Origin of the sequence: Streptomyces sp. NPDC052107, from assembly GCF_040680215.1 — a bacterium.
Classification (GTDB): domain Bacteria; phylum Actinomycetota; class Actinomycetes; order Streptomycetales; family Streptomycetaceae; genus Streptomyces.
This window is the reverse complement of record NZ_JBFAWG010000003.1, coordinates 111,136-222,919: the sequence shown is the minus strand read 5'-3', so window position 1 is coordinate 222,919 and position 111,784 is coordinate 111,136. Positions and strand designations below refer to the sequence as shown.

Sequence of the window (111,784 nt, the reverse complement as noted above, 5' to 3'; positions counted from 1 at the left end):
GGCGCTGCGCGAGGGCGTACCCGCCTCCACGCTCTACGTCCAGCAGTTCATCGACAACGACGAGCGCGTCCGTGAGGCCCTCCAGCTCGCCGCCGAGCGCGGTGGCATCAACCTGATGGAGGCCCCGCGCCCCGAGCTGGACCGCATGACGAACGGCCTCAACCACCAGGGACTCGTCCTCCAGGTCCCGCCGTACGAGTACGCGCACCCCGAGGACCTCACCGACGCCGCCTACGACGAGTCCGAGGACCCGCTGATCGTCGCCCTGGACGGCGTCACCGACCCGCGCAACCTCGGCGCGGTCGTCCGCTCGGTCTCCGCGTTCGGCGGCCACGGCGTGGTCGTGCCCGAGCGCCGCTCGGCCGGCATGACCGCCGGCGCCTGGAAGACCTCCGCCGGCACGGCCGCCCGCACCCCGGTCGCCCGCGCCACCAACCTCACCCGCGCCCTGGAGGCGTACAAGAAGGCCGGCATCACGGTCGTGGGCCTGGCGGCGGACGGCGAGGTCGAACTCGGCGATCTGGAGGCCCTGGACGGCCCGGTCGTCATCGTCGTCGGCAGCGAGGGCAAGGGCCTGTCCCGCCTGGTCGGCGAGACTTGCGACTTCCGCGTCCGCATCCCGATGCCGGGCGGCGCGGAGTCGCTGAACGCCGGTGTGGCGGCGGGCATCGTGCTGTACGAGGCGGCCCGCAGGCGCGGATGACGTGACGGCGCGCCGACGGGACTGAACACCCGTCCGGAATTTCACCCTAGCGGGGTAATTCTGGGGTCCATGTGGCGTTCGAGACTGCTTTGACGGGGTCCGGACACATCCGCCCGGTCAAAGCAGTGTCCTAACTCCACGTCACTCGGTTAGATGAGTGTGGACACCAGAACACCCCGCACACCCACGGGGGGACGCTCGTCGGGATTCCAGTCCGGGCTCGACGAGGCTCCCGCGCTGAGCATGGTGAAGGTGCCGAGCGATCCGGCGCAGGTCATCGTCAATCACGCCAGCTTCCGCGTGCAGCTGGGCGCATCGGCGAAGCGCGGCCCATCCCCGCGGATCGCCCGGCATCCGAGCGCCCAGAACGCCGCCCGGATGCCAGTCCTGGGCACGGCGGGCCGGCCGGTCGCCGCCGCAGGCCGCCGCCGTCCCGTCGTGTGGAGCGGCAAGTCCGCCCCCGACGACACCGGCGCCCACCGGCTCCTCCAGGCCGTGCGGGGCAGCAGCGTCCGCCACGCCGAGCCCGAGCCCGGCGCCACACAGGTCATCCCACGCGTCGGGACCGGCTACGCCGACGCCTACGACGACCTGGGCCAGACGGTCGAGACCCCGGTCGTGGGCCACCAGCGCACAGCACCCGACGTCGACGGCACCCGCCTGCTGCCGCACATGCGCCCGGTCGGCGGCGCCTACGACGAACCCCCCTACGCGGGCGCCGACTTCGGGCCGTACGACGGCCACGACGGTTACGGCGACGGCGAGTACGACGCATACGACGACTACGCCGGCCCCGACGCCCCGCGCTCCGCCCGCCGCCACGCGGACGACCCGGCCCGGCACGCCTACTACCCCGGCCGCCGGATGAACCTGGGCGTGGTCCTCCTCCCGCTCCGCATCTTCCTGGGCTTCATCTCCATCTACGCCGGCATGGGCAAGCTGTGCGACCCCGTCTACTTCGACGGCGGCAAGCGCGGCTCGATGGTCAAGTGGCTCAACACCCTGCACCCCTGGAACGTCGCCGAGCCGCTGCGCCAGTTCGCCCTGCACCACCCCGTCGGCTCCGGCCTGGTCATCGCCTTCCTCCAGGTGGTCGTCGGCGTCCTGACCGTCCTCGGCTGCTGGCAGCGCGTCACCGCGGTCGTGGGGGCTCTCCTGTCCGCCGCCCTGATCGTCACGGTCAGCTGGAAGACGGTTCCCGCCTACGACGCCCCCGACATCATCTATCTGGCCGCCTGGTCGCCGCTGATCATCGCCGGCGCCCCCGTCTACTCCGTGGACGGCCGCCTCGCCGCCGGTGCCTGGCGCCGCCTCGGCCCCCGCGCCGACATCTGGGACCTGCGCCGCTATGTCCTGCGCCGGGGCTGCCTGGTCACGGCCATCACCGTCGGCGTCACCCTGCTCGTCGGCTCCCTGCTCGGCGGCGCCGTACGCGACTCCAGCCGGGTCGTCGTCCCCGGCCCGGGCGAGGCCCCCCGCAACAACCTCCCCGGCTCCCCGGTCCCGCAGCAGCCCGGCGCGCGGCACAAGAAGACCCCGGCGGCCTCCACCTCGCCCTCGGGCGGCGCCACGGCCGGCGCGAGCCCCTCCGGCGCGGCGGCGACCCCGGGCGCCACCCGCACCGCGGGCGGTACGACCACGACCCCGAGCCAGACCCAGGGCACCTCGGGCCAGATCCCGCCCCGCCAGTCCTCCCCGACGGGCGGCGCCCCGAGCACGACGGCGGGCCCGTCCAGCTCCGGCGGCGCGTCCAGCTCCGGCGGCACCGGAAGCTCGGGCGGCACCGGCAGCTCGGGCGGCTCTTCGTCCAGCGGCCAGCCGGGCCTGGTGGGCGGCCTGCTGGGCTAGCCCATCCGGCAAGCAGTAAGCCCCGTACCGCGACAGGTACGGGGCCTTCTGATGCGGGGAGGGCGCGACCTGCCGGGCTACCGCCCCAACGCGGCAAGCTCCTTGGCCGCCTCGGTCAGATCCTTGGCGGTGTCGATGGCCCGCCAATACGCCCCCTGCGGAATGGGGAACCCGGCGAGCTTCCGCTCGCGGGCCAGCCCGGGGAACGTGGTCCGCTCATGATCCCCCCGCTCCGGCAGCAGTGAGGTGAACTCGGGCGAGAAGACATACACACCCGCGTTGATCTCGAACGTCGACGGCGGGGCCTCGATGAAGTCGGTGATGTGCCCGAACCCGTCGGTCTGCACCGCCCCCCAGGGGATGCGCGGCCGCGCCAGAGCCAGGGTCGCGACGGCGTCCCGCTCGGTGTGGAAGTCGGCCATGTCCCGCAGGGAGAAGCGGGTCCAGATGTCGCCGTTCGTGGCGTACCAGGCCCGGTCGGGGCGGGGGAGATGCGCGGCGGCGTACTTCAGGCCGCCGCCCCGGCCGAGGGGCTCGGTCTCCACGACGGTGGTGACGGAGAGCGGCAGGTCGGCGGAGTCCAGCCACTTCTGCAGGACGTCGGCGAGGTGGCCGCAGGAGACCACCACGTCGGTCACGCCTTCCTCGGCGAGCCAGGTCAGCTGGTGGCCGATGATCGGAGTGCCCGTGCCGGGGATCTCGACCATCGGCTTGGGCCGGTCGTCGGTGTAGGGGCGCAGCCGGGAGCCCTGGCCACCGGCCAGGACCACGGCCTGAGTGGGGCGCGACGCGGCGTTGGGATGGGTCATGACCGCACTGTACGTGGCGCCCCGCTGGGGCCGGCCGACGGCGGCGCGCTCCTTGGGGACCCGTTACCCGAAGGAGCGGTCACCGGCTTCCGGGGGCCCCGGTGTTCAGCTGTGCGCGGCGAGCACGCCCGAGGCGAACGACGTGTCGCACACCGGGCGGGCGTAGGACTGGGCGCGCGAGGCGCCGTAGATGCGCACCGCGGCCTGGCCCAGGGCGCGGGCGATGGCGGAGCAGTGCCGGGCCAGCGCGGGGTGTCCGTTCACGGCCTGCTGGAGGTGGGTGAGGACGACCCCGGGGTTCCTGTCCTGCAGCTCGCTCATCAGCTGGTCGCGGAGCACGTCCTGCGGGGCGCGGGAGACCGTCTTGGTGGAGACCTCCGCCGCGGAGATGTCCGAGGCGGCCAGCACCGAGCTGGAGGGGCTCCCCGTCCAGTTGATCCGGGTCACCGCGAGGGTTCCCGAGAGCACCAGGACGACGGGCAGGACGAGAGCGAGAGTACGGCCGATCCGGCGGGCAGGGCCGCCCCGGTGGCCGCATCGCGTCTGTGGGGTGGTGGAGGAGTGCTTCACGCGTGTGAGGGTAGCGTGGGGTAATGATTTGGCGACATTCAGTCACCCCTTCGGGGGATGAGGTGGCGCCAATTTCGGGGTAGGGGTTGACGTGCCTCGCCCGAAATGATGGCTGTGCCGGGGTATATCCGGGCGCGTGAACAGCACGAAAGGGGCCCTGCGGCACTCCGCAGGGCCCCTTTCGTCAACTCGGCGCAAACGCGCAGCTCAGTCGGCGTGAACGCGCTCAGTCGGAGAGACGCTCACCCGTGGACGTCGAGAACACGTGGATCTCGCCCGGCCGCGGCACCACGTGCAGCGTGGAGCCCTTCTCCGGGACCTGGCGGCCGTTGACGCGGACGACCAGGTCCTTGACCTCGCCGCCGACCTCGGCGGTGCCGTAGACGTAGCCGTCGGCGCCGAGCTCCTCGACGACGTTCACGGAGACGGCGAGACCGGCCGGCGCGTCCGCGCTGTCCTTGGTCAGGGAGGCGGCCGCGCCGCCATTGTGCTCGACCACGTCGAAGTGCTCGGGCCGGACGCCCACGGTCACCGTGCGGTCACCCTTGTCACTGGCGGCCTTCAGCGCATCCCGGTTGACCGGGACGACGCTGTTGCCGAACTTCACGCCGCCGTCGGTGATCGGAACCTCGACCAGGTTCATGGCCGGGGAGCCGATGAAGCCGGCGACGAAGAGGTTCGCGGGCTTGTCGTACATGTTCCGCGGCGAGTCGACCTGCTGGAGCAGACCGTCCTTGAGGACCGCCACACGATCGCCCATCGTCATGGCCTCGACCTGGTCGTGGGTGACGTAGACGGTGGTGATGCCGAGCCGGCGCTGCAGCGACGCGATCTGCGTACGGGTGCTCACACGGAGCTTGGCGTCCAGGTTGGACAGCGGCTCGTCCATGAGGAACACCTGCGGCTCACGCACGATCGCGCGGCCCATGGCGACACGCTGGCGCTGACCACCGGAGAGCGCCTTCGGCTTGCGGTCCAGGTACTCGCTGAGGTCGAGGATCTTCGCGGCCTCCTCGACCTTCTGCCGGATCTCCGCCTTGTTGACGCCCGCGATCTTGAGCGCGAAGCCCATGTTGTCGGCGACCGACATGTGCGGGTAGAGGGCGTAGTTCTGGAACACCATGGCGATGTCCCGGTCCTTGGGCGGCAGGTGCGTGACGTCGCGGTCACCGATGCGGATGGCGCCGGCGTTGACGTCCTCCAGGCCCGCGAGCATCCGCAGCGAGGTGGACTTTCCGCAACCCGACGGGCCGACCAGGACGAGGAACTCGCCGTCCTCGATCGCGATGTCGAGCGAGTCGACGGCGGGCTTGGTGGAACCCGGGTAGATCCGGGTCGCCTTGTCGAACGTGACAGTGGCCATGGTGAATGGGCCCCCTTCTACCGGCAGGAACGTGCCGGACGATCCGTTGTAGGAAGGTGGTTGGTGTAGTCCACACGAGTGAACTGGCTCAGGACGGTACCTGGCGTTCACGTGGTCTGTCAGTACCCCGGAGTCTGTGAACTTCGCGGAAATTTTCGACGGGACCCGCCGAGGACCTGGGTACACTGCACGAGCACCAGGTGCACGCCTCCTTAGCTCAGCTGGTCAGAGCGCCGCTCTTGTAAAGCGAAGGTCGTCGGTTCGAATCCGACAGGGGGCTCTCTCGCTGAACAGCGAAAACGCCCCGGACGATGATCCGTCCGGGGCGTTTCGACATCCACGGGTGACATCACCGGGGTGGTCACTCGCGGTCGAGGCGGCGCCTGAGCAGGCGGTCCATGTGACTGATGGCCTCGCGCTGGGTGTCCGAGGTCACGTGCGTGTAGACGTCCATCGTGATGCTGATCTGGCTGTGGCCCAGAATCTCCATCACGACGCGGGGCGTGACACCGGCCGCGGTGAGGAGCGTGGCGCAGCCGTGCCGGGCGTCGTGCAGACGGATGCGCCGGATGCCGGCGGCGTCGGTGAGGCGAGCCCGGCGACGAGGTTGCGCTGGTAGACGGACTTGCCGGATTCGGTGGCGCCGAGTGTGAGCGCGTGGGGTATCGCTCGGTAGTCGCGGTAGTGGACTGAGCCGTCCTTGCGCAGGGCGACCGGGACGTGCGGCCAGCCGAAACGACTGACTGGGTCAGGCAGAGGGCGGCAGCGCCGGCGGCCGCCAGCTCTGCCGCCGTGCGCCCCGAGTAGCGATTCCCGATTCGAGCGCGATGACGGGCAGGAGAAGCCCGAGAAGCGCTGCCAGTGCTAGTGCCAACTGGCCAGGCCCCTGCGGAGGGCGAAGTTGTCTCCGTTGAACGGTCGGGGCCGTTCTGCGCCGGGGCCTCTCAGCCACGCTGCTCGGCGTGCGCGGCCAGGCGCACCAGGAACCGGCCCCAGTCGACATTGCACAGGTCGAAGCACTCCAGAGTGGGGACCAGTCCGTGGTGGGCGAAGTCCAGACGGCAGCCGTCCTCTGTCGTAGCCATCGTGAACGTCGGTCGGGTGCCCTTCCAATCGGGGATCAGCGGACTGGACGTAACCTCCCAGACCACCACTTCGGGGCGGTGGGCGGACAGCACCCGCATCACCGTCGGGTGCTCCTCGGTGCCGAAGATGATCTGCAACTCGCCGCCAGCCTTCCCGGATCCGGTTGTGGATTTTGCGCTCCACCAGGTGGTGACCTGGTCCGGGTCGGTCAGCGCCGCGAAGACCTCCTCAGGGGTCGCGGCGACGGTGATGGTCTTTGTGTAGCTGTTGTCGGTGGTCATGAGCGGGGCTCCTGTTCTCGCGACCAGCCATGCGGCCGGTCATTTGATCAGTCGTGCGATCGGTCGTCGGGGAGGATGCGGGGCAGCCCGAACGGATGCATCGTGGCGGCCTCAAAGCGGGTCAGACCGGTGATCTGGTCGCCATCCAGGGTGATGACGAGCAACCCTCCCGCGCGCCACAGTCCGTCCACGGCGTCGTGCATGTACACGGCGAGGGCGGGCTGCCCGTTGGCGCGGGTCGGGACGAAGCGGGCGCGCGGCACCAGCCGGAATGCCACCTCGGCCAGGAACACCGCCGCCCGGTCACGGCCCTGCCAGACGGCGGGTAGCGGCGGCATCGCAATCCGCACGTCCTCAGCGAGCAGGCGTACCACGGCGTCGACGTCGTGCGCGGTCAGCGCCTGGGTGAGCAGCCGCACCAAGCGCGCCTCGCTGGCCGTGCCGACCGTACTGTCCGTGGAAGCGCGCCGTGGAGCATGTTCGCGCAGCGCTGCACGTGCCCGACTCAGCGCCATCGCGACCGCCTCTGGTGTGGACTCAAGGGTTTCGGCCACCTCGGCGGCGCTGAACCCCAGCACGTCGCGCAGTACGACTACCGCGCGGGCGCGCGGCGACAGCAGTTGCAACGCGGCCACGAATGCCAACGACACCGCCTCGGTCTGTTCGATCCGGGCTTCCGGGGCGGCCGCGCGGTCCGACAGTTCGTCCAGCAGCAGGTCGGGATAGGGCTGCAGCCAGGTGACCTCGGCCGACCCTGTCGGCTCGGGTGCCGAGGCAGGCAGTGGGTCGGCCATCTGCGGCCTCCGGGAGGCGGTACGGATCAGGTTCAGGCAGGTGTTGGTGGCGACCTTGTAGAGCCAGGTGCGCACCGAGGCGCGGCCCTTGAAGGAGGCCAGGCCGCGCCAGGCCGCCAGCAGGGTCTCCTGCACTGCGTCCTCGGCGTCGTCGAATGAGCCGAGCATCCGGTAGCAGTGCACGTGCAGTTCCCGCCGGTACGGGGCGACCAGGTCGGCGAAGGCCGCCTCGTCGCCGGAGCGGGCCGCCTGCAGCAGGTCAGTCACGGCCATGACCCGCTTCTCCCTTCCCGGCGCCGGCGGGTCCGCCGCTGCTCGGTCCCAAGTTGTCAGACATCGAAGTGCTCCATCAGCGGGGTCAGGTAGAACGTCGGCCAGTTCGCCGCGATGTGGTCGTGCCAGTCGTCAGGCTCGCCGTGCTGGTCGATGGTGAGGCGGGTACCGCCGTCCACGGCCGTGAGAGTGAAGCTGACCAGGGAGTGCTGTCCCGGCTCCCAGCGGGGGAACCGCCACGACTGCACGATCCGGATGCCGGGGACCAGCTCGATCTGCCGCCCGGTGACGTTCCCGTCGAAGGCGACGAACTCTTCCCCCACGGTCCGGGCCATCGTGCCGCCCATGCCCGACAGGGCCGACAACACCTCGGCGTCGGCGAGCACTTGATAGATCCGCTTGGGGTCGGCGGGGATGGTGACCTGCTGGTGAATGCTCATCGCGAGCCCCTCTATGTTCGGGTCCGTCTGGGTTTCACCCATGCAGACACCGACGGCATGCGAAACCTAACATCCGCCCCGCGAGCATCCCCTGTCAGGGAAAGTCACAGCCGACCTCGGTGAGGTGCTCCACCACGACGTCCCCCGGCAGCCACGCGACAGATGCGGAGAGCACCCGTGGCCCGCAGGGTGCGCGGCACCGAGGGCGCACCGGAGAATTCACCGAGGTGTGTAAAGACTTTGGCCGTGCCATGGAGAGCAGCAGGGAGTTACCACCGGCCGAGGATCGGAAACGGGGTGACATCCATGGCTGACATCAACGTCGAAGTACACCAGCGGTCCAGGGCAGTCACACGTGACCGTGTCGTCCTGTGGTGAAGCGCCTCCAGGCGACCCACGATCGAACTTGTAAAGCGAAGGTCGTCGGTTCGAATCCGACAGGGGGCTCCAGACAACCAGGCCGACCTGGGGGTTTCCCTCAGGTCGGCCCGTTCGCGTCGGGCCGTTCAGTGCCGCCCCGCCACCCGGTCGGCCACCTTCGCCAGCCGCGAGGACTCCGTCCCCGGGCGGAGGCGTTCACGCTGGTCGGCGGTGTGGTAGGTGGCGTACATGCCGTGGACGCCGAGCCAGCGGAAGGGTTCGGGTTCCCATTTGCGGACCTTGTGGTCGACCCAGGGCAGGTCGGTCAGCTCGGTGCGGCCGCCCTGGCCGGAGTCCTGCTGGACCAGGTCGCGCAGGGTGCGGGCGGCCAGGTTGGTGGTCGCGACGCCGGAGCCGACGTATCCGCCGGCCCAGCCGAGACCCGTCGAGCGGTCGAGGGTCACCGTGGCGCACCAGTCGCGGGGTACGCCGAGGACGCCCGACCAGGCATGTGTCACCCGGACCCCGGCGAGGGCCGGGAAGAAGCGGGTCAGGATCTCCCGGAGGGCTTCGACGGTCGCCTCCTGCGTGCGGCCGTCGTTGTCCGTCCTCGATCCGAAGCGGTACGGCACGCCTCGGCCGCCGAGTGCGATGCGGCCGTCGGCGGTGCGCTGGGCGTACATGTAGGCGTGGGCCATGTCGCCGAGGGTTTCGCGGCCGTCCCAGCCGATGGACGCCCACTGGTCCTCGGTCAGCGGCTCGGTGGCGATCATGGAGGAGTTCATGGGGAGCCAGGTGCGCCTTTGGCCCTTCAGGGACGCCGTGAAGCCCTCGGTGCAGCGCAGGATGTAGGGAGCGCGGACGGTGCCGTAGGGGGTGACGGCGTGCTTGGGGCGGATCTCGGTCACCGGGGTCGACTCGTGGATCGTGACGCCGAGGGCCTCCACCGCCGCCGCGAGGCCCTTGACCAGCTTCACGGGGTGCAGCCGGGCGCCGTGCGGGGTCCAGGTGGAGCCGACCGCGTCGGCGATGCGGATGCGCTCGGCGGTCTGGCGGGCGCCGTAGAGTTCCCGGTCCTTCTCGCCGTACGACAGCTCCTGCTCGTGGAAGGCCCTCAGGCGGGCCAGCTGGGCGGGAGTGGTGGCCACTTCGAGGACGCCGCCCTTGTGGATGTCGGCGTCGATGCCCTCGGCCTCGGCTGCCGCGATCACCTCGGCGACGGTGTCGTTCATCGCCTTCTGCAGGCGTACGGCGGCCTCGTGGCCGTGCAGTTCGGCGTACCGGTCGCGGCCGGCGATGCCGTTGTAGAGCCAGCCGCCGTTGCGGCCGGAGGCGCCGTAGCCGCAGAACTTCTGTTCCAGGACGGTGATGCGGAGGTAGGGGGCGGCCTTCTTCAGGTAGTACGCGGTCCACAGGCCGGTGTAGCCGCCGCCGACGATCGCGACGTCGGCGGTCGCGTCCCCCGGCAGGGGCTCGCGTACCGCGGGGAGGCCGTCGTCCGCGTACCAGAAGGAGATCCCGCCGTTGACGACACTGCTTGCCGTGCTGCTCATGGCCGGGACGTTAACCCCTCGGAGCGGCCAGTGTCTCCTTCGGATTCCATACTTTTCCGCGGCCTCTGGTCAGGGGGTAACAGGCCAGCCCGATCAGTACGGAGACGAAGTGGCCGAGTTCGGTGAAGGTGCGTCCCGCTGCCAGGGGCAGGGTGAAGACGGTCAGGATGACCAGGAGATACGCGTACCGCCAAGGTGGTGCTATGCGGTAGGTGAGGACCCCGATGACGCCAGCCAGGGCATAACTGACGCCGATGTCAAGGGTGTTGACGGCCGAATGCGGGGCCATGCCGTCCCGGACGGCCTTCAGCAGGGCGCCTTCGCTGATGAGGGTGGCCAGGACGTGCGCCAGGGCGCACACCGCGAACCAGCGGGCCGTGCCGAGCCAGCGTTCGGCGGGCGCCTGGAACACGGTGTACAGCAGGACGTAGGGGAGCCAGTGGCCGCTGTCGATCCACATCGCGCTGGCCACGAGGACCCGTACCGGATTGCGCGACAGTTCGTGGATGTTGGTCGACCGCTGCCGCAGGAAGTGCTGCTCGAACTCCGGCGACATCTGGTGCAGCGCGACGGTCGTGACGAACAGGACCGCCAGCCACACATACGTGCCGGGAGCGCTGCGGATGTACGCCCATACGTAGCCGAGGCCCCGGTTGATTCGCATGAGCCGATTCACGCACGCCAGTATCGTCCGGTCCGTGATTGACATCCCCGGCGATCTCGCGGAGGCCCAGGAGACGTACAACGGTGCGGCGGGGCGGGCGTTCATCGCCGGGCTGCCGGATCTGGCGGCCGCGTTTCTGGACCGGTGGCGGCTGCGGCTCGACGGTCCGTGCATGAACGGTGTCAGCGCGCTGGTCCTGCCGGTGGTCCGGGCCGACGGCGGCCGTGCCGTGCTCGAACTGCAGCTGCCGGACGAGGAGAGCGCGGGGGAGCCGGTCGCGCTGCGGGTGTGGGACGGCGACGGGGCCGTACGGCTGCTGGACCACGACCCGGCGACGGGGCCCGTACGGCTGCTGGACCACGACCCGGCGACGGGCACCATGCTGCCGGAGCGGCTCGACGAGTCGCGGATGCTGTCCGCCGTGGCCGACACCCGTGAGGCCGTCGTGGTCGTCGCGCGGCTGCTGAACCGGCTGACGTCCTTCCCGGCGCCACCGGGCATGCGCCGGCTCGGTGACATCGCCGAGGCCATGCTGGAGCAGACGCCGTGGGCGCTGGAGCGCATCCCCGACCTTCGGGCGCGCCGGATCGTCGCCGACTGCGCGGCCGCGGTGCGTGAGGTCGTCGCGGAGCCCGGTGACCGGCTGTTGCACTGGGATCTGCATTTCGAGAACGTGCTGGCCGCCGACCGCGCCGAGTGGCTGGCCATCGATCCCAAGCCGCTGGCCGGCGACCCGGGCTTCGAGTTGTGGCCGGCGCTGGACAACCGCTTCGAGGCGGCCGAGGTGCGCCGGCGCTTCGACGCGATGACGGAGGTGCTCGGTCTGGACCGGGAGCGGGCACGCGCCTGGACGCTGGGCCGGCTGTTGCAGAACGCCCTGTGGGACGTGGAGGACGGCCGGCCGGTCGAGGAACGGCAGCTGGAGATCGCGCGCCGGCTCACGGGTTAGCCTCGCCACATGATTCGTACCGCGATACCCGCCGACATCCCCGTCATCCACGCCCTGATCCGTGAGCTGGCCGAGTACGAGAAGGCGCCGGACGAGGCCAGGGCGACGCAGGAGCAGCTTCGGGAGGCGCTGTTCGGGGAGCGGCCGGCGGCGTTCGCGCACATGGCTGTGGACGACGCCACCGGGGAGGCCGTGGGGTTCGCGCTGTGGTTCCTGAACTTCTCGACCTGGCGTGGGGTGCACGGGATCTACCTGGAGGATCTGTACGTCCGGCCCGGTGCCCGGGGCGGCGGGCACGGGCGGGCGCTGCTGACGGAGCTGGCGCGGATCTGTGTGGAGCGCGGGTACGGGCGGCTGGAGTGGTCGGTGCTGGACTGGAACCGGCCCGCGATCGGTTTCTACGAGGCCCTGGGCGCGCGTCCGCAGGACGAGTGGACGGTGTACCGGCTGACGGACGAGGCGCTCGCGGCGTTGGGGTCAGGTCACTGACTCGGGCACCTGGGCGTCGGCCGGCGCCCCGTGTTTCGGGGCCTTGGCCGTGACCAGCAGGCCGGCCGTCAGACCTGCCAGGAGCATCACGCCGGCCGCCCACCAGATGGCGACGGTGTAGCCGTGGACGACACCGGCCGGGACCACGAGCGCCTTGGGCGCGCCGGTGCGCAGGTGGGCCGTGATGTAGGCGGCGCTGCTGGTGGTGGCGATGGTGTTGAGCAGTGCCGTGCCGATCGAGCCGCCCACCTGCTGCGAGGTGTTGACGGTCGCGGAGGTGACGCCGGAGTCGCGGGGCGCGACACCGGAGGTCGCGGTGGCGAACACGGGCATGAAGGTCAGGCCCATGCCGAGGCCCATCAGGAGCAGGGCGGGCAGGATCTCGGTCGTGTAGGAGGAGTGGACCGTCATACGGGTCAGGAGCATCATGCCGCCCGCCGCGAGGACCATGCCGGGAGCCATGAGCATGCGCGGGGCCACACGGTGCAGCAGCCGGGCGGAGATCTGCGTGGAGCCGGTGATGATCGCGGCGGTGAGGGGCAGATAGGCGAGGCCGGTCCTGACCGGCGAGTAGCCGAGGATGATCTGCAGGTAGTAGGTCATGAACAGGAACAGGCCGAACATGCCGATCGTCGCGAGCATCATGGTCAGGAAGCAGCCCGCGCGGTTGCGGTCCTTGATGATGTGCAGCGGCAGCAGGGGGCTCGGGGCGCGCTTCTGCCACCAGATGAACGCGGTGAGCAGGGCGGTCCCGGTCGCGAAGAGGGTGAGCACCAGCGCGTCGGTCCAGCCGCGTGGTTCGGCCTCGCTGAAGCCGTAGACGATCGCGACGAGCCCGCCGCAGCCGAGCAGGACGCCGGCTACGTCGAGACCGGCCTCGCGGTGGCCGGGGCGGTCGTGCAGGAGGGCGAAGGCGCCGAACACGGCGAGGACGGCGATGGGCACGTTGACGTACAGGCACCAGCGCCAGTTGAGGTACTCGGTGAGCAGACCGCCGACGATGAACCCGATCGCCGAGCCGCTGCCGGCGAGGGCGCCGTACACACCGAAGGCCTTGCCGCGTTCGCGGGGGTCGGTGAAGGTCGTGGTCAGCAGGGAGAGCGCGGAAGGCGCGAGGACGGCGGCGAAGGCGCCTTGGAGCGCGCGGGCGCCGAAGAGCATGCCGGAGCTGGTGGCGGCGCCGCCGATCGCAGAGGCGATGGCGAAGCCGACGAGTCCGAGCACGAAGGTGCGTTTGCGGCCGACGAGGTCGGCGATGCGGCCGCCGAGCAGGAGGAGGCCGCCGAAGGCGAGGGTGTAGGCGGTGATCACCCACTGCCGGTTGCCGTCGGACATGTGCAGGGCGTGCTGGGCGGAGGGGAGGGCGATGTTCACGATCGTCGCGTCCAGGACGACCATCAGCTGCGCGAGGGCGATGACGACGAGGGCCCACCAGCGGTGCGGATCGGTGGCCTCGGGGGCCTCTCGGGGGGTTCCGGTCGCACCCGTTCGGCCGATACTCATCTCGCCAGAAGACCACGGATCGTGGCGTATTGCATCCGTGTGTGCGTTCCGGCTGCTCGGGGCTTTCGCCGTGGTTTTCGTCGTGGCTTTCGTCGGGCGTTTCATGGCTCCAGTACCACCTTTCCGATCGTGCCGCGGTTCTCGAGTGCGCGGTGCGCCGCGGGCGCCTTCGCGAGGGGGAAGCGGGTGACGGCGGGGCGCAGCCGGCCGTGGGCGGCTTCGGCGAGCGCGCGCAGTTCGAGCGCGCGCAGGCCGCCCGCCTTGCGGAGCATTTCGGGGCCGAGCACGGACTGGGAGACGCCCTCGACGAGGTGACCCGTGCCCTCCCCGATGCCTTCCGCCGACCAGCCGAAGACCAGGTGCCGCCCGCCGGGTCCGAGCAGGGCGACGGCCTGCCGGCCCGCCTCGCCGCCGACGCCGTCGTAGACGATCGAGGCCTGCCTGGCTCCGAGGCCGGCCCGGACCTTCGCGGGCCAGGCGGTGTCGGCGTAGTCGACGGCGAGGTCGGCGCCGTTCGCCCGGACCCGGGCCGTCTTCTCCGGGCCGCCCGCGAGTCCGATCACGGTGGCGCCGGCGTTCTTGGCGTACTGCACGAGCAGGGTGCCGATGCCTCCGGCGGCGGCGGGTACGACCACCACGTCGTCCGGTCCCGGCTCGGCGAACTGCACGATCCCGAGCGCCGTACGCCCCGTGCCGATCATGGCGACGGCAGCGGCGAAGTCCAGGTTCCGCGGGATCTCGTGCACGCGGTCGATGTCGGTGACGGCGAGTTCGGCGTACCCTCCGGGCGCGAGGCCGAGGTGGGCCACGACCCGCCTGCCGAGCCACAGCCCGTCGGCGCCGTCGCCGAGCGCGTCCACGACCCCGGCGACCTCGCGGCCGGGCACGGTCGGCAGGGCGGGCCGTTCGGGCAGCGGGCCCCGGTGCCCGGCGCGCAGGGCGGCGTCGAGCAGGTGCACCCCGGCCGCGGCGACCGCGATCCGCACCTGACCCGGGCCGGGGACCGGGTCCGGGGCCTGTTCGTAGCGGAGGTTCTCGGCGGGACCGAAGGCGTACAGGCGGACGGCGTGCATGGTGACCCCCCAGGAGGACGGCTGTCTCATCGGCCCCACGCTCCGACCTCAAGCGCGCTTGAGGTCAAGGACGGGCCGGCCGAGGATCAGGGACACCGCGGTGACCGCGCTGTTGAAGGACACCTCCGACAGCACACCCGGCGCCGCCACCTGGTCGCCGACGAGATAGACCCCGTCGCCGCGGTCCACGGCGGGCCGGTCCCGCCAGCTGCTCCCCGGCGGGTCCACGGCCCCGGTACGGCCGTCCGCCACCGCCTCCCGGCGCCAGGTCAGCCGCTCCCGCCAGCCCGGGAAGCCCAGATCGAGCAGCTCCTCGGCGCGGGCGAGACCGTCGGCACGGGACTCGCCCGGCCCGATCGGGAACTGCCCCTGGATCAGCTGCTCCCCGGCCGGGGCGAGGGACGCATCCGGTGCCGTGCACCGCTCCAGCCAGCCGGTCGCGTCGAGGTCCGAGAGGACGAACGGGTCACCCCGCCGGGTGCGGACGGCGAGGTCGAGCAGGACGGTACGGCCGCTCGGCCAGGTCAGCGAGTCGTCGCCGAGCAGCCGACGGGCGGCGGCCAGCGAGGTGGCGACGACCACGGGGCTGTCGGTGGGCAGGGCGTCGACGCGGGACAGCGTCTCGATCCGCACGCCCAGCTTCCAGGCCCGGGTGGCCATCCGGTCGATCAGGGAGGCCCAGCCGCCGACCGGATAGTGAGCCTCCGGCGGCAGCTTGGTGGCCCGGCGCAGCCGTTCCTGCACGAACGCGGCGGACAGCGCGCCGGGGTCGTGGTGGAACAGGGCGACGGCCGCGTAGTGCGCGGCGGCGCGGGCGCCCTCCTCGCCGGCGACACCGGCCGCCCAGCTCAGGAAGTCGGTGTCGACGGGCGCCTGCCGGATGCCGGGGCGCAGCAGCTTCAGCATGCCGAAGGGCGGGGTGCGGCGCAGCGCGCCGTGGTGCCGCAGCCGCAGCCGGGCCGCTTCCAGGGCCGGGATCGGGGCGAGCGGTCCGATCAGGTTCCGCTGCCGGAGCCAGGTCCAGTGCGGGCCGCCGTTGTAGAGGGCGTGCGGGCCCTCGTTGGTGCGGTACGGCCCCTCGGCGGTGCGGGCCCGGCCGCCCAGGGTGTGATGGGCCTCGTACACGGTGACCGTGGCGCCGGCCTCGGCGGCGGTGATCGCGGCGGTGAGTCCGGCGAAGCCGCCGCCGACGACGGTGATGCGGTGCATGGGGCGGTGCATGAGGTGGGCCCTCCCTCGGATCGGTACAACTGGTCCGTGCGTACGGCTGTCGGTCCGTAACTAGGACTGATTGACGGGGCCGGAATGTGACATCGCCGGGGTTTACGCAGGTCAGGGGGGATTGTCAGTGGTGGGGTGCAGCATGGGGGCATGGCGAGGAGAGCGACGGGCGGCCGTGCGGCGGGCCGGGCAGGGGTGCAGGGCGCGCGAAGGCCGGAGCTGCGGCTGCCGCCCCTTCGGCCGTGGCCGGCGGGGGAGTTGGAGCCGGACGGGGACTACGACGGGCTGGACTTCCAGGACGCCGACCTGACCGGCCAGGACGGCGTGGGCGCCCGGTTCATGGACTGCGCGCTGACCGGCTGCCTGATGGACGGTACGGCGCTGGGCCGGGCCAGAGTGCTGGACTCGGTACTGACCGGGCCGCGCGGGGTGGGCACGCATCTCGCCGAGTCCACGTTCCGTGACGTCGAGCTGATCGACGCCCGGCTGGGCGGCACGCAACTGCACGGCGCCGTCCTGGAACGGGTCGTGGTCTGCGGCGGCAAGATCGACTACCTCAACATGCGGGAGGCCCGCCTGAAGGACGTCGTCTTCGAGTCCTGCGTCCTGGTCGAGCCGGACTTCGCGGGCGCGACCCTGGAGCGGGTGGAGTTCGTCGACTGCGCACTGAGAGAGGCCGACTTCGGCAGCGCGACCCTGAAGGACGTGGACCTGCGCGGGGCGGCGCCGCTGGAGATCGTGCGGGGGTTGGACCGGCTGTCGGGGGCGGTCATCAACAAGGGGCAACTGCTGGATCTGGCACCGCTGTTGGCGGCGGAGTTGGGGATCCGGGTGGAGTAGGCCCTACGGCACGCGTGGAAAGCGGGCCTGGAGCGTCCAGATGGCCGGGTTCTCCGAGAGGTCCTCATGGAGGTCGGTCAGATCGGCGATCAGGTCGTGCAGGAAGTCACGGGCCTCGCGGCGCAGTTCGGCGTGGGAGAAGGACAGCGGGGACTCCTCGGCCGGCACCCAGTCGGCGGTGATGTCCACCCAGCCGAAGCGGCGCTCGAACAGCATCCGGTCGGTGGACTCGGTGAAGTCCAGCTCCGCCCGCTGCGGCCGGGCGGCGCGGGAGCCCATCGGATCCCGGTCCAGCCGCTCCACGATGTCGCACAGCGCCCACGCGAAGTCCAGCACCGGTACCCATCCCCAGGCTGTGGACAGCTCCCGGTCCGTCTTCGTGTCCGCGAGATACACGTCACCGCAGAACAGGTCGTGCCGCAGCGCGCGCACGTCCGCGCGGCGGTAGTCGGTCTGCGGGGGATCCGGGAACCGGTTGGAGAGGGCGTAGCCGATGTCGAGCACGGGAGAGATGGTGTCACGCCTCGGCAGCGGCCCAAGACACTCGGATCACTCGAACCCCGGCACTTAAGATCACTGACATGTCCAGATCCGTACGCCTTGTGCCGGCCGCCGCGGCCCTGCTCGCCCTCGCCCTGACCGGCACCGCGTGCGACGCCGGTGTGCACGGCACCCCCGGCGGTTCCGGCGTACGCGACCCCTACTTCCCGAAGGCCGGCAACGGCGGCTACGACGTCGAGCACTACGCCCTCACCCTCGCCTACACCCCCGCCACCCGCCATCTCACCGGTACCGCGGTCATCACCGCCCGCGCCACCCAGGGCCTGTCCGCCTTCGACCTCGACCTCGCCGGGCTGCACGTCGACTCGGTCACCGTCGAGGGCAGACAGGCCCGCTTCAACCGGGCCGGCCAGGAACTCACCGTCCGCCCGCACGACGACCTGAGCAACGGCGAGACCTTCCGCACCACCGTCCGCTACTCGGGCACCCCGCAGACCCTCACCGACCCCGACGGCTCGAAGGAGGGCTGGCTGCCCACCGCCGACGGCGCCCTGGCCCTCGGCGAACCCGTCGGCTCCATGGCCTGGTTCCCCGGCAACAACCACCCCTCCGACAAGGCCACCTACGACCTCACCGTCACCGTCCCCAAGGGCCTGCAGGCCGTCTCCAACGGCGAGTTGGCGGACCAGTACACCAAGGGCGGCCGTACGACGTACCACTGGCACACCGCCCAGCCCATGGCGAGCTACCTCGCCACCGTCGCCGTCGGCCACTTCGACCTCACCCGCGGCACCGGTCCGCACGGACTGCCGATCCTCACGGCCGTCGACCCCACCCAGGCGAAGGCGAGCGAGAAGGTGCTGGCACAGCTCCCCGAGATCATCGAGTGGGAGGAGACCAACTTCGGACCGTACCCCTTCTCCTCCACCGGCGCGATCGTCGACCGCCCCGACGACGCCGGCTACGCCCTGGAGACCCAGAACCGGCCCGTCTTCCCCGGCGCCCCGGACACCGGCACCCTCGTGCACGAGCTCGCCCACCAGTGGTACGGCGACTCGGTCACCCCGAAGTCCTGGCGGGACATGTGGCTCAACGAGGGCTTCGCCACCTACGCGGAGTGGCTCTACCAGGAGGACCACGGCGGCGACAGCGTGCAGAAGCACTTCATGGACCTGTACCACGGCGGCGACGAGGCCATCTGGGCGTACCCGCCCGCGAAACCGTCGAGCGCCGCCCACATCTCCGACAGCCCCGTCTACGAGCGCGGCGCGATGGTCCTGCAGAAGATCCGGCAGACGGTCGGCGACGACACGTTCTACGACATCATCCAGGGCTGGGCCGCCGCCCACCGCCACGGCAGCGCGAGCACCGCCGACTTCACCGCGTACGTGGAGAAGAAGGCCCCGCACAAGGACTTCACCGAGATCTGGAAGGACTGGCTGTACGGCGACGGCAAGCCGGCCCGTCCGTGACGGGCGCGGCTACCGGGCCCCCCGCTCCAGTGCCGCCCGCATCGCCGCCCGGGCCGCCCACACCGCGTGCGCGTGCCTCAGCCGGTGCTCCTGGAACTCCGGTGTGTCCAGCGCCGGATCACCTGCGGCGAACACCTCCAGCAGCTCCCGCAGGGAGGCGTACACGTCCTCGACGACGTCCGCCATCTCCTTTGGGGCGCAGATCAGCAGGTTCTCCCGGACCTCGTCGCAGCCCGAGTCGCGGAACGCCTCCCGCACGGCCGCGTCCCGCCGGTCGGCGGACCCGTCCCGGTGGACGGTGGCGGCCGTGTGCATGGCCTCGTAGGCCAGCCGGTACTTGGTCAGGCAGGTGACATACAGCTCCCGGCGTTCGCGTCGGTCCCGTTCACCGGTCTCGCGCCGCCACCGCACCCGGTCGGCGAGCAGCGTCGAGCCGACCCCGACGACGGCGCCGAGTCCGGTCCCGGCCAGTGTCATCCACTCCACGCCGGGTCAGTCCTCCCACACCTCCAGCAGTCCCGAGAGCCCCGGCGGCCACACCGGCTCGGGTGCCTCGGCCAGCTCCCGCCGCGTCCACCAGCGCCAGGCGAGGATGCCGTCGGCGGCGTGCGCGGCGGCGAGTTGGGGGCCGGCCGGGTCCCGGCGCGGGCCACGGGTGACATGGACGTGCTCGTGCTGGCGGACGGGGATGCCGATGGGGGTCCCCCCGCTCGAGCGAGGCCGAGAGTGGCGGAGGGTGAAGTCGTGTTCCCAGGTGCACAGCAGCGGGCCCGGCTCCAGGTCGGTCCAGCCGGTCTCCTCGGCCAGCTCCCGCAGGGCGCCCTCGCGCGGGGACTCGCCGGGCTCCAGGCCACCGCCGGGCAGCGCCCAGTGGACGCCGACCTCGATGTTGTCGTACCGGAAGAGAAGCACCGCGCCGTCCGGCGCCACCACGGCGATCCGGGCCGCCTTTCTCGGTGTGCGCGACTGCTCGCCGAGCACCTTGCGCAGCACCGCGCAGGGGCGGCCGAGGGCACGGTCGGGGCGGTGGTCGATCAGCTCGTAGCCGAGGGCGGTCCAGAAGGCCAGGGCCTTGGGGTTGTTGGCGAGGACGGCGAGCCGCACGGCACTGCGGCGGCCCTGTGCGCGGAAACGGTCCGCGACGAGTTCCGCGACGGCCCGGCCGTAACCCTTCCCCTGCTCGGCCGCGTCCACCATCAGCAGCCCTATCCACGGATCCGGGTCGGCGGGGTCGGGGTGATGGGCGAGCGTGCCCGCGAGCCCGACGAGCCGTCCCTCCTCCGTCCGGGCGAGCAGCACCTCGGCGCCCGGCACGGCCAGGTCCTCGGCGAGCGCGGCCGCGACCTGCTCGGGACGTACGTCGTCCGGGTCGGGGAAGTCGCCGCTGAGCCGGTGGAACTCGCGGTTGGACGCGTAGAGCGCGGTGAGCTCTGCCAGCAGCGGCGGCGGCAAGTCCCGGCCGGGGGAGAGAGGTTCGAGGATCACAGCGGCAAGCTATCCCCGAGGAGTCGCAGCCCACCCCGGTTTTTTGCCACCGGGAAGACGGAAGCCCCGGGGTCCTGGGCGTCCGGAGGGCTCGCATCGGTGCGGGAGCCGCCGACCGGGACGGTCGGGCAGCCTCCGGCAGCTGGTCCACCGCGGCCGGAGGCTGCCGCTCACCACAACCGGAGGCTCGGCGACCGAAGGCCTCTGCCCGCCGCTGCGCCGCGTTCTTCCCGGCTCGGGCCCGGCACCGCCGCCCCCGGATGGCGGCCGAAGCTCAGCGCAGCGCCCGGCGTCCGTCAGACGTTCACACCGAAGTCCTGGGCGATGCCGACCAGGCCCGAGGCGTAACCCTGTCCCACCGCGCGGAACTTCCACTCCGCGCCGTTGCGGTACAGCTCGCCGAAGACCATGGCCGTCTCGGTGGCGGCGTCCTCGGAGAGGTCGTAGCGGGCGATCTCGGCGCCACCGGCCTGGTTGACGATGCGGATGTAGGCGTTGCGGACCTGGCCGAAGTTCTGGCCGCGGTTCTCGGCGTCGTAGATGGAGACCGGGAAGACGATCTTGTCGATGTCGGCCGGGAGCGCGGCCAGGTTGACGTTGATCGCCTCGTCGTCGCCGGCGCCCTCGCCCGTGCGGTTGTCGCCGGTGTGGACGATCGAGTTGTCCGGGGTCTGCTTGTTGTTGAAGAAGACGAAGTGAGCGTCCGAGTAGACCTTGCCCTGGCCGTTGACCGCGATGGCGGAGGCGTCCAGGTCGAAGTCCGTGCCGGTGGTGGTGCGGACGTCCCAGCCGAGGCCCACGGTGACGGCGGTCAGGCCCGGAGCCTCCTTGGTGAGCGAGACGTTGCCACCCTTGGACAGGCTTACAGCCATGTTGGGAGTCCCTTCCCTTGGATATGTGTGGTGCAGTGCCCTTGAAGCTACCGTCACCGGGAAGAACGTCGAGGGGGTCCCGGTGGTTCCGGATCCCCTTTACCTTTTTTACCGAGTGGGAGATCCGGGCCCGGAAATCCAGGTGACGTGGACCGGGCACGGCCGGGAACATGGAGGGCATGTCCGGTCCTTACGTCATTCGCGGCTCCGTATCCCTTCCCGAGGCCGAGCTGATGTGGCGTTTCTCCAGGTCGTCCGGGCCCGGCGGACAGCACGTCAACACCAGTGACTCGCAGGTGGAGCTGCGCTTCGACCTCGCCCGCACCGAGGCGCTGCCCGCGGTCTGGAAGGAGCGGGCGCTGCAGCGGCTCGCGGGCCGGCTCGTCGACGGCGTGGTGACCGTACGGGCGTCCGAGCACCGCTCCCAGTGGCGCAACCGCGAGACCGCCGCCGTACGCCTGGCCTCCCTTCTCGCGGAGGCGAGCGCGCCCCCGCCCAAGCCGCGCAGGCCGACCCGGATCCCGCGCGGCATCAATGAACGCCGGCTGCGGGAGAAGAAGCAGCGCTCGGACACGAAGCGCGGCCGCTCGGGCCGGGACTGGGCGTGAGCCCGGCGGGCGCAGGGCCGCGCCCGTCACCCGTACGGCCCGCCGTCGCGCCCGTGAGCCGTCACATCCGTGGCCTGCCGTTCGTCAGTGAGTCAGCGGGTCAGTGAGGTAGCGGACCACCAGGCGACGGAGAGGCCGGGCACCCGATGAGCGACAACGAGCGGCAGCACCGCGACGACCAGTTCCTCGCCGAGCGGTTCGAGGCGTACCGGGGGCATCTGCGGGCCGTCGCCTACCGGATGCTGGGCTCGGCCGCGGAGGCCGAGGACGCGGTGCAGGAGGCGTGGTTCCGGCTGAGCCGGACCGACACGCGTGCGGTGGACAACCTCGGGGGCTGGCTGACGACCGTCGTCGGCCGGGTCTGCCTCGACATGCTCCGCTCCCGCCGCTCACGCGGGGAGGAGCCGCTGGACACCTGGCGTCCCGGAGCCTCCGCCGAGCCGGACCCGGCACAGGACGCCGTGCTCGCGGACTCGGTCGGGGTAGCGCTCCTGGTCGTCCTCGACACGCTCTCGCCGGCCGAGCGGCTGGCGTTCGTGCTGCACGATCTGTTCGGGGTGCCGTTCGAGGAGGTCGGCGGGATCCTCGGGCGGAGCCCGGCCGCCGCGCGGCAACTGGCCAGCCGGGCCCGGCGCCGGGTGCGCGGCGCGGAGGCTCCGGAGTCCGACCTGGTACGGCAGCGGGAGGTGGTCGACGCCTTCCTGGCGGCCGCGCGGGAGGGGGACTTCGACGGCTTGCTGGAGGTGCTCGACCCGGACGTGGTGGCGCGCGGCGAGGGTGGTGTGACCGCCGGTGCGGTGGGGGTCGCCTCCGGTGCGAAGAGCTTCGCCCGTCTGGCACGCGTGGCGCGTCCCGCGCTGGTCGACGGGGCGACGGGGCTGGTCGTGTACGCCGAGGGTCGCGTGGAGCGTGTCCTGACGTTCGCCTTCGCCGCCGACCGCATCACGACCATCGACATCCTGACGAACCCGGAGGACCTGTCGGAGCTGGGCATCGAGCCGGTGTAGCCGAGCCGCCGGGCGTCACCAGAGGTCCAGCACCCCCACCGTCTGTCCCCCGCTCGTCTCCCCGTTCTTGCGGAAACCCAGGCGGAGGTAGAAGTCCTCGGGGCCGTCCGGGCCGGGGTGCCAGGTGACGTACAGCTCCTTGCCGCCGCGGCGGCGGATCTCGGCGGCGACCGAGTCGACGGCGAAGTGGCCGTAGCCCCGGCCCTGTTCCTCCGCCGCGATGTTCAGCCGCCACAGCCCGGAGCGGTGCACGCTGCCGTCTCCGTGCCAGTCGATGTCGAAGAAGGCCATCAGGAAGCCGACCGGGCGGTCGCCGTCGACGATCAGGCGGGGCCAGGCGACGCCGGCGGGGTGGACGTACGCCTCGGCGAGGGACTTCACCACGGGCTCGACCGCGTGCTCCTGGTCGCGGCGGATGCGGATGCCGATCGCGGTCTCGAAGTTCCGGGGGGTGATCTCTTCCAGGTGCAGGGTCATCCGGGCACGCTAAGCGTGTCGGCCGCCGCCGGGCCACGCATTATCGGGGTCACCCCAACTGCCGGTAACGGCCCCGGAAATACAGCAGCGGACCGCCCTCCGCGCTCGGGACGCGCGCGGTCAGGACGCAGCCGATGACGAGGGTGTGGTCACCGGCCGTCACCCGCTGCTCGGTGCGGCACTCCAGCGTGGCCAGCGCGCCGCCCACCAGCGGGGCGCCGGTGGCCTCGCCGCGGAAGTAGGGGATGTCCTCGAAGAGCAGCCGGTCGCTGATGCGGCCCCTCATGGCGAAGCGGCCCGCGATGTGCCGCTGGCTCTCGGTGAGGACCGACACCGCCCACAGGGGCTGTTCGTCCAGCAGGTCGTCCATGCGGGCGCCCGTGCGCAGGCTGACCAGGACCAGCGGCGGGTCGAGGGAGACGGACATGAAGGCGGTGGCGGTCATGCCGACGTCCTCCATGCCCGGCGCGTCCGGGTCGTCGGGGTCCAGCGGCGGCTCCTGCGCGGTCACCAGGACCACTCCGGCGGCCAGCCGGGACATCGCGGCCCGGAACTCGTCGTTGCTCACCCCCTCAGCATGCCCGGAAGCGGCGGGGGCGGTGGGTGAGGGAGTCTTCAGCACGCCCGAAACGCTAGTCTCCGCCCCGCACGGGCCGCATCGGGCCTCCGCCCGAGCCGGGTCCTAGGACCAACGGAGGACCCGTTGTGTGCATCATGTGAACAGACCCCAAAAGATTGCGTTCAGTAAACGCACGCGGAAAACGCGGAAACTCCACTCAATTGTTCATGTTCGCCTGTGACTTGAGTCACAAGGGGCAGGAATTGTTGACCCTGTGTACCGAGTGGGCAGCGCGCTGTGATTCAGTGGCGGGGAAACTGAAACGCACCGTAAGAGGCACCCTTAAGAAGCGCCGAAGACAACCCTTGATTCGCTGCGAGGTCTCGGGGGAGGGCGAGCATGGAGACCGAGTCGGAGCCGTACGTCCGTCTTGCGTCCCTGCGGCAGCTGCACCAGGTCATGGCCGACATGAACACGGCACGCAGCCTGGCGGACACGCTGCAGACGGTCGCCGACGGCGCCGTGACCGCCCTCGGGTACGAGATGGCGTGCGTGAACCTCGTGCGCCCCGACGGCGATCTCGTCGTCGCCGCGTTCGCCGGGAACTCCGCCGCCGAGGCCCTGATCACCGGCCGGGTCGGCTCCCGCGAGTCCTGGGACCGGCGGCTGAACATGGGCGAGCGCTGGGGCGACCTGGTCTTCATACCGCACACCGAGGGCTGGGTGCTGGACGACGACGACGTACCCCAGTGGTTCACGGACGGGCCCGCGCCGCGCTTCGAGGACGAGTGGCACCCATCCGACCGCCTCTTCGCCCCCATGTACACGCCGGGCGTCTCGGGCGGCTCCTGCGGCGAGCTGCTCGGGGTCATCTCCGTCGACCGGCCGCGCAACGGCCGCCACCCCGGCGCCTGGGGCCGCGAGGCCCTGCAGATGTACGCCTTCCAGGCCGCCATCGCGATCAGCAACGCCCGGCTGCGCGCCAACATGCAGCGCGCCCTGGTCCGCCTGGAGCGCGAGCAGCAGGCGCTGCGGGCGAGTGAGGAAAGCTTCAGGCAGGCCTTCGAGTACGCCCCCTCCGGCATGGCCATCGCCGAGATGGGCGGCGACCAGCACGGCCGAATCCTGCGCACCAACGACGCCCTGTGCCGCCTGCTGGGCCGCCCGGCCTCCGCGATGCGCCGCTACTCCTTCTCCGACCTCGTCCACCCCGAGGACATCGGCACGCTGCTGCGGACCTCGGCGGAGGGCGGCCGTGCGGAGCTGCGCCTCGGCCGTCGCGACGGCACCTACGTCTGGGTGAGCCTGCGCAACAGCGTCGTCGCCGACGCCGCCGACGGCCCCCGTTTCCTCCTGACCCACGTCGAGGACATAGAGGAACGCAAGCGCCGCGAGCTGCAGCTCGCCCACCGCGCCTCCCACGACTCGCTCACCGGCCTGCCGAACTCCGCCGAGCTGCGTTCGCGCCTCGCGGCCCGGCTGTGCCGGCGCCCGGCCCACACCGGCGATCTGGAGTCGCTGGACGCGGCCTACGGCCACCCCGCCTTCGACGCCCCCGCGAGCCACGGCTTCGACTTCCGGCCGGGCGCGGAGGCGTACGACACCTTCGACCACCACGTCCACACCGTCGCCCCCGAGGACGACCGCGACGACAGCACCAAGGGCCTCGCGGTGCTCTTCTGCGACCTCGACGGATTCAAGTCGATCAACGACCGCTTCGGGCACAACGCGGGCGACGCGGTCCTCATCGAGGTGGCCCGGCGCCTGTCCCGCGGGGTCCGGGACGGCGACACGGTCGCCCGCCTCGGCGGCGACGAGTTCGTGATCCTCGCCGACGGCCTCGGCCGGGCCGACGCCCAGGACCTCGCCGTACGGCTGCGCAACGAGATCATCCAGCCGATCCGGGCCGAGGGCCGGGCCGTCCGGGTGGGCGCGAGCTTCGGCATCGGGTGGGCACACTGCGGCATGACTGCGGACGAAGTGTTGAAGTCCGCTGACGAGCGGATGTACGTAGAGAAACGATCTCGTCCCAAACAGCACCGACGCGCCGGATGATCCCCAGGTCAGCGAGTTGATGCGGTGCGAGTCACCCGTTTGGTTCAGCCAGACCGGGTAGGCTCGCCTTTCCAGACCTGTATCGCATCCACCCGCACCCGCTGAGGAGACCAAGGGATGACGCCCGGCGAAAACGGCCCGAGCACGCCCGAGGACGACGACCCGTTCGGCTATCTGTACGCCGACGGTCAGGCCAGAGGGGCCCAGCCGCCGTCCGGCGGTTACGGCTACCCGAACTCGGTCAGCAGGGTGCGGGCGGTCGGCGAACGCCAGTACGGCCAGCAGCAGGCCACCTACGGCCAGGGCGTGCCGCAGCAGCAGGGCGGCTACGGCCAGCCGAACGCCTACTACCAGGCCCCCGAGACCCTCCCCGGCGGCCCCCCGCCGAGCAGCCCCCGCTCCGCGCCGCCCGCCCCCGGCCACCGTGGCCCGAACACCAAGGGCCTGCTGATCGGCGCGATCGCGGTGGTCGCGGCGGTCGTGATCGGCATCAGCGTCGCGATGCTCAACGGCAACGACGACAAGAAGACCGACAACCAGGCCAACACGACTCCGACCCAGTCCCAGAGCCACGTCCCGAGCCCGTCCAGCAGCATCTCGGCGGAGAGCGGCGAGCTGAAGACCGACGCGACCGCCAGCGGCGTTCAACTTGCCGGCGGTGCGACGAAGACCTCGGACGTCAAGGGTGCGCAGAGCGCGGACGGTTCTTACGTGGGCGGCCTGAACGCGGCCGGTTCCTCGATCACCTGGACCGTCAACAATGTCCCCTCGGCCGGCGAGTACACCCTGTTCGTACACTTCAGCGTGGCCGGCCCGGACCAGAAGATGACGGTGAGCATCAACGGCAAGCCGTTCGCCACCGGGCTGCCGTTGAAGAACTACACCCACGCCAAGGACGGCGATTACGTCAATGGCTGGACCACAACCTACGTGTATCCCACCCTCAACCAGGGTCCCAACACGATCTCCATCTCCTGCCAGCCCGGTGACCAGTGCAACGCGCTGATCGACCAGTTTTGGCTCGAGAAGGGGGAGCACACGCTGAAAGGCTAAGCCGCGCTGACCACCCCGGTCACCGCCACCCCTCCACGCAGCTCCTCGTACACCGCCGGGTCGAACTCGCCGGCGGCACGGGCTCGTACGGTCGCCGCCGACAAGGCGACCGCGCGGGTCAGGCGGTCCGGCCAGGGGAGTTGTTCGACGAGGCCCGACAGGAGGCCGGCGACCGCCGAGTCGCCCGCGCCCGTCGGATTGCCGGGGATGCGGGACGGTGGGGCGGCGCGCCAGCGGCCCTCGGGGGTGACGGCCAGGAGGCCGTTCGCGCCGAAGGAGGCGACCACCGCGTGGGCGCCGCGGCGGCGGGCGTCCTGGGTGGCCCGCAATGGCTCGTGGGAGCCGGTGAGTTCGGCCAGTTCGTCGGCGTTGGGTTTGATGAGGCCGGGGCGGGCGGCGACCCCGCGGCGCAGTGGTTCGCCGCTTGTGTCCAGGAGGACGGGGACGCCGGCGGAGCGGGCCGCGCGGACGAGGTTCGCATACGCGCCGACCGGCACGCCCGGCGGCAGGCTGCCGCACAGGGCCACCGCCGAGGAGGACGGCAGCAGTTCCTCGTAGCGGTCGAGGAAGGAGCCCCACTCGGTCGGCGCTATCTGTGGGCCGGGCTCGTTCAACTGGGTCGTGTCACCCGACAGTTCGTCCACGACGGCGATCGTGCGCCGACTCGCCCCGGCGACCGGGACCAGCGCGTCCGTCAGGCCGGGCACGTCGGCCAGCCGGTCGCGTATCGCCCGCCCGGTGTCGCCGCCCGCGAACCCCGTGACCGTCACCTCGTGCCCGAGCGCGGCGAGCACCCGGGCCACGTTCACGCCCTTGCCGCCGGGCCTCTCGATGACCTCCGAGACCCGGTGCGAGGCGTGCGGCCGTAGCGACCGCACGCGATAGGTGAGGTCGAGAGCGGTGTTCAGTGTGACCGTGAGGATCACCCGGGCCGACCTCCCTCGAAGTCCATGCGCCTGTCATCGGTGTCCGGGGGCACGATCATGCCAAACAGACGGCGGTCGGCCCAGTCACGAGTCGGCCGCCGTCCACGGAAAAGAGGGGCAGATCAGGCCAGTTGGGGTGGGATCACCACCCACTCGCCCTGCCGCATCACGCCCTTGAGGTCGAAGTCCGTGTCCAGCACCAGCAGGTCGGCGTCCTTGCCCGGCTCCAGCGAGCCGATGCGGTCGGAGAGCCCCAGGAGACGGGCCGGGTTGACCGACAGGGCCTGTACGGCGTCCTCGACCGACAACTGATCCACGGTCACCGCCCGCTTGAACGCGCGGTCCAGGGTGAGCGTGGAGCCCGCGATCGAGCCGCCCTCCACCAGCCGGGCCACCCCCTCGCTGACCTCGACCTCCAGGGGGCCCAGCATGTAACGCCCGTCGCCGATGCCGGCCGCGTCCATCGCGTCCGTGATGAACGCGACCCGCTCCGCCCCCGCGCGGTGGAAGGCCAGCTCCAGCGCGGCCGGGTGGAGATGCGTGCCGTCGTTGATCAGCTCGACCGTGACCCGCTCGTCCTCCAGCAGGGCGGCGATGGGGCCCGGCGCCCGGTGGTTCAGGGTCGGCATCGCGTTGAACAGGTGGGTGGCGACCGTGGCGCCCGCGTCGATGGCCTCGACCGTCTGCTCGTACGTGGCGTCCGTGTGCCCGATCGCCGCGACGACGCCGTGCTCGGCGAGCAGCCGCACGGAGTCGATGCCGCCCGGCAGCTCCGCCGCGAGCGTGACCATCTTCGCCTTGCCGCGCGCCGCGTCGATCAGCTTGCGGACCTCGGCCGGGTCCGGGTCGAGCAGCAGTTCCTCGGAGTGCGCGCCCTTGCGGCACGGCGAGATGAACGGCCCCTCGAAGTGGATACCGGCGATCTCCCCCTGCTCGGCCAGCTCGCTCAGCAGCCCGGCCTGGCGGGCCAGCAGGTCCATCTCGTCGGTGACGGTGGAGGCCACCAGGGTGGTGGTGCCGTGCAGGCGGTGCGTGCGGACCGCGGTGAGGATCTGCTCGGCGCTACCGGAGAAGGACGCACCGCCGCCACCGTGGTTGTGGATGTCCACGAACCCCGGTACCAGCCAGTGGCCGGTCACGTCGATCACCTCGGCGTCTCCGGGAGCGGCGGCGGCGATCCTCGTACCCTCGACGACCACACGCCCGTCGTCCAGGACCCCGCTGGGCAGCACCACCCGAGCACCTGCGAGAACCAAGCTGGGAGCCATCAGGCAGTTACCTCCGAGGGGTCGGTGGGGTCGGGGTCGGGGTCGGTGCGGACGGGGCCGGCGGTGTCGAGGAGATCCCGGGCGAGCAGGCCCGCGCCCAGGCAGCCGGCCGTGTCCCCGAGCGCGGCCGGGACGACGCTGGGCAGTTTCTGGAAGGTGACCCGGCGCCGGACGGCGTCCCGCAGGGGCTGGAACAACACTTCCCCCGCCTCGGCGAGGCCGCCACCGATGATCAGGGTGCGCGGGTCCAGCAGGGTGAGCGCGGTGACCAGGCCGTCGGCGAGCGCGTCGACCGCCTCCTGCCACACGCGGACGGCGTTCGGGTCGCCGGACACGACGGCCTCGGCGCAGTCGGCGGCGTCCGCGCCCGGGTCCCCGCAGGCCGCCGCCCAGGCCTCGCTGACGGCGGACGCGGAGGCGTACCGCTCCAGGCAGCCGTGCTGCCCACAGGGACACACGATCCCGCCGGGCCGTACGACCACGTGGCCGATCTCGCCCGCGAAGCCGTGCGCGCCCGCCTCCACCCGGCCGTCGATGCCGATGGCGCCCGCGATCCCGGTGCCGAGCGGCACGAACAGGAACCGGTCGGCGCCCTTGCCCGCGCCGATCCGGCCCTCGGCGAGACCGCCGGTGCGCACGTCGTGGCCGAGGGCGACGGGGATGCCGAGCCGCTGCGTGAGCAGCGCGCGCAGGGGTACGTCCCGCCAGCCGAGGTTGGCGGCGTAGGAGGCGATGCCCTGCTGCTCGTCGACGATGCCGGGGACCGCGATGCCGGCAGCGGCGGCGGCCTCGCCGTAGCGCTCCACGCCGTACGCGTGCAGCTCGGCGGCGAAGTCGAGGATCGTCGCGACCACCGCGTCCGGACCGCGCTCGCGTCCGGTGGCGCGGCGGGCACGGTGCAGCAGCTCGCCGTCGTCACCGACGAGGGCGGCCTTCATCCCGGTACCGCCCACGTCCAGGGCGATGACATGTCTCACCACGGGCCCTAGTGTGGCCCTCCCACCCGCGAGAGGTCTAGTCCACTCACGTGGTGTAGACCTTATGTGTCCATATATTGAACGGTCAGACAGCAGGGTTGGGGCTTTGAGGGTGCGTCGGCGTACGGCAGGAACGATCGCGGTGGTGTCCGCACTGGGCATGACGATGGTCCTCGGCGGCTGCGGGAGCACGGGCTCCTCCGACGTCACGTTGAGACTCGTCGCCGCCGACTACGGCGATTCCGCCGCCAACAGCTCCCAGAAGTACTGGGACGCCCTGGCCAAGGAGTACGAGTCCAAGCACCCCGGTGTGAAGATCGACGTCAGCGTGTACTCCTGGAACGACGTCGACGCCAAGGTCAAGGACATGGTCGCCGCCGGCCACGCCCCCGACCTGGCCCAGATCGGCGCCTACGCCGACTACGCGGCCGCCGGCAAGCTCTACCCGGCCTCCGACCTGCTCTCCATCCGGACCCAGGCCGACTTCCTCTCCCAGCTCACCGAGGCCGGGCAGTGGAACCACACGCAGTACGGCATCCCCTTCGCCGCCTCCACGCGCGTGCTCTTCTACAACAAGACCCTGTTCGCCAAGGCCGGCATCACCCCGCCCACCACCTGGGACGAGCTGGCCGCCGACGCCAAGGCGCTCAAGGATAAGGGCGTGAAGTACCCCTTCGCGCTGCCGCTCGGCCCCGAGGAGGCCCAGGCCGAGACCATGCAGTGGCTGCTCAGCGGCAGCAACGGCAGTAACGGCGGCAACGGCTACACCGACGACATCGGCGCCTACACCATCGACTCCGCGCCGAACGTCCAGACCTTCACCTGGCTCAAGGACGACCTGGTCGACAAGGGCCTGACCGGGCCGGTCGCGCCCGGCAAGCTCAACCGTGCGACCGCCTTCGCCGCCTTCGCCGACGGTCAGGTCGGCATGCTCAACGGGCACCCCACGCTGATCCAGCAGGCCGAGAAGAAGGGCGTGGAGTTCGGCATGGTCCCGATGCCGGGGCGCACCGGCACGGCCAGGGCCTCCATGGGCGTCGCCGACTGGATGATGGCCTTCAAACAGAACGGGCACCGCGACCAGATGGGCGACTTCCTCGACTTCGTCTACACGGAGAAGAACGTCCTGGCCTTCTCCCGCGAGTACGGCCTCCTCCCGGTCACCGGCTCCGCGTCCAACGCGATGAGCGCGTCGGACTCCGCCCCCGACAAGGCCCTGCACCCCTTCCTCGACCAGCTGGCCACCTCCGAGCTCTACCCCGTCGGCAAGACCACCTGGGCGTCGGTCAGCGCGGCCGTGAAGCAGAACATCGGCCAGGCCGTCGCCCCGGGCGGCGACCCCGCCGGCGTCCTGACCCGCCTCCAGGCGACGGCGACGGCGGCGGACAGCAGCGCGAAGAACTGAGAAGAACTGAGCGGCCCTGTCAGACCCCACCGCTACGGTGACTGCATGGAACTCGCCCCCCGCGAACAAGCCATCCTCGCGCTGGAGCGCCGCGGCTTTCCCGGCCCCGGCGCCAAGGAACGAGCGATACGCGAGGAACTGGGCCTGTCCCCGGTCCGCTACTACCAGCTGCTGAACGCGCTGCTGGACGACGAGAGAGCGTTGGCGGCGGACCCGGTGACGGTGAACCGCCTGCGGAGGGTACGGGAGTCCCGGCGCACGGAGCGCTGAGCTCGGGATGCAGGCACCCTCTGGCCGGGTGTGGGGCGCTTACCGGCGCAGGCAGGGCGCCGCTGCGCCCACCCGTGTGGCGGCTCGCGGCGCGTGTGCCTGGCAGGGCGCCTTTCCAGCCGACCGAGACGGGTGGGTGGGAAACGGGGTCCAGGGGCGCAGCCCCAGGAGTGTTCTGGGCCCGCGCTGGATAGTGTCGCTGTATGGACCCTCTGCCGACCCCGCGGACCCAGCCCGGCCGGGACGGCCTCGCCGCGCTCCTGGCGAAGCCGTCCGCAGCGACTGTGGGTCTGGACTTCGACGGCACTCTGGCCCCCATCGTCGCCGACCCCGAGCAGGCCCGCGCCCACCCCGAGGCCGTACCCGCACTCGCCGCCCTGGCCCCCAAGGTCGCCTCCGTCGCCGTGATCACCGGCCGCCCCGCCGCCGTCGCGGTCCGCTACGGCGGCTTCAGCGGCGTCCCCGGCCTGGAGCACCTCACCGTCCTCGGCCACTACGGCGCCGAACGCTGGGACGCCGTCACCGCCACCGTCACCGCCCCGCCCCCGCACCCCGGCGCCGCGGCGGCCCGCACCGAGCTGCCGGGCGTGCTGGACCGCGCCGGCGCCTGGCACGGCACCTGGATCGAGGAGAAGGGCCGGGCGGTCGCGGTGCACACCCGCCGCGCCGACGACCCGCAGGCCGCGTTCGCGGCCCTGCGTGGCCCCCTCACCGACCTCGCCGCCCGCCACGGCCTGATCGTCGAACCCGGCCGCCTGGTCCTGGAGCTCCGCCCGCCCGGCATGGACAAGGGCGTGGCCCTCACCGACCACGTCCGCAGGACCGGCGCCGAGTCCGTCCTCTACGCCGGCGACGACCTCGGCGACCTCCCCGCCTTCGACGCCGTCGACGAACTCCGCGCCGACGGCGTCCCCGGCCTCCTGGTCTGCAGCGGCAGCACGGAGGTCACGGAGCTGGCGGAACGGGCGGACATGGTGGTCGACGGCCCGGCCGGTGTCGTACACCTGCTGCGGACCCTCGCCGCTCAGCTGGACTGAAGCTCCTCCAGCGCCTGCAGCTGATCCAGGAACCACTGGGCCGGGGGAAGCGCGGTGGCCGCCGCGGCCAGCCTCTTGGTGCGGTCCGCCCGCTCCTCCGGCGGCAGGGACAGCGCCTCGTGCAGGGCCCGCCCGGTCTCCAGCACGTCGTAGGGGTTCACCACGAACGCGTTGGCGCGCAGTTCCTCGTACGCCCCGGCCTCCCGCGACAGCACCAGCGCACACCCCTGGTCGGAGACGACCGGTACCTCCTTGGCGACCAGATTCATACCGTCCCGGATGGGGTTGACCAGCGCCACGTCGGCGAGCCGGTACGCGGCCAGGGAGCGTGCGAAGTCGTCCTTGACGTGCAGGACGACCGGCGTCCAACCAGCCGTACCGAAGGCCGAGTTGATCTCCTCGGCCACCCGCTGGACCGCGGCGGTGTACTCCCGGTACACGATGAGGTCCTGCCGCGACGGATACGCGAACGCGAGATGCACCACCCGCTCCCGCCACTCGGGGTGCTCCTCCAGCAGCTGCCGGTACGCCAGCAGGCCGCGCACGATGTTCTTGGACAGCTCCGTGCGGTCGACACGGACGACGGTCCTGCGACCCTCGCCGATCTCCTCCCGCAGGGCCGCCATCCGCTCCTCGACGTCCGGCTGGTGCGCGCGGACCCGCAGGAAGTCGGCGTCGGCGCCGAGGGAGTGCACGCCGATCAGGGTTTCCCGGCCCTTGCGCAGATGTTCGATCGTCCTGGGGGCACCCGACGGCCAGGTCACGCGGTAACGCTCGGGGTCCAGACCCTCCGCGCACTTCTGGAAGGCCGTCGCCCACCGCCAGGTCAGGAACGCCACCCGGTCCGCCCCGAGCATGCCCGCCATCAGCTGCTCCCGGATGTCCTCGGGAAGCAGCTCGAAGTACTCCCGGGGCGCCCACGGCGTGTGCGAGAAGTGCCCGATCCGCACATCGGGGCGCAGCTCGCGGAGCATCCCCGGCACCAGGCACAGGTGGTAGTCCTGGACGAGGACCGCCGCCCCCTCGGCCGCCTCCTCGGCCAGCGCCTCGGCGAACGCCCGGTTGTAGGCCTCGTACGACGCCCACTGCCGCCGGAACTCCGCGTCGAAGACCGGCTCCAGCGGGGTCTGGTACAGCATGTGGTGGACGAACCAGAGCACCGAGTTGGCGATGCCGTTGTAGGCGTCCGCGTGCACCGTCGCGTCGATGTCGAGCATCCGCACCAGTTGTCCGCCGGTCGCCTCGACCGAGAGCCGGCGCCCGTTGTGGGAGCGCCGTACCGCCTCCCGGTCCGTGTCGCTCAGCGCGGCGCACACCCAGACCGCGTTGGCGTTCGGCCCGATGGCCGACAGCCCCGACACCAGCCCGCCGCCGCCGCGCTTGGCGGCCAGCGAGCCGTCCTCGCGCAGTTCGTACGAAACCGGGCCGCGATTGGACGCGACCAGCACCCGAGCCTTCTCGGCAGCACCCTGCGTGGAAGCCATGGTCCTCAACCTAGCCCGGCCCGGAAACGCTCAAACGCACGGCCACGCCCGGCACGCCCCCGTATACGACCGGTTCACGCCACCTTGCGCTCGGCATATTCCGTGATCTCCACCATCGGCGGCCGTTCCTCGGTGTCCACCGAGTAGGTGCGTGGCTCGAAGCCGTCCTCGCAGCGCTCGAACTGGGTGAGGGAGGGGCGGATCAGATGCCCGCGGGCCAGCCGGAGCTGGGCCGTGCGGTAGATCGCGGCGGCCATCCGGCCCAGCGCCTGCCCGTCCTGGTGCCGGTGCTTGCGCACGCCCACGTCCACCTGGGACAGCGCGTCGAGACCCACCAGGTGCAGGGCGTCCACCAGCATGCCCAGCTCCACGCCGTACCCGACCGGGAACGGCAGCTGTTCCAGCAGCGAGCGCCGGGCCGCGTACTCGCCGCCCAGCGGCTGCACGAATCCGGCCAGCTGCGGCCAGTGCATGTTCAGCAGCGGGCGGGCCATCAGCTCGGTGACCCGTCCGCCCTGCCCGGCCGTCCCGGCGAGCGGGCGGTCGTACATGCCCTTGACCAGGTCCACCCCGGGCTCGGTGAGCAGCGGGCCGACGATCCCGGAGACGAAGTCGGAGGAGAACTCCTTCAGGTCCGCGTCGATGAAACAGACGATGTCCCCACTGGTCACCAGAAGCGAGCGCCACAGCACCTCACCCTTTCCGGGGACGGCGGGGATGCGGGGCAGGATCTCGTCCCGGTGAACGACCCGCGCGCCCGCGGCGGCGGCGACCTCGGAGGTGCGGTCGGTGGAGCCGGAGTCGACCACCACGATCTCGTCGACGAGCGGGACCCGTTCCACGAGGTCGTGCCTGATGATCGCGACGATGTCGCCGACCGTCTCCTCCTCGTTGAGCGCGGGCAGTACGACGCTGATCGTCTGGCCGGTGCGCTGCTTGGCGCACAGGATGCGGTGGAGCGGGCGATCGGCCACGGACCAGGAGCGGGTGGCCAGCCAGCGCTCGACTTCTTCCAGCACGGTCTGCGGCTCCTCACTGTTCGTGATCGCACGGGCTGCACCGTGTGATCCATCTCGCGGTTCGGACGACTATCTCAACTGTCCTGGCCTTCGGTTACAGTCTTGAACAACGCCGGTGACCATCGCATGTCGGGGGTCAGCACGCGTCCACAACCGCATACCGCTCATCCAGAGGGGCAGAGGGACACGGCCCGATGAAGCCCCGGCAACCCTCCAGTCGGTACTCGTAGATCGGCCTGATCAGGCTCGATCGCTCCGCGAGGCTCCCGGCTAGGGAAGGTGCCAAATCCGTCTCACGGCGAGGTGCGTCGTGAGGAAGATGAGGAGAAAGGGCCTCGCCTCCATGGCTGTGCAGACAGTTGCAAGCTCCACGGATTCCACCGTCGACCTCGGTCCCGCCGCGGCCCTGAGCTGTCGCGAGTGCGGACACCGCGTTCCGCTCGGCCCGGTGTTCGCCTGCGAGGAGTGTTTCGGCCCGCTGGAGATCGCCTACGACTTCTCCGCCTACGACACCGAAGAGCTGCGCCGCCGTATCGAGGCCGGCCCCGCGAACATCTGGCGGTACGCGCCGCTGCTGCCCGTTCCGGCCGACGTGGCCGACAAGCCGAACCTGAACCCGGGCTGGACCAAGCTCGTCAAGGCCGACAACCTAGCCGCCGAACTCGGCGTCACCGGCGGCCTGTTCGTCAAGGACGACTCCGGCAACCCGACCCACTCCTTCAAGGACCGCGTGGTCGCCCAGGCCCTGGAGGCCGCCCGCGCCTTCGGCTTCACCACCCTGTCCTGCTCCTCCACCGGCAACCTCGCCGGTGCCGTCGGTGCCGCCGCGGCCCGCGCCGGCCTGCGCTCCTGCGTGTTCATCCCGCACGACCTGGAGCAGGGCAAGGTCGTCATGGCCGCGGTCTACGGCGGCGAGCTCGTCGGCATCGAGGGCAACTACGACGACGTGAACCGCTTCTGCTCCGAGCTGATCGGTGACCCGGCCGGCGAGGGCTGGGGCTTCGTCAACGTCAACCTGCGGCCGTACTACGCGGAGGGCTCCAAGACCCTCGCGTACGAGATCTGCGAGCAGCTCGGCTGGCGGCTGCCCGACCAGATCGTGGTCCCGATCGCCTCCGGCTCCCAGCTCACGAAGATCGACAAGGGTCTGCAGGAGCTGATCAAGCTCGGTCTGGTCGAGGACAAGCCGTACAAGATCTTCGGTGCGCAGGCCGAGGGCTGCTCACCGGTGTCCACCGCCTTCAAGGCCGGGCACGACGTCGTACGGCCCCAGAAGCCGAACACCATCGCCAAGTCCCTCGCCATCGGCAACCCGGCCGACGGGCCGTACGTCCTGGACATCGCGCGCCGCACCGGCGGTGCCGTGGAGGACGTGACGGACGAGGAAGTCGTCGACGCCATCAAGCTGCTGGCCCGCACCGAGGGCATCTTCGCGGAGACGGCGGGCGGTGTGACCGTCGGCGTCACCCGCAAGCTGCTCAAGGACGGCGTCCTGGACCCGGCGAAGACCACGGTCGTCCTCAACACCGGCGATGGACTCAAGACGCTGGACGCGGTGGCCGGGACCGGCCTCACCGCCACCATCCGACCGACCCTGGACTCCTTCCGAGAGGCTGGCCTCGCATGAGCGTGACCGTTCGCATCCCTACCATCCTGCGCACCTACACCGGCGGGCAGGCCGAGGTCGCCGCGGAGGGCGCGACCCTCGCCGAGGTCATCGCCGACCTGGAGAAGAACCACACCGGCATCGCCGCGCGCGTCCTGGACGACCAGGGCAAGCTGCGCCGGTTCGTCAACGTCTACGTCAACGACGACGACGTGCGCTTCGAGCAGGGCCTGGAGACGGCGACCCCGGACGGCGCCGGCGTCTCGATCATTCCGGCCGTCGCCGGCGGCTGATCGTTACCTAGGGTAACGTCAGTTACGCATTGTTCATCGAATTGCCTCCTCCGTGAGAGAAGCGGAGGAGGCAATTCTGTGTGATTGAGCGCGGTAGAGTTGGGGAACGCGCTCTCGGACCACCGGTCAAGGGCCCTGTATTCATGCCGCACGCCCGACAAGAAGTAGCCAAAGTGCGCGGGTTTTATGCGGCTTTTGTGGCGGTTTGTGGAGCCTGACTTGCCCTGAAGTCAGGCGAATTCTCCGCACATTCCGGACCGTTCCCGTCCAGAATTCTCGTCCGATTGACCTGTTGCAGACGGCAGTTGGACAGATACATTCAGCCGCGGTCGACGCGTTCCGGCGCACGCCCCCGACCGATGGGGGGTGAGGTCTGACCCGGGTCCGCGAAGTGTGGATCTGTGCAAGGGCCAGTAATAGGGGAGTTAGGCATGGCTCAGGGCACCGTCAAGTGGTTCAACGCGGAGAAGGGGTACGGCTTCATCGCGGTCGACGGTGGTGCGGATGTTTTCGTCCACTACAGCGCGATCCAGATGGACGGTTACCGCACCCTGGAAGAGGGGCAGCGGGTCGACTTCGAGATCTCGCAGGGCCAGAAGGGCCCGCAGGCGGACATGGTCCGGCTGGCGACCAGCTGAAGCACGCGTCGACTGTCAGCGACGTTCTTCGTTCATCTTCGAAGGGCTCGCACCTCACTCGGGGTGCGGGCCCTTCGTCATGCCCGGGGTGCGCGTGTTCGCGGGCGGCTGACGGGGGTGCCGTACCCCCGTAGGCGCTTGCACTCGACCATGCCGAGTGCTAATCATTGGCGTTAGCACTCTGAAGGTGAGAGTGACAGTGAAGGACCGGGTCGGTGAGGCCCGCAGGCCGGGTGGGGCAAGGAACCACAAGGCCGGCGAGCCGTCCGTCGCGGGCGCGGGCGCGGTCCGAAGGAATCACCCCCAGTCCTGGAGGGACCACTTCACATGGCCAAGATCATCGCGTTCGACGAGGAGGCGCGGCGCGGCCTCGAGCGCGGCATGAACCAGCTCGCGGACGCCGTGAAGGTGACGCTCGGCCCCAAGGGCCGCAACGTCGTCCTCGAGAAGAAGTGGGGCGCCCCCACGATCACCAACGATGGTGTCTCCATCGCCAAGGAGATCGAGCTCGAGGACCCGTACGAGAAGATCGGCGCCGAGCTGGTCAAGGAAGTCGCCAAGAAGACGGACGACGTCGCCGGTGACGGTACGACCACCGCGACCGTTCTCGCCCAGGCCCTGGTCAAGGAAGGCCTGCGCAACGTCGCCGCCGGCGCCAACCCGATGGCCCTGAAGCGCGGTATCGAGAAGGCCGTCGAGGCCGTCTCCGCCGCCCTGCTGGAGCAGGCGAAGGACGTCGAGACCAAGGAGCAGATCGCCTCCACCGCGTCCATCTCCGCCGCCGACACCCAGATCGGCGAGCTGATCGCCGAGGCCATGGACAAGGTCGGCAAGGAAGGCGTCATCACCGTCGAGGAGAGCAACACCTTCGGCCTGGAGCTGGAGCTCACCGAGGGTATGCGCTTCGACAAGGGCTACATCTCCGCCTACTTCGCGACCGACATGGAGCGCATGGAGGCGTCGCTCGAGGACCCGTACATCCTCATCGCCAACTCCAAGATCGGCTCCGTCAAGGACCTGCTCCCGCTCCTGGAGAAGGTCATGCAGTCGGGCAAGCCGCTGCTGATCATCGCCGAGGACGTCGAGGGCGAGGCCCTGTCGACCCTGGTCGTCAACAAGATCCGCGGCACCTTCAAGTCCGTCGCCGTCAAGGCCCCGGGCTTCGGTGACCGCCGCAAGGCCATGCTCGGCGACATCGCCATCCTCACGGGCGGCGAGGTCATCTCCGAGGAGGTCGGCCTCAAGCTGGAGAACGCGACCCTGGACCTCCTGGGCCGCGCCCGCAAGGTCGTCATCACCAAGGACGAGACCACCATCGTCGACGGTGCCGGCTCCTCGGAGCAGGTGGGCGGCCGCGTCAACCAGATCCGCGCCGAGATCGAGAACAGCGACTCGGACTACGACCGCGAGAAGCTGCAGGAGCGCCTGGCGAAGCTCGCCGGCGGTGTCGCGGTCATCAAGGCCGGTGCCGCCACCGAGGTGGAGCTCAAGGAGCGCAAGCACCGCATCGAGGACGCCGTCCGCAACGCGAAGGCGGCCGTCGAGGAGGGCATCGTCGCCGGTGGTGGCGTGGCGCTCATCCAGGCCTCCTCGGTCTTCGAGAAGCTGGACCTGGAAGGTGACGAGGCGACCGGCGCCAACGCCGTGCGCGTCGCCCTGGAGGCCCCGCTGAAGCAGATCGCCGTCAACGCCGGCCTCGAGGGCGGCGTCGTGGTGGAGAAGGTGCGCAACCTGACCCCGGGCCACGGCCTGAACGCCGCGACCGGCGAGTACGTCGACCTGGTCGCCGAGGGCATCATCGACCCGGCGAAGGTGACCCGCTCTGCCCTGCAGAACGCCGCCTCCATCGCCGCGCTGTTCCTCACCACCGAGGCCGTCATCGCCGACAAGCCGGAGAAGGCCGCCGCACCGGCCGGCGGCGGCATGCCGGGCGGTGACATGGACTTCTGATCGACCTGACGGTTGATCGCCTGTCCTTCGGACCGAGGGCGGTACGCCCAGCTTCTGGCTGGGGGTGCCGCCCTCGGGCGTTTCACGAGCCTCAGTCGGCGTAGTCCTTGAGGTCCTCGGTGTCGAGGGTGACGTTGACAGGAGAGGGGAGTGCGACGGCGACGCCCCACCTATAGGAGGGGGATTGCTGGTAGCGGCCGTCCTGGGGCTCGCTGTGGACGACGAGGGTGTCGTTGTCCCGGTCGATCAGCAGGCAGATGGGGATACCGGCCTCGGCGTAACCACGGACCTTGTCGATGCGGTCGCGACGGTCGGTGTCACGGTCGCGAGAGGTGACTTCCACGACCATGAGGACGCCGTCGGGGTTCGCCCAGTCCCCCTCCTGGGCGATGAAGTTGACGACGGATCGAGGTTCTTCGGTCCTGCCATGGCAACTCCTGGTCTGACAACAGAGGTTGTTGGGGCGCCCTCGCTGGCCAGGTTAGAGCGCTGGCGGCCACTCTGTGTGGTGTACCCGAACACTCAGCGTGGAGGAATTGGCGCAATGGAGATGAAGAAAGCGGCGGCGGACGAGCGGCCCGCACGGAGTGCCGAGGAAGCGGTGGAGCGGCTGCGTGAAGCCCTGCACGGCGTCGGGATCACACTGCCGTCGCTGCGGATCGACCCGGTGACCGGCGCCCAAGGGCATCCGTACGCCCTGGTCGACCTGGGCCGCTGCAACATCGGCGTCGCCTCGAAGCTGGCTGCGGCCCTGCGGGTGAAGGGCGGTGACGTGTGAGCCGTACACCCGTGTACGCCGTGGACCTGCGGAACGGGCGGATCGGCGAGGTCATGGGGCGCGTAGGAGGTTACGTGCAGCTTCGGCCGATCGGCGGTGGCCGGGAGTGGGACTGTCCGCCGGACTCGGTCGAGCCGGCGCCGCCGGACGAGGCGCTGCGGGAGCGGGTGCGGCGGCTGAACCGGGACAGTGTGAGCGGTGTCACATAAAGCCTCTTCCGGGGTCGGAATGTGCGGCAGCGCATAGTGCGATTACTTAAGGAGCTGCAACAATGCGTGCACACATACCGCCCGGTTAACTCAGCCACCCAGAGGAGCCCCCCACGTGACCGTCACGACGCCCGCCTCCCGCGCGGCCCAGATCCTGTCCCGTCCGATCGCCCTCAACGGTCTCACGGTCCCCAACCGAATCGTGATGGCGCCGATGACCCGTATGTTCTCCCCGGGCGGCATCCCCGGCGAGGACGTGCGTTCGTACTACTCCCGCCGGGCCGCCGCCGGGGTCGGCCTGATCGTCACCGAGGGCACGTACGTGGGCCACGAGTCGGCCGGCAACAGCGCGCGCGTGCCCCGGTTCCACGGCGAGGAGCAGCTGGCGGGCTGGGCGAAGGTCGCCGAGGACGTGCACGCGGCCGGCGGCACGATCGTCCCGCAGCTGTGGCACATCGGCATGGTCCGCAAGGACGGCGACGCCCCGTACCCGGACGCCCCCGCGATGGGCCCCTCCGGCCTGGTCGCCGCGGACGCCGAGCCCACCGGCAAGGCGATGACGCAGGCCGACCTGGACGCCGTCATCGGCGCGTTCGCCGAGGCCGCGGCCGCCGCCGAGCGCATCGGCTTCGACGGCGTGGAGCTCCACGGCGCCCACGGCTACCTCCTCGACCAGTTCCTGTGGGAGGGCACCAACCGCCGCACCGACGCCTACGGCGGCGACCCGGTGGCCCGCGCCCAGTTCTCCGCGGAGATCGTGGCGGCGGTCCGCGAGGCGGTCTCCCCCGAGTTCCCGATCATCTTCCGCTACTCGCAGTGGAAGCAGCAGGACTACACCGCCCGCCTGGCCGAGACCCCCGAGGAGCTGGAGGCGATCCTCACCCCGCTCGCCGCGGCCGGCGTCGACGTCTTCCACGCCTCCACCCGCCGCTACTGGGTGCCGGAGTTCGACGGCTCGGACCTGAACCTGGCCGGCTGGACCAAGAAGCTCACCGGAAAGCAGGTCATCTCCGTCGGCTCGGTCGGCCTCGACGGCGAGTTCCTGGGCGCCTTCCAGGGCCAGGGCTCCGAGGTCAAGGGCATCGACAACCTCCTCGACCGCCTGGAGGCCGACGAGTTCGACATGGTCGCCGTGGGCCGCGCGCTGCTCCAGGACCCGGAGTGGGCGGCCAAGGTGCTCTCCGACCGCTTCGACGAGCTGAAGCCGTACGACGCGGCCTCGCTGAAGACGCTCAGCTGAAACGCCTGGGGCCTACAGGTTGCCTAGCGACTCGATGTCGACGTGCACGGGTGTGCCCCACACCCGCAGCACCTCGTAGTCGGTGAACTCGTGCACGAGCCGGTAGGCCATCGCGGGCCGCGATCCGCGCCGCTGGGCGGCGAGATACGCCTCCGCCTCCCGCCGGTCCCTCCTCGGCGTCCCGCACAACTGCCACTCGTGTCCGTTCCACGCCTCCGGCAACCACCGCTGCTGCGGCTGAGGCCGGTCACCTCGGACCCCGTAACGGGACGGCGCGGTGGCGACGGGTGCGGGTTCGGTCCTCCCACCCTGAAACTCCGACCGCCGGGCGGCCCGGCGCCGGGTCTCACAGAGCAGACACAGATCGGGCGCGCTCTCGTCGACGGGCCCGTGCGGATGCTCGGGACACCGGGTGCTGGGCGCGCCGCTCCCGACGCTCTCCTCCACGAGGTCGAGCGCCCGACGCAGATCCGCCTTGACCTCATGCAGCCGGGCATCCGGGGTGTCGGCGGTCAACGCCTCCCCGTGCTCCCCGAGCACCCGGAGGGCCCTTCCCAGAGCGGCGAGCTGGGCGTGATTCATGTCAGCCTGCGCAGTCCTTGAGTTCCTCGGTGTCCCCCAAGGGTACGAGAGCTACTCCCGTCACGGGCATGCTGGAGTAACCCCCGGCTCCCGCAGACAAGGACGCGCGGCCCCGCGGCAGCGCGTCCTTGTGCGTTGCTCGGAGACCTCGGGTGAGACCCCTCGTCACTTCACGTCGACGAAGTCGCCCGTGGCCTTGGCGGCGGGCGTGGTGCTCGTGCCCGTGAAGTAGTAGCGCCAGTAGCCGTCGGTGGAGGCGGTGACCGTGGTCCTCACATTGCCGCTGCCGTCCGTGTTCACGGTCTTGATGGTGCTGTACGTGCTGCTGCCGGCCTTGCGGAACTGCAGCTCGACCGGCTGTCCGGTGTACCCGTGATACAGGTGGTCCTCCCAGTTCGCCCTGGTCAGCTGGCCCGTGACGGTGATCGTCCGGCCCTTGGCGACCGGCTCCGGCGAGGCGTTGACCGTGAGCTTGGAGTAGCGCTGCACGTGGAAGGTGCCGAGATTCGTCCGCTTCGCCGAGTCGCCGTCCTTGGCCTTCGCGTACGCACCGAAGTGCCAGGTGCCCGCGAAGGCGTTGTAGTGCAGGTCGTATTCGGGGACGACGGTGTACGTCGACGTGCAGGTGACCGTGGTGCCCGACGTGCACGTGGTCTCGCTGGGCGAGTCCTGGGTCCAGAAGGCGTCGGGGTCGCTCCAGGTGCCGTGGTACAGGTACGTCTGCCCGGAGGCTATGCCGGCCGGGTCGGAGGCCGTGAACGTGACCTTGAAGGTCACCTTGTTCGTCGTGCCGACGGCGACGTCCTTGCCACCGTTCACCACCACGTTCGAAACCTGGGTGTCGCCCACCACCGTGTCCGCGTGAGCGACCGGAACGGTGAGGGCGATGAGTGCCAGCGCGCCGGACGAAGCGGCACCGATGGCGAGTCTGCGCATGAGTTCCCTCAGGGAAAGAGGCCTGTCGCCCGGGTAGGCGTCCGGCGGGTGAACGAACTGTAAAGGATCGCCTCGCCCTTGCGGACACCCGGTCCCGGGCACCGCTGCCCCGGGTGTGGCCCGGGCGGGCCGGCCGGCGAGGGAGGGAAGACCGGTCCGCCCGGGAGCAAGGGGTGACGGCCGCACAAGCCACCGGCTGAGCCTGTCTCAGCCCATCGGGGAGCTCTGCCCCGGATGCCGTGATCACCGCGGGACAGCCCTTGGCCCAGAGTCCGGGCACGGGCTGAGTCGGATCCTTGGCCAGAGTCTGGGCGACTTGGGGGAGTTGGGCGAGCCGTAGGGTGTGCCCGTGTTGCCGAGCCGGTTGGTCGACGTCCTTCATCGCTTCAATTCCGCCCACCCCTGGGACCACAACGCGCACTATCACCCCTGGTTGGTACGGCAGTTGCCCCGGCGGTTCCGCGCCGCGCTGGACGTGGGGTGTGGGAGCGGAGATCTCGTTCGGCTGCTGGCTCGGCGGGCGGAGTCGGTCGTCGGGGTGGATGCCGAGCCGGAGATTCTCGGGAAGGCGCGGCAGCTGACGGCCCCCGACGCCGCCGTCACCTACAAACTCGCCTCCGCCCCGGACGGTCTTCCGCCCGGCCCCTACGACGTCATCACCTGTGTGGCCGTGCTCCATCACCTGCCCTTCGCCGAGACTCTCGACCGGCTCAAGAAGGGGCTGGCTCCCGGCGGGACCCTGGTCGTCGTCGGCTGTGCGCGGGCCGACAGTCCGCTCGCTCACGCGCTCGGGCTGGTCGCCGTACCGCTGAACGTGGCGACCGGGTGGGTGAAGAATCGCGGGCGGGCGGTCACCCGGAGGCCCGTGTCCATGACCGCGCCCACCCGCGAGCCCGGGATGAGCTACGGCGAGGTCGAGCGGGAGGCTCGCCGGCTGCTTCCCGGGGCCCGGTTCCGGCGGCGGCTCTTCTGGCGTTACACGCTGGTCTGGCGGGCTCCGTGAGTCCCGTCCCTCAGCGGCCCTGATGGACCAGGCCGCCCTTGCCGCACCTGGGCAAGGGGTTGCCCAGCGGGAGCGGGGACACGGACTTGACCACGGGGACGACGAGGTCGCCGGCACAGGTCGCCGTATCCGTGGCGGTCCACTGGTCGTCGGCGTGTGCGGGGGCGGCCAGGGTTGCCGCGGAGGCAGCCGTGAGGGCGGCCGTGGCCAGGAGCTTCATCCTCTTCATGCCGGGGGAACGACCCGCCCCGGCCGGGCGTCACGCCGGTGCCGCCACGCAGGGCCGCGCGGGAGGCCGAAGAGATACGTTGCCGTGAAGCCGACCGCGTAGGCCGTCAACAGGCCGCCTGCGTAGATCGCCGCCGCCGGGCCTACACCCCTGTTCCCCGTGAGCAGCGGGAACAGCGCCCAGCCCGACGGGCCGATCGCCGTCGCGCCCACCTTCGTGCCGAGCATCGCGAAGAAGCCGACGAACGCCCCGCCCGCCGCCCCGCCCGCGCAGGCGGTCAGGAACGGGCGGCCCAGCGGCAGGGACACCCCGTAGATCAGCGGCTCGCCGACGCCCAGCAGCCCGGCCGGGAGCGCCGAGCGGATCGTCGTACGCAGGGAGGCCGTAGGGACGGAGACGTCGTGGCGCGTGCGGACGTACACCGCGAGCGCCGCGCCGACCTGGCCCGCGCCCGCCATGGCCAGCAGGGGGAGCAGGACGGTGTAGCCCTGTTGCTCGATGAGGGTGGTGTGGATGGGGATCAGGGCCTGGTGCAGGCCCAGCATGACCAGGGGGAGGAAGAGGCCCCCGAGCAGCAGTCCGGCGGCCGCACCGGTGGTGGCCAGCAGCCAGTTGGCCGCCGTGCCGATCGCCGTCGCCACCGCGCCGGCCGCGTACATCAGGCCGTACAGCGTCACCAGGCCGGAGACGAGGACCGTCACGGTCGGGGTCAGCAGGACGTCCAGCGCGCCCGGCACCCGGCCCCGCACCCACTTCTCCACCCGGGTCGCCAGCAGTGCCGCCGCCAGTGCGCCGAGGACCCCGCCCTGGCCGGGGGCGAGGTGTGTCCCGAACGCCGTCACCTTCGCCACGCCCGGATACACCACCACGGCCGCCACCGCGCCGCCCAGCACCGGTGTGCCGCCGAACTCCTTCGCCGTGTTGTGGCCGACGAACACCGCGATCAGGGCCAGGAACGCGGAGGCGATGGCGGAGAGGGCCGGGGTCAGGGCCGGTAGCCGGCCGGTGTTCAGCAGGAGGCCGTTCAGGCCGGCCAGGATGCCGCAGCCGATCAGGGCGGGGATGAGCGGGACGAAGACGTTCGCGACCCGGCGCAGGGCCGTCCTGAACGGCCCCTGCGCCTTCAACCTCGCCTCCGCAGGCCCGGGTTGACCCGCTGCTCCGACCCGCGCCGCCACCTCCTTCGTGACCTCGTCGACCACTCCGGGCCCGAGCACGATCTGCCGGGTGGGCCCGTCGGGCACCACCCCCAGCACGCCGGGCAGCGCCCGCAACCCCTCCTCGTCCACCGCCGTCGGGTCGGCGAGGGTCAGCCGGAGGCGGGTCATGCAGTGGGCCACGGAGGTGACGTTGGCCGGGCCGCCGACCCGGTGGAGGATGGCGGTCGCGGTGGAGGCGGGGTCGTTGCGCACGCCCCGAGCGTGCGGGTCAGCGGGCCGCGTGCGCCAGCGCGGCACGCAGATGGCCGCCGGACTCCTCCAGAAGGCGGGCGGCCGTCGGGCCGTCGACCTCGGCGAGGAGCGCGAGGATCGCGTTCTTCACCTGGCCGCCGGACTCGGTGAGGGCCTTCTCGACCTCCTCGTCCGAGGCGCCCGTGGCCAGGGACACGATCCGGGCGGAGCGGGCCCGGAGCTTGTCGTTGGACGCCCGCACGTCGACCATCAGGTTCCCGTAGGTCTTGCCGAGCCGGATCATCGTGATCGTCGAGAGCATGTTGAGGACCAGCTTCTGGGCCGTGCCCGCCTTCAGACGGGTGGAGCCGGTGATCAGTTCGGGGCCGACCACGACCTCGATGCCGTGTTCGGCCGCCGCCGCGAGCGCGCTGTGCTCGTTGCAGGCCAGGCCGACGGTCAGGGCGCCCAGGGCGCGGGCGTGCTCGACGGCGCCGATCGCGTAGGGGGTGCGGCCGGAGGCGGAGACGCCCACAACGGTGTCGTCGGGGGTGAGCTTGAGTGCGTCCAGGTCCCGGCGGGCCAGTTCCGCGGAGTCCTCCGCGCCCTCGACGGACGTCACCATCGCCTCCGGGCCGCCCGCGATCACGCCGACGACCTGCGCGGGGTCGGTGTTGAAGGTGGGCGGGCACTCGGAGGCGTCCAGGACGCCGAGCCGGCCGGCGGTGCCGGCGCCGGTGTAGATCAGCCGGCCGCCGCGAGCCATGCGCTCGGCGACGGCGTCGATGGCGGCGGCGATCCTGGGCAACTGCGCCGCCACGGCCGCGGGCACACCCGCGTCCTCACCGTTCATCAGGCGGGCGATGTCGAGGGTGGGAAGCCGGTCGATCTCGGCGAGCTCGGGCCGGAAGGCTTCGGTGGTCAGGGAAGCCAACTGCTGATGCAGGTCATGGGAGGTCATGGGGGGGCGGCTCTCTCAGGTCTGGGTGCCGTTGTGCGTCCTGTTACTCACCCGGGGTGTCACTCGTCCGGACCATCCGGAGGGTCACTCACCTGGGGCTGGTGCGATGCCGGTGCGCCAGCGCCTCGTACGACGCGGCCAGCGCGGGCGCCGCCGTCTCGTACGTACGCTGGGCCACTCCCACGAACAGGCAGTCCACCACGAGCAGTTGACTGGTCCGCGAGGACATCGCGGCCGGTCGCAGCTCGCTCTCCCGTGAGGTGGACGTGGTCAGTACGTGGTCGGCGTACTGGGTGACCGGCGAGTCCGGCCGGCCGGAGATGGCCACGGTCGTGGCCCCGTGCTCGAAGGCGACCCGCAGCGGCTCGATGACGTCCCCCGTCGAGCCGGAGTGGGTGATCGCGATCGCCACGTCACCCGAGCGGAGCTGCACCGCGTTGGTCACGGCGAGGTGCGGATCGCTGTGGGCGTGGGCTATGAGGCCTATGCGGAGCAGCTTCTGGGTGAGGTCCTGGGCGACGAGCCCGGACGCCCCTATGCCGTACACGTCGGTGCGCCGGGCGCCGGCCAGCGCGGCCACCGCGGCGGCCAGCTGGACGGTGTCGAGCCCGGCGGCCGTGTCCGCGAGGGTCTGCTGCTCCTCGTAGGCCAGCTTGGTGACGACGTCGGCGATGGGGTCGTCCACCGCGATGTCGGTCGTGATCGCCGGCGCCCGGCCCGACTGCTGCTGCGCGGCGAGCCCGGCGAGGGCCAGACGCAGATCGCGGTAGCCGGGGTAGCCCAGGATGCGGGCGGTGCGGACGACCGTGGCCTCGCTGGTGCCGGTGAGCTCGGCGAGGCCGGTGACCGTGAGGGCGGCACAGCCGGCCGGGTCGCTCGCGACGGCCTCCGCGACGCGCTGCATGGAGCGGGTCATGGAGGGGGCGAGGGTGCGCACCTTGGCGGCGAGGGATCCGCCCGGACTGCCGAAAATTTCCTTCACGTCCTGGGTCACAGATGAAAGATATTTTCGGTTCGGTGTTGTGGTCAAGAGTGCGCACAATGGGTGTTATGGAGCCCATTAGTCCCCTTGAGCAGGCGCTGCACGCCGCCCGAGCCCTCGTGCTCGCCGATCTGATCGCAGGCGAGGTCGCGGAGGCGGACGTGGTCTCGCTGGTCGAGGACTCCGTCGTGGAGCGCCGCTGGTGGGTGGAGCAGTGGCCGGAGGGCGCGTCCTATGTCGCCGGGCTGATCGCACAGGACGTGCAGGACGCGCTGCTGGACCGGTACGGCCGCTGGCCGCTGTGCCCGGTGTGCCCCTCCGGCGACCCGCACGCGCTGGACGTGGAACCCGAACTCGGTCCCGACCCGCACTGGGTGTGCCACAAGGCGGGCGTGAAGGTCGCGTCCGTGGGCTCGCTGGGCTCGGCCGCGGGCGGAACGGCCTCGTCGTGACGGTGTACATCGACCCGCCCGCCTGGCCGGGGCACGGCCGTATGTGGTCACACCTGGTCAGCGATGTGTCCTACGACGAACTCCACACGTTCGCCGAGGGGATGGGCGTGCCGAGGCGCGCCTTCGAGCGCGACCACTACGACGTTCCCTCGCACCGGTACGCGGAGGCGGTCGCCGCCGGAGCGGTGGAGGTCAGCAGCCGCGAAGTGGTGCGGCTGCTGCGGGAGTCGGGGTTGCGCAGGCCGAAGGGGCTGGTGCGGCGAGGGGTTTCATAGGTCCCGTTCGGGTGTTTCACAGGCCCCGATCGCAAACCGTGTGGCCGGCAGCCGCTTGGCCCAAGGCGCTTTCTCAGCGGCGCAGTTCGTAGTGGAGCAGTTCGGAGGCCGGCTCGGTGTCGTCCTCGCCGCTCACCGGGACGAACCCGACCCGAGTGACCACCGCCTGCGAGGGGATGTTGTCCCGCTCGATGGTCGCGAAGAGGGAGCTGACGTCGTCCCGGGCCAGCGCCCAGTCCGCGAGCGCGCGCAGCGCCTCCGTGGCGTACCCCTGACCCCGGGCGCCCTCGACCAGGTCGTAGCCGATCTCCACCCGGCCGTCCTCGTCCGGGACGCCGTGGAAGCCGAGGCCGCCGATCGCGCGGCCGTCCTCGTGCCGTACGAGCACGAAGACCCCGAACTCCGGCCGGTGCACCCCGCCTTCGTACGCCTTCATCAGGAAGGATGCGGCCTCCCGGGTGCCCTCGTACGGGCCGCCGTCGAGCCAGGTGAAGCCGCCGTCGCCGCCCAGGCGCAGATCGTGGGCGGCGGCCGGGCGCAGGCCGGTGAGGGTGAAGCGCTCGGCCGGGATGACGAGGTTGTTGATCCAGCGCCATTCGGTGACCGCGGCGCGGCCGGGCAGCTCGCCGCGGCCGGTGGCCCACAGCAGGGTCGGCCACGGGGCGGGGCCGGGCTGGACGTGCGGGAAGAGGCAGGCCAGGAGCGCTTCGACGAGCTCGGCCGGCGGCTCGTAGGGGATCTTCAGACCCTCGGCCATGTCGTGGGTGTGCAGCAGCACCTCGGCGACGCCCATCGCGGCGAAGCCCTGGGCGTCGGCGCTGCGGAAGGGGTAGGGGTGGAAGGCGCGGACGCCGGGCGGGGCGGTGCGGACGGCGGCGGCGAGCAGCGCGCCGGTCGTCTCGATGACGTGCAGCAGGCCGGCGTTGTCGGTGCCCTCGTCGAGGGTGAGCTCGAAGGGGACGTAGGCGTCCTGCGCGCGTCCGGCCAGGTTGGCGGCGTAGGCGATCAGGTCGTCGGCGACATGGACGGCGGTGGCGTGGCAGTCCCACTCCAGCCGCCCGGCCCGTAGCGCCCGCCAGTCCCGGTCCACCGCCGCGCGCAGTGCCGCCGTGCAGCCCGCCACGGCCTCGGTCACATGGTCCCCGTTCATCGGTCGCATGGGGCGAACCCTAGGGGGCCGGTCCCCTCAGGTCGACAGCATTTCCAGCTCGGAGGCGAGGTTGTAGCGGGCGGTGGCCTCCCAGTGCTCCAGGCCGTGCGGGGTGCTGAACAGGCGGGGTAGTGCGAGGAGTTGACACAGGATGGCCGAACGGCCCTCCCTGAAGGCGTCGTTCGGCACGAAGTGGTACTCCTCGCGCACCTCGGCGGTGTAGACGGCGTACACCGACGGGGGCGCGGCCAGGATCGCGAGGTCGGCGTCGCACAGCACCTGGCCGTCGCGGTCGTCGTCGGCCGGGTCGTGCGTGAAGGTGAGCCGGACCAGCCGGGCCACCTCGGCCGTCCTGGCGTCCGGCACACCCGCCTCCGGCAGGGCGCGCTCGGCGAGTCGCGCCGACCGCTCCTCGTTCTCGGACCGCTCCGGGAGGTAGACGGCGTCGTGGAACCAGGCGGCCAGGCGTACGACGTCCGGCTCGGCGGCGTACTTCTCCAGTACGTCGATGTGGTCGAGGACCGCGGTGAGGTGGGCCACCGTGTGGTACCGGCGCTGCGGCTCCTGCCAGCGGGCGAGCAGGTTGTCGGCGTACGGCGCGGGATCGGGACCGCCGCCCGGGGCACGGGCGGCTTCCAGCGCACGGGCGAAACGGAGACGCAGGGCATCGAGGTCGGCCATGGGGCCATTCTTCCGCGACGCGCGCCGTCGTTCTGCCGTGACGCGTGCCGTCGGCGTCCTAGCGTGGCCCCCATGACTGACGTACAGGAAGTACGAGACCCCGAACTCCCCGGCCGGCTGCTCACTCTGGAGCGGGATGCCCTGATACCGCTGCTGAGGTCGCGTCCGGACGCGGACTTCGCGCTGCCGACGGCCGCCTGTCCGGGGTGGTCGGTGCGCGACGTGCTGGCGCACTGTTCGGCCGCGTTGATGCGGGTGGTGGAGAGCCGGTTCGAGAAGGGCGTGTTCTCACCCGAGTCCAACGACCGGGACATCGCCGAGCGGGCCGAGTGGTCGAACGCGCGGGTCGTGGACGAGCTGGAGCGCGGGATGACCGAGGCCGGGCCGGTGATCGCCAGGGCGGGCGGAGTGCTCGACATGATCGCGCTGGGGGAGTGGGTGCACGCCGGTGACGTACGCGAGGTCTTCGGTGCGCCGGGGGCGTACGCGGGGGCCGGGCTGCCGGACGCGCTGACGCTGCTCGTCCGGATCACCCGTGAGAAGGAGCACCTGCCCCTGCACGCCGACCTGGACGACGTGGACGAGCCGCTGCGGCTCGGGGTGGCGGTCGCGGCGGGCCCGCCCGCGCGCTACATCGGCGACGCGCCCACCCTCGTCCGGCTGTACGCGGGGCGGCCGGTGAACGGGAGCGGATACGAGCTGGCCGGCGCGCGGGAGGGGGAACTCAACATCTTCGGGTGAAGGGCGCCCTCGCACAGGCGTAGTCTTGGAATTGGACTAGACCTGTAGTGACCGATGGACGAATGGGGTGCCATGAGCAAGCGTGCAGTCCTGGAGGTGATCGCGCTCGACGTCGACGACGCGGTCGCCGCCCAGGCCGGAGGCGCGGACCGCCTGGAGCTGGTCACCGACATGGCGGCCGACGGGCTCAGCCCCGCGCCCGCCACCGTCGCCGGGATCCGGGCCGCCGTCGACATCGACCTGCGCGTGATGCTCCGCCTCGCGGACGGGTTCTCGGCCGGTGACGTGGACCGTCTGGTCCGGGTGGCCGGCGACCTGCGTGAGGCCGGCGCCGACCAGTTCGTCCTCGGTTTCCTCGACGGCGGCGGCTGGGCTGACCTGGCCGCCGTCGAGCGGGTGGTCGGCGTGCTGGACGGCTGCGCGTGGACGTTCCACCGGGCGATCGACCGCGCCGCCGACCGCGACGCCCTGCGCAAGCAGGTCGCCGACCTGCCCGGCCTCGACACCTACCTCACCGCGGGCGCCGCCGGCGGAGTGGACGAGGGTATGCCGACGCTGGTCGCGGAGGCGGGCCGACGGGGGGAGCCGGGGTACGGCCAGACCCTCCTGGTCGGCGGCGGCCTGCGCCTGGAGCACGTGCCGCGGCTGCGGGCCGCCGGCATCGACGCCTTCCACATCGGCGGCGCGGCGCGCTCCGCGGGTTGGGCGGGGGCGGTTTCCGAGGGGGCTGTGCGGGAGTGGCGGAGGGCGTTGGACGCGGGGTAGCGCCGTAGCTCCGCAGGCCGTACGCCGGGTGCGGCTCCATCGTGGTTGTTCGCGCCCACGCGGCGGAGCCGCGTATCGACACAGCCCCGCGCCCCTTTCGGGGCGCTGCGGCCCCTGTCGGCCCCGCCCTTCCGGTGCGTCAGCCGGCCGCCAGCCCGATGAGCACGAGGAGCACGAACAGGGTGAAGCCGGTGAGCGGGAAGAGGCCCACGATTCCCATCGGGCGTGCGAACACCGAGCGGCCCGGGTCCAGCCCGGGGCCCTGGGGGGCGACCGGTGCGGGGAGCTTGCGGATCTTGGCCAGGGTGAAGAGGTTGATCAGCAGAATGACGGGTGTGATCAGCATCGACATCGGACCCCACCATCCCTGCGCCATGGTGTCCGACTGCATCTTCCGGAAGACGGCGAGCCCGCAGGTGTGACAGAAGGTGCCCTTCCGGTGCAGCTGGCGCATGATCACCAGCATGCCCTGATGCCCCCGGACCGTCATCGGCGCGGCGGGCGCCGCACCGCACACCTGGCACCCGGTACCGGGAGCGGCCGGGGACGCACCGGGGGCCTGCGGGTACGGAGCCTGGCCGTAGCCAACGGGTGCCTGCTGGTACGGCCCGGAGGGCTGCGGGTGTCCCATCGGGGCCTGGGGGTGTCCTGCCGGGGCCTGCGGGTGTCCCATCGGGGCCTGGGGGTGTCCCGCCGGGGCCTGCGGATAACCCGCCTGGGCCTGCCCGTACGGCCCGGGGCCCGGGCTCTGCTGGTACGGCCCCGGAGCCTGCTGATACGGACCCGGGCTCTGCTGGTACGGCCCGGGCTGCTGCTGGTACGCGGGGTGGGGAGGCTGCGAGGTGCTCAACGAAGGCCCTTCCATGGGGACATGCCGGAACGGCACGACACCCTAGCCGCGTGCCCTCAGGCCAACTGAGCCGGGACCGCTGCCGCGTGGGTCACGATCAGGCCCGACACCGCACGCGTGAGCGCCACGTACAGCCGGCGCAGTCCCGTGCGCTCGTCCGGCTCCCCGTCCACCACCGCCTGGGGCTCGTCCAGGACCACGTAGTCGTACTCCAGACCCTTGGCCAGGGACGCCGGGACCAGGGTGAGGCGGGTCTCCTGGGTGGTCTCCCCGCCGGGGGCGAGGTACGGCAGGCCCGCCGCCGTCAGGGCCTCGGCCAGGACCGGGACACGGGCGTCGGCGGCGATCAGACCGGTCGAACCCTCGTTGCGCAGCAACTCCTCGCAGGCGGCGACGACTTCGGGTGCCCCGCTGATCGTACGGATCTCGAAGAAGCCGGGATTCTCCCGGACGGAGGCCACCGGGGCGAGGCCGGGGGCGATGTGCGGGAGGAGACGGGAGGCGTAGGTGATGACGTCCGTGGGGACGCGGAAACCGGCCGTCAGCTCCTCGATCACCCCTTCGCGCTTGCCGAGATGGGCCAGCGCCTCGTCCCAGCTGCGGGTCGCCCAGGGGGTCGTACCCTGCGCCAGGTCGCCCAGCACCGTCGCGCTGCCCGTCGTGCAGCGGCGGCCGACGGCCCGGTACTGCATGGGGGACAGGTCCTGCGCCTCGTCGAGGACGACATGGCCGAGTGAGTGCGTGCGCTGGATCAGGTCCGCCGACTCGTCGATCAGCACCGCGTCCGCCGCCGACCACTTGGCCGACTTCACGCTGCGCACCGGCTTGGCCCACAGGATCGTCTTCTGCTCGTCCTCGTCCAGGACCCCGGCGGCGTGCTCGGCGAGGAAGTCCGCGTCCGTCAGCAGGCGCAGCACGAGCTTCGCCGGGTCCACGACCGGCCAGACCTCCTTCACGGCCGCCTTCACCGCGCTGTTGCGGGCCACCGCGTCCTGCACCCGGTCGTCCGGCGCCTCGCCCGAGTGCTCCATCTGCACCAGCACCGCGTGCGCGATCCGCTGCGGCAGGGCCTCGCGGGCGGCGCCGTAACGGATGTCACGCTGAAGCAACTCCCGGACGATGTCCTCCAGTTCGTACGACGGCACGCGCCAGCGCCGCGAGCCGCGCACCACCACGACCGCCTCCGTCGGCATGGTCACGTGCGAGTACAGGGCCCGGCGCAGCACCTCGGCCATCCGGGCGTCGCCCTTGATCACTGCGGCGCCCGCGTCGTCCGTGCCGCGCACCTCCACATGCGCGACAAGGTCGTCCACGGTGGCCTGCTGCACCGTCAACTCGCCCAGCGCGGGGAGGACTTGTTCGATGTAGTGCAGGAAGGACTTGTTCGGCCCGATCACCAGGGTGCCGGTGCGGGCGAGGCGCTCCCGGTGGGCGTAGAGGAGGTAGGCGACCCGGTGCAGACCGACGGCGGTCTTTCCGGTGCCGGGGCCGCCCTGGACGCAGACCGTGCCGGACAGACCGGAGCGGACGATCTCGTCCTGCTCGGGCTGGATGGTGGCGACGATGTCCCGCATGGGGCCGACACGCGGCCGCTCGATCTCCTGCTGGAGCAGTTTGCTGGCGGTGGCCGCCTCGGCCGGGTCGGAGAGGTGCTCGTCCTCGTACGCCGTGAGGTCGCCGCCGGTGTAGCCGAAGCGGCGGCGCAACCCGACGTCCATCGGGTCCTTCTTGGACGCCCGGTAGAACGGCTGCGAGACAGGGGCGCGCCAGTCGATGACCATGGGGTCGCCGTCGGCGTCGTGCACATGCCGCCGCCCGATGTAGAACTGCTCGCCCTCGGCCCCCTCGGCCTGGTCCGCGCGCGGCGCGTGCAGATAGTCCAGCCGGCCGAAGAACAGCGGGGTGTCGCTGAGGTCGGCCAGTGCCTTGATCCGCTCGCCGATCTGGCGGGACAGCACTTCGGCGTTGACCCAGTTCGCGGTGACGTCCCGGATGTCCAGCGACTCCACGTCCTCGCGCATGGCGCGCAGTGCGGCGCGGGAGGCGGCGAGGTGGGAGCGCTCTCGGGCGAGTGGGCCGTCGGCGGGCGTGGACGTGGACACGGGGATGCCTCCGGTGGACCTGCTGGGTGACTACGACGAAGCCGCCCGGTTTCCGACCGGGCGACGGCACTCCGCGGAGGGGAGGCGGGCAAGAGCGGAGATTCTAGGCGAGAACGCGCGGCGGGGGCCAACGGTTTTCCCGTCCGCTCCGTTCCGACCCCTAGGGGACGCGCGGCCCCCGAAGTAGGGGCCGCGGTCCACCCGTGGATCTACACGGAACCTTCCGGGATTGGCTCTGGAGACCGATGCGGGTCTTATGCCCGGCGATCCACCATGGAGACATGAGCGCACCAACCATCTCTCCAGGTCCTGTCCGGCCGCCGACCGGCGCCACAGCCGTGGACGGCCCGCATCACCACTGGCTGGGCAACGCCCTCCGCGCGATCAAGGTGTTCGCGGAGGCCGCGTTCGGCGTGGTCATCCTCGGCGAGTACGGCGAGGAAGCGGGCATACGCCGCAAGTAACCGCATAGGGTCGCCTCCGTGCCACAACCGACGGTGCGGAGACGGACGGCAGCCCTTCTGCTTCTCGCCCTCTCCCCCGCCGCCTTCGTCACGCTGTGCGTGCCGCAGCACACACCCATGGCCGACCTGCTCGTCTACCGGGCCGAAGGCGCGGCCGTGGTCCACGGCACCGATCTGTACGGCTTCACCGTCACCCGCTGGCGGCTCCCCGCGACCTACCCGCCCTTCGCGGCGATCCTGTTCGTCCCGGCCACCTGGCTGCCCGTCCCGGCCCTGAAGGCGGCCTTCCTCGCGGGCAACGCGCTCCTGCTCGCGGCCCTGATCGTCCTCTCGGCCCGTCTCGCGGGCAGAGCGGTCTCCCCGCCCCTGCTCTGCACGGCCACCGCCCTGTCCCTGTGGCTCGAACCGGTCTTCCAGACGGTCCTGTTCGGCCAGATCAACCTGGCCATCGCCGGCCTGGTCCCGTGGGACCTCACCCGGCCCCCCGGCCCCCGGGGCAGGGGCGTGGCCCTGGGCATCGCCACCGGCATCAAGCTGACCCCGGCGCTGTTCGTGGCGTACCTGCTCCTGCGGGGCCGCGGCCATGACGCGGGGACGGCGACGGCGGCCCGCGCCGGCACGGTCCTGCTCGGCACGCTGCTGCTTCCGGCGGCGAGCGCCGGCTTCTGGACCCGGCGGCTGTTCGAGACCGGCCGGGTCGGCAAGGCATGGATCGTGGACGACCAGTCCCTGCAGGGCCTGATCGCGAGGGCGCTCGGCACTCCGGCGCCGGGCCTCGCCTGGGCGGTCCCGGCGGCGGCGGTCGCGGCGGCGGGCCTGTGCCTGGCGGCACGCGTCCGGGAGGAACGGCACGGCGTCCTGCTCACCGCGGTCACGGCCCTGCTGATCTCACCGATCAGCTGGTCCCACCACTGGGCGTGGTGCGTCCCGCTCCTCACGGTCCTGCTCGCCGAGGGCCGCGTCCGCCTCGCGGCCCTCACGGCCACGGCCCTCACGGCCACGGCCTTCACGGCCCGCACCCTCTGGCTGGTCCCCCACGAGGCCCACCGCGACCTGCACCTGGCCTGGTGGCAACAGCCCCTGGCCTCGCCGTACCCGCTGCTGGGGCTGGCGCTGATCGCGGCGGCGGCGCTCCGGGCGGCTCAGCCGGTGCTGTCCTCGGTCAGGATGTCGTCCGCGTCCACGATCCGGTAGGAGTAGCCCTGTTCGGCCAGGAAGCGCTGGCGGTGGGCGGCGAAGTCCTGGTCGATGGTGTCGCGGGCGACGACCGAGTAGAAGTGCGCCTGGTGGCCGTCGGCCTTCGGGCGCAGGACGCGGCCGAGGCGCTGGGCCTCCTCCTGGCGGGAGCCGAAGGTTCCGGACACCTGGACGGCGACCGTCGCCTCCGGCAGGTCGATGGAGAAGTTCGCGACCTTCGACACCACCAGCACACTGATCTCGCCCTCGCGGAAGGCGTCGAAGAGCTTCTCGCGCTGGGCGTTGGAGGTCTCGCCCTTGATGACGGGCGCGTTCAAGTGCTCGCCCAGTTCGTCGAGTTGGTCGATGTACTGGCCGATGACGAGGATCTGCTGGCCGGCGAAACGGCGGACGATCGCCTCCGTCACCTTCCGCTTGGTGTCCGTCGTCGCACAGAAGCGGTACTTCTCCTCCGTCTCGGCCGTCGCGTACGCGAGCCGCTCGGAGTCCGTCAGATTCACCCGGACCTCGACGCAGTCGGCGGGCGCGATGTACCCCTGCGCCTCGATCTCCTTCCAGGGCGCGTCGAACCGCTTCGGCCCGATGAGCGAGAACACGTCCGACTCGCGGCCGTCCTCGCGGACGAGCGTCGCCGTCAGGCCGAGGCGACGGCGCGCCTGCAGATCGGCGGTGAACTTGAAGACGGGGGCGGGCAGGAGATGCACCTCGTCGTAGACGATCAGGCCCCAGTCCCGGGAGTCGAAGAGTTCCAGATGCTGGTAGACGCCCTTCCGCTTGGTCGTCAGCACCTGGTATGTGGCGATGGTGACCGGGCGGATCTCCTTCTTCGTACCGCTGTACTCGCCGATCTCGTCCTCGGTCAGCGTCGTCCGCTTCACCAGCTCGTGCTTCCACTGCCGGGCCGAGACCGTGTTGGTGACGAGGATCAGGGTCGTGGACTTGGCCTGGGCCATGGAACCGGCGCCCACCAGCGTCTTGCCGGCACCACAGGGCAGCACGACGACACCGCTGCCGCCGTGCCAGAAGTTCTCCACGGCCTGCTTCTGGTACGGCCGAAGCGCCCAGCCGTCCTCCAGCAGCTCGATCGGGTGCGCCTCACCGTCGACGTACCCGGCGAGATCCTCGGCCGGCCAGCCCAGCTTCAGCAGCACCTGCTTGATCTGCCCGCGCTCGGACGGGTGCACGACGACCGTGTCCGCGTCGATCCGCGCCCCGACCAGCGGGGCGATCCGCTTGGACTTCAGCACCTCCTCCAGCACCGGCCGGTCGGTGGTGGCCAGCACGAGCCCGTGCGCGGGGTGCTTGCTCAGCGTGAGCCGCCCGTACCTGTCCATCGTCTCGGCGATGTCCACGAGCAGCGCGTGCGGCACCGGATACCGGCTGTACTGCATCAGCGCGTCCACGACCTGCTCGGCGTCATGCCCGGCGGCACGCGCGTTCCACAGCCCGAGCGGGGTCACCCGGTAGGTGTGGATGTGCTCGGGCGCCCGCTCCAGCTCGGCGAACGGCGCGATGGCACGCCGGCACTCGTCGGCCCGCTCGTGGTCGACTTCCAGGAGCAGGGTCTTGTCGGACTGGACGATCAGCGGTCCGTTCACGTGCGGCACACACCCTTTCCACAACAACCAAACGTCCAGTGTGCCCTAAACGCCGACGATCACCGTCAGTCTTCCGCCAGCTCCGCCACGCCCGTGATCCGGTGCAGCGGATAGGTGCGCACCTCGTCCGCGGTGTGGTCGTACGCCGTGACGAAACCGCCCTCCACCTTGACCGGGGCGATGACGCGCTGACTGGCGGTGCCCTCGGCGTTGACGTAGCCGATCCAGAGGGATCCGCCGGTCAGCACGGCCGCCTGCATGGTGGCCAGGGTCTCGGCGGAGGAGGTGCGGGGCAGTTCGCCACCCGGCAGCGGAACCCCGGCCCCGGCGGTCTTGCGCGGGGCGGTGGCGGCCAGGTCGCCGGCCCGGATCGCGCGGATCGCCGCCGCGAGCAGCGTGGCGTCGGGCGGCGGCGGGCCGTCCGGGACCGGCTCGGGCGCGGTGCGCGGCGGGGTGCGGTGGGCGTGGGCGCGGGTGATCAGAACGTCACCCTCGGCGGACTCGGCGGCCGGCGCGAAGCCCATCGCGCGCAGGCCCTCCAGCAGTGTGGCCGGGTCGCACGGGGCGGCCAGCACGGTCGGGGCGAGCCGGCGCAGCCGCAGGCCCGCGGCGCGCCGGTCGGCGAGGATCTCGTTCAGCAGGGCGTCGTCGTCGCAGCGCACGTACGCCGAGGCCGCGCCGACCCGGAGGTGGCCGTGCTTGCGGGCCACGTCGTCGATCAGGTACGCGAGCGGCTGCGGCACCGGGGTGCGGGAGTGCTCGGCGAGGAAGGCGTGCAGATCGCCGGCGGTACGGCCGGCGTCCAGGGCCCGCCGTACCGAGTCCGGGGTGAAGCGGTACACGGTCGCGCCGCCCTTGGACTCGACGTCCGCGAGCACGCCCAGCAGATCGGCGAGGGGGCGTTGCAGCGGACCGGGGGCCACCGCCGTCAGGTCGGCCTGGAGCAGCACGTGGTCCAGCGGCTCGGGCAGGAGCGGCGCGAGCAGGCGGGCGGCGGCGGCCGTCGCCACGGCCTGCTCGGCGGGGGAGAGGGGGGCCGGGGCGGTGGCCGGATGGTGGTGATGGTGGACGGGCAGCTTGTCACCGGGGCCGGTCTCCGTGGCCGAGCCGGAGGTGCCCGGGGTGCCCGAGGCGGCGCGCGAGCCCGCCCCCGCCGCAGGGGCGCCCAGCAGAGCGCGCCCCTGCGCCGACAGCGCGCCCCGCCCCGTGATGCCCAGCGCCTCCGCCTCGGACAGGGTCCAGCGGGCCAGCCGCGAGCGCAGATCCTCCTCGCCGTTGCGCTGCTGGGGCCCGCGCAACGGCCGTTCCCAGCGCAGCCGGGCCAGCACCGACTCGGTGTCCGGTGCCGCGCCCGCCGGCAGTCCCGCCAGCAGGGTCAGCACCCGGTGCCGTACCTCGGGCGCGGCCGAGCGGTCCAGGCCGGGGCCGAGCGCGGCGAGCGTACGGTCCTTGGCGTCGCGCCCGCCGACCAGCCCTGGCGTCCGGGTGGCCGCCAGCCAGGCCTCGGCCAGCTGCGCCCAGCGCTCGGCGGAGGGCCGCTCCAGCCACTCGTCGTAGGCGGGCGTGGCCGCGTACCGCTCGTCGGCCTCGTCGTCGGAGGCGATCAGCCCGGCCGCGTAGGCCAGTTCCACCCAGAACGCGGCGACCGGCTCGGACACGTCCAGCGCGACGGCGGTCCGCTTCAGGTCGCGGACGCTCAGCCCACCGGCCCGCAGCACGGCCGGGCCGCCCTCGTCCCAGTCCTTCAGCAGCTCCTCGATTGTGGCGAGCGCGGTGTACGCCTGCCCGGCCGCTGTCGCGTCCACCACCTGACGACCGTGCGTCGCGGCCGGCTCCACGGCGGGCGGCAGCGGCTCGGGCGCGCGGTGGGCCCGGCCCTCGCGCAGATGCAGGGCGACCTCACGCGGCAGGACGACCGTGCCGGGTGCGGTCGGCAGCAGCAGCCCGCGGTCGAGCAGCCAGCGCAGATGCGCCGCCGGTTCCGCGGTGACCTGCCCGTACGGCGGCCCCCACACCAGCCGCGCCAGCACCTCGCGGGCGGCCTCCGGGGCTCCGGCCAGCAGCTCGGCCATCTTCCTCCGGTCGCTGAACAGCGCGGTGAGCGCGGTCACGGCGGACACCGAGTCGTGCGTCGAGGCCAGCCCGGCCGCCGTGACGATCTCCTGGATCCGGCCCGGCGACATGCCCGAGGTGGCCTCCTGCACGCTGGGCCCGAGCCCCGTCGGGGAGGGGTGCTGCGGGGACGGCGCGAGGAGTTCGCGGGCCGTGCGGACCAGCCGCAGCCGCTCGTCGTCGCCCCACACCAGCGCCTGCTCGCGCAAGCCGGCGAGGGCGTGCGGCAGCGCGGCGGCGATCCTCTTGTCCCCGGCGTCCCCGGCCATCAGGGCGAGCAGCGTGTCGTACGACGCCGGGTCCGGGGCAACGGCCAGCGCCTCCGCCGTCTGCAGCGCGAACCGGTCCAGCCGCTCCAGCGCGCGCAGCACCGAGGCGCGGGTCCCGGCGCGGGTGGCCAGCTGGGTGAGGTCGGTCGGGACGGGCGTGATGAGGTCGGGGCGGCTGCGCAGCAGCGCGGCCAGGGAGGCGTCGTCCCGCGCGCGGAGCGCTTCCGCGAGGGAACGGGGGGCTGGGTGGGCCGCTTGGCTCATCTGACCCACGGTAGCGGGTGCCATCCCCGGAAGGGGTGCCCCCGCAGGCGCCGACCCCGGTACGGATTGGGCGACACGACTCTGCGCTACCGTCCTCACGGGGTTTCATCGCCGTCACCCCGGAGGGGTTGCGTTGGGGATCGAGAGCGACCAGGTCGTCTACGAGTACCTGAGCCGTGTCGGAGACATCGCTCAGCAACGCCAGTTGCCGTCGGCGACGCGGATGCGGCTCGTGTCGGAGCTGCGCAACGAGATCGACCGGCACCGGGCCAAGGCGACGGTCGACAGTCCCGCCGCGGTCCGCCGCATCCTGGACCGGCTGGGCACCCCGGACGAGGTCGTCGCGGCCGCGGGAGGTGCGTCCGGCACCGGCCGGGTTCCGCAAGCGCCCGCCGCCGTGCCCGTACAGCCCGCGCCGCGCGAACGGAAGCCGGAACCGAAGCCGGATCCGGGGGACTGGGAACGGCAGCCATGGCTGAAGGGCCTGCGCCGGATCGTCCCCGGCCCCCGCCCCGGCGAGAGCGAGACCGAGTCCGCGCCCTCCGTCCCGCGCGACGCCCCGTCCCCGCCGCACCTGGCCGCCGCGCACGAACTCGGGGACAGCGCCGTACAGCCCGACTGGTGGCGGGTCGGTGGCAACTCCTTCGGCGCCGCGGCCGAGACGGACCCGGTGCCGGGGTTCGTGGGCGGTGTGGAGATCCCGGAGCTGCTCAGGCGGCCACCGAAGGAGAGGGAGCCGGCCGACCGGGCCCCGGAGCCGGCCGAGCCGAAAACGGAGGCGACCGAGGCCGAGGCCGAGCCCGCGTCCTCCGCCGCACGCCGGCGTCTGGTCCCCCGCCCCGCCGCCGGCTGGAACAACCCCCTCCTGCTGCTGGCCGCCGCCGCCCTGGTCGCCGGTGCGGTGCTCGGGAACTGGTTCGCGCTGCTCCTCGGCTGGGTGATCGCCTACGGCTCCCGGCGGCTGACCCCCGCGGAGATCAAGGTCGCCGTGATGGTCCTGCCGGGTACGGCGGTCGCGGCCGGAGTGGTGTGGCTGTGGGGCAGGGTCAACGGCTGCTGGGGCCAGCCGATCGCCCAGGGCCACATGAACGACGCGGTCGCCGGGACATGGCCGTGGGTGGTCCGGGGGGCGGCGGTGGCTTCGGCGCTGTACCTGGTGTGGCGTTCGCAGAGGGCCAGGTGAGCGCCGTAGGGCTTGCGGTGGGTGCCTGGCTGCGGGCCCGTCGTGGTTGCTCGCGCAGTTCCCCGCGCCCCTTGGGGGTGCTCACCCGCACCGGGCGCACACCAGTCGTCCCCACGCCACTGACACAATGACGCATATGACATTCACCGTCGGATTCGACCTCGACATGACCCTGATCGACTCGCGGCCCGGAATCCATGCCTGCTACCTGGCGCTGTCCGAGCGGACCGGGACGTACATCGACGCCGATCTGGCGGTGACCCGGCTCGGACCGCCGCTCGCGGAGGAGCTGATCAACTGGTTCCCCGAGGAGCAGGTGTCCGCGATGGCCGACCTGTACCGGCAGATGTACCCGGCGATCGCCATCACCGCGACCCCCGCCATGGACGGCGCCCGGGAGGCGATGGCCGCGGTGCGGGCGGCCGGTGGACGGACGATGGTGGTCACGGCGAAGTACGAGCCCAACGCCAAGCTGCACCTGAGCCACCTCGGCATCGAACCGGACGTGGTCGTGGGCGACCTGTGGGCCGAGCAGAAGGCGGAGGCGCTGCGCGAGTACCGCGCCGGCGTGTACGTCGGCGATCACGTCGGGGATGTGCGCGGGGCCCGTACGGCGGGAGCGCTGTCGGTCGCGGTGGCGACCGGACCATGCCCCGCCGACGAGCTGCGCGCCGCCGGCGCGGACGTAGTCCTGGCGGACCTGTCCGCCTTCCCGGCGTGGCTGTCCGCCTACCGTGAGGCGCCCCGCGCCTGACGCCGGCCGGCGGCGATCGACCGCAGGACGCCCGCGCCGGCGACGAGGAAACCGACGGCCATGAGCATGCTCAAACCGAACATGTACGTCGGAAAAGGCTTTGCGCCGACGAACAGCGGGGCCACCGTGACGAGAGTGGCCACGGCCCCGATGAAGAAGACGATCGCACCGGCGCGGATCAGCCGGTCACCGGGCGCCGCGGAATTCGTTTGGGTTTTGTCACGCACCGGACCAGGGTAGTTCCCAGCGCGAGGGAACAACCGGGGGACGTCTTGTCACCCGCCCCGAGACCATTAGCCTTGATAGCGGCGGGTCACGATGGACCCGCTCTAGTGCTATCAAGAGCACTTTTCCCAACTAGTACGAGGACGAGGACAGACGGTGCCGACCGGGCGTGTCAAATGGTTCAACAGCGAGAAGGGCTTCGGCTTTCTCTCCCGCGACGACGGCGGTGACGTCTTCGTCCATTCCTCGGTTCTCCCCGCCGGAGTCGACGCACTCAAGCCGGGACAGCGCGTGGAGTTCGGCGTCGTCGCTGGTCAGCGTGGTGACCAGGCGCTGTCGGTGACTGTGCTGGAGCCGGCGCCGTCGGTCGCCGTGGCCCAGCGCAAGAAGCCGGACGAGCTGGCCTCCATCGTGCAGGACCTGACGACCCTTCTCGAGAACATCACGCCGATGCTCGAGAAGGGCCGGTACCCGGACAAGGCCTCCGGCAAGCAGATCGCCGGCCTGCTGCGGGCGGTCGCCGACCAGCTGGACGTGTAGGACCCGTCAGGGAAACGTGAGCGCATCCGGGCCGAGGGGCGGCACCAGCCCCTCGGCCGCCGCGCGTGTGAGCAGCCCGCGAACCGCGGCGTAGCCGTCCTCGCCTAGGCCGGCGGTGAACTCGTTCACGTACAGGCCGATGTGCTGGTCCGCCACGGCCGGGTCCATCTCCTGGGCGTGTGCCATGACGTACGGCCGGGACGCCTCGGGGTCGTCCCAGGCGGCGCGTACGGAGGCGCGGACGGAGTCGGCGAGCCGGGTGAGGGTCTCGGCCCCCAGCGTGCGCTTGGCGATGATCGCGCCCAGCGGGATCGGCAGCCCGGTCGTGCGCTCCCAGTGCTCGCCCATGTCGGCGAGCTTGTGCAGCCCGTAGTTCTGGTAGGTGAACCGGGCCTCGTGGATGACAAGGCCGGCGTCCACCTTGCCGTCCCGCACGGCCGGCATGATCTCGTGGAACGGCATGACGACGATCTCGCCGACCCCGCCGCCGTTCAGCGTGTCCGCCGCCCACAGCCGGAACAGCAGATACGCCGTCGACTTCTCGCTCGGCACCGCGACCGTACGGCCCGTCAGATCGGCGCCCGCCTCGCGGGTGAGCACCAGCGGCCCGCAGCCCCGGCCCAGCGCGCCGCCGCACGGCAGCAGCGTGTACTCGCCGAGGACGTACGGCAGGACGGCGTACGACACCTTCAGCACGTCGAACTCGCCGCGCTCGGCCATGCCGTTGGTGATGTCGATGTCGGCGAAGGTCACGTCCAGCGCGGGGGCGCCGGGGACCCGGCCGTGGGCGAGGGCGTCGAAGACGAAGGTGTCGTTGGGGCAGGGGGAGTACGCGATCCGCAGGGACCGCTGCTCACTGGTCGTCATGACGGTTCCAACTCTCCAATGCGGGCGCGAGCTTCCCGAAGCCCTCGGTGAGGGCGGTGAGGGCGTCGCCGATGCGCCAGGCGGCCCGGTCGCGCGGGCCGACCGGGTTGGAGACCGCGCGGATCTCCAGCACCGCCGTTCCGTGCGCGGTGGCCGCCTCCGCCACCCCGAACCCCTCCATGCCCTCGGCGAGCGCCCGCGGGTGCCGGGCGCGCAGCTCGGCGGCGCGGGCGGCGGTGCCGGTGACGGTGGAGACGGTCAGGACGGTGCCGGCCGGGGCGCCGGCGGCCTGGCAGGCGGCCCGCACCAGTGATCTCGGCGGGTAGTGGGTGACGGTCCCGAAGCCCAGTTCGGTGACCGGGACGAAGCCGTCGGCGGTCTCGGCGCCCAGGTCGGCCACGGCGATCCGGTCGGCGACGACGAGCGAGCCGACGGGCGCCTTGGGCTGGAAGCCGCCGCCGATCCCGGCCGAGACGACCAGGCCGTACGGGGTGCCGGCGAGGCGGGCCGCGGTGAGCGCGGCGGAGACGGAGGCGGCGGCGAGGGCCGGGCCGACACCCGCGTCGAGCAGATCCCAGCCGTCGGCCGTACGCGTCAGGCCCGCACCCGGCAGCCAGACCTGTTCCACCGGCGAGGGGAACGCCCGTGCCACCGCGTCCCGCTCTGCCGGGACCGCGGTGGCCACGAGGACGCGTCGGACGCGCACGGAAGCCGTGATCAGGCCTTCTTCAGCTTGAACGACCACATGCCCTGGTTGGACTTCTCGCCCATCCGGATCGTGAGCGTGTTGGTGTCGCCCTGGGTGCCGTACTGCTGGTTGAAGAACGCGCTGCCCGGGACGGTGCTGTAGGTCTTCTTGCTGACGTTGGTGAACTGCTGGCCGTTCACCAGGAGGACCCAGCCGGCGTCCGCGATCTTCGGGTCGACACCGACGCGGACCGTCTCGTCCTGGTCGACCTTGATCGACTCGGCCTTGCCGACGTTCTTGACGCACTGCGCCAGGGACTTGGCGTCCAGCGCCTTGCCGTCGTTGTAGCAGAGGGCCTCGGAGTTGACCGAGCTGTCGCCGACGGTGACGGTCGCGACGGGCGTGGGCTTCTCGCAGGCCGTGAGCAGGAGCAGTCCGGCGGAAACGGCGCCGGCGGCGGCGACGGCGCGGCGGCGTCGCACAACGGATTGCAGCGTGGTCATGGCCGAAGGCTATCGGGCACCTGGAGCCGTCCGGCCACGTGGGGTGCGGCGTGCCCGGTTCGTTACGCCAGCCGTGCCCGTGGTTCGGCAAACCGTGTCCGCTTCGTTATGGCGAGCTCGGGGTTGTCTCGGGGCACGTCAGGCGACGCGGGGCCGTGCGCGGCCGCCGTGCCGGGCCGAGGCGAGCAGGCCCTTGAGGGTGGTCAGCCAGCCGACCGCCACGAACGCGGCGCCGATCAGCAGGCCGAGGGTGCCGTTGAGCGGCAGCACGATGCCGACGGCGCCGCCGAACACCCACGCCATCTGCAGCAGCGTCTCCGAGCGGGCGAACGCCGAGGTGCGCACCAGCTCGGGCACGTCCCGCTGGATCAGCGCGTCCAGGGCCAGTTTGGCCAGCGCCTGGCCGAACCCGGCGACGGCCGCGAGGCAGGCCACCAGCAGCGCCCCGAAGAACAGGGCGGCCACGATCGCCGTGCCGAGCACCACCGCGACGACGGCCACGATGATGATCTCCGGGGCGCGTGATCTCAGCCAGGCCCCGACGGCCGTACCCAGCGCGTTGCCTACACCGGCGGCGACACCGACGATCCCGAGCGAGACCGCGGCGCTCTCGCCGGTCAGCGGGTGCTCGCGCAGCAGGAAGGCGAGGAAGAAGATCAGGAAGCCGGAGAGGCAGCGCAGGGCGGCGTTGGCGCCGAGCGCGTGGGTGACGGCGGGGCCGACGGTCCGCAGCCCCGGCCGCTTCGCCTGTTCCTTCCTGCGCTGCGGCCCGTGCAGATGCTGCTCGTCGGCCGCGAGCAGCGCCACGTCCTCGCCCTTGGCCGAGTCCACCTTGGGCGGCAGGGAGAACGACAGGAACGTGCCCGCGACGAAGATCACGAAGGCGCCGTACAGCGGCCAGGGATCGCCGACCTGGTGCAGCCCCGCCGCGACCGGCGCGGCGACACCAGTGGCCAGCAGCCCCGCCAGGGTGACCCGCGAGTTGGCCTTCACCAGCGAGAACCGGGGCGGCAGCAGCCGCGGTACGACCGCACTGCGGACCACCCCGTACGCCTTGGACGCGACCAGCACCCCCAGCGCGGCGGGATACAGCTCCAGGCTGCCGCTCGCCACGGCGCCCGAGATGACGAGCGCGAGCAGGGCGCGGGCCAGCATGGCTCCGGCCATCGCGGCGCGCCGGCCGTGCGGCAGCCGGTCGAGGAGGGGGCCGACGACCGGGGCGAGGACGGTGAAGGGTGCCATCGTGATGGCGAGGTAGAGCGCGACCCGCCCCCGGGCCTCGTCGGTCGGCACGGAGAAGAACACGGTGGAGGCGAGCGCCACGGTGATCATCACGTCACCCGCGCCGTTGACGGCGTGCAGCTCGATCAGCTTGCCGAGCCCCGACTCGCCCGCCCCGTGCGCGTGCGTGGCCTTCCGGATCCCGCGCGCGGCCCCGGTGACCGGGAAGTGCAGGGCACGCCCGACGGAACGGACGGCGCCACCGACCCGGCTCGCACCGCCACCCCGAACACCACGCCTGTCCGCGGTCGCCACGTGCTTCATAGTGCCCCGAGAAGCGGCCGGATAGTGCGCATACGACGCGCATGGCGCCGAACCGAAGCGTGGGACCGGTGTGCCGGGTCGGGTGGCGGTCGGGAAAACCTGCCGCGTAGAGGCAGCGAATCCTGTTCGGTGTAGCGTGCCTATCTCAGCCATAACGCAGAATGGATGGCAGAGGTGCGCCCAGCGCGCGGATGCAGACGTCGATGCGGTCCCCCGGTCCGCTCCGTCGGCAGGCCCGCCCGAGGCAGCCGCCCTCGACGAGACGGCGTAGGAGAGAAGCGATACCTGTGAGCGCAGCGACAACGCGAAGCCGCACCCCCGACCGTCTGTGTGCCGAGGCGGTCGATCTCGCCCGCGCCGCCGCCGAGGAGGCCGCCGCCCCCGGTGTGGTCGGGGAGCACGTCGGCCTCGTCTCCGAGGGCGACCGCGTTGTCACGCACTTCTTCGAGTGCAAGGAGCTGGGCTACCGCGGCTGGCGCTGGGCGGTGACCGTGGCCCGCGCCTCCCGTGCCAAGATCGTCACGCTCGACGAGGTGGTGCTCCTCCCCGGCTCCGACGCCCTGCTCGCCCCCGAGTGGGTCCCGTGGAGCGAGCGGCTGCGCCCCGGCGACCTCGGCCCCGGCGACCTGCTCCCCACAGACCAGGACGACCTGCGCCTGGAGCCCGGCTACACGGGCGAGGAGGAGCCGCCGCCGAACTCGCTCGTCTCCCATGAGATGGCGGAGCTGGCGGAGGCGGAGGACGCCGACGTCACCCCCGGCGCCCCCGCCACCCAGCCCACGACCCCCAACCGGGGCTCGATCGCAGCCGTGGCGGAGGAACTGGGCATGCGCCGGGCCCGCGTCCTGTCCCGCTACGGCCTGCACGTCGCCGCGGACCGCTGGGAGGAGTCGTACGGCCCGAAGACCGCGATGGCCCAGGCGGCCCCGGCCACCTGTATGAGCTGCGGTTTCCTCACCCCCATCGGCGGCTCCCTCGGCCAGGCCTTCGGCGTCTGCGCCAACGAGTTCTCCCCGGCCGACGGCCGGGTGGTCTCCCTGTCCTATGGCTGCGGCGGCCACTCGGAGGCCGCGGTCATGCCCAAGCCCCCGCAGCCGGCCCCGCCGGTCATCGACGAGACCCGGGTGGACCCCTTCCCCCTCCGCCCCGCCCGCGACTCGGGCTCGGTCCCGGAGGCGGGCGACGAGGAGACGGCGGAGCTGGGCCACTCCTGAACCGCGGGCGGCCCAGGTACGGCCCTGTCCACAGGGTCCACCGGCTGGTCGTACCGGAAACGGCCCGCGGCAAGAGCGTCGGCCGCGCGCTGATGGCCTACGCGTCCCACGCGACCCGTCGTAACCGGGCGGTTCCCGCCCAGGTCCAACGGCAGCCCCCGTCAACGCAGTTGCTCCGAAAGAATTGGGTGGGTTTGCGGCTGCCCGCAGGCGGCGGAGAAGAGCGGCGCCCGGTGTCGCTGCCACGGGATACGATCCGCAGGCGCGAGGCGCTCCACCCCGGCGCGAAGGCCAGGGGCTCCTCGCCCGAAGCCGGGAGGATGGGTAAGCGTGAGCAGCAAGTACGTGCGGCCGGCGGCCGAGGGTGCCGATCCCTTCGGAACGGCCCGGCTGCGCCGTGGTGTCCTCGACGCCTGGGCCACCAGCGCCGCCCGGTTCCGTGAGGACGCCAACGCCGAGGAGGACCTGGTCCTCGGCGGCTACCGCGACCGGCTCGTCGTCGAGCTGGCCCAGAACGCCGCCGACGCCGCCGCCCGGGCGCGGGTGCCGGGGCGGCTCAGGCTCACCCTCCGGGACGGGGTCCTCGTCGCCGCCAACACCGGTGCCCCGCTGGACGCGGCCGGAGTGGAGTCGCTGTCCACGCTGCGCGCCTCGGCCAAGCGGGACATCGATGCCACCCAGGGGGCCGTCGGGCGGTTCGGCGTCGGGTTCGCCGCCGTGCTCGCGGTGACCGACGAACCCGCGATCGTGGGCCGGCACGGGGGTGTCCGCTGGTCCCTCGGCGAGGCGCGGGAACTGGCCGCCGACACCGCACGGCACAGCCCAGGGCTCGGGGACGAGATCCGGCGCCGGGACGGTCATGTGCCGCTGCTCCGGCTGCCGTTCGCCGCCGAGGGCACCGCCCCGGACCCGTACGACACCGCCGTCATCCTGTCCCTGCGCGACGCGGCCGCCGCCGATCTCGCCGAGCGGCTGCTGAACTCCGTCGACGACGCGCTGCTCCTCGCCCTGCCGGGCCTGGAGGAGGTCGTCGTGGAGGTCGGCGGCGAGGCGCAGCGTGTGCTGCGGCGCCGTACCGAGGGCGCCGTCGTCGTCGTGGAGGACTCGCGCGAGGGAGTCACCCGGTGGCGCACCGCGGCCGCCCATGGGCCGCTCACGCCCGATCTGCTCGCCGACCGGCCGGTGGAGGAGCGGCTGCGGCCTCACTGGTCGGTGACCTGGGCCGTACCCGAGGACGAGGGCGGGCGTCCGGTGCGGCCTCGTACGACGTCCGTGGTGCACGCACCCACGCCCAGTGACGAACCCCTCGGCGTTCCCGCTCTGCTCATCGCCTCCTTCCCTCTCGACACCACCCGCCGGCACACGGCTCCCGGGCCGCTCACCGACTTCCTGGTGCAGCGCGCCGCCGACGTCTACGCCGAACTGCTCGCCGACTGGCGGCCGGTGACGGACGCGATCATCGACCTCGTACCGGGACCGCTCGGCAAGGGCGAGCTGGACGGAGCGCTGCGGCAGGCCGTGCTGGAGCGACTGCCGCGCACCGTCTTCCTGCCCCCGGCCGTGGTGTCGAAGGCGGACGACGACCACGAGCTTCCTCAGGCGCTGCGTCCCAGGGACGCGGAGATCGTGGAGGGTGCCGGGGCCGCGACCGTGCGGGTGCTCGCCGAGGTGCTGCCCACGCTGCTGCCCGCCGGTCTCGAACGGCGCGTGGAGCTGCGCACCCTCGGGGTCGCCCGGCTGCGGCTCGCCGACGCCGTCGACCGGCTCGCCGGTCTGGAGAAGGACCCCGACTGGTGGTGGCGGCTCTACGACAGCCTCGCCGGGGTCGATCCCGAGCGGCTGTCGGGGCTGCCGGTGCCGCTGGCGGACGGGCGGACCACCATCGGGCCCCGGCAGATCCTGCTGCCCACCCCGGACGCCGCCCGGATCGACGCGGACGTCCTCGGCCGGCTCGGGCTGAAGGTGGCCCACGAGGACGCCGCGCACCCGCTGCTGGAGAAGCTCGGCGCGCTGCCCGCCACCCCGCGTGCGGTGCTCACCACCCCGCAGGTGCGGGCCGCCGTCGCCGCCTCGCTGGACGAGGAGGGCGCGATCGGGGGCTGGGAGGAGGACGCTCCGGACGCGGAGGAGCTGGCCGAGACCGTGCTCGGGCTGGTGCGGGACGCGGGCCTGGAGCCCGGGGACGAACCCTGGCTCGGCGCCCTCGCCCTGCCCGACGAGGACGGGGAACCGGCCCCCGCCGGGGAACTCGTCTTCCCCGGCAGCCCGTTCGCCCGCGTGATCCGCGAGGGTGAACTGGCCGCCGTCGACCACGACTTGGCCGACAGGTGGGGCGAGCAGCCGCTGGCCGCCTGCGGTGTGCTCGCGAACTTCGCGCTGGTCCGGGCCACCGACGTCGTCCTCGACCCGGACGAACTGGAGCCCCGGGAGAGCGACTTCGCCGAGCCCGACGACGCCGGATTGCTGGACGCCGTCGACGTGTGGTGCGAGGACATCCTCGACCGCTTCCCGGACAGCCCGGTGCCCCCGGTCGCCACCGAGCTGGTCGCCGTACGCGATCTGGACCTGGTGGACGACGAGCGCTGGCCGCAGGCGCTCGCGCTGCTCGCGCAGCCGCCGCTGCGGGACGCCCTCACCCAGCCGGTGCGCGTCCTGCTGCCCGACGGCACGCACGAGATCGTACGGCCGTACACGGCATGGTGGCTGCGCGGGCACCCCGTCCTCGACGGGCGCCGGCCGGCCGGTCTGCTCGCGGCGGGCGGTGATCCGCTGCTGCACGGCTTGTACGACGAGGCCGACGCGACCGGGTTCGAGGACGAGCAGGTGCTGCGGGCCCTGGGCGTGCGCACCTCCGTCGCGGCCCTGCTGGACGAGCCCGGCGGTGCCGCCGAGCTGCTGGACCGGCTGGCCGACCTCGACCGACCCGTCACCGCAGCCCAACTGCACGGTCTGTACGGGGCGTTGGCGGAGCTGGACCCGGAGCAGGTGACGCTGCCGGACGAGCTGCGGGCCGTGGTCGACGGCCGGGTGGAGGTCGTGGACGCGGGGGAGGCGGTCGTGGTCGACTCGCCCGATCTGCTGCCGTTCACCGACGGGGTCGCGCTGCTGCCGGTGCGGCCGTCCCGCGCGGCCGAGCTGGCGGAGCTGTTCCAGGTGCGGCGGCTGAGCGAGTCCGTCACCGGCGAGGTGCACTCCGAGGGGGCCGAGCACGACGTACCGGAGTCGGTGCGGGTGCTGCTCGGACCGGGTACGCCCGAGACCCATGTCGAGCACGAGGAACTGGTGGTGGACGGCGTGGAGATCGACTGGCGGCTCACCGACGACGGTGTGCTGCACGCGGCCACCCTGGAGGGGGTCGCCGCGGGGCTCGCGTGGGCGGCCGGTCAGTGGCCGCGGCGCTTCGAGGTGGCGGCTCTGCTGGAGGACCCGTCGCGGACGGAGGAGTTGGCCAGGGACCGCTGGTTCGACTGACGGCACCCCGGAGCATTCGCCTCCACAATTCTCTTACGAAATCTTCAACTTACGTACAACCGTTCCCCTGTGTGCCGAGTCTGACCCACCGGAGTCAACCGGCTCACCGATCACTACGCACGCAGGGGAACACATGCGTATTCGCGCCTCTGTCGCCGTCGTCGGCGGCGCTCTGGCCCTGTCCGCCCTCGCCGTCCCGGCCGCGCAGGCCGACGGCGGCTACGGCGACGCCAAGATCACCAAGGTGGTCGTGGACGGCGACAACAAGGTGTCCATGGGTGTCTCCAGCCCGGTCGCCATCAAGGTCAGTGTCACGGCCACCGACAACTCGGGCATCCAGGACGCCGAGTACTTCACGCTCAACGGGCCCGACTACGGCATCGAGACGACCGGCAAGCCCACGTGCACGGCCGTCAACTCCACCACCTCCACCTGCACCGCCTCGGTGACGGTCGACCCGAAGGTCGACTACTACAGCAACAAGAACGCCGGTACCTGGTACGTCGACGCGTTCGTCAACGCCAAGGACGGCGACTTCGTCTGGAGGGAGAAGGCCGGTTCCTTCTGGTTCCAGCGCGCCGCCAAGCTCACCGTCAACGCCGCCCCGGAGCCGGTGAAGAAGGGCGGGACGCTCACCGTCACCGGCGCGCTCACCCGCGCCAACTGGGAGTCGCTGAAGTACGGCGCCTACGGCTCGCAGCCCGTGAAGCTCCAGTTCCGCAAGAAGGGTTCGAGCACCTACACCACGCTGAAGTCCGTCACGGCGGACTCCAAGGGCAACCTGAAGACCACCACCACGGCGACCGCCGACGGCTACTACCGGTTCTCCTTCGCGGGCAACTCGACCACCTCCGCGGTCAGCGCCGCCGGTGACTTCGTCGACGTGCAGTAGCCACCCGGTTAATCCGCCGGAAACTCACGGCTTCATCCGTACAACCACTCCATTCCTTCACGGGTCTCACCACGCGAGTCGACTGACTCCTTGGTCATTTGGACCCCGTGTCCACTTTCTCCACACAGGGGAACGCATGCGCATACGTGCCACTGTGGCCGCCGTCTCCGGCGCCCTGGCCCTCTCCGCTCTCGTCGTGCCGGCCGCCCAGGCCGCCGGCGGCTCCGCGACGCCGTCCAAGGCGGACATCCTGAAGATCCGTGAGGCCGCTGAGGCCGCCTCCTCCGGAAAGACCGCGTTCGCCGCCTCGGACGACACCGACGCGCCGTACCCGCTGGACGTCACCTTCTCCAACTTCAAGATCGCCGGTGCGGTGAAGGTCGGAACGACCAACCACGTCTCCACCACGGTCACCTACACGATGACCCACGGCACGGACGTCGACATCACCGCCGACGACTTCTTCACCGGCCCCTACATCTACAAGGGCTCGTACGACACGCCGGACAACATGCTGTTCGGCGACTACCCGGCCACCTGCACGGCCACCTCGTCGACCACCGCCAGCTGCAAGGGCAACATCGACGTCTACCCGGCCGACGGCGAGCTCTTCAACTCCGACGCGGGTACGTGGCACGGCGGGGCCCTCGCCATCGCGTACAACGGCCAGGACCCGAGCAGCCCCGACTTCGACATCACCAAGGTCGGTTACGCCGACCAGGGCGGCCTCGGCACCACGCTGGTCCAGCGCTACTCCAAGCTGACGGTCAACGCCTCGCCGGAGCCGGTGGCGAAGGGCAAGACCATCACGGTCACCGGCAAGCTCTCGCGGGCCAACTGGGAGGACAACCAGTACCACGGCTACACCAACCAGTACGTGAAGCTGCAGTTCCGCAAGTCCGGCTCCAGCACCTACACCACGCTGAAGACCATCAAGTCGGATGCCACCGGCAACCTGAAGACCACGGCCACCGCGTCGGTCGACGGTTACTGGCGCTTCTCCTTCGCGGGCACCACGACCACCCCGGCGGTCAACGCCACGGGTGACTTCGTCGACGTGCGGTAATGGATCAGTAAGCGCGGCACAAAATCTGGTCCGCGGGGGCAACGGCCGTACAACCGGAGGTCTCCCTCGCGGATCTGATCGCGTGAGTCAACCGACTCCACGATCACTTCTCCCTCCAGGGGAAACGCACATGCGCATACGTGCCACCGTGGCCGCCGTCTCCGGCGCCCTGGCCCTCACCGCCCTCGCAGTCCCGGCCGCCCAGGCCGTCACCGACTCGGGCGCCCCGTACACCCTGAACGCAAGCTTCTCCAACGTCTCGATCGCCAAGTCGATCAAGGTGGGCACCACCAACGAGGTGACCGTCGCGTACTCGTACACGCTGACGCACGGCACCGACGTCAACATCGCCGCCAAGGACTTCTACACGGACGCCTTCCTCTACCACGGCACCTACAGCGACACCGCCCCCGAGCTGTACGGCGACAACCCGGCGACCTGCACCGCCACCTCGTCGACGACGGCCACCTGCAAGGGCTCCATCAACATCTACCCGGCCGACGGCGACCTGAAGAACGCCTGGGCCGGCAGCTGGAGCGCGGCCGCCGAGGCCGTCGCCTTCAACGGCCAGGACCAGCAGAACCCCGACATGAGCAAGGTCGGCTTCAAGGACCAGAGCGGCCTCGGCACCAGCCTGGTGCAGCGCTACTCCAAGCTGACGACCACCGTGAGCTCGACGTCCGTCTACAAGGGCAAGAGCGTCACGGTGTCGGGCAAGCTGACCCGGGCCGACTGGGAGCACCACACGTACAACAACTTCGGCGGCCAGCCCGTCAAGCTCCAGTTCCGCAAGGCCGGCACGAGCACGTACACCACGATCAAGACGGTGACCACCGACACGTACGGCAACGTGAAGACCACCGCCACCGTGAACTCCAGCGGTTACTGGCGCTACTCCTTCGCGGGCGTCTCGACGACCCCGGCGGTCAGCGCCACGGGCGTCTACGTCGCGGCGAAGTGATGATGTAGCGCCCCCAGGGGCGCGGGGAACCGCGCGACCGGCCACCACGGTCGCGCGGTTCCCCACCGGCGCAAGCCGATCCGGGCCGGACCGACCCAGGGGGATTCCCTGGGCAAGCACACCGACGACTAGTCGGAAAAGCGGCGGTCGACCCACTTCCACAGCAACTCCAGGGCGGCCGCCGCCGCCACCGCGATGCCCACGGCGGTCCACGGCATCGTGACCCCCACCAGCTTCAGCGCGAAGAAGCCCTGCAGCGCGGGGACGGCCAGGACCAGCAGGAACGCCACTCCCATAGCGGCCACCAGGGTCACCCGCCACCAGGTGTAGGGGCGGGCGATGATCGCCAGGATCCACATGGAGACCAGGAAGAGGGTCAGCGTCGCCGCGCTGGTCTCCGCGTCCAGTTGGCCGTTTCCCGTGTAGTAGTCACGGGCGACCAGGTACGTCACGAAGGTCGCCACCCCCGCCACCACCCCGCCCGGGATCGAGTACCGCATGACCCTGCGCACGAAGTGCGGTTTCGCCCGCTCCTTGTTGGGCGCCAGGGCCAGGAAGAACGCCGGGACGCCGATGGTGAGGGTGGACAGCAGGGTCAGGTGCCTCGGCAGGAAGGGGTAGGCGACCTGCCCGCACACCACCAGGACGGCCAGCAGCACCGAGTAGACGGTCTTCACCAGGAACAGCGTCGCCACGCGCGTGATGTTGCCGATCACCCGGCGGCCCTCGCCGACCACCGACGGCAGGCTCGCGAAGCTGTTGTCCAGCAGCACGATCTGCGCCACCGCCCGCGTCGCCTCCGAGCCGGAGCCCATGGCGACCCCGATGTCGGAGTCCTTCAGCGCGAGCACGTCGTTCACGCCGTCGCCGGTCATCGCGACCGTGTGCCCGTGCGACTGCAGCGCCCCGACCATGTCCCGCTTCTGCCGCGGGGTGACCCGCCCGAAGATCGTCCCCCGGTCCAGCGCGTCCGCCATCCCCGCCCGTTCGGCGGGCAGGTGCCGCGCGTCCACCGTCGTACCCGCCAGGCCCAGCTTGGCGGCGACCGCGCCGACCGAGACCGCGTTGTCGCCGGAGATGACCTTGGCGCCGACGTTCTGGTCCGCGAAGTAGCGCAGGGTGTCGGCGGCGTCCGGCCGCAGCCGCTGTTCCAGGACGACGAGGGCGGTGGGGCGGGCGCCGCGAGCCGGCTCGGGGTCGTCCAGGTCGCGGCTCGCCCGGGTCAGCAGCAGCACCCGCAGGCCCTGCTCGTTGAGGCGCCCGGTCTCGGCCAGGGCCGGGTCGCCGTCGGCGAGCAGGACGTCCGGGGCGCCCAGCAGCCAGGTGCTGATCTCGCCGTCGGCCTCGCTGAACGCGGCCCCGCTGTACTTGCGGGCCGAGGAGAAGGGCACCGACTCCACGCAGCGCCATTCCTCGGTGTCCGGGTAGGCGTCGATAATGGCCTGCAGGGAGGCGTTGGGGCGCGGGTCGGACTCGCCGAGGGCGCCGAGCACCTTGCGTACGTACCCCTCGTCGGCCCCGTCGAGCGACCGTAGCTCGGTGACGTCCATGCCGCCCTCGGTGAGCGTGCCGGTCTTGTCCAGGCAGACGGTGTCGACGCGGGCCAGCCCCTCGATCGCCGGCAGCTCCTGCACCAGGCACTGTTTCCGGCCGAGCCGGATGACCCCGATGGCGAAGGCGACCGAGGTGAGCAGGACCAGCCCCTCCGGGACCATCGGGACGATGCCGCCGACCGTGCGGGCGATGGAGTCCTTGAAGCCGTTGCTCTGGACGACGAGCTGGGTGACGACGAGTCCGACGGCCGCCGGGACCATCATCCAGGTGACGTACTTGAGGATCGTGGAGATGCCGGTGCGCAGCTCGGAGTGGACCAGCGTGAAGCGGGAGGCCTCCTCGGAGAGCTGGGCGGCGTAGGCCTCGCGGCCGACCTTGGTCGCCTGGAAGGCGCCGCCGCCCGCGACGACGAAGCTGCCGGACATGACCGGATCGCCGGGGCGTTTGACGACGGGGTCGGCCTCACCGGTGAGCAGCGACTCGTCGATCTCCAGCCCGTCGGCCTCGACGCAGACGCCGTCCACCGCGGCCTTGTCCCCGGGCCCGATCTCGATCAGGTCGTCCAGCACGATCTCGCTGGTGGCCACCTCGGTGGCGGTGCCGTCCCGGCGTACCGTCGGCCGGGCCTCCCCGATCACCGCGAGCGAGTCGAGGGTCTGCTTGGCCCGCCACTCCTGGACGATCCCGATGCCGGTGTTGGCGAGGATCACGAAGCCGAAGAGGCTGTCCTGGATCGGCGCGACGAAGAGCATGATCACCCAGAGCACGCCGATGATCGCGTTGAACCGGGTGAGGACGTTCGCCCGGACGATCTCGCCCAGCGACCGGCTGCTGCGCACCGGTACGTCGTTGACCTGGCCGCGGGTGACGCGCTCCGCGACTTCGGCACCGGTCAGCCCTGCCGACCTGGTCATCGGCAGGGCCACCGGATGCACGGGGTCGAGTTCCGCGCCCGCGTCTATGTGGGTCATGTCATCGACGGTACGTGCGGATTTGCCCGCCTGCCCGCTTTACGAGTTACTCGGCCGCCGTCGACTGCAGGGCGGCCGCCCGCTTGATCGCCGCGTCCCGCTTGCGTACGTACCAGATGCCGATCAGCCCCAGCCCGCCCCCGGCCAGGCAGGTCCACAGCCACCACAGATGCCCGTGGTCCTGGAACCAGCCGTAGAAGGGGAGCTGGACGAGGAAGAGGACGAACCAGACGATCGTGCCGCCGGTGATGGTGGCGACCACGGGGCCCTCCAGGGGCTCGGGCGCCTCGTGCTTGGGGGTCCACTTGGCCATGGGGCACAGCTTACGAGGCGACTGCTTCCCCATCGCTTTCCGATCGGTCTACGCGCGGAGATAGCGATCTCGCGCTTATATGTTCATACTGAAACCGTTTGTCTTTGGCCGCTTCTGTTCGTATGAAACTCCAATGGGCTCGGGGGAACCCCGTCGGTGATGAGGTCCCGCATGTCCACCTCGGCTCCCGCCAAGGTCCCCACCCCCGAAATCCCGGGCGGTGCGCCCGCCCAGGGCGCCCTCGACCGTTACTTCAGGATCTCCGAGCGCGGCAGCTCCGTCGCCCGGGAGATCCGCGGTGGTTTCGCCACCTTCTTCGCGATGGCGTACATCATCGTGCTGAACCCGATCATCCTCGGCAGCGCGAAGGACATGTACGGGCACCACCTGGACAACGGCCAGCTGGTGACGGCGACCGCGCTGACGGCCGCGTTCACCACGCTGCTGATGGGTGTCATCGGCAACGTCCCGATCGCGCTCGCCGCCGGGCTCGGCGTGAACTCGGTCGTCGCGCTCCAGCTGGCGCCCCGGATGTCCTGGCCGGACGCGATGGGCATGGTCGTCCTGGCCGGGTTCGTGGTCATGCTGCTGGTCGCCACGGGTCTGCGCGAGCGCGTGATGAACGCCGTGCCGTTCGGGCTGCGCAAGGCGATCTCGATCGGTATCGGCCTGTTCATCATGCTGATCGGCCTGGTCGACTCCGGCTTCGTCACCCGGATGCCGGACGCCGCCCAGACCACCGTCCCGGTCCAGCTCGGCGTGGGCGGCCATCTGCACGGCTGGCCGGTGCTGATCTTCATCCTGGGCGCGCTGCTGACCTTCGCGCTGATCGTCCGCAAGGTGCCGGGCGCGATCCTGATCTCGATCGTCGGCATGACCGTCCTCGCGGTGATCATCAACGCCGTCACCACGATCCCGTCCTGGGGTTTGACGGTGCCGAAGTGGCCGGGCAATCCGGTCGCCAGCCCCGACTTCGGCCTGGTCGGCCAGGTGAGCCTGTTCGGCGGCTTCTCCAAGGTCGGCGTGCTGACCGGCGTCCTCTTCGTCTTCACGGTCCTGCTGTCGTGCTTCTTCGACGCGATGGGCACGATCATGGGCGTCAGCGACGAGGCGAAGCTGACCGATGCCGAGGGCTACATGCCGGGCATCAACAAGGTCCTGTTCATCGACGGCCTCGCGGTCGCGGCGGGCGGCGCCAGCTCCTCCTCGGCCACCACCGCGTTCGTGGAGTCCACGGCCGGTGTCGGCGAGGGCGCCCGCACGGGCCTCGCCAACGTCGTCACGGGCGGCCTCTTCGCCGTCGCGCTGTTCCTCACCCCGGTCGCCACGATGGTCCCGTCCCAGGCGGCGACCCCGGCGCTGATCGCGGTCGGTTTCCTGATCCTGTCCAACTCGATCAAGGAGATCGACTGGGCGGACTACACCATCGCGATCCCGGCGTTCGTGACGATGCTGTTGATGCCGTTCACCTACTCGATCACCAACGGCATCGGCATGGGCTTCATCACCTTCACCGTGCTGCGCCTGGCCGCCGGCCGGTTCCGGGAGATCCCGGCCGCGATGTACGTCGTCTCGGCGGTCTTCGCCTTCTACTACCTGATGCCGGCCCTGGGCCTGACCTGAGCCTTCTGCGGTTTCTACGGTGTCAGGTGACGCCGTAGAACCGCTCCGTCTCCTCGACGGCGGCCTGGAACCGCTCGTCGAAGTCGTCCCGGATGAGCGTGCGGACCACATAGTCCTGCACGCTCATTCCTCTTTTGGCCGCATGGTGCCGGAGTCTTTCGAGCAGCTCTCCGTCTATGCGCAGGCTGAGCACACTGGTCCCCATGCGTACGAGGGTCGCCATATTCGGCCACCCCATGCGTCACTTTCAGGAACCGACTCACTCATATGGGTGATCGATCGGTTCAGTGGCGGGTATCACGGGCATTCGGGCGTGCCGCGGTGGTCTTTAGGGAGGGTAATGAGTTACTCTAAGGAACATGCCGGACCTCACCCATGGCGACGACGCTGCCGCCGTGAACTCCCTCCGCTCCGCCGTGATGCGGTTGTCCCGTCGGCTCAAGCACCAGCGGGTCGACGAGTCGCTGAGCCCCACCGAGATGTCGGTGCTCGGCACCCTGGCCCGCTGCGGCTCGGCCACCCCGGGCGAGCTCGCGCGCAAGGAGCACGTCCAGCCGCCGTCGATGACCCGCATCGTCGCGCTGCTCGAGGCCAAGGGGCTGGTCCGGCTGGAGCCACACCCCGAGGACCGGCGCCAGAAGGTCGTCACCCAGACCGAACAGGCCGAGGTGATGCTCGAGGAGAGCCGCCGTAAGCGCAACGCGTTCCTGGCCGGCCTGGTCGAGGGCCTCGACCAGGACGAGTGGGCCAAGCTGCGCGCCGCCGCCCCCGTGCTGGAGAAGCTCGCACACCTGTAAGCCGCTGCCTGAGGAGGCGAACTCGTTTGAGTACGGGATCCGGAACACCTTCCGCCCCCGCACCGACCGCCACTACTACCCCCACCGCCCGCAAAGGCTCGATGTTCAGCTCGCTGAAGATCCGGAACTACCGCCTCTTCTTCATCGGCCAGGTCGTCTCCAACACCGGCACCTGGATGCAGCGCATCGCCCAGGACTGGCTCGTCCTCAGTCTCACCGGCTCCTCCGCGGCCGTGGGCATCACGACGGCCCTGCAGTTCCTGCCGATGCTCCTCTTCGGCCTCTACGGCGGAGTCCTGGTCGACCGCCTCCCCAAGCGCCCCACGCTGCTGGTCACGCAGGCCTCCATGGCCCTGACGGGCCTGGCGCTCGCCTTCCTCACCCTCACCGGCCACGTCCAGGTCTGGCACGTCTACGTCGCCGCCTTCGCCGTCGGCCTCGCAACGGTGCTCGACAACCCGGCCCGCCAGTCCTTCGTCTCCGAGATGGTCGGCCCCGAGCAGCTGCAGAACGCGGTCAGCCTGAACTCGGCCAACTTCCAGTCCGCCCGCCTGGTCGGCCCCGCCGTCGCCGGTGTGATGATCACCGGTGTGGGCACCGGCTGGGCGTTCCTCGCCAACGGCCTGTCCTTCGTCGCGCCCGTCGCCGGTCTGCTGCTGATGCGCGCCCGTGAACTGCACGTGGTCCAGCGTGCGCCGCGCGGGAAGGGCCAGCTGCGGGAGGGCCTGCAGTACGTGGCGGGGCGCCCCGAGCTGATCTGGCCGATCGTCCTCGTCGGCTTCATCGGCACCTTCGGCTTCAACTTCCCGGTGTGGCTGTCGGCCTACGCGGGCGGCGTCTTCCACTCCGGCGCCGGCTCCTACAGCCTCTTCAACACCCTGATGGCCGTCGGCTCCCTGTGCGGCGCCCTGCTGGCCGCCCGGCGCGGCACGGCCCGGCTGCGCGTCCTGATCGCCGCCGCGCTGGCCTTCGGCACGCTGGAGGTGGTGGCCGCACTGGCCCCGTCGTACTGGCTGTTCGCGCTGCTCATGGTCCCGATCGGGGTCTTCGGCCTGACGGTCAACGTCACCGCGAACACCACCGTGCAGATGGCCACCGACCCGGCCATGCGCGGCCGGGTGATGTCCCTGTTCATGATGGTGTTCATGGGCGGCACGCCGCTGGGCGCGCCGGTCGTCGGCTGGATCACCGACACCTACGGCGCCCGGGTCGGCTTCGCCCTCGGCGGCCTGGTCTCGGCCGTGGCCGCCGCCGGTATCGGCCTGGTCCTGGCCCGCATCGGCGGTCTGCGACTGGCGGTGGGCTGGCATCACGGTCACCCGCAGGTCCGCTTCGTACCGCGCGAGCGGGAGCAGTTGGCCACGGCGGCTTAGGGGTCACCGCTGCCTGTGTCCGTACAGATGTGCGGCTGCGTGTCGATCGCCGGTGTGATTGGCGCGGTATGAGATTACTTCTTCCTGTACGCCCCATTTGGCACCTGTATGGGACAGGAGCATCTGCATGGCATCACAGGTTTCGACCCCGAGATCCCGCTCCCGCGTGCGGCGGCTGGCGGCGGTCGCGCTGACCCTCGGTACGGTCGGCGCGCTCGCCGCCGCCGTGCCGTCCGGGGCCGTGGGCGCGCCACACCGTGCCGACCACGGCTTCCGTGAGCGCGATCTCGTCTCCGACCAGGCGAACACGGCGGAGCTACAGGACCAGAACCTGGTCAACCCCTGGGGCCTCGTCCGCACGCCGAGCGATGCGATCAGGGTCGCGAACAACGGAACCAACACGTCCACGGTGTACACGGGCGCGCGGGACAACCGGCCGGTCATCGCCCTGTCTCCCGTCATCCAGCTCCCCCAGGACGCCGACCCCACCGGGATCGTGCGGAACGACACCGACGACTTCCGCTTCACCCGCTCCGGAACCTCCGGCCCCGGACCGTCCCGCCCCGCGCGGTACATCTTCGCCGGGGAGAACGGCGGCCTCTTCGCCTTCAACGCGAACGTGGATCCGACGCACGCCGTCCAGGTCGTCCAGGAGGACGACGCCGTCTTCAAGGGCCTGACCCTCGTGGACTGCGAGAAGAAGCACGAGAAGGGCACGGGGTACGGCCAGGGCGGCTCATGCGACCGGCGGGAGCCACGCCTTCTCGTCGCGAACTTCCGTGACGCGCGCATCGACGTCTTCAACTCCCGCTTCGTCCGGCTGAACCAGCCCGCCGGCGCGTTCCGGGACCCGAACATCCCCGCCGGGTTCGCGCCCTTCGACGTCAAGGACATCGGCGGCAGGATCTTCGTCACCTACGCCAAGCAGGACGCGGACAAGCACGACGACGTCCCCGGTCCGGGCAACGGCTTCATCGACGTGTTCACCACCAAGGGCAAGCTGATCAAGCGCTTCGCGAGCGACAGGAAGCTCAACTCGCCCTGGGGCCTGGAGGTCGCGCCCAGGGGGTTCGGGAAGTTCGCCGGTGACCTGCTCGTCGGCAACTTCGGGGACGGCCGCATCCACGCCTTCGACCTGAACAGCGGCCGGTTCGAGGGAACCCTGAGGAACCGCGACGGGAAGCCGATCGAGATCGAGGGCCTGTGGGGGCTGCAGCAGGGCACCGACCGGTCCGGCGGCAGGGACAGCGTCTGGTTCGCCGCGGGCATCGATGACGAGCAGCACGGGCTGCTCGGAACGCTGCGTGCCGAGCGCTGACCCGTCGGCCGGGCGGGGGGTGCTCGCCGGGCGGTCACAGCCGCCGGGCGAGCACCTGTCCCGGCCAGTCGTTCTCGCCGGCGGTGTACGTCTCCGTCGGCGTGAAACCGTTCGCCTCGTAGTAGGCGACGAGCCTGCGGTCGCCGCCCGCGTAGCAGTCCACCCGCAGCAGGCGGACACCGGCCCGGCGGGTCACCTCGGCGGCGTGGGCGAGCAGCGCGGCCCCGGCCCCTCGTCCCTTGAACCGGCGGTCGGAGGCGAGCCAGTGGATGTACCGCTCGGGCTCGCCGGGCGACGGCAGATGCGACAGGTAGGCGCCGGGCGCGTCCGTGAGGGTGAGGGTGGCGGCCGGCACGCCGTCGATCCCGGCGATGTACGTGGTGCCCTTCTCCATGAACCCGGCGACCGATTCCGCCACCCTCGGGTTCTCCGACAGCGGCTTGGTGCCCCACTGCTCGGTGCGCCCGTGTGAGACCAGCCACTCCACACTGCTGTCCAGCATGCCGAGTATCGCGGGGATGTCGTCGGGGCCGCCTTCGCGGATGGTGATCGTCATGGAGCCATCCTGCCCGCGCGGGTCTGCCAAGGTGAAGGCATGAGACTCTTCGCCGCGGTGCTCCCTCCGGAGCACGTCGTCCATGAACTCGCCGTCGAAGTCGCCAAGTTGAAGCGCCTTCCCGGAGCGGAGCGGCTGCGCTGGACCAACCGCCCGGGCTGGCACTTCACCCTCGCCTTCTACGGCGAGGTCGCCGACGACCTCGTACCCGACCTGTCGGACCGCCTGGCCCGCGCGGCCCACCGTACGGCGCCCTTCGACCTGGCTCTCTCCGGCGGCGGCCAGTTCGGGCACGGCAAGGCCCTGTGGACCGGTGCCTACGGAGAGGTGGAGGCGATGCGGCTGCTGGCCGACCGGGCGGAGGCGGCGGCGCGGAAGGCGGGCGTGCCGATGGGGGAGCACCGGCGGTACAAGGCCCACCTGACGGTGGCGCGGAGCCGGGACTCGGTGGACGTCCGGCCGTATGTCGATCTGCTCCGCGAGTTCACCAGCGGGACCTGGACGGTGCACGAGCTGGTGCTGGTGCGGAGCAATCTGCCGCGGTCGGGGGTGGCGGGGGAGCAGCCGCGCTATGAGGCGGTCGCCCGCTGGGCACTGGGTGCCTCCGGTTAGGCTCGAATACGTGGACCCGAAGACCCGGAACCGGATCATGGCCGGTGTGCTTGTGCTGATGTTCGTGGTAGTGGCTGTCTCGGCGGCCGTCAGGTAGCGGTTCGACGGCGGAGCCGCATACGGATGCAGCCCCGCCGCCCCTACGGCGCGCCGACCCCTCCCGGAACTACCAGGCGAAGGCCTCCGGGGACGGGCCCGTGCCCGGGAAGATCTCGTCCAGGCCCGCCAGCAGCTCCTCGCTCAGCTCCAGCTCCGAAGCCCTGACCGCGGACTCCAGCTGTTCGGCCGTACGCGGACCGACGATGGGACCCGTGACACCCGGGCGGGTGAGCAGCCAGGCCAGGGCCACCTCGCCGGGCTCCAGGCCGTGCTTTTCGACCAGGTCCTCGTACGCCTGGATCTGGGCGCGGGCGGCCGGATCCTTGAGGGTGTCGGCGGCCCGGCCGGTGGCGCGGCGGCCGCCCTGGACCTCCTTCTTGATGATCCCGCCGAGCAGGCCGCCGTGCAGCGGCGACCACGGGATGACCCCGAGGCCGTAGTCCCGCGCGGCCGGGATGACCTCCATCTCGGCGCGGCGCTCGGCGAGGTTGTACAGGCACTGCTCGCTGACCAGGCCGATGGTGCCGCCGCGGCGGGCGGCGATCTCGTTGGCCTGGGCGATCTTGTAGCCGGGGGAAGTTGGAGGAGCCGGCGTAGAGGATCTTGCCCTGCTGGACCAGGGTGTCGATGGCCTGCCAGATCTCCTCGAACGGGGTGCTGCGGTCGATGTGGTGGAACTGGTAGAGGTCGATGTAGTCGGTCTGCAGCCGCTTCAGGCTGGCGTCCACGGCCCGGCGGATGTTCAGCGCGGAGAGCTTGTCGTGGTTGGGCCAGGCGGCCTCGCCGTCGGCGGCCATGTTGCCGTAGACCTTGGTGGCGAGGACGACCTTGTCGCGGCGCCCGCCGCCCTGGGCGAACCAGTTGCCGATGATCGTCTCGGTGCGGCCCTTGTTCTCGCCCCACCCGTACACGTTCGCCGTGTCGAAGAAGTTGATGCCCGCGTCCAGCGCCGCGTCCATGATGATGTCGCTGTCGGCCTCGTCGGTCTGCGGCCCGAAGTTCATCGTCCCGAGGACCAGTCGGCTGACCTTGAGTCCCGTGCGTCCAAGCTGCGTGTACTTCATGGTTCTCTAGCCAACGGCTTGAAGTGCGCTCGAAGCAAGGGCTTTCGGGAGGAGCGGGCTCACATGTGTCGCGCGGCCTCAGAGACCGAGTCCGCCCGCGATCGCCAGTTCCTGCCTGGTGAACTCGCCCGTCAGCATGGGCATGGCCTTCGCGATCGCCGCGCGGGCCTCCGGCAGCTCCAGGGAGGCGTCGTGGTGTTCCTTGCTGCGCCAGACCTCGGTCACCCGGATCGTCACGTCGTCCTCGTCGGCGAGGCCCACGATGTACGCGTGGCAGCCGGCCGCGCGGAGGCCTTTGGCGGCGCCGAGGAGGATGGCCACGACCTCGTCGCGCGAGCCGGGGGCGGTCTTCATGGAGGCGATGCAGCCGTAGGTCATGGGCGGCACTCTGCCATCGGGGGTGTCAGTCGCGGGGAAAGTCTTCGGTTTTGAGGACCAGGTCGACCACGGTGCCGATCAGGTCGATGTCGGTGCCGAAGTCCACCTTCGTCGGCTCGTCGTAGTCGCCGTCCTTGGGCTCGGTGTAGACGTGGCACCGTCCCTGGTAGGGATCGGCGATGACGTAGACGGGGACCCCGGCCTCCGCGTAGGCGGTCCTCTTCGGGCCGTAGTCGTTCTGAGCCGTGCCCTGGGAGATGACCTCGGCGACGAACTCGACGTCCTGGTAGCGCCAGTGGCCCGTGTCGTCCGGCTTTGCCGAGCTCTTGAGCAGGGCGACGTCCGGGCAGAAGCCGTTTTCGTGGCCCGGGAAGTCGATGCGGACGTCCGAGAACACCTTGACCTTCCTCCCGAACCTGTCCTCGAGAGCCCAGAAAAACTCGCGGATGATCAGCCAATGAGTATCCCGGTGTGGCGTCATATGCACGCTGCCCCCGACGATCTCGACCCTGTATCCCTCGGGGACGGGCATGCGCTCAAGACGCTCGAACCACTCGTCCAGACGCTTGGTGTTGGCGTCGGCGTCGGCCATCTCGATCCTGTCTTCAAGGACGGTCATCGTGGCGCTCCTGCCCGGCTGCCCACGGACGAGTGCAGCCGCGCGGTTCAACGATACGCACGGTGACCATGAGACGCCGGAAATCGGTCAACCTGTTCCGGCCGCGTACGCCTGTCCGACTCCCCACGCCTCCCACATCGCCCCCGCGAACGCCCCCGCGATCCGGTGCTCCCCGCTCGCGTTGGGGTGCGTGCCGTCGTAGGTGTCGACATGGATGTCGTACGACTCCGGCCGCGAGGCCAGCAGAATCGGCGATCGGGGCTCGTCCAGGTCGGCGACCGCCTTGGCGAGCAGGACGTTGAAGCAGTCGACCTCCTCGGCGAAGGACGCGTCCGCCTCGGCCCGTATGTTCGGGATCACCGGCAGCAGCACCATGCGGATGCGCGGCCTGGCCTCACGGGCCCCCGCGACAAAGGCGCGCACGTTCTGCGCCGTCTGCTCGGCGTCGGTGTAGAAGCCCAGGTCGATGAGCCCGAGGGAGACCAGCAGCACGTCCGCCCGGTGCTCCCGTACCGCCTCGCCGATCAGCGGAGCCATGTGCAGCCAGCCCTCGCCCCAGCCGGCCAGGTGCCGGCGGGGGAAGCCGGGCTCGGCGTAGGCGTGGGACGTCGGGGCGTCGGCCGCCTTGTCGTACAGCTCCTCGCGCGGGCCGACGAAGGTGAACGGGCCGTTGTGCGTGTCGCACAGATGCCGCCACAGCCGGTAACGCCATGTGTGCTCGCCCGCGCTCCCGATCGTCATGGAGTCACCTACGGGCATGAACCTAAGCATCCGGTCATGATGGACGATCACGCCCACCGATGGGATGTGAGGCCCACCACGTCCGGCGGGCCCCGGCGGGAGCATGCCGGGTGAACCCCGGAAGTGAATGGCAATCTTGAGACATGCGTCGATCGTCCGCCGTCCTCGCCGGGTTGCTGCTCGCCGGCGCCTGCGCGCTGCCCGCCTCCGCCGCCGCGAGTGCCGGCGGGGACGGCGACCAGGGGTTCACCTTCAAGGATCCCCGGGTCTCCGAGTCGAGCGGGCTCGCCGCCTCCCGTCTCCACCCCGGAATCTACTGGACGCACAACGACAGCGGCGACGGCCCGCACATCTACGCCGTGGACAGCCGGACCGGGAGGACCGTCGCCCGGATCACCCTGCGCGGCATCGGCGCCCCGCGTGACGTCGAGGCCATCTCCATCGGGCCGCACAACGAGATCTACCTGGGCGACATCGGCGACAACCTCGGCGGCAAGTGGCCGTACGTGTGGATCTACCGGCTGCCCGAGCCGAAGGAGCTGAAGGACCGGACGGTCACCGCCACGCAGTACGTCGTGAAGTACGCGAACGGGCCGCGCGACGCCGAGTCGCTGATCGTCCACCCGAAGACCGGGCGGGTCTACATCATCGACAAGAAGGAGGACGGGGGTCACCTGTACGAGGGCCCGGCCACCCTGTCCGCCTCCGGCGCGAACATCTTCAAGCCGGTCGCCACCGTCGACCTCTGGGCCACGGACGCCGCCTTCTCACCGGACGGCCGGCAGCTCGTCGTGCGCGGATACTTCGGCGGGATCTACTACGACTGGAACGGCGGCCGGATCAAACGCGAGGGCCGCCTCGACGTGCCCCTCCAGGGACAGGGAGAGGGCGTCTCCTACTCCGCCGACGGGACCGAGCTGCTGTACAGCAGCGAGGGTGCGGGCAGCGAGGTCGTGGCGAAGAACGCGCCCGGCGGCTCGGCGTCCCATTCCCCTTCGGCAAGCGGCAGTTCGGGATCCGCGTCCTCAGGGGTGAGCGGCGACGGCCTGAAGATCGGCGCCGCCGTCGCCGCCGTCGGCCTGGCCGCCCTGTTCGGGTTGCGGCGGCTGCGGCGCGGGAGTTGAGCCTGCCAGCGGCCCGGTCCCGGGAAGCGGCGGTCCCCCGGTGCTGTTGCCTCCTACGATGAACCCGGGTCATGGACCGGGCGACCGGGTGAAGGGGGGCCGAGACGCATGGAGTTCGTCATCGGGATCGGGGGAGGAACGGCGTCCGGCGAGGGGCTCGAGGCATCCTTGCGGCGCTGGCTCGCCGCCGATCCGGAGCTGCGCGGAGAGGTCGCCGTCGTCGCGCCGCCCGGGCTGCCCGCACCCGGCGCCATGGGCGGCGGGGGCCTGGACGTCGTCAACGTCGTGGTGAGCAACGCCATCGCCCTCGGTTCCCTGCTCGTCGCCCTTGCCGGCTGGCGTTCCGCCCGCCCGCGGCCGCCGCAGCTCACCCTGGAGCGGAACGGCGTCGTGGTCACCGTGCACGACGCCTCGCCGGAGACGGTCGAGCAGGTCCTCGCCCTGTTCGCCGGAACCCCCGAATGCGCCGAGACCCCCGAATCCGTGGCGTCCGGCACGGACCGGGACGACGCCTAGCCGTGGTCTCCCTGTCCGATCCGGCCCGCTCCCAGGCCGTGCTGGTGGGCGTGCACGAGTACGCGGTACTCGAGGACCTGCCCGCGGTGGCCCGCAATCTGCGGGGGCTGCGCGAGGTGCTGACCGATCCCGGCGTGTGGGGGCTGGCCGAAGGGGCGTGCACCGTGATCGCGCAGCCGTCGAGCCCCGACCGGGTGCTGGACGTCGTACGGGAGAAGGGCCGCCTGACCGAGGACACCCTCCTCGTGTACTACGCGGGGCACGGCCTGACCGATCCGCACACCGACGAGCTCTACCTCGCGCTGACCGGGTCCGACCCCGAACGCGAGTACACCGCGCTGCGCTACGAGTATCTGCGCCGGGTCGTCCTGGACCTCGGCACCCGCGCCAGGCGCACCGTCGTGATCCTCGACTGCTGCTACAGCGGGCGCGCCCTGATCGGCCGGATGAGCGCCAGCGCGCACATCGCCGACCAGGCGGTGGTCGAGGGGACCTGTCTGCTCACGGCCTCGGCCGAGACCCGGCCCGCGCTGTCGCCGCCGGGCGAGACGTACACCGCGTTCACCGGCGAGCTGATCCGCGCGCTGCGCGACGGCGTAGCCGAGGGACCCGATCCGCTGGACATGGACACCCTCTACCGGCATGTGTATCAGCGGCTGGCCGCCCGTTCCCGCCCGCTGCCACAGCAGCGCAGCCGCAACACCGGGGGACTGATCGCGATCGCGCGGAACCGGGCCGTGCCGGGGGCGGCCGGGCCGGAAGAGGAGGAGCTGGCGGCCCGTCGGCGGGAGGCCGCCGAGCGCCTGGCCGAGATGGAGGAGCGCGCGGAGCGGCTGCGCCAGGAGACGGAGGAGCTGCGACGCGCGGCCGAGGAGCGGGCCCAGCGGACCCTGGAGACCGCTCAGCGCCTCGCCAAGGCGATCGCCGCCACACCCGGGAGCGACTTCGCGCCGTACTGGTTCGCGGTGCCGCTGCCGCGTCCGATGTTCGGCGAGGACGGCTCACTGGAACCGGTCGCCGTGCTGCACCCGGGGATCTGGTACCTGGCGTTGGGGCGGCGCGGGGACGCCCTGGTGGTCACGGACGAGGACAGCCGTGGTCTGCTGCTCGACACCGGTGGTCTGGAAATCGGTTCGGTCCCCGGGGACGCGGTGTCCGTGGGCGCCACTCTGGACGAACCCCTCACCGGCACCGTGGAGACCGCGCGGGAGCGTGCCATGCGGAACCTGCAGAGCGCCGCGCAGCTGGCCGGGGCCGTCGCCGCGCCGCCCGAACCGGGCACCGGGCCTTTCTGGTTCGCCGTTCCGGAGCTGCGCCCGATATGGAGCGAGGACGGCAGCTTGCGGGTAGTCGCGCAGCTGGCGCCGGGCGTTTGGTACCTGGCCGTCGAGCAGCGTGCCAACGCTCTGGTGGCCCAGGCCCAGGACGGGCGCAGGGGCCTGCTGCTGGACACCACCGGGATCCAGCGCGGCTGACGCGGGGACAGGTGCGATGAAGGGCGCCCCGCGGTACTGCTCTGGGCGCCCTTCACTGTGGTACCCGAGAGGTCAGAGCTTCTCGATCACGTAGTCGATGCAGTGCGTCAGCGCCTCGACGTCCGCCGGGTCGATCGCCGGGAACATGGCGACGCGGAGCTGGTTGCGGCCGAGCTTGCGGTAGGGCTCGGTGTCGACGATGCCATTGGCGCGCAGGGCCTTGGCGACGGCGGCGGCGTCGATCTCGTCGGAGAAGTCGATCGTGCCGATGACCTGCGAGCGCTTGGCCGGGTCGGTGACGAACGGGGTGGCGTACTTGGACTCCTCCGCCCAGGAGTACAGGCGGGTCGAGGAGTCCTTGGTACGGGCCGTGGACCAGGCCAGGCCGCCCTGGCCGTTGATCCACTCCAGCTGCTGGTTCAGCAGGAACAGGGTGGCGAGGGCCGGGGTGTTGTACGTCTGGTTCTTGCGGGAGTTGTCGATCGCCGTGGGCAGCGAGAAGAACTCCGGGACGTGGCGGCCGGAGGCGTGGACGCGCTCGGCGCGCTCGATCGCGGCCGGAGAGAAGATGCCGATCCACAGGCCGCCGTCGGAGGCGAAGGACTTCTGCGGGGCGAAGTAGTAGACGTCCGTCTCGGACACGTCGACCGGGAGGCCGCCGGCGCCGGAGGTGGCGTCCACGAGGACCAGGGAACCGGAGTCCGCGCCGTCGACACGCTTGATGGGCATCGCGACGCCCGTCGAGGTCTCGTTGTGGGTGAAGGCGTACACGTCGACGCCCGCCTCGGCCCGCGCCTCGGGGTGGGTGCCGGGGTCGGTGGAGATGACGGTGGGCTCGGCCAGCCAGGGGGCGAGCTTGGCGGCCTTGGCGAACTTGGAGGAGAACTCGCCGAAGCTCAGGTGCTGGGACTTGTTCTCGATGACACCGTGGGTGGCGATGTCCCAGAAGGCGGTCGAGCCGCCGTTGCCGAGGATCACCTCGTAGCCCTCGGGCAGGGAGAACAGTTCGGAGATGCCCTCGCGGACCTTGCCGACCAGGTTCTTGACGGGCGCCTGGCGGTGGGAGGTGCCGAGCAGGGAGCTTCCGGTCGCGGCGAGGGCGTCCAGCGCCTCGGTACGCACCTTGGAGGGGCCCGCGCCGAAACGTCCGTCGGCGGGCTTGATGTCAGCGGGAATCTGGATGTCGGCCACGAGTCGGAGGGTATCGCGGTGGGCGAAACCGGGCAGAGCAGTGTCCGTCGGATGAGACGAGATCGCCGGTCACTGAACTTGTGAACTTGTACAACGATATGCGCGGGGCTGTGGAAATCTCCCGGTGACTGTCCGTGAGCGGATGCATCCTGGACGCATGACGGATCACTCGGGTCTCGAAGCGGAGCTGCGCGGCGCCGTCCGGGGCGAGGTCGGTTTCGACACCACCTCCCGGGCGCTGGTCACCATGGACGCGTCCAACTACCGGCGTGTCCCGGCGGGCGTCGTCGCCCCGAGAGACGCCGACGACGTGGCCGCCGTGCTGGAGGTCTGCCGGACCCGCGGGGTGCCGGTGGTGGCGCGCGGCGGGGGCACCTCGATCGCCGGGCAGGCGACCGGCACCGGCGTGGTGCTGGACTTCACCCGGCACATGAACGGCCTGCTGGAACTGGACCCCGGCACCCGAACGGCCGTCGTCCAACCGGGGCTCGTCCTCGACCTGCTCCAGGAGGCCGCCACCCCGCACGGGCTGCGCTTCGGCCCGGACCCGTCCACGCACAGCCGGTGCACGCTCGGCGGGATGATCGGCAACAACTCCTGCGGCTCGCACTCGGTCGCCTGGGGCACGACCGCGGACAGCGTGCGGGAGCTGTGCGTCCTCACGGCGCGCGGGCACCGCCTGCGACTCGGCCGGGACTGGGCCGGGGCACCGGACGGGCTGCGCGAGCTCGCGGAGGGGGAGTTGGCGCGGCTGCGCACCGGCTTCCCGGAGCTGCCCCGCCGCATCTCCGGGTATGCGCTGGATGCGCTGCTGCCCGAGAAGGGCGCCGACGTCGCCCGCTCCTTCTGCGGTTCCGAGGGCACCCTCGGCATCCTCACCGAGGCCGTCGTCCAGCTGGTTCAGGCCCCACGCGCGCGTGCCCTGGCCGTGCTGGCGTACGGCGACGAGAGCGCCGCCGCCGAGGCCGCCGCCGGACTCCTTCCGCTCGGCCCGTTGACCGTGGAGGGCATGGCGGCCGACCTGGTGCGTTCGCCGGCCGGGCTGCCCAAGGGGGGTGCCTGGCTGTTCGTGGAGACCGGCGGGGAGTCGGCGGCCGAGGCACACGCGCGTGCGGAGGACATCGTCCGCGCGGCCGACGTGATCGACTCGCTGGTGGTGACCGACCCGGCCGCCCAGCGGATCCTGTGGCGCATCCGCGAGGACGCGAGCGGTACGGCCACCCGTATGCCCGACGGCAGTGAGGCCTGGCCCGGCTGGGAGGACTGCGCGGTGCCGCCCGCCCGGCTCGGCGCCTACCTGCGCGACTTCCGGGGGCTGCTGTCGGCGCACGGCCTGCGCGGCACGCCATATGGTCACTTCGGCGACGGCTGCATCCACGTCCGAATCGACTTCGACCTGCTCACCGGGGCCGGTATCGGCCGCTTCCGCCGCTTCTCCGAGGAACTGGCCGACCTGGTGGTGGAGCACGGCGGCTCCCTGTCCGGGGAGCACGGCGACGGACAGGCCCGCGCGGAGCTGCTCCCGCGCATGTACGGCGCGGAGACGGTCCGGCTCTTCGAACGGGCCAAGGCGGTCTGGGACCCCGACGACCTGCTCAACCCCGGCATGCTGGTCCGCCCGGCGCGGCTGGACGAGAACCTTCGCTTCTCGGTGCTGCCCCGCACCCCGGTCGACGTGGCCTTCGGCTACCCGGCCGACGAAGGCGACTTCCGTGCCGCCGTCCGTCGCTGCGTCGGCGTCGCCAAGTGCCGTACGACCACGGCGTCCGGGCCCGCCGTGATGTGCCCGTCCTTCCGGGCGACCGGCGAGGAGGAGCACTCCACGCGCGGCCGGGCCCGGCTGCTGCACGAGATGCTGGCCGGCGAACTGGTCACCGAAGGGTGGCGTTCGACCGAGGTGCGTGACGCCCTCGACCTGTGCCTGTCCTGCAAGGGCTGCCGCTCCGACTGCCCGGTCGGCGTCGACATGGCCACCTACAAGGCGGAGTTCCTGCACCACCACTACGCCGGCCGGCGCCGTCCCGCCGCGCACTTCAGCATGGGCCGACTGCCGCAGTGGCTGCGCTGGGTCGCCGTCACCCGCACGGCCCCACTGCTCAACGCCCTGGCCTCGATACGGCCGTTGGCCCAGGCAGGCAAGCGCCTGGGCGGGATCGCGGCCGAGCGGGAGATTCCCCGGCTGGCGACGCGGACGTTCACCGGCTGGTGGCGCGGACGCGGCAGGAAGTCCGCCCACGGCGGCGGCACCGGGGGGCGGGTGCCGTGGGGCTCGGGCCCGGGGGACCTGGTCGTGCTCTGGCCGGACACCTTCACCGAGCATCTGTCACCGGCTGTCGGCCGGGCCGCCGTCCGGGTGCTGGAGGCCGCCGGGCTGCGGGTGGCCCTGCCGCCGACGCTGCTGCCACGCGGGGGAAGGATCGGCGACGGCAGGACACGGTCCGCCACCGCGCTGCTCACCGCCCGCCGGGCCCGGGTCTGCTGCGGCCTCACCTATGTCTCCACCGGCCAGCTCGACCGCGCCCGCACGGTCCTGCGGCGCACGCTGGACCTGATGGAGCCGGTGCTGCGGGCCGGGGTCCCGGTCGTCGTCCTGGAACCGAGCTGTGCGGCGGCCCTGCGCACCGACCTGCCCGAGCTGCTGCACGACGACCCGCGCGCCGCCCGCCTCGCCTCGGCCGTCGTCACCTTCGCCGAGGCCCTGCAGCGGCACGCCCCGCACTGGACCCCGCCCGCCGTGGACCGTCCGGTCGCCGGACAGACCCACTGCCACCAGCACGCGGTGCTCGGCGACACCCCCGACCGCCGGCTGCGCGCGGCAGCGGGTCTCACCGGCGAGCTGAGCGGCGGCTGCTGCGGCCTCGCGGGCAACTTCGGCTTCGAGAAAGGCCACTTCGAGGTGTCCAGGACCTGCGCGGAGGAACAGCTCCTGCCCTCGGTCCGCGAAGCACCCGAGCAGACCGTGATCCTGGCCGACGGCTTCTCCTGCCGCACCCAGCTGGAGCAGCTGGCCGGCGTGCGGGGCCGGCATCTGGCGGAGGTGCTGGCGGAGGCGCTGGAGGGAGAGACAGGGGGAAGCGAGGAAGCCGGCTGATCGGTACGGGGCAGCGCAGGGCCCGCTGGACCGTCGCGTATGCGGTCGAGCGTCTCGGCGATGGCCCGGGATCCGGCCGGCCGGTTGACTGACGGCACACCACAGGAACCAGGGTCACTGGAATGCCGGCGGGTCTCTCGCAGGGCCGTAGGGCTGAGCTCTGCGGACAGCCGAGGGCGCCGACGGCCCGGGGAACCGGAGGACGGGCGGGGTGCTTCGTAGGGTGAGGTGAACTGCGATCATGTGATGTTCAAGGAGCGACCATGTCTCTCACCCTGCGGACCATCACCCGTGCCGAGCATCTCGCCTTCGTGGCGGGCCGGCCCTCCCTCAGCCATATGCAGGTGCCGTCGTGGGGGGATGTGAAGGCGGACTGGCGGGCGGAGAGCCTCGGATGGTTCGAGCCGGACGGGCGGCTCGTCGGGGCCGGGCTGGTGCTGCTCAGGCCACTGCCGAAGATCAGGCGGTATCTGGCCTATCTACCGGAGGGGCCGGTCATCGACTGGGACTCGCCCGAGCTGGAGCGGTGGCTGGAGCCGATGCTGGCCCATCTCAAGGGGCTGGGCGCGTTCTCGGTGAAGATGGGCCCGCCCGTGGTGACCCGGCGCTGGAGTCCCGAGGCGGTCAAGGCGGCGATCGCCGACCCGGACGCGCACCGGCTGCGGGACGTGCCGCCGACCTCGTCCGAACAGGGCGCCGTGGACCTGGCCGACCGGCTGCGCCGGATGGGCTGGCGGCAGACCGAGCCGGCCGGCGAGGAGGGATTCGCCGCCGGGCAGCCCCGGTATGTGTGCCAGGTGCCCTTCGCCGGACGATCGCTGGACGACATCCACCGGGGCCTGAACCAGCAGTGGCGGCGCAACATCAAGAAGGCCGAGAAGGCGGGCGTGAAGGTCGTCCCGGGCGGCTACGAGGACCTGCCGGTCTTCTACGGGCTGTACGCCGAGACGGCCCGGCGCGACCGGTTCATCCCGCGCCCGCTGCCGTACTTCCAGCGCATGTGGAGCGCGCTCACCGCCGAGGAGCCCGACCGGATGCGGCTGTACCTCGCCCACCACGACGGCGAGGTCCTCGCCGCGGCCACGATGCTGATCGTCGGCGGGCACGTCTGGTACTCCTACGGCGCCTCCACCGCCCGCAAGCGCGAGGTGCAGCCCAGCAACGCGCTGCAGTGGCGCATGATGTGCGACGCCCACGAACTCGGGGCGCACGTCTACGACTTCCGGGGCATCACCGACACCCTGGAGGAGTCCGACCACCTCATCGGCCTGCTCCGCTTCAAGGTGGGCGCGGGCGGCGAGGCCGTGGAGTACGTGGGCGAGTGGGACTTCCCGCTGAGCCGCCTCCTGCACAAGGCACTTGACGTCTACCTGACCCTGCGCTGACGCCGGATCACATGGCCCGCTGACGCCGTTTCACAAGCCTGCTCTCAGGTTCATAAGAGAACTCTCAGTTTCGCGCGGGTCTCTCAGGAACCCCCAAGGTATTCACAGCGCCCCTTTGCCGATTTTGCCGTTCGGGCTCCTGGGTGGCGTGTAGGTTCTTCGACGTCGGGTTCCGGACGCGGAATTCAGCACCCACACGTACAGTGCGACATTAGGAGTCGGAATGAGCCTGAAGAAGCTCGCCCCGCTGCCCCCGAAGCCGAAGAAGCAGCTGCCGCCCCCGCCCCCGCCGAAGCCCAAGAAGAAGCATGCCCCGAAGCCGCTGCCCAAGCCGCTGCCCGGCCGGGACCACTGATCCGGCGCTGAACTGAAAGGGGCCGGTGGTGCACCGTCGGCCCCTTTTTGTTTTATTCGGGACGGTGATTCAGAAGGGAATCCGTTGTGGATGAAGAGGGTGACGAATTCGAGTACGACACCACTGCCATTCCGGCCCGTACCGCATTCCGCCGTTTCTGGCCGCTGACCAAGGGGCTCAGAAAGTGGCTGCTCCTGGTCTGGCTGTGCACGGTTCTCGCCGCGCTCGCCGAGACCGAGGCCATCCTGCTGTTCGGCGACCTCACCGACCACGCCCTGCAGAAGGGCTCGCTGGCCGCGTTCTGGAGCCCGGCGGGCAAGTGGCTGGCGATCGCCGTGGTCGGCGCCGTCGTCGCCTACGCCGGCAACTCCCTCGCCGCCTGGGTGACCGAACGGTTCGTGATACGGCTGCGCGAGCACGTCTTCGACCACGTCCAGCAGTTGCCCCCGCACTTCTTCCAGCGCCACCGCCAGGGCGATCTGCTCTCCCGGCTGACCAGTGACGTGGAGGCGATCGAGACGATGGTCGTCTCCGGCCTGATCGGCGCCGCCTCGGCCGCCTTCTCCGCCCTCTTCTACGCGGCCGCCGCGTTCTGGCTGCGCTGGGACCTGGCCGCCGCCACCTTCGTCCTCGCGCCTTTGTTCTGGCTGGCCGCCCGCCGCTTCTCCGGTTCCATCAAGGACGTCTCCCGCGAGGGCCGGGTCGCCGACGGCGCGATCACCTCCGTGGTGGAGGAGTCCCTCGGCAACATCGTGCTCACCCAGGCCTACGACCGCCGGGACGCCGAACGCCGCCGGCTGCGCGAGGAGGCGAACGCCTGGTTCCGCGCCTCGGTCCGCTCCACCCGCCTGAACGAGGCCTACGAACAGATAGTGCAGGTCATCGAGACGGTGTGCGTGCTCACGGTGATCGGCATCGGCGCCTGGGAGATCTCCACCGGCCGGATGACCCTCGGTCAGCTCCTCGCCTTCGCCGCCTTCCTCGGCTACCTCTATCCACCGGTGCGCGGCCTGGCCCAGCTCGGCCTCACCGTCACCGCGGCCACGGCCGGCGCCGAGCGGCTCATCGAGATCCTGGACGTCCGCCCCTCGGTCACCGACCCGCGTCACCCTGCGGACACCGGCCGCCCGGACGGCACGGTCGAGGTCAGGGACGTCACCTTCCGCTACCCCGGCGCCGAGAAGGCCGCCCTGCAAGACCTCTCCTTCATGGTCAGCCCCGGCGAGCTGGTGATCGTCACCGGCCCGAGCGGCGCGGGCAAGTCCACGGTCTCCAAGCTCCTGCTGCGCTTCTACGACCCGGACTCCGGAGACGTCCTTCTGGACGGCGTACCGTTGCGCGACTTCCCCCTGGCCCGCCTCCGCGAGCACATCACCCTCCTCCCGCAGGAGACCCTCGTCCTGCACGACACGGTCCGCGCCAACATCGCCTGCGGCCGGCCCGGCGCCAGCGACCGGGCCATCGAGGACGCGGCGAGGGCGGCTGACGCGCACGAGTTCATCTCGCGGTTGCCCGAGGGGTACGACACCCGGGTCGACCCCAACTCGGCCCGCCTGTCCGGCGGCCAGCTCCAGCGCCTCGCCATCGCCCGCGCCATCCTGCGCGACGCGCCCGTCCTGGTCCTCGACGAGCCGACGACGGGCCTGGACGCGATGGCCGCCCGCCGCGTCGTCAAACCCCTGCGCCGCCTGATGACCGGCCGTACGACGATCATGATCACCCACGACCTCAACCTCGCCCCCGACGCCGACCGCATCCTGGTGGTCGACCGGGGCCGGATCGTGGAGACCGGCCGGCATGACGAACTCCTCGCCCGGGGCGGGGCGTACGCACGGCTGCACCGCTCGCAGAACAACGCGGTGATGGACACCGGCGAGCTGCGCATGCCGCTGTGGGAGGAGCAGCAGGCACCGGTGCCGGCTCCCGCGTACGAGCACGTGCCGCCGTACCAGCAGCCGTACGGCTACGACCACGGCTACGACCCCTACGCCGCCGCCCCCATGCCCACCCCCCTCACCACCCCCCTCCCCACCACCTTCCCTGACGGCCGCCCCCTCTTCCGCGACGAGGAGGCCTGGCCGGGCATCTGACTTCCAGCATTCGGGACAGTTCCTTAAAGGGTTCACGCACCTGTCGGAGTCCATTACTCTGGACTCATTAGTACATCGAGATGAACGAATCCGATCAAGCACAGGACCGCCCGTGACCGCCATCTCCAGCACCGCCACGCCGACCCCGGTCACCCCTGCCCGAGGCCCGCGCCGCTTCGGCTCGCCCGGTTCGCTCGGCCCCGTGGGCCTGGTGCTGGCCGGCGGCATCTCGGTCCAGTTCGGCGGGGCCCTGGCGGTGACCCTGATGCCGAGGGCCGGCGCGCCGGGCGTGGTCGCCCTCCGCCTCCTCGCGGCGGCCGTCGTCCTCCTCCTCGTCTGCCGCCCCCGGCTGCGCGGCCACTCCCGCGCCGACTGGGGCACGGTCATCGCGTTCGGTATCGCCATGGGCGCGATGAACGGCCTCTTCTACGAGGCGGTCGCCCGCATCCCGCTGGGCCCGGCGGTCACCCTGGAGGTCCTCGGCCCGCTGTCCCTGTCCGTCCTGGCCTCCCGCCGGGCCATCAACGCGGTGTGGGCGGGCCTGGCCCTGCTGGGCGTCTTCCTGCTGAGCGGCGGAGGCTTCAGCAGTCTCGACACCACAGGTGTCGGATTCGCCCTGGGTGCCGGCGCCATGTGGGCGATCTATATTCTCTTCAGCGCCCGTACGGGCCGCCGCTTCCCCCAGGCGGACGGCCTGGCCCTGGCCATGGCGATAGCGGCCCTCCTCTTCCTCCCCATCGGCATCACCTCGGCCGGCACCCGCCTCCTGAACCCCACGACCGTGGCCCTCGGCTCGGCGGTGGCCCTGCTCTCCTCCGTCCTGCCCTACACACTCGAACTCCTGGCCCTGCGCCGCCTGCCCGCCTCCACGTTCGCGATCCTGATGAGTCTCGAACCGGCGATCGCGGCAACGGCCGGTTTCCTGATCCTCGGCCAGTCCCTGTCCGCCACGGAGGCCGCCGCGATCGCGCTGGTCATCGCGGCGAGCATCGGAGCGGTCCGCACCCAGGTGGGCCGGGGTACGGCCCCGGCGGCGACGCCGGAGGCCTGACGTCCCGGTCTTGTCACAGGGCGGGCCACGAACTGATGCCCCGTCAACACGTGCCGCCGCCATTCATTCGCCCGTGTGATGGATTGCCTGGCCGGTACGGGAGGAGAGAGTCGGATGAGCCCGGAACTGAATCGTCTTGCCGAGCTTCTGCCGGGGCCTCAGGAGGCACCGGATCGTGCCCAGGACTGGGAGGCGGCCGAGGCGGAGCTGGGGACGGTTCTGCCCGCGGACTACCGGGAGCTGATCGAGCCGATGCCCGCCCGATTCTGATCAACAGTGAGTCGGGGGAGGACTGGGAACGGTACGACATGACGGCAACCCGTTTCCTCACGGCCGTACTCGGCGGTGACATCCGTTCGGAGATCCTCTGGGACAGGTTCCCGCTCCCCGTGCACGAGTTCCGTCCAGCCCGACACATCTGAAGATGCGGTGTCGGGCGTGGGGACCCACGGAGGTCTCGCCGGGGCGCGGCCGTCTGATCACCGCCGTATGCCCGCGCGACCCGAACCACCCGAGCCGCCCGGTCGGGCGGTGACGGAGAGTAGCGACTAAGGTGCGCGCCGGAGCGGGATGTGTGGAAAAGTGGTCTCGTGACCGGCAACAGCGATCCCGCTCCCCGCCCGCTGAAGATCACCGCCCGTGGCCGTGCCGTACTCGCCGACCCCCGGATCAATCGCGGGACGGCGTTCACCGAGACCGAACGCCGGGCCCTGGACCTCGTCGGCCTGGTCCCGCCCCGCGTGCTCACCCAGGACGAGCAGGCCGAACGCGCCTACGCCCAATACCGGGCGCAGCCGAGCGACTTGGCCAAGAACGTCAATCTGGCCGCGCTGCACGACCGCAACGAGACGCTGTTCTACCGGCTCGTCGGCGACCATCTCGAAGAGATGCTGCCCATCGTGTACACCCCCACCGTGGGCACGGCCATCGAGCGCTACAGCCACGAGTACCGCCGCCCGCGCGGCATCTACCTCTCCGTGGACGCCCCCGACGACATCGAGTGCTCCCTGCGCGCGAGCGGTCGCGGCGCCGCCGATGTCGACCTGATCGTGGCCACCGACGGCGAGGGCATCCTCGGCATCGGCGACTGGGGCGTGGGCGGCATCGACATCGCGGTCGGCAAGCTCGCCGTCTACACGGCCGCCGCCGGCATCGACCCGCGCCGCACCCTGCCGGTCATGCTCGACGTCGGCACCAACCGCAAGGAGCTCCTCGACAACCCCCTCTACCTCGGCAACCGGCACCCCCGCACCGACCGCGAGACGTACGACGCCTTCATCGACGCCTACGTCACCACCGCGACCGAACTCTTCCCGAACGCCCTGCTGCACTGGGAGGACTTCGGCACCGCCAACGCCCGCCGGATCCTCGACCGTTACCGGGACCGCGTCTGCACCTTCAACGACGACATCCAGGGCACGGGTGCCGTGAACCTCGCCGCCGTCCTGTCCGGCGTACGCGCCGCCGGTGTGCCCCTGCGGCAGCACCGGATCGTCGTCTTCGGCGCGGGCACCGCCGGCATCGGCGTCGCCGACCAGCTCCGGGACGCCCTGGTGGCCGAGGGACTGTCCCCGGCCGAGGCCACCGCCCGTTTCTGGTGCGTCGACCGGTACGGGCTGCTCACCGGCGACCAGGGCGACAAGCTCCGCGACTTCCAGCGGCCCTACGCCCGCCCCGTCGACGAGGTCGACGACTGGCAGCGCGACGACAGCCTGCCCGGCATCCCCCTCGACGAGGTGGTCCGAAGGGTCCGTCCCACCATCCTCATCGGCACCTCGGGCCGGAGCGGCGCCTTCACCGAGGCGATCGTCCGCGAGATGGCCCGGCACACCGAGCGCCCCATCATCCTGCCCATGTCCAACCCCACCCGCCTCGCCGAGGCGACCCCGGCCGACCTGCTCGACTGGACGGGCGGAAAGGCGCTGGTGGCCACCGGCAGCCCGTTCGCGCCGGTCGAGCGGGACGGGACGACGTACGAGATCGGGCAGGCCAACAACGCCCTCGTCTTCCCCGGTCTCGGCCTCGGCACGATCGTCGCACGGGCCTCCCGCATCACCGACCGCATGCTCCGCGCGGCGGCGGACGCGGTGGCCCGCCGGACCGGCGACACCGACCTGGCCCGGCTGAACGCACCGGTCCTCCCGCCCATCCGGGACCTGCGCGGCACATCGGAGGCAGTCGCCGTGGCCGTGGTCCGCGCGGCGATGGCGGACGGTGTCGCCCGGTCGGCTCTGGACGGCGACGACGTCGAGGCGGCGGTGCGCGCGGCGCGCTGGGAGCCGGTGTATCCGCCGGTGAAAGCAGTGTGAGGGGCCGTCCCCGGGAAGCGGGCGACACCGGTCGGCCAAATTCATGCAAGCACGCTTGATTGTTTCTGTGACCACTGCCATGCTCCCCCCATGGCCGACCCGACGCCCGTCATCGACGACCTGCGTGCCGAGAGCGACGAACTGGACCGACTGGTGGCCGAGCTGGCGCCGGAGCGGTGGTCACTGCCCACCCCCGCCCCCGGCTGGACCGTCGCCCACCAGATCGCCCACCTCGCCTGGACCGACCGGTCGGCGCTGCTCGCCGTCACCGACGCGGACGCCTTCCGCGCACTGGTCGACAAGGCGCTCACCGCCCCCGACTCCTTCGTGGACGAGGGCGCGGAGGAAGGCGCCCGGCTCACGCCCGCCGAGCTGCTGTCGGCCTGGCGCAAGGGACGCACCGCCCTCGACCAGGCCCTGCGCAAGGCCCCGCCCGGCGCCCGTTTCCCCTGGTACGGCCCGCCCATGTCGGCCGCCTCCATGGCCACCGCCCGCCTCATGGAGACCTGGGCCCACGGCCTGGACATCGCCGACGCCCTGGGTGTGGTCCGCACCCCCACCGACCGGCTCAGGCATGTGGCCCGGCTCGGGGTCCGCACCCGGGACTTCGCCTACACCGTCCACCAGCTCACCCCGTCCACCGAGGAGTTCCGCGTGGAACTCGAGGCGCCCACGGGCGAGTTGTGGACGTACGGCCCCGAGGACGCCCCGCAGCGCGTGACCGGTCCCGCCCTCGACTTCTGCCTCCTCGTCACCCAGCGCGCCCACCGCTCCGACCTCTCCCTGACCGCCGTCGGCCCGGACGCCGACCGCTGGCTGGACATCGCGCAGGCCTTCGCGGGCCCGTCCGGCGGCGGCCGCCCGCCGAAGGGGGCCCCGGCATGACAGTGCTGCGCATCGGCAACTTCTCCGGCTTCTACGGCGACCGCTTCGACGCCCTGCGCGAGATGCTCACCGGTGGCGAGGTCGACGTCCTCACCGGGGACTACCTCGCCGAACTCACCATGCTGATCCTCGCCCGCGACCGGCTGAAGGATCCCGGCGCCGGTTACGCCCGTACCTTCCTGCGCCAGCTGGAGGACTGCCTCGGCCTCGCCCACGAGCGCGGGGTGAGGATCGTCACCAACGCCGGGGGGCTCAATCCGTCCGGACTGGCGGCGGCCGTCCGGGAGTTGGCCGATCGATTGGGCATCGGTGTGCGGGTCGCGCATGTCGAGGGCGACGACCTCACCGCCGAGCACCCCGGCGCGCTCGCCGCCCACGCCTATCTCGGTTGCTTCGGCATCGCCGCGTCTCTGCGGGCCGGTGCGGACATCGTCGTCACCGGGCGGGTGACCGACGCGGCCCTCGTCACCGGGCCCGCCGCCGCCCACTTCGGCTGGGGCCCCACGGACCACGACCGGCTCGCGGGCGCCGTCGTCGCCGGGCATGTGCTGGAGTGCGGGACGCAGGCCACCGGCGGGAACTACGCCTTCTTCCGGGAAGGGGACGTACACCGGCCCGGCTTCCCGCTCGCCGAGATCCACGCCGACGGCAGCAGTGTCATCACCAAGCACCCCGGCACCGGCGGCCTGGTCGACGTCGGCACGGTCACCGCGCAGCTGCTGTACGAGACCGGGGGCGGCCGGTACGCCGGGCCCGATGTCACCGCCCGGCTGGACACCGTGCGGCTGAGCCAGGACGGGCCGGACCGGGTGCGGCTCGAGGGCGTGCGGGGCGAGGCACCACCGCCCACGCTGAAGGTCGGGCTGAACCGGCTCGGCGGCTTCCGCAACGAGGTCGTCTTCGTCCTCACCGGACTCGACATCGAGGCCAAGGCCGAGCTGGTGCGGGCGCAGCTCACCGACGCGCTCGCCAAGTCGCCGCCTGCCGAGGTCCTTTGGGAGCTGGTCCGCACCGACCGGGCCGACGCCGGCACGGAGGAGACCGCGAGCGCCCTGCTGCGGCTCGTCGTACGGGACGCGGACGAGCGGGTCGTCGGACGGGCGCTGAGCGGGGCAGCCGTGGAGCTGGCGCTGGCCAGTTACCCGGGTTTCCATGTGCTCTCCCCACCGGGGAAGGGCTCGCCTTATGGAGTCTTCGAGGATGTGTACGTCCCCCATGGTGCCGTCGGCCATGTGGCCGTCCTCCACGACGGACGTCGTATCCCTGTGCCGGTGCCCCAGGACACTCAGACCCTGGACGACGTACCAGCCCCGCCGCTCCCCGACCCCCTTCCGCCCGGACCGACCCGCCCCGCCCCGCTCGGCCTGATCGCCGGGGCCCGCAGCGGGGACAAGGGCGGGAACGCCAACGTCGGTGTCTGGGCCCGTACCGACGAGGCCTGGCGGTGGCTCGCGCACGAGCTGACCGCCGAAAGGTTCCGGCAGCTGATCCCCGAGAGCCGGGACCTGCCCGTCACCCGGCACGTGCTGCCGAATCTCCGCGCCCTGAACTTCGTCGTGGAGGGCATCCTCGGCGCGGGCGTCGCCGCGCAGGCCCGCTTCGACCCGCAGGCCAAGGCCCTCGGCGAATGGCTGCGCTCCCGCCACCTGGACATCCCGGGGGCCCTGCTGTGACCGTCCTGACCTCGGCCCTGGACCCGGCCGGCCCCGACTACCGGGGCAACCGCGAGGCCATGCTCGCCAAGCTCGCCGAACTCGACGCCGAGCACGCCAAGGCGCTCGCGGGCGGCGGCGAGAAGTACGTCCAACGGCATCGCGAGCGCGGCAGGTTGCTCGCGCGGGAACGCATCGAGCTGCTGCTCGACCCGGACACGCCCTTCCTGGAGCTGTCTCCGCTGGCCGCCTGGGGCAGTGACTACACCGTCGGCGCCTCGCTGGTCACCGGCATCGGCGTGGTCGAGGGCGTGGAGTGCCTGATCACCGCCAACGACCCGACCGTGCGCGGTGGCGCGAGCAACCCGTGGAGCCTGAAGAAGGCCCTGCGCGCGAACGACATCGCGCTCGCCAACCGGCTGCCCTGCATCTCCCTGGTGGAGTCGGGAGGTGCCGACCTGCCGTCCCAGAAGGAGATCTTCATCCCCGGCGGCGCCATCTTCCGCGACCTCACCCGGCTCTCCGCCGCCGGCATCCCGACCATCGCGGTCGTCTTCGGCAACTCCACCGCCGGCGGCGCCTACATCCCCGGCATGTCCGACCACGTGATCATGGTCAAGGAGCGGGCGAAGGTCTTCCTCGGCGGGCCGCCGCTGGTGAAGATGGCCACCGGCGAGGAGAGCGACGACGAGTCCCTGGGCGGCGCCGAGATGCACGCGCGCGTGTCGGGCCTCGCCGACTACTTCGCCGTGGACGAGCCGGACGCACTGCGGCAGGCCCGCCGCGTGGTGGCCCGGCTGGGCCACCGCAAGGCGTACCCGGATCCCGGCCCCGCCGAGTCGCCCAAGTACGACCCGGAGGAACTGCTGGGCATCGTCCCCGGCGACCTCAAGATCCCCTTCGACCCGCGCGAGGTCATCGCCCGGATCGTCGACGCCTCCGACTTCGACGAGTTCAAACCGCTCTACGGGACCAGCCTGGTCACCGGCTGGGCGGCCCTGCACGGCTACCCGGTGGGGGTGCTCGCCAACGCCCAGGGCGTGCTCTTCAGCGCGGAGTCGCAGAAGGCCGCCCAGTTCGTCCAGCTCGCCAACCAGCGCGACATCCCGCTGCTCTTCCTGCACAACACCACCGGCTACATGGTCGGCAAGGAGTACGAGCAGGGCGGGATCATCAAGCACGGCTCGATGATGATCAACGCGGTCAGCAACAGCAGGGTCCCGCACCTGTCCGTGCTCATGGGGGCGTCGTACGGCGCCGGGCACTACGGCATGTGCGGGCGGGCCTACGACCCCCGCTTCCTGTTCGCCTGGCCGAGCGCCAAGTCCGCCGTCATGGGCCCGCAGCAGCTCGCCGGCGTGTTGTCGATCGTCGCCCGCCAGTCGGCGGCGGCGAAGGGCCGGCCGTACGACGAGGACGCGGACGCCGCCCTGCGCGCCATGGTGGAGCAGCAGATCGAGTCCGAGTCGCTGCCGATGTTCCTGTCCGGGCGGCTGTACGACGACGGCGTCATCGACCCGCGCGACACCCGCACCGTCCTCGGCCTGTGCCTGTCCGCCCTCCACACCGCGCCCTACGAGGGCGCGCGCGGCGGCTTCGGCGTCTTCCGGATGTGAGGCATCACGTGATTACGACACTGCTCGTGGCCAACCGGGGCGAGATCGCCTGCCGGATCTTCCGCACCTGCCGTGAGTTGGGAATCCGGACGGTCGCCGTGCACTCGGACGCCGACGAGAACGCGCTCCACGCGCGCGTGGCCGACACGGCGGTACGGCTGCCGGGCGCGGCGCCGGCCGAGACGTATCTGCGCGGCGACCTGATCGTGAAGGCGGCCCTCGCCGCCGGCGCGGACGCCGTTCACCCCGGCTACGGCTTCCTCTCCGAGAACCCCGACTTCGCCAGCGCCGTCCTCGACGCCGGCCTGACCTGGATCGGCCCCTCCCCGGAGGCCATCGAGGCGATGGCGTCCAAGACCCGCGCCAAGGAACTGATGGGCCTCATGCCTCTGCAGGAGGTCACCGAGGCCGACCTGCCGGTGCTGGTGAAGGCGGCCGCCGGCGGCGGGGGGCGTGGGATGCGGATCGTGCGCCGCCTGGAGGAACTGCCCGCCGCACTGGAGGGCGCGCGCGCCGAGGCCGCGAGCGCCTTCGGTGACGGCGAGGTCTTCGTCGAGCCGTACCTGGAGCACGGCCGCCACGTCGAGGTCCAGATCCTCGCCGACACCCACGGCACGATCCGGCCCCTCGGCACCCGCGACTGCTCCCTCCAGCGCCGCCACCAGAAGGTCGTCGAGGAGGCCCCGGCGCCCGGCCTCTCCGAGCAGCTCACGGAGGATCTGTACGCGCTGGCCGTACAGGCCGCGTGCGCCGTCTCCTACGTCGGCGCCGGCACCGTCGAGTTCCTGGTCGCCGACGGCCGCGCGCACTTCCTGGAGATGAACACCCGCCTCCAGGTCGAACACCCCGTGACCGAGGAGGTGTTCGGCATCGACCTGGTCGCCGAGCAGATCCGCATCGCGGAGGGCGGGGCCCTCGAAAAAGACCCGCCACGCGCGCGTGGCCACGCCATCGAGGCCCGCCTGTACGCCGAGGACCCCGCCCACGACTGGGCCCCGCAGACCGGCACCCTGCACCACCTCGCCGTACCGGACGGCGTCCGCCTGGACACCGGCTACACCGACGGCGACACCATCGGTGTCCACTACGACCCGATGCTCGCCAAGGTCGTCGCCCACGCGCCCACCCGCACGGAGGCGATCCGCCGGCTCACGGGCGCACTGCAGCGAGCCGACCTGCACGGCCCGCTCACCAACCGGGACCTCCTCGTGCGCTCCCTGCGCCATGAGGAGTTCACGAGCGGCCGCATGGACACCGGCTTCTACGACCGCCACCTGCACGCCCTGACCGCCCCGGACCCCGACCCGTACGCCCCCCTGGCCGCCGCTCTCGCCGACGCCCACGGCCGCTCCCGCTTCGGCGGCTGGCGCAACGTTCCCTCGCAGCCGCAGGTGAAGCGGTACGCGGTCGCGGGGGAGGAGCACGAGGTCCGCTACCGGCACGCGAGGGAGGGCCTTGCCGCCGAGGGGGTGCGGGTCGTGCACGCCGACGCGCGCGTGGTCGTACTCGAAGTGGACGGCGTGGAACGGAAGTACACCGTCGCCCGCTACGGCGACGAGGTGTACGTGGGTGCCACCCGCCTCACCGCCCTGCCCCGCTTCCCCGACCCCACCGCCCAGCTCGCACCGGGTTCCCTGCTGGCGCCGATGCCGGGCACGGTCGTCCGCATCGCCGAGGGCCTTGAGGAGGGAGCGGCCGTCCAGGCGGGCCAGGCCCTGATCTGGCTGGAGGCGATGAAGATGCAGCACCAGATCTCGGCGCCGGTCACAGGAACGCTGACCGCGCTGCACGCCAAGACCGGCCAGCAGGTGGAACCAGGAATGTTGCTCGCCGTAGTGCAGGAAACCTCTTCTTAGGAGCCTCATGTCTCCCGTCATCGAAACCGAAGAGCACAAAGCCCTCCGCTCGGCGGTAGCCGCCCTCGGCAAACGCTATGGCCGCGACTACCTCGTCCAGGCCGTCGCCGCGGGCAAACCGCCCACCGAACTGTGGACCGAGGCCGGAAAGCTCGGCTACCTCGGCGTCAACCTTCCCGAGGAGTACGGCGGCGGCGGTGGCGGCATCGCCGAACTGTCCATAGTCCTCGAAGAGTTGGGAGCAGCGGGCTCCCCCCTCCTCATGCTGGTGGTCTCACCCGCCATCTGCGGCACCGTGATCTCCCGCTTCGGCACAGAGGCGCAAAAACAGCAGTGGCTTCCCGGAATCGCCGACGGCACCCGCCTCATGGCCTTCGGCATCACCGAACCCGACGCCGGCTCCAACAGCCACCGCATCACCACCACCGCCCGCAAGGACGGCGCCGACTGGCTGCTCACCGGCCGCAAGGTCTTCATCTCCGGCGTCGACATGGCGGACGCCGTCCTGATCGTCGGCCGTACCGAGGACGCCCGTACCGGACGCCTCAAGCCCTGCCTGTTCATCGTCCCGACGGACGCCGAGGGCTTCCACAAGCGCCCGATCGACATGGAACTGGGCGCCGCCGAGAAGCAGTTCGAGCTGGTCCTGGACGACGTACGGCTGCCCGCCGACGCGCTCGTCGGCGACGAGGACGCCGGTCTGCTGCAACTGTTCGCCGGTCTGAACCCCGAGCGCATCATGACCGCCGCGTTCGCCATCGGCATGGGCCGGTACGCCCTGGCCAAGGCCATCGAGTACGCCCGCGACCGTACCGTCTGGAAGTCCCCGATCGGCGCCCACCAGGCCATCGCCCACCCCTTGGCGCAGGCCCACATCGACCTGGAACTGGCCCGGCTGATGATGCAGAAGGCGGCCCACCTCTACGACGCCGGCGACGACATCGGCGCCGGCGAGGCCGCCAACATGGCCAAGTACGCGGCCGGGGAGGCCTGCGTGAAGGCCGTCGACCAGGCCGTGCACACCCTCGGCGGCAACGGGCTCACCCGCGAGTTCGGCCTCGCCTCGCTGATAACGGCCGCACGCGTGGCTCGTATTGCCCCGGTGAGCCGGGAGATGATTCTCAACTACGTCTCTCACCAGACCCTGGGCCTGCCCAAGTCGTACTAGGCGACCGCGCCGACCGTCCTGGAGGAACCGTGTTCCACAGCGAGTACGCAGACGTCCCGCCCGTAGCACTCCCGATCCACGAGGCCGTCCTGGGGCGCGCCGCCGAGTTCGGCGAGCACCCCGCCCTCATCGACGGCACGGACGGCACCACACTCACGTACCAGCAGGTGGACCGGTTCCACCGGCGTGTCGCCGCCGGACTCGCCGACGCGGGCGTCCGCAAGGGCGACGTCCTCGCCCTGCACAGCCCCAACACCATCGCCTTCCCGACCGCCTTCTACGCCGCCACGCGCGCGGGTGCCTCCGTCACCACGGTGCACCCGCTCGCCACGCCCGAGGAGTTCGCCAAACAGCTCGGCGACAGCGGCGCGCGCTGGATCGTCACCGTCTCACCCCTGCTGGAGGCGGCCCGCCGCGCCGCCGAACTCGCGGGCGGCATACGGGAGATATTCGTCTGTGACAGCGCGCCCGGGCACCGGTCGCTCATCGACATGCTCGCCTCCGCCGCCCCCGAACCGGAGATCGTGTTCGACTCGGCCGAGGACGTCGCCGCGCTGCCGTACTCCTCCGGCACCACCGGCATCCCCAAAGGCGTGATGCTCACCCACCGGCAGATCGCCACCAACCTCGCCCAGCTGGCGCCCGCCGTCCCAGCCGCCCCCGGCGACCGCATCCTCGCCGTACTGCCGTTCTTCCACATCTACGGCCTCACCGCCCTGATGAACGCGCCCCTGCGCCAGGGCGCCACGGTCGTCGTCCTGCCCCGCTTCGACCTGGAGACCTTCCTCGCAGCCATCGAGAACCACCGCATCACCGGCCTGTACGTCGCCCCGCCGATCGTCCTCGCCCTCGCCAAGCACCCGGCGGTCGCCCGCTACGACCTCTCCTGCCTGAAGTACGTCATCAGCGCCGCCGCCCCGCTGGACGCGCAACTCGCCCGCGCCTGCTCGCAGCGCCTCGGCCTGCCCCCGATCGGCCAGGCCTACGGCATGACCGAACTGTCCCCCGGCACCCACGTCGTCCCCCTCGAGCGGCTGCACGACGCCCCCGCCGGTACCGTCGGCAGGCTCATCGCCGGCACCGAGATGCGGATCGTCTCCCTGGACGACCCCGACAAGGACCTCGGCACCGGCGAGCCCGGCGAGATCCTGATCCGCGGCCCCCAGGTGATGAAGGGCTACCTCGGCCGCCCCGACGCCACCGCCGCGATGATCGACGCCGACGGCTGGCTGCACACCGGAGACGTGGGGCACACCGACGAGGACGGCTGGCTGTACGTCGTGGACCGGGTGAAGGAACTCATCAAGTACAAGGGCTTCCAGGTGGCCCCCGCCGAACTGGAGGCCCTGCTGCTCACCCACCCCCGCATCGCCGACGCCGCCGTCATCGGCTCCTACAACGCCGACGGCAACGAGGTCCCGCACGCCTTCGTCGTCCGCCGCGCCGACACCGCCGAGGAACCGACCGAGGACGAGATCATGCGGTACGTCGCCGAACGGGTGGCCCCCTACAAACGCATCCGCCAGGTCACCTTCATCGACACCGTCCCCCGCGCCGCCTCCGGCAAGATCCTGCGCCGGGAACTGAGGGAGCTGCCGTGACATCGATCAGCCGCACACACGCGCGTGCCGTCGAAACCCTCAGCCTCGACTCCACCGACACCTGCAACGCCCTCTCGGCCGCCCTCGTCTCCGAGCTCGCCGCCGCCCTCACCGACTGCGGCAAGGACCCCGACGTACGCGCCGTCGTCCTCACCCACACCGGCTCCACCTTCTGCGCCGGCGCCGACCTGCGCGACCCGCCGGACCCCGACGCCCTGGTGGCCCTGCTCCGGCAGATCGTGGAGCTGCCCAAACCGGTCGTCGCCCGCGTCACCGGCCACGTCCGCGCCGGCGGCCTCGGCCTGCTCGCCGCCTGCGACATCGCCGCCGCCTCCGCCACGGCCACCTTCGCCTTCACCGAGGTCCGCATCGGCGTCGCCCCCGCGGTGATCTCCCTGCCGGTCATCCCACGCACCGATCCCCGCGCCCTCGCCCGCCACTACCTCACCGGCGAACGCTTCGACCCGGCGGAGGCCGTACGCCTCGGCCTGCTGACGACGACCGCCGACGACGTCGACAAGGCCCTCGCCCCCATCCTCGATGGCATGCGCCGCTCCTCCCCCCAGGCCCTGACCGAGACGAAACAGCTGCTCACGGCTAGGGTGCTGGAAACATTCGACCGGGACGCGGCGGCGCTGACCGCGCTCTCGGCCCGGCTGTTCTCCTCCGACCAGGCCCGGGAGGGGATGACGGCCTTCCTGGAAAGACGGGACGCGGCATGGGTGGTGTGACCGGATGAGCACGACGGCGGAACGCGACGACGTGGCCCGGCAGGACCCGAGCCCCAAGCCGGACCGCAGCCCCAAACAGGACCGCAGCCGGGCCACCCGGCAGCGGCTCCTGGAGGCCGCCGTGGCCTGCCTGGCCGAACACGGCTGGGCGGGTTCCACCGTCACCGTCGTCGCCGAACGCGCGGGCGTCTCCCGCGGCGCCGCCCAGCACCACTTCCGGACCCGCGAGGACCTCTTCACGGCCGCCGTCGAATACGTCGCCGAAGAACGCTCCACCGCACTCCGGGAGCTCTTCCCGGGCGGCCCCGCCGACCGCCGCGCCGTCGTCGCCGCCCTCGTCGACCTCTACACCGGCCCCCTCTTCCGCGCCGCCCTGCACCTGTGGGTCGCCGCCTCCAACGAGGACCAGCTGCGCACCCGCGTGACCGAACTGGAGGCCCGCGTCGGCCGCGAGACCCACCGCATCGCCGTCGACCTCCTCGGCGCCGACGAAACCCGCCCCGGCGTCCGCGAAACCGTCCAGGGACTCCTGGACATGGCCCGCGGCCTCGGCCTCGCCAACCTCCTCACCGACGACACCGCCCGCCGCGCACGGGTCGTCGCCCAGTGGGCCGACCTGCTCGAACAGGCCCTGGGCTGAGCCGTTGTCAGTGGCGGCGGCTACGGTTGCGGGCATGGGGGACCACTTTCAGACCATCGTCGACCTGGACGCCACCGCCGCCGAAGCACCGCGGCTCGCCAAGCGCGTC

The 111,784-nt window shown here is 71.5% G+C and carries 106 protein-coding genes, 1 tRNA gene, 5 pseudogenes and 1 riboswitch (2 of these 113 running past the window's edge); of the genes and pseudogenes, 61 read left to right on the top strand and 51 right to left on the bottom strand.

Annotated features, from left to right (window positions below):
* Both rlmB and AB0M27_RS04820 read left to right on the top strand, forming a co-directional pair.
* On the top strand, positions 1–703 hold the 3' portion of the coding sequence (gene rlmB / locus AB0M27_RS04825; RefSeq protein WP_365717936.1) for a 23S rRNA (guanosine(2251)-2'-O)-methyltransferase RlmB. Its footprint begins 239 nt before the window's first position; the window shows 703 of its 942 coding nt (coding positions 240–942); its start codon lies beyond the left edge, outside the window; its stop codon occupies positions 701–703.
* 153 nt (positions 704–856) lie between these two features.
* The gene (locus tag AB0M27_RS04820; protein ID WP_365717934.1) at positions 857–2,551 is read left to right on the top strand and encodes a DoxX family membrane protein; all 1,695 of its coding nucleotides are present in this window, start codon (positions 857–859) and stop codon (positions 2,549–2,551) included.
* Between the two features lie 77 nt (positions 2,552–2,628).
* Here AB0M27_RS04820 and AB0M27_RS04815 read toward each other — a convergent pair whose 3' ends face one another.
* The 3 genes from AB0M27_RS04815 to msiK form a co-directional block, all read right to left on the bottom strand.
* Positions 2,629–3,360, bottom strand: a complete 732-nt coding sequence (locus tag AB0M27_RS04815) for a nucleotidyltransferase family protein (RefSeq protein ID WP_365717932.1) — start codon at positions 3,358–3,360, stop codon at positions 2,629–2,631.
* A gap of 105 nt (positions 3,361–3,465) precedes the next feature.
* Positions 3,466–3,930, bottom strand: coding sequence for a hypothetical protein (locus AB0M27_RS04810; protein WP_365717930.1), 465 nt, complete (start codon positions 3,928–3,930; stop codon positions 3,466–3,468).
* 226 nt (positions 3,931–4,156) lie between these two features.
* A complete protein-coding gene (gene msiK / locus AB0M27_RS04805) occupies positions 4,157–5,293 on the bottom strand; it encodes a diacetylchitobiose ABC transporter ATP-binding protein MsiK (RefSeq protein ID WP_365717928.1) in 1,137 nt (378 codons plus the stop codon).
* 206 nt (positions 5,294–5,499) lie between these two features.
* On the opposite strand from msiK, the gene AB0M27_RS04800 reads away from it, so the two are divergent.
* Positions 5,500–5,573, top strand: a tRNA-Thr gene (locus AB0M27_RS04800).
* An 81-nt stretch (positions 5,574–5,654) separates the two neighbouring features.
* On the opposite strand, the pseudogene AB0M27_RS04795 reads toward AB0M27_RS04800, so the two are convergent.
* The 7 genes and pseudogenes from AB0M27_RS04795 to AB0M27_RS04765 form a co-directional block, all read right to left on the bottom strand.
* A pseudogene (locus AB0M27_RS04795) lies at positions 5,655–5,885 on the bottom strand (tyrosine-type recombinase/integrase); the annotation flags it as partial.
* A pseudogene (locus tag AB0M27_RS04790) lies at positions 5,882–6,013 on the bottom strand (FtsK/SpoIIIE domain-containing protein); the annotation flags it as partial. The pseudogenes AB0M27_RS04795 and AB0M27_RS04790, both read right to left, overlap by 4 nt.
* 224 nt (positions 6,014–6,237) lie before the next feature.
* Positions 6,238–6,660, bottom strand: a complete 423-nt coding sequence (locus tag AB0M27_RS04785; RefSeq protein WP_365717926.1) for an SRPBCC domain-containing protein — start codon at positions 6,658–6,660, stop codon at positions 6,238–6,240.
* Positions 6,661–6,707: 47 nt separating this feature from the next.
* The gene (locus tag AB0M27_RS04780; RefSeq protein ID WP_365717924.1) at positions 6,708–7,727 is read right to left on the bottom strand and encodes an RNA polymerase subunit sigma-70; all 1,020 of its coding nucleotides are present in this window, start codon (positions 7,725–7,727) and stop codon (positions 6,708–6,710) included.
* Positions 7,728–7,783: 56 nt separating this feature from the next.
* Positions 7,784–8,167 (bottom strand): SRPBCC domain-containing protein, encoded by a 384-nt coding sequence (locus AB0M27_RS04775; RefSeq protein WP_365717922.1) that lies wholly within the window; start codon positions 8,165–8,167, stop codon positions 7,784–7,786.
* Between the two features lie 506 nt (positions 8,168–8,673).
* A complete protein-coding gene (locus AB0M27_RS04770) occupies positions 8,674–10,080 on the bottom strand; it encodes an FAD-binding oxidoreductase (protein WP_365717920.1) in 1,407 nt (468 codons plus the stop codon).
* Between the two features lie 10 nt (positions 10,081–10,090).
* On the bottom strand, positions 10,091–10,744 hold the full coding sequence (locus AB0M27_RS04765; protein WP_365717918.1) for a rhomboid-like protein: 654 nt from the start codon (positions 10,742–10,744) through the stop codon (positions 10,091–10,093).
* Between AB0M27_RS04765 and AB0M27_RS04760 the strand changes: the two genes are divergently transcribed.
* Together AB0M27_RS04760 and AB0M27_RS04755 are read left to right on the top strand one after the other, a co-directional pair.
* A complete protein-coding gene (locus AB0M27_RS04760) occupies positions 10,743–11,693 on the top strand; it encodes an aminoglycoside phosphotransferase family protein (protein WP_365717916.1) in 951 nt (316 codons plus the stop codon). The two genes, AB0M27_RS04765 and AB0M27_RS04760, sit on opposite strands and share 2 nt — an antisense overlap.
* A gap of 9 nt (positions 11,694–11,702) precedes the next feature.
* A complete protein-coding gene (locus AB0M27_RS04755) occupies positions 11,703–12,182 on the top strand; it encodes a GNAT family N-acetyltransferase (RefSeq protein ID WP_365717914.1) in 480 nt (159 codons plus the stop codon).
* On the opposite strand, the gene AB0M27_RS04750 is transcribed toward AB0M27_RS04755, so the two are convergent.
* The 3 genes from AB0M27_RS04750 to AB0M27_RS04740 form a co-directional block, all read right to left on the bottom strand.
* Positions 12,171–13,685: an MFS transporter gene (locus tag AB0M27_RS04750; protein ID WP_365717912.1), complete on the bottom strand. Its 1,515-nt coding sequence runs from the start codon at positions 13,683–13,685 to the stop codon at positions 12,171–12,173. The two genes, AB0M27_RS04755 and AB0M27_RS04750, sit on opposite strands and share 12 nt — an antisense overlap.
* Positions 13,686–13,786: 101 nt before the next feature.
* Positions 13,787–14,758 (bottom strand): zinc-binding dehydrogenase, encoded by a 972-nt coding sequence (locus AB0M27_RS04745; protein WP_365718196.1) that lies wholly within the window; start codon positions 14,756–14,758, stop codon positions 13,787–13,789.
* A gap of 48 nt (positions 14,759–14,806) precedes the next feature.
* A complete protein-coding gene (locus AB0M27_RS04740) occupies positions 14,807–15,967 on the bottom strand; it encodes an NAD(P)-binding protein (RefSeq protein ID WP_365718195.1) in 1,161 nt (386 codons plus the stop codon).
* A gap of 162 nt (positions 15,968–16,129) precedes the next feature.
* Here AB0M27_RS04740 and AB0M27_RS04735 point away from each other — a divergent pair, with 162 nt between their 5' ends.
* Positions 16,130–16,819, top strand: coding sequence for a pentapeptide repeat-containing protein (locus AB0M27_RS04735; protein WP_365717909.1), 690 nt, complete (start codon positions 16,130–16,132; stop codon positions 16,817–16,819).
* 3 nt (positions 16,820–16,822) lie between these two features.
* On the opposite strand, the gene AB0M27_RS04730 is transcribed toward AB0M27_RS04735, so the two are convergent.
* The gene (locus AB0M27_RS04730) at positions 16,823–17,323 is read right to left on the bottom strand and encodes a hypothetical protein (protein WP_356303744.1); all 501 of its coding nucleotides are present in this window, start codon (positions 17,321–17,323) and stop codon (positions 16,823–16,825) included.
* A gap of 77 nt (positions 17,324–17,400) precedes the next feature.
* Here AB0M27_RS04730 and AB0M27_RS04725 point away from each other — a divergent pair, with 77 nt between their 5' ends.
* Positions 17,401–18,792: a M1 family metallopeptidase gene (locus tag AB0M27_RS04725; RefSeq protein ID WP_365717907.1), complete on the top strand. Its 1,392-nt coding sequence runs from the start codon at positions 17,401–17,403 to the stop codon at positions 18,790–18,792.
* Positions 18,793–18,801: 9 nt separating this feature from the next.
* Here AB0M27_RS04725 and AB0M27_RS04720 read toward each other — a convergent pair whose 3' ends face one another.
* From AB0M27_RS04720 to AB0M27_RS04710, 3 genes are all read right to left on the bottom strand, one after another.
* Positions 18,802–19,269: a hypothetical protein gene (locus tag AB0M27_RS04720; RefSeq protein ID WP_365718193.1), complete on the bottom strand. Its 468-nt coding sequence runs from the start codon at positions 19,267–19,269 to the stop codon at positions 18,802–18,804.
* A gap of 15 nt (positions 19,270–19,284) precedes the next feature.
* Positions 19,285–20,277 (bottom strand): bifunctional GNAT family N-acetyltransferase/NUDIX hydrolase, encoded by a 993-nt coding sequence (locus AB0M27_RS04715; protein ID WP_365717905.1) that lies wholly within the window; start codon positions 20,275–20,277, stop codon positions 19,285–19,287.
* Positions 20,278–20,573: 296 nt separating this feature from the next.
* The gene (locus tag AB0M27_RS04710) at positions 20,574–21,149 is read right to left on the bottom strand and encodes a TerD family protein (protein WP_031170907.1); all 576 of its coding nucleotides are present in this window, start codon (positions 21,147–21,149) and stop codon (positions 20,574–20,576) included.
* Between the two features lie 170 nt (positions 21,150–21,319).
* On the opposite strand from AB0M27_RS04710, the gene arfB reads away from it, so the two are divergent.
* Entirely contained in the window at positions 21,320–21,757 is a 438-nt protein-coding gene (arfB, locus tag AB0M27_RS04705) for an alternative ribosome rescue aminoacyl-tRNA hydrolase ArfB (protein ID WP_365717903.1), read from the top strand.
* Positions 21,758–21,903: 146 nt separating this feature from the next.
* Positions 21,904–22,764, top strand: a complete 861-nt coding sequence (locus tag AB0M27_RS04700) for a sigma-70 family RNA polymerase sigma factor (RefSeq protein ID WP_365717901.1) — start codon at positions 21,904–21,906, stop codon at positions 22,762–22,764.
* Between the two features lie 15 nt (positions 22,765–22,779).
* Here the strand turns inward: AB0M27_RS04700 and AB0M27_RS04695 are convergent, their stop codons facing one another.
* Positions 22,780–23,241, bottom strand: a complete 462-nt coding sequence (locus tag AB0M27_RS04695) for a GNAT family N-acetyltransferase (RefSeq protein ID WP_365717899.1) — start codon at positions 23,239–23,241, stop codon at positions 22,780–22,782.
* A gap of 49 nt (positions 23,242–23,290) precedes the next feature.
* Positions 23,291–23,863 (bottom strand): flavin reductase family protein, encoded by a 573-nt coding sequence (locus AB0M27_RS04690; RefSeq protein WP_365717897.1) that lies wholly within the window; start codon positions 23,861–23,863, stop codon positions 23,291–23,293.
* A gap of 336 nt (positions 23,864–24,199) precedes the next feature.
* Here AB0M27_RS04690 and cdgB point away from each other — a divergent pair, with 336 nt between their 5' ends.
* Both cdgB and AB0M27_RS04680 read left to right on the top strand, forming a co-directional pair.
* Entirely contained in the window at positions 24,200–25,855 is a 1,656-nt protein-coding gene (gene cdgB, locus AB0M27_RS04685) for a diguanylate cyclase CdgB (RefSeq protein WP_365717894.1), read from the top strand.
* A 117-nt stretch (positions 25,856–25,972) separates the two neighbouring features.
* Positions 25,973–26,908, top strand: coding sequence for a carbohydrate-binding protein (locus tag AB0M27_RS04680; protein ID WP_365717892.1), 936 nt, complete (start codon positions 25,973–25,975; stop codon positions 26,906–26,908).
* Here AB0M27_RS04680 and AB0M27_RS04675 read toward each other — a convergent pair.
* From AB0M27_RS04675 to AB0M27_RS04665, 3 genes are all read right to left on the bottom strand, one after another.
* Positions 26,905–27,834, bottom strand: a complete 930-nt coding sequence (locus AB0M27_RS04675) for a 1-phosphofructokinase family hexose kinase (protein WP_365717890.1) — start codon at positions 27,832–27,834, stop codon at positions 26,905–26,907. The genes AB0M27_RS04680 and AB0M27_RS04675 overlap by 4 nt on opposite strands.
* A gap of 122 nt (positions 27,835–27,956) precedes the next feature.
* On the bottom strand, positions 27,957–29,102 hold the full coding sequence (nagA, locus tag AB0M27_RS04670; protein WP_365717888.1) for an N-acetylglucosamine-6-phosphate deacetylase: 1,146 nt from the start codon (positions 29,100–29,102) through the stop codon (positions 27,957–27,959).
* A complete protein-coding gene (locus AB0M27_RS04665) occupies positions 29,102–30,079 on the bottom strand; it encodes an ROK family protein (RefSeq protein ID WP_365718191.1) in 978 nt (325 codons plus the stop codon). The genes nagA and AB0M27_RS04665 overlap by 1 nt, the downstream gene beginning before the upstream one ends.
* Before the next feature lie 142 nt (positions 30,080–30,221).
* On the opposite strand from AB0M27_RS04665, the gene AB0M27_RS04660 reads away from it, so the two are divergent.
* The 3 genes from AB0M27_RS04660 (at position 30,222) to otsB (ending at position 32,791) form a co-directional block, all read left to right on the top strand.
* Complete coding sequence (locus AB0M27_RS04660) at positions 30,222–31,484, top strand: extracellular solute-binding protein (RefSeq protein ID WP_365717886.1); 1,263 nt, start codon at positions 30,222–30,224, stop codon at positions 31,482–31,484.
* A gap of 45 nt (positions 31,485–31,529) precedes the next feature.
* Complete coding sequence (locus tag AB0M27_RS04655) at positions 31,530–31,754, top strand: DUF3263 domain-containing protein (RefSeq protein ID WP_365717884.1); 225 nt, start codon at positions 31,530–31,532, stop codon at positions 31,752–31,754.
* A gap of 203 nt (positions 31,755–31,957) precedes the next feature.
* Positions 31,958–32,791: a trehalose-phosphatase gene (gene otsB / locus AB0M27_RS04650; protein WP_365717882.1), complete on the top strand. Its 834-nt coding sequence runs from the start codon at positions 31,958–31,960 to the stop codon at positions 32,789–32,791.
* On the opposite strand, the gene AB0M27_RS04645 is transcribed toward otsB, so the two are convergent.
* On the bottom strand, positions 32,779–34,275 hold the full coding sequence (locus tag AB0M27_RS04645; protein WP_365717880.1) for a trehalose-6-phosphate synthase: 1,497 nt from the start codon (positions 34,273–34,275) through the stop codon (positions 32,779–32,781). The two genes, otsB and AB0M27_RS04645, sit on opposite strands and share 13 nt — an antisense overlap.
* Positions 34,276–34,349: 74 nt before the next feature.
* Positions 34,350–35,294, bottom strand: coding sequence for a glucosyl-3-phosphoglycerate synthase (locus tag AB0M27_RS04640; protein ID WP_365717878.1), 945 nt, complete (start codon positions 35,292–35,294; stop codon positions 34,350–34,352).
* 161 nt (positions 35,295–35,455) lie between these two features.
* Positions 35,456–35,620: riboswitch (SAM riboswitch) on the top strand.
* Positions 35,621–35,637: 17 nt separating this feature from the next.
* Between AB0M27_RS04640 and thrC the strand changes: the two genes are divergently transcribed.
* The 4 genes from thrC to groL all read left to right on the top strand — a co-directional run bounded on the left by thrC (position 35,638) and on the right by groL (position 39,781).
* Entirely contained in the window at positions 35,638–36,921 is a 1,284-nt protein-coding gene (thrC, locus tag AB0M27_RS04635; RefSeq protein WP_365717876.1) for a threonine synthase, read from the top strand.
* On the top strand, positions 36,918–37,193 hold the full coding sequence (locus AB0M27_RS04630; protein WP_004000249.1) for a MoaD/ThiS family protein: 276 nt from the start codon (positions 36,918–36,920) through the stop codon (positions 37,191–37,193). Before thrC ends, AB0M27_RS04630 begins: the two co-directional genes overlap by 4 nt.
* A 431-nt stretch (positions 37,194–37,624) precedes the next feature.
* Entirely contained in the window at positions 37,625–37,831 is a 207-nt protein-coding gene (locus AB0M27_RS04625) for a cold-shock protein (RefSeq protein ID WP_019057200.1), read from the top strand.
* Positions 37,832–38,158: 327 nt separating this feature from the next.
* Positions 38,159–39,781, top strand: a complete 1,623-nt coding sequence (gene groL, locus AB0M27_RS04620) for a chaperonin GroEL (protein ID WP_365717874.1) — start codon at positions 38,159–38,161, stop codon at positions 39,779–39,781.
* A gap of 91 nt (positions 39,782–39,872) precedes the next feature.
* Here groL and AB0M27_RS04615 read toward each other — a convergent pair whose 3' ends face one another.
* Positions 39,873–40,172, bottom strand: coding sequence for a Uma2 family endonuclease (locus AB0M27_RS04615; RefSeq protein ID WP_365718189.1), 300 nt, complete (start codon positions 40,170–40,172; stop codon positions 39,873–39,875).
* 153 nt (positions 40,173–40,325) lie between these two features.
* On the opposite strand from AB0M27_RS04615, the gene AB0M27_RS04610 reads away from it, so the two are divergent.
* The 3 genes from AB0M27_RS04610 to AB0M27_RS04600 all read left to right on the top strand — a co-directional run bounded on the left by AB0M27_RS04610 (position 40,326) and on the right by AB0M27_RS04600 (position 42,008).
* Entirely contained in the window at positions 40,326–40,559 is a 234-nt protein-coding gene (locus AB0M27_RS04610; protein ID WP_365717872.1) for a hypothetical protein, read from the top strand.
* Complete coding sequence (locus AB0M27_RS04605) at positions 40,556–40,768, top strand: hypothetical protein (RefSeq protein WP_365717870.1); 213 nt, start codon at positions 40,556–40,558, stop codon at positions 40,766–40,768. The genes AB0M27_RS04610 and AB0M27_RS04605 overlap by 4 nt, the downstream gene beginning before the upstream one ends.
* A 115-nt stretch (positions 40,769–40,883) precedes the next feature.
* Complete coding sequence (locus tag AB0M27_RS04600; protein ID WP_365717868.1) at positions 40,884–42,008, top strand: NADH:flavin oxidoreductase; 1,125 nt, start codon at positions 40,884–40,886, stop codon at positions 42,006–42,008.
* 12 nt (positions 42,009–42,020) lie between these two features.
* Here AB0M27_RS04600 and AB0M27_RS04595 read toward each other — a convergent pair whose 3' ends face one another.
* Together AB0M27_RS04595 and AB0M27_RS04590 are read right to left on the bottom strand one after the other, a co-directional pair.
* Positions 42,021–42,590 carry a hypothetical protein gene (locus AB0M27_RS04595; protein ID WP_365717866.1) on the bottom strand — a complete coding sequence of 190 codons (570 nt, stop codon included), beginning with the start codon at positions 42,588–42,590 and terminating at the stop codon, positions 42,021–42,023.
* A gap of 165 nt (positions 42,591–42,755) precedes the next feature.
* Positions 42,756–43,526, bottom strand: coding sequence for a calcium-binding protein (locus AB0M27_RS04590; protein ID WP_365717864.1), 771 nt, complete (start codon positions 43,524–43,526; stop codon positions 42,756–42,758).
* Positions 43,527–43,869: 343 nt separating this feature from the next.
* On the opposite strand from AB0M27_RS04590, the gene AB0M27_RS04585 reads away from it, so the two are divergent.
* Entirely contained in the window at positions 43,870–44,529 is a 660-nt protein-coding gene (locus AB0M27_RS04585) for a class I SAM-dependent methyltransferase (RefSeq protein WP_365717862.1), read from the top strand.
* Positions 44,530–44,539: 10 nt separating this feature from the next.
* Here AB0M27_RS04585 and AB0M27_RS04580 read toward each other — a convergent pair whose 3' ends face one another.
* The 4 genes from AB0M27_RS04580 to AB0M27_RS04565 form a co-directional block, all read right to left on the bottom strand.
* Positions 44,540–44,749 carry a hypothetical protein gene (locus AB0M27_RS04580; protein WP_365717860.1) on the bottom strand — a complete coding sequence of 70 codons (210 nt, stop codon included), beginning with the start codon at positions 44,747–44,749 and terminating at the stop codon, positions 44,540–44,542.
* Between the two features lie 5 nt (positions 44,750–44,754).
* A complete protein-coding gene (locus tag AB0M27_RS04575) occupies positions 44,755–46,170 on the bottom strand; it encodes a PTS transporter subunit EIIC (protein WP_365717858.1) in 1,416 nt (471 codons plus the stop codon).
* Between the two features lie 16 nt (positions 46,171–46,186).
* Positions 46,187–47,110, bottom strand: a complete 924-nt coding sequence (murQ, locus tag AB0M27_RS04570) for an N-acetylmuramic acid 6-phosphate etherase (RefSeq protein WP_365717855.1) — start codon at positions 47,108–47,110, stop codon at positions 46,187–46,189.
* 88 nt (positions 47,111–47,198) lie between these two features.
* Entirely contained in the window at positions 47,199–48,104 is a 906-nt protein-coding gene (locus AB0M27_RS04565) for a MurR/RpiR family transcriptional regulator (protein ID WP_365717853.1), read from the bottom strand.
* A 56-nt stretch (positions 48,105–48,160) separates the two neighbouring features.
* On the opposite strand from AB0M27_RS04565, the gene AB0M27_RS04560 reads away from it, so the two are divergent.
* Both AB0M27_RS04560 and AB0M27_RS04555 read left to right on the top strand, forming a co-directional pair.
* On the top strand, positions 48,161–48,544 hold the full coding sequence (locus AB0M27_RS04560; protein WP_365717851.1) for a hypothetical protein: 384 nt from the start codon (positions 48,161–48,163) through the stop codon (positions 48,542–48,544).
* Complete coding sequence (locus AB0M27_RS04555; RefSeq protein ID WP_365717849.1) at positions 48,541–48,819, top strand: DUF4031 domain-containing protein; 279 nt, start codon at positions 48,541–48,543, stop codon at positions 48,817–48,819. The genes AB0M27_RS04560 and AB0M27_RS04555 overlap by 4 nt, the downstream gene beginning before the upstream one ends.
* A 73-nt stretch (positions 48,820–48,892) precedes the next feature.
* Here the strand turns inward: AB0M27_RS04555 and AB0M27_RS04550 are convergent, their stop codons facing one another.
* Both AB0M27_RS04550 and AB0M27_RS04545 read right to left on the bottom strand, forming a co-directional pair.
* Positions 48,893–49,978 carry a GNAT family N-acetyltransferase gene (locus tag AB0M27_RS04550; protein ID WP_365717847.1) on the bottom strand — a complete coding sequence of 362 codons (1,086 nt, stop codon included), beginning with the start codon at positions 49,976–49,978 and terminating at the stop codon, positions 48,893–48,895.
* A 27-nt stretch (positions 49,979–50,005) separates the two neighbouring features.
* On the bottom strand, positions 50,006–50,650 hold the full coding sequence (locus AB0M27_RS04545) for a hypothetical protein (protein ID WP_365717845.1): 645 nt from the start codon (positions 50,648–50,650) through the stop codon (positions 50,006–50,008).
* A gap of 72 nt (positions 50,651–50,722) precedes the next feature.
* Here AB0M27_RS04545 and AB0M27_RS04540 point away from each other — a divergent pair, with 72 nt between their 5' ends.
* Together AB0M27_RS04540 and AB0M27_RS04535 are read left to right on the top strand one after the other, a co-directional pair.
* The gene (locus tag AB0M27_RS04540; protein WP_365717843.1) at positions 50,723–51,391 is read left to right on the top strand and encodes a maleylpyruvate isomerase family mycothiol-dependent enzyme; all 669 of its coding nucleotides are present in this window, start codon (positions 50,723–50,725) and stop codon (positions 51,389–51,391) included.
* Between the two features lie 72 nt (positions 51,392–51,463).
* Positions 51,464–52,156, top strand: coding sequence for a copper homeostasis protein CutC (locus AB0M27_RS04535; protein WP_365717840.1), 693 nt, complete (start codon positions 51,464–51,466; stop codon positions 52,154–52,156).
* Between the two features lie 139 nt (positions 52,157–52,295).
* Here AB0M27_RS04535 and AB0M27_RS04530 read toward each other — a convergent pair whose 3' ends face one another.
* Positions 52,296–53,006, bottom strand: a complete 711-nt coding sequence (locus AB0M27_RS04530; RefSeq protein ID WP_365717838.1) for a hypothetical protein — start codon at positions 53,004–53,006, stop codon at positions 52,296–52,298.
* 56 nt (positions 53,007–53,062) lie between these two features.
* A complete protein-coding gene (locus AB0M27_RS04525) occupies positions 53,063–55,027 on the bottom strand; it encodes a UvrD-helicase domain-containing protein (protein ID WP_365718187.1) in 1,965 nt (654 codons plus the stop codon).
* 362 nt (positions 55,028–55,389) lie between these two features.
* On the opposite strand from AB0M27_RS04525, the gene AB0M27_RS04520 reads away from it, so the two are divergent.
* Positions 55,390–55,572: a hypothetical protein gene (locus AB0M27_RS04520; RefSeq protein WP_365717836.1), complete on the top strand. Its 183-nt coding sequence runs from the start codon at positions 55,390–55,392 to the stop codon at positions 55,570–55,572.
* A 117-nt stretch (positions 55,573–55,689) separates the two neighbouring features.
* Positions 55,690–56,766, top strand: coding sequence for a glycosyltransferase 87 family protein (locus AB0M27_RS04515; protein WP_365718185.1), 1,077 nt, complete (start codon positions 55,690–55,692; stop codon positions 56,764–56,766).
* On the opposite strand, the gene AB0M27_RS04510 is transcribed toward AB0M27_RS04515, so the two are convergent.
* Positions 56,715–58,367, bottom strand: coding sequence for a DNA repair helicase XPB (locus tag AB0M27_RS04510; RefSeq protein ID WP_365717834.1), 1,653 nt, complete (start codon positions 58,365–58,367; stop codon positions 56,715–56,717). The two genes, AB0M27_RS04515 and AB0M27_RS04510, sit on opposite strands and share 52 nt — an antisense overlap.
* Positions 58,368–58,432: 65 nt before the next feature.
* Positions 58,433–61,012: a helicase-associated domain-containing protein gene (locus AB0M27_RS04505; protein ID WP_365717832.1), complete on the bottom strand. Its 2,580-nt coding sequence runs from the start codon at positions 61,010–61,012 to the stop codon at positions 58,433–58,435.
* Between the two features lie 133 nt (positions 61,013–61,145).
* Here AB0M27_RS04505 and AB0M27_RS04500 point away from each other — a divergent pair, with 133 nt between their 5' ends.
* Both AB0M27_RS04500 and AB0M27_RS04495 read left to right on the top strand, forming a co-directional pair.
* Positions 61,146–62,195, top strand: a complete 1,050-nt coding sequence (locus AB0M27_RS04500) for a hypothetical protein (RefSeq protein WP_365717830.1) — start codon at positions 61,146–61,148, stop codon at positions 62,193–62,195.
* Positions 62,196–62,331: 136 nt separating this feature from the next.
* Positions 62,332–62,949 (top strand): HAD family hydrolase, encoded by a 618-nt coding sequence (locus AB0M27_RS04495; RefSeq protein WP_365717827.1) that lies wholly within the window; start codon positions 62,332–62,334, stop codon positions 62,947–62,949.
* Here AB0M27_RS04495 and AB0M27_RS04490 read toward each other — a convergent pair.
* Positions 62,925–63,176 carry a hypothetical protein gene (locus AB0M27_RS04490; protein ID WP_365717824.1) on the bottom strand — a complete coding sequence of 84 codons (252 nt, stop codon included), beginning with the start codon at positions 63,174–63,176 and terminating at the stop codon, positions 62,925–62,927. The genes AB0M27_RS04495 and AB0M27_RS04490 overlap by 25 nt on opposite strands.
* Before the next feature lie 154 nt (positions 63,177–63,330).
* On the opposite strand from AB0M27_RS04490, the gene AB0M27_RS04485 reads away from it, so the two are divergent.
* Positions 63,331–63,714 carry a cold-shock protein gene (locus tag AB0M27_RS04485; RefSeq protein WP_365717822.1) on the top strand — a complete coding sequence of 128 codons (384 nt, stop codon included), beginning with the start codon at positions 63,331–63,333 and terminating at the stop codon, positions 63,712–63,714.
* Positions 63,715–63,720: 6 nt separating this feature from the next.
* On the opposite strand, the gene AB0M27_RS04480 is transcribed toward AB0M27_RS04485, so the two are convergent.
* From AB0M27_RS04480 to AB0M27_RS04465, 4 genes are all read right to left on the bottom strand, one after another.
* On the bottom strand, positions 63,721–64,581 hold the full coding sequence (locus tag AB0M27_RS04480) for a 1,4-dihydroxy-6-naphthoate synthase (protein ID WP_365717820.1): 861 nt from the start codon (positions 64,579–64,581) through the stop codon (positions 63,721–63,723).
* Entirely contained in the window at positions 64,568–65,287 is a 720-nt protein-coding gene (locus AB0M27_RS04475; RefSeq protein WP_365717818.1) for a futalosine hydrolase, read from the bottom strand. Before AB0M27_RS04475 ends, AB0M27_RS04480 begins: the two co-directional genes overlap by 14 nt.
* A gap of 11 nt (positions 65,288–65,298) precedes the next feature.
* Complete coding sequence (locus AB0M27_RS04470) at positions 65,299–65,772, bottom strand: DUF2771 domain-containing protein (RefSeq protein WP_365717816.1); 474 nt, start codon at positions 65,770–65,772, stop codon at positions 65,299–65,301.
* Positions 65,773–65,910: 138 nt separating this feature from the next.
* Complete coding sequence (locus tag AB0M27_RS04465) at positions 65,911–67,317, bottom strand: MFS transporter (protein WP_365717814.1); 1,407 nt, start codon at positions 67,315–67,317, stop codon at positions 65,911–65,913.
* A gap of 287 nt (positions 67,318–67,604) precedes the next feature.
* Between AB0M27_RS04465 and AB0M27_RS04460 the strand changes: the two genes are divergently transcribed.
* The 5 genes from AB0M27_RS04460 to AB0M27_RS04440 all read left to right on the top strand — a co-directional run bounded on the left by AB0M27_RS04460 (position 67,605) and on the right by AB0M27_RS04440 (position 74,921).
* On the top strand, positions 67,605–68,531 hold the full coding sequence (locus AB0M27_RS04460) for a DUF3027 domain-containing protein (protein ID WP_365717812.1): 927 nt from the start codon (positions 67,605–67,607) through the stop codon (positions 68,529–68,531).
* 330 nt (positions 68,532–68,861) lie between these two features.
* The gene (locus tag AB0M27_RS04455; RefSeq protein ID WP_365717810.1) at positions 68,862–72,002 is read left to right on the top strand and encodes a molecular chaperone Hsp90; all 3,141 of its coding nucleotides are present in this window, start codon (positions 68,862–68,864) and stop codon (positions 72,000–72,002) included.
* Positions 72,003–72,135: 133 nt separating this feature from the next.
* Positions 72,136–72,894 carry a calcium-binding protein gene (locus tag AB0M27_RS04450; protein WP_365717808.1) on the top strand — a complete coding sequence of 253 codons (759 nt, stop codon included), beginning with the start codon at positions 72,136–72,138 and terminating at the stop codon, positions 72,892–72,894.
* Positions 72,895–73,030: 136 nt separating this feature from the next.
* On the top strand, positions 73,031–73,960 hold the full coding sequence (locus AB0M27_RS04445) for a hypothetical protein (RefSeq protein WP_365717806.1): 930 nt from the start codon (positions 73,031–73,033) through the stop codon (positions 73,958–73,960).
* A 130-nt stretch (positions 73,961–74,090) separates the two neighbouring features.
* Complete coding sequence (locus AB0M27_RS04440; RefSeq protein ID WP_365717804.1) at positions 74,091–74,921, top strand: hypothetical protein; 831 nt, start codon at positions 74,091–74,093, stop codon at positions 74,919–74,921.
* A 128-nt stretch (positions 74,922–75,049) separates the two neighbouring features.
* Here AB0M27_RS04440 and AB0M27_RS04435 read toward each other — a convergent pair whose 3' ends face one another.
* Together AB0M27_RS04435 and AB0M27_RS04430 are read right to left on the bottom strand one after the other, a co-directional pair.
* On the bottom strand, positions 75,050–77,446 hold the full coding sequence (locus AB0M27_RS04435; RefSeq protein ID WP_365717803.1) for an HAD-IC family P-type ATPase: 2,397 nt from the start codon (positions 77,444–77,446) through the stop codon (positions 75,050–75,052).
* 46 nt (positions 77,447–77,492) lie between these two features.
* Positions 77,493–77,759: a DUF2530 domain-containing protein gene (locus AB0M27_RS04430; protein ID WP_365717801.1), complete on the bottom strand. Its 267-nt coding sequence runs from the start codon at positions 77,757–77,759 to the stop codon at positions 77,493–77,495.
* A 171-nt stretch (positions 77,760–77,930) separates the two neighbouring features.
* Here AB0M27_RS04430 and AB0M27_RS04425 point away from each other — a divergent pair, with 171 nt between their 5' ends.
* Positions 77,931–79,382: an NCS2 family permease gene (locus AB0M27_RS04425; RefSeq protein ID WP_365717799.1), complete on the top strand. Its 1,452-nt coding sequence runs from the start codon at positions 77,931–77,933 to the stop codon at positions 79,380–79,382.
* 22 nt (positions 79,383–79,404) lie between these two features.
* Here AB0M27_RS04425 and AB0M27_RS04420 read toward each other — a convergent pair whose 3' ends face one another.
* A complete protein-coding gene (locus AB0M27_RS04420; RefSeq protein ID WP_228624546.1) occupies positions 79,405–79,587 on the bottom strand; it encodes a BrnA antitoxin family protein in 183 nt (60 codons plus the stop codon).
* 154 nt (positions 79,588–79,741) lie between these two features.
* On the opposite strand from AB0M27_RS04420, the gene AB0M27_RS04415 reads away from it, so the two are divergent.
* The 3 genes from AB0M27_RS04415 (at position 79,742) to AB0M27_RS04405 (ending at position 82,870) form a co-directional block, all read left to right on the top strand.
* Complete coding sequence (locus AB0M27_RS04415; RefSeq protein WP_365717797.1) at positions 79,742–80,179, top strand: MarR family transcriptional regulator; 438 nt, start codon at positions 79,742–79,744, stop codon at positions 80,177–80,179.
* A gap of 26 nt (positions 80,180–80,205) precedes the next feature.
* Positions 80,206–81,552 carry an MFS transporter gene (locus AB0M27_RS04410; protein ID WP_365717795.1) on the top strand — a complete coding sequence of 449 codons (1,347 nt, stop codon included), beginning with the start codon at positions 80,206–80,208 and terminating at the stop codon, positions 81,550–81,552.
* 127 nt (positions 81,553–81,679) lie between these two features.
* Positions 81,680–82,870, top strand: a complete 1,191-nt coding sequence (locus AB0M27_RS04405; RefSeq protein ID WP_365717793.1) for a TIGR03118 family protein — start codon at positions 81,680–81,682, stop codon at positions 82,868–82,870.
* A 34-nt stretch (positions 82,871–82,904) separates the two neighbouring features.
* Here the strand turns inward: AB0M27_RS04405 and AB0M27_RS04400 are convergent, their stop codons facing one another.
* Positions 82,905–83,426 carry a GNAT family N-acetyltransferase gene (locus AB0M27_RS04400; RefSeq protein ID WP_365717791.1) on the bottom strand — a complete coding sequence of 174 codons (522 nt, stop codon included), beginning with the start codon at positions 83,424–83,426 and terminating at the stop codon, positions 82,905–82,907.
* A gap of 39 nt (positions 83,427–83,465) precedes the next feature.
* On the opposite strand from AB0M27_RS04400, the gene thpR reads away from it, so the two are divergent.
* Positions 83,466–84,038, top strand: a complete 573-nt coding sequence (gene thpR / locus AB0M27_RS04395; protein WP_365717789.1) for an RNA 2',3'-cyclic phosphodiesterase — start codon at positions 83,466–83,468, stop codon at positions 84,036–84,038.
* 166 nt (positions 84,039–84,204) lie between these two features.
* On the opposite strand, the pseudogene AB0M27_RS04390 reads toward thpR, so the two are convergent.
* The 4 genes and pseudogenes from AB0M27_RS04390 to AB0M27_RS04375 all read right to left on the bottom strand — a co-directional run bounded on the left by AB0M27_RS04390 (position 84,205) and on the right by AB0M27_RS04375 (position 86,969).
* Positions 84,205–85,201, bottom strand: a pseudogene (locus AB0M27_RS04390) (aldo/keto reductase).
* A gap of 78 nt (positions 85,202–85,279) precedes the next feature.
* Positions 85,280–85,579, bottom strand: a complete 300-nt coding sequence (locus AB0M27_RS04385; protein WP_365717787.1) for a putative quinol monooxygenase — start codon at positions 85,577–85,579, stop codon at positions 85,280–85,282.
* 25 nt (positions 85,580–85,604) lie between these two features.
* Positions 85,605–86,198, bottom strand: coding sequence for a Uma2 family endonuclease (locus tag AB0M27_RS04380; RefSeq protein ID WP_365717785.1), 594 nt, complete (start codon positions 86,196–86,198; stop codon positions 85,605–85,607).
* An 87-nt stretch (positions 86,199–86,285) separates the two neighbouring features.
* On the bottom strand, positions 86,286–86,969 hold the full coding sequence (locus AB0M27_RS04375) for an SGNH/GDSL hydrolase family protein (RefSeq protein WP_365717783.1): 684 nt from the start codon (positions 86,967–86,969) through the stop codon (positions 86,286–86,288).
* A 113-nt stretch (positions 86,970–87,082) separates the two neighbouring features.
* Between AB0M27_RS04375 and AB0M27_RS04370 the strand changes: the two genes are divergently transcribed.
* The 4 genes and pseudogenes from AB0M27_RS04370 to AB0M27_RS04355 form a co-directional block, all read left to right on the top strand.
* Entirely contained in the window at positions 87,083–88,063 is a 981-nt protein-coding gene (locus tag AB0M27_RS04370; protein WP_365717781.1) for a WD40 repeat domain-containing protein, read from the top strand.
* Positions 88,064–88,171: 108 nt separating this feature from the next.
* Positions 88,172–88,579, top strand: coding sequence for a hypothetical protein (locus AB0M27_RS04365; RefSeq protein ID WP_365717779.1), 408 nt, complete (start codon positions 88,172–88,174; stop codon positions 88,577–88,579).
* Positions 88,525–89,262 (top strand): annotated as a pseudogene (locus AB0M27_RS04360) (caspase family protein); the annotation flags it as partial. The gene AB0M27_RS04365 and the pseudogene AB0M27_RS04360, both read left to right, overlap by 55 nt.
* A 603-nt stretch (positions 89,263–89,865) precedes the next feature.
* Positions 89,866–90,054, top strand: a pseudogene (locus AB0M27_RS04355) (hypothetical protein); the annotation flags it as partial.
* A gap of 72 nt (positions 90,055–90,126) precedes the next feature.
* Here AB0M27_RS04355 and serC read toward each other — a convergent pair.
* Positions 90,127–91,245 carry a phosphoserine transaminase gene (serC, locus tag AB0M27_RS04350; RefSeq protein ID WP_365717777.1) on the bottom strand — a complete coding sequence of 373 codons (1,119 nt, stop codon included), beginning with the start codon at positions 91,243–91,245 and terminating at the stop codon, positions 90,127–90,129.
* A gap of 157 nt (positions 91,246–91,402) precedes the next feature.
* On the opposite strand from serC, the gene AB0M27_RS04345 reads away from it, so the two are divergent.
* From AB0M27_RS04345 to AB0M27_RS04270, 16 genes are all read left to right on the top strand, one after another.
* Positions 91,403–94,336: an FAD-binding and (Fe-S)-binding domain-containing protein gene (locus AB0M27_RS04345; protein ID WP_365717775.1), complete on the top strand. Its 2,934-nt coding sequence runs from the start codon at positions 91,403–91,405 to the stop codon at positions 94,334–94,336.
* A gap of 263 nt (positions 94,337–94,599) precedes the next feature.
* Positions 94,600–95,721: a peptidoglycan bridge formation glycyltransferase FemA/FemB family protein gene (locus AB0M27_RS04340; protein WP_365717773.1), complete on the top strand. Its 1,122-nt coding sequence runs from the start codon at positions 94,600–94,602 to the stop codon at positions 95,719–95,721.
* A gap of 223 nt (positions 95,722–95,944) precedes the next feature.
* The gene (locus AB0M27_RS04335) at positions 95,945–96,076 is read left to right on the top strand and encodes a hypothetical protein (RefSeq protein WP_365717771.1); all 132 of its coding nucleotides are present in this window, start codon (positions 95,945–95,947) and stop codon (positions 96,074–96,076) included.
* A gap of 86 nt (positions 96,077–96,162) precedes the next feature.
* Positions 96,163–98,166, top strand: a complete 2,004-nt coding sequence (locus tag AB0M27_RS04330; RefSeq protein WP_365717769.1) for an ABC transporter ATP-binding protein — start codon at positions 96,163–96,165, stop codon at positions 98,164–98,166.
* 112 nt (positions 98,167–98,278) lie between these two features.
* Positions 98,279–99,217, top strand: a complete 939-nt coding sequence (locus AB0M27_RS04325) for an EamA family transporter (protein WP_365717767.1) — start codon at positions 98,279–98,281, stop codon at positions 99,215–99,217.
* Between the two features lie 114 nt (positions 99,218–99,331).
* Positions 99,332–99,487, top strand: coding sequence for a hypothetical protein (locus AB0M27_RS04320; RefSeq protein WP_365717765.1), 156 nt, complete (start codon positions 99,332–99,334; stop codon positions 99,485–99,487).
* A 320-nt stretch (positions 99,488–99,807) separates the two neighbouring features.
* Positions 99,808–101,526, top strand: a complete 1,719-nt coding sequence (locus AB0M27_RS04315) for an NAD-dependent malic enzyme (protein ID WP_365717763.1) — start codon at positions 99,808–99,810, stop codon at positions 101,524–101,526.
* Between the two features lie 90 nt (positions 101,527–101,616).
* Complete coding sequence (locus AB0M27_RS04310; RefSeq protein ID WP_365717761.1) at positions 101,617–102,411, top strand: TIGR03084 family metal-binding protein; 795 nt, start codon at positions 101,617–101,619, stop codon at positions 102,409–102,411.
* Positions 102,408–104,084, top strand: a complete 1,677-nt coding sequence (locus tag AB0M27_RS04305) for an acyclic terpene utilization AtuA family protein (RefSeq protein ID WP_365717759.1) — start codon at positions 102,408–102,410, stop codon at positions 104,082–104,084. The genes AB0M27_RS04310 and AB0M27_RS04305 overlap by 4 nt, the downstream gene beginning before the upstream one ends.
* Entirely contained in the window at positions 104,081–105,679 is a 1,599-nt protein-coding gene (locus AB0M27_RS04300) for a carboxyl transferase domain-containing protein (RefSeq protein ID WP_365717757.1), read from the top strand. Before AB0M27_RS04305 ends, AB0M27_RS04300 begins: the two co-directional genes overlap by 4 nt.
* 8 nt (positions 105,680–105,687) lie before the next feature.
* The gene (locus AB0M27_RS04295) at positions 105,688–107,535 is read left to right on the top strand and encodes a biotin carboxylase N-terminal domain-containing protein (protein ID WP_365717755.1); all 1,848 of its coding nucleotides are present in this window, start codon (positions 105,688–105,690) and stop codon (positions 107,533–107,535) included.
* A gap of 7 nt (positions 107,536–107,542) precedes the next feature.
* Entirely contained in the window at positions 107,543–108,703 is a 1,161-nt protein-coding gene (locus tag AB0M27_RS04290) for an acyl-CoA dehydrogenase (protein WP_365717753.1), read from the top strand.
* Between the two features lie 29 nt (positions 108,704–108,732).
* Entirely contained in the window at positions 108,733–110,304 is a 1,572-nt protein-coding gene (locus tag AB0M27_RS04285) for a 4-coumarate--CoA ligase family protein (RefSeq protein ID WP_365717751.1), read from the top strand.
* Complete coding sequence (locus tag AB0M27_RS04280) at positions 110,301–111,035, top strand: enoyl-CoA hydratase family protein (protein ID WP_365717749.1); 735 nt, start codon at positions 110,301–110,303, stop codon at positions 111,033–111,035. The genes AB0M27_RS04285 and AB0M27_RS04280 overlap by 4 nt, the downstream gene beginning before the upstream one ends.
* A 4-nt stretch (positions 111,036–111,039) precedes the next feature.
* A complete protein-coding gene (locus AB0M27_RS04275; protein ID WP_365717747.1) occupies positions 111,040–111,675 on the top strand; it encodes a TetR/AcrR family transcriptional regulator in 636 nt (211 codons plus the stop codon).
* 34 nt (positions 111,676–111,709) lie between these two features.
* On the top strand, positions 111,710–111,784 hold the start of the coding sequence (locus AB0M27_RS04270) for a hypothetical protein (protein ID WP_365717745.1). The gene runs 498 nt beyond the window's last position; 75 of the gene's 573 nt are visible here — the first part of the coding sequence; its start codon is at positions 111,710–111,712; the stop codon falls past the right edge of the window.

Bases quoted from the DNA above. Each gene is read 5' to 3' on its own strand.
- AB0M27_RS04820 (WP_365717934.1), top strand. From the start codon at position 857: ATGAGTGTGGACACCAGAACACCCCGCACACCCACGGGGGGACGCTCG.
- AB0M27_RS04815 (WP_365717932.1), bottom strand. From the start codon at position 3,360: ATGACCCATCCCAACGCCGCGTCGCGCCCCACTCAGGCCGTGGTCCTG.
- msiK (WP_365717928.1), bottom strand. From the start codon at position 5,293: ATGGCCACTGTCACGTTCGACAAGGCGACCCGGATCTACCCGGGTTCC.
- AB0M27_RS04785 (WP_365717926.1), bottom strand. From the start codon at position 6,660: ATGACCACCGACAACAGCTACACAAAGACCATCACCGTCGCCGCGACC.
- AB0M27_RS04780 (WP_365717924.1), bottom strand. From the start codon at position 7,727: ATGGCCGTGACTGACCTGCTGCAGGCGGCCCGCTCCGGCGACGAGGCG.
- AB0M27_RS04775 (WP_365717922.1), bottom strand. From the start codon at position 8,167: ATGAGCATTCACCAGCAGGTCACCATCCCCGCCGACCCCAAGCGGATC.
- AB0M27_RS04770 (WP_365717920.1), bottom strand. From the start codon at position 10,080: ATGAGCAGCACGGCAAGCAGTGTCGTCAACGGCGGGATCTCCTTCTGG.
- AB0M27_RS04760 (WP_365717916.1), top strand. From the start codon at position 10,743: ATGAGCCGATTCACGCACGCCAGTATCGTCCGGTCCGTGATTGACATC.
- AB0M27_RS04765 (WP_365717918.1), bottom strand. From the start codon at position 10,744: ATGCGAATCAACCGGGGCCTCGGCTACGTATGGGCGTACATCCGCAGC.
- AB0M27_RS04755 (WP_365717914.1), top strand. From the start codon at position 11,703: ATGATTCGTACCGCGATACCCGCCGACATCCCCGTCATCCACGCCCTG.
- AB0M27_RS04750 (WP_365717912.1), bottom strand. From the start codon at position 13,685: ATGAGTATCGGCCGAACGGGTGCGACCGGAACCCCCCGAGAGGCCCCC.
- AB0M27_RS04745 (WP_365718196.1), bottom strand. From the start codon at position 14,758: ATGCACGCCGTCCGCCTGTACGCCTTCGGTCCCGCCGAGAACCTCCGC.
- AB0M27_RS04740 (WP_365718195.1), bottom strand. From the start codon at position 15,967: ATGCACCGCATCACCGTCGTCGGCGGCGGCTTCGCCGGACTCACCGCC.
- AB0M27_RS04735 (WP_365717909.1), top strand. From the start codon at position 16,130: ATGGCGAGGAGAGCGACGGGCGGCCGTGCGGCGGGCCGGGCAGGGGTG.
- AB0M27_RS04725 (WP_365717907.1), top strand. From the start codon at position 17,401: ATGTCCAGATCCGTACGCCTTGTGCCGGCCGCCGCGGCCCTGCTCGCC.
- AB0M27_RS04720 (WP_365718193.1), bottom strand. From the start codon at position 19,269: ATGACACTGGCCGGGACCGGACTCGGCGCCGTCGTCGGGGTCGGCTCG.
- AB0M27_RS04710 (WP_031170907.1), bottom strand. From the start codon at position 21,149: ATGGCTGTAAGCCTGTCCAAGGGTGGCAACGTCTCGCTCACCAAGGAG.
- arfB (WP_365717903.1), top strand. From the start codon at position 21,320: ATGGAGGGCATGTCCGGTCCTTACGTCATTCGCGGCTCCGTATCCCTT.
- AB0M27_RS04700 (WP_365717901.1), top strand. From the start codon at position 21,904: ATGAGCGACAACGAGCGGCAGCACCGCGACGACCAGTTCCTCGCCGAG.
- AB0M27_RS04695 (WP_365717899.1), bottom strand. From the start codon at position 23,241: ATGACCCTGCACCTGGAAGAGATCACCCCCCGGAACTTCGAGACCGCG.
- cdgB (WP_365717894.1), top strand. From the start codon at position 24,200: ATGGAGACCGAGTCGGAGCCGTACGTCCGTCTTGCGTCCCTGCGGCAG.
- AB0M27_RS04680 (WP_365717892.1), top strand. From the start codon at position 25,973: ATGACGCCCGGCGAAAACGGCCCGAGCACGCCCGAGGACGACGACCCG.
- nagA (WP_365717888.1), bottom strand. From the start codon at position 29,102: ATGGCTCCCAGCTTGGTTCTCGCAGGTGCTCGGGTGGTGCTGCCCAGC.
- AB0M27_RS04655 (WP_365717884.1), top strand. From the start codon at position 31,530: ATGGAACTCGCCCCCCGCGAACAAGCCATCCTCGCGCTGGAGCGCCGC.
- otsB (WP_365717882.1), top strand. From the start codon at position 31,958: ATGGACCCTCTGCCGACCCCGCGGACCCAGCCCGGCCGGGACGGCCTC.
- AB0M27_RS04645 (WP_365717880.1), bottom strand. From the start codon at position 34,275: ATGGCTTCCACGCAGGGTGCTGCCGAGAAGGCTCGGGTGCTGGTCGCG.
- thrC (WP_365717876.1), top strand. From the start codon at position 35,638: ATGGCTGTGCAGACAGTTGCAAGCTCCACGGATTCCACCGTCGACCTC.
- AB0M27_RS04630 (WP_004000249.1), top strand. From the start codon at position 36,918: ATGAGCGTGACCGTTCGCATCCCTACCATCCTGCGCACCTACACCGGC.
- AB0M27_RS04625 (WP_019057200.1), top strand. From the start codon at position 37,625: ATGGCTCAGGGCACCGTCAAGTGGTTCAACGCGGAGAAGGGGTACGGC.
- groL (WP_365717874.1), top strand. From the start codon at position 38,159: ATGGCCAAGATCATCGCGTTCGACGAGGAGGCGCGGCGCGGCCTCGAG.
- AB0M27_RS04610 (WP_365717872.1), top strand. From the start codon at position 40,326: ATGGAGATGAAGAAAGCGGCGGCGGACGAGCGGCCCGCACGGAGTGCC.
- AB0M27_RS04595 (WP_365717866.1), bottom strand. From the start codon at position 42,590: ATGAATCACGCCCAGCTCGCCGCTCTGGGAAGGGCCCTCCGGGTGCTC.
- AB0M27_RS04590 (WP_365717864.1), bottom strand. From the start codon at position 43,526: ATGCGCAGACTCGCCATCGGTGCCGCTTCGTCCGGCGCGCTGGCACTC.
- AB0M27_RS04580 (WP_365717860.1), bottom strand. From the start codon at position 44,749: ATGAAGCTCCTGGCCACGGCCGCCCTCACGGCTGCCTCCGCGGCAACC.
- murQ (WP_365717855.1), bottom strand. From the start codon at position 47,110: ATGACCTCCCATGACCTGCATCAGCAGTTGGCTTCCCTGACCACCGAA.
- AB0M27_RS04560 (WP_365717851.1), top strand. From the start codon at position 48,161: ATGGAGCCCATTAGTCCCCTTGAGCAGGCGCTGCACGCCGCCCGAGCC.
- AB0M27_RS04550 (WP_365717847.1), bottom strand. From the start codon at position 49,978: ATGCGACCGATGAACGGGGACCATGTGACCGAGGCCGTGGCGGGCTGC.
- AB0M27_RS04545 (WP_365717845.1), bottom strand. From the start codon at position 50,650: ATGGCCGACCTCGATGCCCTGCGTCTCCGTTTCGCCCGTGCGCTGGAA.
- AB0M27_RS04540 (WP_365717843.1), top strand. From the start codon at position 50,723: ATGACTGACGTACAGGAAGTACGAGACCCCGAACTCCCCGGCCGGCTG.
- AB0M27_RS04535 (WP_365717840.1), top strand. From the start codon at position 51,464: ATGAGCAAGCGTGCAGTCCTGGAGGTGATCGCGCTCGACGTCGACGAC.
- AB0M27_RS04525 (WP_365718187.1), bottom strand. From the start codon at position 55,027: ATGCGCGAGGACGTGGAGTCGCTGGACATCCGGGACGTCACCGCGAAC.
- AB0M27_RS04520 (WP_365717836.1), top strand. From the start codon at position 55,390: ATGAGCGCACCAACCATCTCTCCAGGTCCTGTCCGGCCGCCGACCGGC.
- AB0M27_RS04515 (WP_365718185.1), top strand. From the start codon at position 55,690: ATGGCCGACCTGCTCGTCTACCGGGCCGAAGGCGCGGCCGTGGTCCAC.
- AB0M27_RS04505 (WP_365717832.1), bottom strand. From the start codon at position 61,012: ATGAGCCAAGCGGCCCACCCAGCCCCCCGTTCCCTCGCGGAAGCGCTC.
- AB0M27_RS04495 (WP_365717827.1), top strand. From the start codon at position 62,332: ATGACATTCACCGTCGGATTCGACCTCGACATGACCCTGATCGACTCG.
- AB0M27_RS04480 (WP_365717820.1), bottom strand. From the start codon at position 64,581: ATGACGACCAGTGAGCAGCGGTCCCTGCGGATCGCGTACTCCCCCTGC.
- AB0M27_RS04470 (WP_365717816.1), bottom strand. From the start codon at position 65,772: ATGACCACGCTGCAATCCGTTGTGCGACGCCGCCGCGCCGTCGCCGCC.
- AB0M27_RS04465 (WP_365717814.1), bottom strand. From the start codon at position 67,317: ATGAAGCACGTGGCGACCGCGGACAGGCGTGGTGTTCGGGGTGGCGGT.
- AB0M27_RS04450 (WP_365717808.1), top strand. From the start codon at position 72,136: ATGCGTATTCGCGCCTCTGTCGCCGTCGTCGGCGGCGCTCTGGCCCTG.
- AB0M27_RS04445 (WP_365717806.1), top strand. From the start codon at position 73,031: ATGCGCATACGTGCCACTGTGGCCGCCGTCTCCGGCGCCCTGGCCCTC.
- AB0M27_RS04440 (WP_365717804.1), top strand. From the start codon at position 74,091: ATGCGCATACGTGCCACCGTGGCCGCCGTCTCCGGCGCCCTGGCCCTC.
- AB0M27_RS04435 (WP_365717803.1), bottom strand. From the start codon at position 77,446: ATGACCCACATAGACGCGGGCGCGGAACTCGACCCCGTGCATCCGGTG.
- AB0M27_RS04430 (WP_365717801.1), bottom strand. From the start codon at position 77,759: ATGGCCAAGTGGACCCCCAAGCACGAGGCGCCCGAGCCCCTGGAGGGC.
- AB0M27_RS04425 (WP_365717799.1), top strand. From the start codon at position 77,931: ATGTCCACCTCGGCTCCCGCCAAGGTCCCCACCCCCGAAATCCCGGGC.
- AB0M27_RS04420 (WP_228624546.1), bottom strand. From the start codon at position 79,587: ATGGGGACCAGTGTGCTCAGCCTGCGCATAGACGGAGAGCTGCTCGAA.
- AB0M27_RS04415 (WP_365717797.1), top strand. From the start codon at position 79,742: ATGCCGGACCTCACCCATGGCGACGACGCTGCCGCCGTGAACTCCCTC.
- AB0M27_RS04405 (WP_365717793.1), top strand. From the start codon at position 81,680: ATGGCATCACAGGTTTCGACCCCGAGATCCCGCTCCCGCGTGCGGCGG.
- AB0M27_RS04400 (WP_365717791.1), bottom strand. From the start codon at position 83,426: ATGACGATCACCATCCGCGAAGGCGGCCCCGACGACATCCCCGCGATA.
- thpR (WP_365717789.1), top strand. From the start codon at position 83,466: ATGAGACTCTTCGCCGCGGTGCTCCCTCCGGAGCACGTCGTCCATGAA.
- AB0M27_RS04385 (WP_365717787.1), bottom strand. From the start codon at position 85,579: ATGACCTACGGCTGCATCGCCTCCATGAAGACCGCCCCCGGCTCGCGC.
- AB0M27_RS04380 (WP_365717785.1), bottom strand. From the start codon at position 86,198: ATGACCGTCCTTGAAGACAGGATCGAGATGGCCGACGCCGACGCCAAC.
- AB0M27_RS04375 (WP_365717783.1), bottom strand. From the start codon at position 86,969: ATGCTTAGGTTCATGCCCGTAGGTGACTCCATGACGATCGGGAGCGCG.
- AB0M27_RS04370 (WP_365717781.1), top strand. From the start codon at position 87,083: ATGCGTCGATCGTCCGCCGTCCTCGCCGGGTTGCTGCTCGCCGGCGCC.
- AB0M27_RS04365 (WP_365717779.1), top strand. From the start codon at position 88,172: ATGGAGTTCGTCATCGGGATCGGGGGAGGAACGGCGTCCGGCGAGGGG.
- AB0M27_RS04345 (WP_365717775.1), top strand. From the start codon at position 91,403: ATGACGGATCACTCGGGTCTCGAAGCGGAGCTGCGCGGCGCCGTCCGG.
- AB0M27_RS04340 (WP_365717773.1), top strand. From the start codon at position 94,600: ATGTCTCTCACCCTGCGGACCATCACCCGTGCCGAGCATCTCGCCTTC.
- AB0M27_RS04335 (WP_365717771.1), top strand. From the start codon at position 95,945: ATGAGCCTGAAGAAGCTCGCCCCGCTGCCCCCGAAGCCGAAGAAGCAG.
- AB0M27_RS04320 (WP_365717765.1), top strand. From the start codon at position 99,332: ATGAGCCCGGAACTGAATCGTCTTGCCGAGCTTCTGCCGGGGCCTCAG.
- AB0M27_RS04310 (WP_365717761.1), top strand. From the start codon at position 101,617: ATGGCCGACCCGACGCCCGTCATCGACGACCTGCGTGCCGAGAGCGAC.
- AB0M27_RS04305 (WP_365717759.1), top strand. From the start codon at position 102,408: ATGACAGTGCTGCGCATCGGCAACTTCTCCGGCTTCTACGGCGACCGC.
- AB0M27_RS04290 (WP_365717753.1), top strand. From the start codon at position 107,543: ATGTCTCCCGTCATCGAAACCGAAGAGCACAAAGCCCTCCGCTCGGCG.
- AB0M27_RS04275 (WP_365717747.1), top strand. From the start codon at position 111,040: ATGAGCACGACGGCGGAACGCGACGACGTGGCCCGGCAGGACCCGAGC.